Origin of the sequence: Runella sp. SP2 (genome assembly GCF_003711225.1) — a bacterium.
GTDB lineage: Bacteria > Bacteroidota > Bacteroidia > Cytophagales > Spirosomataceae > Runella.
In genome coordinates, this window is record NZ_CP031030.1 from 2302483 (window position 1) to 2417825 (window position 115343).

98 protein-coding genes (2 of these 98 only partly in view) are annotated in these 115343 nt (G+C 44.0%); 35 read left to right on the forward strand and 63 right to left on the reverse strand.

The features are described from left to right. From DTQ70_RS09735 to DTQ70_RS09800, 14 genes are all read right to left on the reverse strand, one after another. Window positions 1-939: the 5' portion of an aldo/keto reductase gene (locus DTQ70_RS09735; RefSeq protein WP_122930631.1), read on the reverse strand. Its footprint begins 75 nt before the window's first position; the window shows 939 of its 1014 coding nt (coding positions 1-939); it begins with the start codon at window positions 937-939; its stop codon lies beyond the left edge, outside the window. Between the two features lie 116 nt (window positions 940-1055). Next, on the reverse strand, window positions 1056-2951 hold the full coding sequence (locus DTQ70_RS09740) for a CocE/NonD family hydrolase (RefSeq protein ID WP_229600104.1): 1896 nt from the start codon (window positions 2949-2951) through the stop codon (window positions 1056-1058). A gap of 41 nt (window positions 2952-2992) precedes the next feature. Then, window positions 2993-4879 carry a tRNA uridine-5-carboxymethylaminomethyl(34) synthesis GTPase MnmE gene (mnmE, locus tag DTQ70_RS09745; protein WP_122930633.1) on the reverse strand — a complete coding sequence of 629 codons (1887 nt, stop codon included), beginning with the start codon at window positions 4877-4879 and terminating at the stop codon, window positions 2993-2995. Continuing rightward, the gene (locus tag DTQ70_RS09750; RefSeq protein WP_122930634.1) at window positions 4879-5079 is read right to left on the reverse strand and encodes a DUF4177 domain-containing protein; all 201 of its coding nucleotides are present in this window, start codon (window positions 5077-5079) and stop codon (window positions 4879-4881) included. The genes mnmE and DTQ70_RS09750 overlap by 1 nt, the downstream gene beginning before the upstream one ends. 40 nt (window positions 5080-5119) lie before the next feature. Beyond that, window positions 5120-5833 carry a DUF3575 domain-containing protein gene (locus DTQ70_RS09755; RefSeq protein WP_122930635.1) on the reverse strand — a complete coding sequence of 238 codons (714 nt, stop codon included), beginning with the start codon at window positions 5831-5833 and terminating at the stop codon, window positions 5120-5122. Between the two features lie 10 nt (window positions 5834-5843). Further along, window positions 5844-6605, reverse strand: a complete 762-nt coding sequence (locus DTQ70_RS09760; protein WP_122930636.1) for an LVIVD repeat-containing protein — start codon at window positions 6603-6605, stop codon at window positions 5844-5846. Between the two features lie 9 nt (window positions 6606-6614). Then, window positions 6615-7160 (reverse strand): hypothetical protein, encoded by a 546-nt coding sequence (locus tag DTQ70_RS09765; protein ID WP_122930637.1) that lies wholly within the window; start codon window positions 7158-7160, stop codon window positions 6615-6617. A gap of 14 nt (window positions 7161-7174) precedes the next feature. Next, a complete protein-coding gene (locus tag DTQ70_RS09770) occupies window positions 7175-8356 on the reverse strand; it encodes a metallophosphoesterase (RefSeq protein ID WP_122930638.1) in 1182 nt (393 codons plus the stop codon). A gap of 55 nt (window positions 8357-8411) precedes the next feature. Then, window positions 8412-8990, reverse strand: a complete 579-nt coding sequence (locus DTQ70_RS09775; protein ID WP_164489954.1) for a DUF2490 domain-containing protein — start codon at window positions 8988-8990, stop codon at window positions 8412-8414. Window positions 8991-9206: 216 nt separating this feature from the next. Continuing rightward, window positions 9207-11228 (reverse strand): OmpA family protein, encoded by a 2022-nt coding sequence (locus DTQ70_RS09780; protein ID WP_122930640.1) that lies wholly within the window; start codon window positions 11226-11228, stop codon window positions 9207-9209. 96 nt (window positions 11229-11324) lie between these two features. Then, window positions 11325-12674: a DUF4038 domain-containing protein gene (locus DTQ70_RS09785; protein WP_164489955.1), complete on the reverse strand. Its 1350-nt coding sequence runs from the start codon at window positions 12672-12674 to the stop codon at window positions 11325-11327. An 83-nt stretch (window positions 12675-12757) separates the two neighbouring features. Next, window positions 12758-16123, reverse strand: coding sequence for a transcription-repair coupling factor (gene mfd, locus DTQ70_RS09790; protein WP_122930642.1), 3366 nt, complete (start codon window positions 16121-16123; stop codon window positions 12758-12760). 187 nt (window positions 16124-16310) lie between these two features. Beyond that, window positions 16311-17222, reverse strand: a complete 912-nt coding sequence (locus tag DTQ70_RS09795; protein ID WP_122930643.1) for an Rpn family recombination-promoting nuclease/putative transposase — start codon at window positions 17220-17222, stop codon at window positions 16311-16313. A gap of 39 nt (window positions 17223-17261) precedes the next feature. Next, window positions 17262-17984 carry a hypothetical protein gene (locus tag DTQ70_RS09800; protein ID WP_122930644.1) on the reverse strand — a complete coding sequence of 241 codons (723 nt, stop codon included), beginning with the start codon at window positions 17982-17984 and terminating at the stop codon, window positions 17262-17264. Window positions 17985-18137: 153 nt separating this feature from the next. On the opposite strand from DTQ70_RS09800, the gene DTQ70_RS09805 reads away from it, so the two are divergent. Then, entirely contained in the window at window positions 18138-18983 is an 846-nt protein-coding gene (locus DTQ70_RS09805; RefSeq protein ID WP_122930645.1) for an MBL fold metallo-hydrolase, read from the forward strand. A 13-nt stretch (window positions 18984-18996) separates the two neighbouring features. Here the strand turns inward: DTQ70_RS09805 and DTQ70_RS09810 are convergent, their stop codons facing one another. Continuing rightward, entirely contained in the window at window positions 18997-20256 is a 1260-nt protein-coding gene (locus DTQ70_RS09810) for a metallophosphoesterase (protein ID WP_122930646.1), read from the reverse strand. A gap of 156 nt (window positions 20257-20412) precedes the next feature. Between DTQ70_RS09810 and DTQ70_RS09815 the strand changes: the two genes are divergently transcribed. Beyond that, window positions 20413-20829 carry a molybdenum cofactor biosynthesis protein MoaE gene (locus tag DTQ70_RS09815; protein WP_122930647.1) on the forward strand — a complete coding sequence of 139 codons (417 nt, stop codon included), beginning with the start codon at window positions 20413-20415 and terminating at the stop codon, window positions 20827-20829. Window positions 20830-20847: 18 nt separating this feature from the next. Here the strand turns inward: DTQ70_RS09815 and DTQ70_RS09820 are convergent, their stop codons facing one another. From DTQ70_RS09820 to DTQ70_RS09830, 3 genes are all read right to left on the reverse strand, one after another. Then, entirely contained in the window at window positions 20848-21525 is a 678-nt protein-coding gene (locus tag DTQ70_RS09820) for a GDSL-type esterase/lipase family protein (protein WP_122930648.1), read from the reverse strand. 149 nt (window positions 21526-21674) lie between these two features. Next, a complete protein-coding gene (locus tag DTQ70_RS09825) occupies window positions 21675-25532 on the reverse strand; it encodes an SNF2-related protein (RefSeq protein ID WP_122930649.1) in 3858 nt (1285 codons plus the stop codon). Between the two features lie 36 nt (window positions 25533-25568). After that, window positions 25569-25868, reverse strand: a complete 300-nt coding sequence (locus DTQ70_RS09830) for a hypothetical protein (protein ID WP_164489956.1) — start codon at window positions 25866-25868, stop codon at window positions 25569-25571. Between the two features lie 89 nt (window positions 25869-25957). On the opposite strand from DTQ70_RS09830, the gene DTQ70_RS09835 reads away from it, so the two are divergent. After that, complete coding sequence (locus tag DTQ70_RS09835; RefSeq protein WP_164489957.1) at window positions 25958-26800, forward strand: hypothetical protein; 843 nt, start codon at window positions 25958-25960, stop codon at window positions 26798-26800. Window positions 26801-26804: 4 nt separating this feature from the next. On the opposite strand, the gene eat is transcribed toward DTQ70_RS09835, so the two are convergent. Then, on the reverse strand, window positions 26805-28118 hold the full coding sequence (gene eat, locus DTQ70_RS09840) for an ethanolamine permease (protein WP_122930652.1): 1314 nt from the start codon (window positions 28116-28118) through the stop codon (window positions 26805-26807). A gap of 44 nt (window positions 28119-28162) precedes the next feature. Further along, window positions 28163-28888: a TIGR00730 family Rossman fold protein gene (locus tag DTQ70_RS09845; RefSeq protein ID WP_122930653.1), complete on the reverse strand. Its 726-nt coding sequence runs from the start codon at window positions 28886-28888 to the stop codon at window positions 28163-28165. Between the two features lie 98 nt (window positions 28889-28986). On the opposite strand from DTQ70_RS09845, the gene rpiB reads away from it, so the two are divergent. Then, window positions 28987-29421: a ribose 5-phosphate isomerase B gene (gene rpiB, locus DTQ70_RS09850; protein ID WP_028525691.1), complete on the forward strand. Its 435-nt coding sequence runs from the start codon at window positions 28987-28989 to the stop codon at window positions 29419-29421. Between the two features lie 148 nt (window positions 29422-29569). Here the strand turns inward: rpiB and DTQ70_RS09855 are convergent, their stop codons facing one another. Both DTQ70_RS09855 and DTQ70_RS09860 read right to left on the reverse strand, forming a co-directional pair. Further along, a complete protein-coding gene (locus DTQ70_RS09855; protein WP_122930654.1) occupies window positions 29570-30808 on the reverse strand; it encodes a nucleoside recognition domain-containing protein in 1239 nt (412 codons plus the stop codon). Window positions 30809-30845: 37 nt separating this feature from the next. Continuing rightward, a complete protein-coding gene (locus tag DTQ70_RS09860) occupies window positions 30846-31868 on the reverse strand; it encodes a hypothetical protein (RefSeq protein WP_122930655.1) in 1023 nt (340 codons plus the stop codon). 143 nt (window positions 31869-32011) lie between these two features. Between DTQ70_RS09860 and DTQ70_RS09865 the strand changes: the two genes are divergently transcribed. After that, a complete protein-coding gene (locus DTQ70_RS09865; protein WP_122930656.1) occupies window positions 32012-32755 on the forward strand; it encodes a DUF4290 domain-containing protein in 744 nt (247 codons plus the stop codon). 16 nt (window positions 32756-32771) lie between these two features. Further along, complete coding sequence (locus DTQ70_RS09870; protein ID WP_122930657.1) at window positions 32772-34016, forward strand: pyridoxal phosphate-dependent aminotransferase; 1245 nt, start codon at window positions 32772-32774, stop codon at window positions 34014-34016. A gap of 203 nt (window positions 34017-34219) precedes the next feature. Here the strand turns inward: DTQ70_RS09870 and DTQ70_RS09875 are convergent, their stop codons facing one another. After that, on the reverse strand, window positions 34220-34933 hold the full coding sequence (locus DTQ70_RS09875; protein WP_122934336.1) for a LytTR family DNA-binding domain-containing protein: 714 nt from the start codon (window positions 34931-34933) through the stop codon (window positions 34220-34222). Between the two features lie 16 nt (window positions 34934-34949). Next, the gene (locus tag DTQ70_RS09880) at window positions 34950-36047 is read right to left on the reverse strand and encodes a sensor histidine kinase (RefSeq protein WP_122930658.1); all 1098 of its coding nucleotides are present in this window, start codon (window positions 36045-36047) and stop codon (window positions 34950-34952) included. A gap of 343 nt (window positions 36048-36390) precedes the next feature. Here DTQ70_RS09880 and DTQ70_RS09885 point away from each other — a divergent pair, with 343 nt between their 5' ends. Beyond that, window positions 36391-38649 carry a S9 family peptidase gene (locus DTQ70_RS09885; RefSeq protein WP_122930659.1) on the forward strand — a complete coding sequence of 753 codons (2259 nt, stop codon included), beginning with the start codon at window positions 36391-36393 and terminating at the stop codon, window positions 38647-38649. Between the two features lie 85 nt (window positions 38650-38734). On the opposite strand, the gene DTQ70_RS09890 is transcribed toward DTQ70_RS09885, so the two are convergent. Together DTQ70_RS09890 and DTQ70_RS09895 are read right to left on the reverse strand one after the other, a co-directional pair. Continuing rightward, window positions 38735-39865, reverse strand: coding sequence for a MalY/PatB family protein (locus DTQ70_RS09890; protein WP_122930660.1), 1131 nt, complete (start codon window positions 39863-39865; stop codon window positions 38735-38737). Window positions 39866-39867: 2 nt separating this feature from the next. Further along, complete coding sequence (locus DTQ70_RS09895; RefSeq protein ID WP_122930661.1) at window positions 39868-41076, reverse strand: acetyl-CoA carboxylase biotin carboxylase subunit family protein; 1209 nt, start codon at window positions 41074-41076, stop codon at window positions 39868-39870. Window positions 41077-41163: 87 nt separating this feature from the next. Here DTQ70_RS09895 and DTQ70_RS09900 point away from each other — a divergent pair, with 87 nt between their 5' ends. Beyond that, complete coding sequence (locus DTQ70_RS09900) at window positions 41164-42384, forward strand: FtsX-like permease family protein (RefSeq protein WP_122930662.1); 1221 nt, start codon at window positions 41164-41166, stop codon at window positions 42382-42384. A 1-nt stretch (window position 42385) separates the two neighbouring features. On the opposite strand, the gene DTQ70_RS09905 is transcribed toward DTQ70_RS09900, so the two are convergent. After that, window positions 42386-43234, reverse strand: a complete 849-nt coding sequence (locus DTQ70_RS09905; protein WP_122930663.1) for an AraC family transcriptional regulator — start codon at window positions 43232-43234, stop codon at window positions 42386-42388. A gap of 151 nt (window positions 43235-43385) precedes the next feature. On the opposite strand from DTQ70_RS09905, the gene DTQ70_RS09910 reads away from it, so the two are divergent. From DTQ70_RS09910 to DTQ70_RS09920, 3 genes are all read left to right on the forward strand, one after another. Continuing rightward, complete coding sequence (locus DTQ70_RS09910) at window positions 43386-44375, forward strand: phytanoyl-CoA dioxygenase family protein (protein ID WP_122930664.1); 990 nt, start codon at window positions 43386-43388, stop codon at window positions 44373-44375. A 305-nt stretch (window positions 44376-44680) separates the two neighbouring features. Next, window positions 44681-45586: a YwqG family protein gene (locus DTQ70_RS09915; protein WP_122930665.1), complete on the forward strand. Its 906-nt coding sequence runs from the start codon at window positions 44681-44683 to the stop codon at window positions 45584-45586. Between the two features lie 208 nt (window positions 45587-45794). Continuing rightward, complete coding sequence (locus tag DTQ70_RS09920; RefSeq protein ID WP_122930666.1) at window positions 45795-46574, forward strand: hypothetical protein; 780 nt, start codon at window positions 45795-45797, stop codon at window positions 46572-46574. Between the two features lie 217 nt (window positions 46575-46791). Here DTQ70_RS09920 and DTQ70_RS09925 read toward each other — a convergent pair whose 3' ends face one another. Both DTQ70_RS09925 and DTQ70_RS09930 read right to left on the reverse strand, forming a co-directional pair. Next, window positions 46792-49248 (reverse strand): TonB-dependent receptor plug domain-containing protein, encoded by a 2457-nt coding sequence (locus DTQ70_RS09925; RefSeq protein WP_122930667.1) that lies wholly within the window; start codon window positions 49246-49248, stop codon window positions 46792-46794. Window positions 49249-49378: 130 nt separating this feature from the next. Continuing rightward, complete coding sequence (locus DTQ70_RS09930) at window positions 49379-51088, reverse strand: T9SS type A sorting domain-containing protein (RefSeq protein ID WP_122930668.1); 1710 nt, start codon at window positions 51086-51088, stop codon at window positions 49379-49381. Between the two features lie 89 nt (window positions 51089-51177). Here DTQ70_RS09930 and DTQ70_RS09935 point away from each other — a divergent pair, with 89 nt between their 5' ends. Both DTQ70_RS09935 and DTQ70_RS09940 read left to right on the forward strand, forming a co-directional pair. Then, complete coding sequence (locus DTQ70_RS09935; protein WP_122930669.1) at window positions 51178-51633, forward strand: hypothetical protein; 456 nt, start codon at window positions 51178-51180, stop codon at window positions 51631-51633. Further along, window positions 51633-52502, forward strand: coding sequence for an alpha/beta fold hydrolase (locus tag DTQ70_RS09940; RefSeq protein WP_122930670.1), 870 nt, complete (start codon window positions 51633-51635; stop codon window positions 52500-52502). The genes DTQ70_RS09935 and DTQ70_RS09940 overlap by 1 nt, the downstream gene beginning before the upstream one ends. A 41-nt stretch (window positions 52503-52543) precedes the next feature. Here DTQ70_RS09940 and DTQ70_RS09945 read toward each other — a convergent pair whose 3' ends face one another. Genes DTQ70_RS09945 through DTQ70_RS09960 form a run of 4 tightly spaced genes read right to left on the reverse strand, consistent with a single transcriptional unit; the run spans window position 52544 to window position 57045 of the window. Continuing rightward, complete coding sequence (locus tag DTQ70_RS09945; protein WP_122930671.1) at window positions 52544-53596, reverse strand: VOC family protein; 1053 nt, start codon at window positions 53594-53596, stop codon at window positions 52544-52546. Between the two features lie 58 nt (window positions 53597-53654). Beyond that, complete coding sequence (locus DTQ70_RS09950; RefSeq protein WP_122930672.1) at window positions 53655-55940, reverse strand: GH92 family glycosyl hydrolase; 2286 nt, start codon at window positions 55938-55940, stop codon at window positions 53655-53657. A 33-nt stretch (window positions 55941-55973) separates the two neighbouring features. Further along, window positions 55974-56564, reverse strand: a complete 591-nt coding sequence (locus DTQ70_RS09955) for an ACP phosphodiesterase (RefSeq protein ID WP_122930673.1) — start codon at window positions 56562-56564, stop codon at window positions 55974-55976. Between the two features lies 1 nt (window position 56565). Further along, the gene (locus DTQ70_RS09960; RefSeq protein ID WP_122930674.1) at window positions 56566-57045 is read right to left on the reverse strand and encodes a dCMP deaminase family protein; all 480 of its coding nucleotides are present in this window, start codon (window positions 57043-57045) and stop codon (window positions 56566-56568) included. Between the two features lie 64 nt (window positions 57046-57109). On the opposite strand from DTQ70_RS09960, the gene DTQ70_RS09965 reads away from it, so the two are divergent. Next, a complete protein-coding gene (locus DTQ70_RS09965) occupies window positions 57110-58210 on the forward strand; it encodes a hypothetical protein (protein ID WP_164489959.1) in 1101 nt (366 codons plus the stop codon). Between the two features lie 3 nt (window positions 58211-58213). Here DTQ70_RS09965 and DTQ70_RS09970 read toward each other — a convergent pair whose 3' ends face one another. The 4 genes from DTQ70_RS09970 to DTQ70_RS09985 all read right to left on the reverse strand — a co-directional run bounded on the left by DTQ70_RS09970 (window position 58214) and on the right by DTQ70_RS09985 (window position 64476). Next, window positions 58214-58987 (reverse strand): carboxylesterase, encoded by a 774-nt coding sequence (locus tag DTQ70_RS09970; protein WP_122930676.1) that lies wholly within the window; start codon window positions 58985-58987, stop codon window positions 58214-58216. 78 nt (window positions 58988-59065) lie between these two features. Then, window positions 59066-59653 (reverse strand): Crp/Fnr family transcriptional regulator, encoded by a 588-nt coding sequence (locus DTQ70_RS09975; RefSeq protein WP_122934337.1) that lies wholly within the window; start codon window positions 59651-59653, stop codon window positions 59066-59068. 119 nt (window positions 59654-59772) lie between these two features. Then, on the reverse strand, window positions 59773-61302 hold the full coding sequence (locus tag DTQ70_RS09980) for a SusD/RagB family nutrient-binding outer membrane lipoprotein (protein ID WP_122930677.1): 1530 nt from the start codon (window positions 61300-61302) through the stop codon (window positions 59773-59775). 33 nt (window positions 61303-61335) lie between these two features. Then, window positions 61336-64476, reverse strand: coding sequence for a SusC/RagA family TonB-linked outer membrane protein (locus DTQ70_RS09985; RefSeq protein ID WP_122930678.1), 3141 nt, complete (start codon window positions 64474-64476; stop codon window positions 61336-61338). Between the two features lie 566 nt (window positions 64477-65042). Here DTQ70_RS09985 and DTQ70_RS09990 point away from each other — a divergent pair. Both DTQ70_RS09990 and wecB read left to right on the forward strand, forming a co-directional pair. Further along, window positions 65043-67424 (forward strand): penicillin acylase family protein, encoded by a 2382-nt coding sequence (locus DTQ70_RS09990; protein WP_122930679.1) that lies wholly within the window; start codon window positions 65043-65045, stop codon window positions 67422-67424. A 45-nt stretch (window positions 67425-67469) separates the two neighbouring features. Further along, window positions 67470-68573, forward strand: a complete 1104-nt coding sequence (wecB, locus tag DTQ70_RS09995) for a non-hydrolyzing UDP-N-acetylglucosamine 2-epimerase (protein ID WP_122930680.1) — start codon at window positions 67470-67472, stop codon at window positions 68571-68573. 303 nt (window positions 68574-68876) lie between these two features. Here wecB and DTQ70_RS10000 read toward each other — a convergent pair whose 3' ends face one another. Next, the gene (locus DTQ70_RS10000) at window positions 68877-70904 is read right to left on the reverse strand and encodes a hypothetical protein (protein ID WP_122930681.1); all 2028 of its coding nucleotides are present in this window, start codon (window positions 70902-70904) and stop codon (window positions 68877-68879) included. A 75-nt stretch (window positions 70905-70979) separates the two neighbouring features. On the opposite strand from DTQ70_RS10000, the gene DTQ70_RS10005 reads away from it, so the two are divergent. Together DTQ70_RS10005 and DTQ70_RS10010 are read left to right on the forward strand one after the other, a co-directional pair. After that, entirely contained in the window at window positions 70980-71573 is a 594-nt protein-coding gene (locus tag DTQ70_RS10005; protein ID WP_122934338.1) for a Crp/Fnr family transcriptional regulator, read from the forward strand. Between the two features lie 70 nt (window positions 71574-71643). Further along, window positions 71644-72195 carry a DinB family protein gene (locus DTQ70_RS10010; protein WP_122934339.1) on the forward strand — a complete coding sequence of 184 codons (552 nt, stop codon included), beginning with the start codon at window positions 71644-71646 and terminating at the stop codon, window positions 72193-72195. Window positions 72196-72237: 42 nt separating this feature from the next. On the opposite strand, the gene DTQ70_RS10015 is transcribed toward DTQ70_RS10010, so the two are convergent. After that, window positions 72238-72420: an MbcA/ParS/Xre antitoxin family protein gene (locus DTQ70_RS10015; protein ID WP_122930682.1), complete on the reverse strand. Its 183-nt coding sequence runs from the start codon at window positions 72418-72420 to the stop codon at window positions 72238-72240. A 174-nt stretch (window positions 72421-72594) separates the two neighbouring features. Next, window positions 72595-74718: a Tex family protein gene (locus DTQ70_RS10020; protein ID WP_122930683.1), complete on the reverse strand. Its 2124-nt coding sequence runs from the start codon at window positions 74716-74718 to the stop codon at window positions 72595-72597. A 225-nt stretch (window positions 74719-74943) separates the two neighbouring features. On the opposite strand from DTQ70_RS10020, the gene DTQ70_RS10025 reads away from it, so the two are divergent. Continuing rightward, window positions 74944-75924 (forward strand): phosphotransferase, encoded by a 981-nt coding sequence (locus DTQ70_RS10025; RefSeq protein ID WP_122930684.1) that lies wholly within the window; start codon window positions 74944-74946, stop codon window positions 75922-75924. 18 nt (window positions 75925-75942) lie between these two features. Here the strand turns inward: DTQ70_RS10025 and DTQ70_RS10030 are convergent, their stop codons facing one another. The 6 genes from DTQ70_RS10030 to DTQ70_RS10055 all read right to left on the reverse strand — a co-directional run bounded on the left by DTQ70_RS10030 (window position 75943) and on the right by DTQ70_RS10055 (window position 85198). Beyond that, window positions 75943-77250, reverse strand: coding sequence for a TolC family protein (locus DTQ70_RS10030; protein ID WP_122930685.1), 1308 nt, complete (start codon window positions 77248-77250; stop codon window positions 75943-75945). A 5-nt stretch (window positions 77251-77255) separates the two neighbouring features. Beyond that, window positions 77256-78374 (reverse strand): ABC transporter permease, encoded by a 1119-nt coding sequence (locus tag DTQ70_RS10035; RefSeq protein WP_122930686.1) that lies wholly within the window; start codon window positions 78372-78374, stop codon window positions 77256-77258. Between the two features lie 12 nt (window positions 78375-78386). After that, a complete protein-coding gene (locus tag DTQ70_RS10040; RefSeq protein ID WP_229600105.1) occupies window positions 78387-79346 on the reverse strand; it encodes an HlyD family secretion protein in 960 nt (319 codons plus the stop codon). Window positions 79347-79445: 99 nt separating this feature from the next. Beyond that, on the reverse strand, window positions 79446-80150 hold the full coding sequence (locus DTQ70_RS10045; protein ID WP_122930687.1) for an ABC transporter ATP-binding protein: 705 nt from the start codon (window positions 80148-80150) through the stop codon (window positions 79446-79448). Between the two features lie 220 nt (window positions 80151-80370). Then, window positions 80371-83859 (reverse strand): PVC-type heme-binding CxxCH protein, encoded by a 3489-nt coding sequence (locus tag DTQ70_RS10050; RefSeq protein ID WP_122930688.1) that lies wholly within the window; start codon window positions 83857-83859, stop codon window positions 80371-80373. Window positions 83860-83968: 109 nt separating this feature from the next. Next, the gene (locus DTQ70_RS10055; protein ID WP_122930689.1) at window positions 83969-85198 is read right to left on the reverse strand and encodes a GDSL-type esterase/lipase family protein; all 1230 of its coding nucleotides are present in this window, start codon (window positions 85196-85198) and stop codon (window positions 83969-83971) included. 240 nt (window positions 85199-85438) lie between these two features. Between DTQ70_RS10055 and DTQ70_RS10060 the strand changes: the two genes are divergently transcribed. Both DTQ70_RS10060 and DTQ70_RS10065 read left to right on the forward strand, forming a co-directional pair. Further along, on the forward strand, window positions 85439-86350 hold the full coding sequence (locus DTQ70_RS10060; protein ID WP_206019670.1) for an MBL fold metallo-hydrolase: 912 nt from the start codon (window positions 85439-85441) through the stop codon (window positions 86348-86350). A 211-nt stretch (window positions 86351-86561) separates the two neighbouring features. After that, complete coding sequence (locus DTQ70_RS10065; protein WP_122930691.1) at window positions 86562-87101, forward strand: DUF6580 family putative transport protein; 540 nt, start codon at window positions 86562-86564, stop codon at window positions 87099-87101. Between the two features lie 54 nt (window positions 87102-87155). Here DTQ70_RS10065 and DTQ70_RS10070 read toward each other — a convergent pair whose 3' ends face one another. Continuing rightward, window positions 87156-88070, reverse strand: coding sequence for a 1-aminocyclopropane-1-carboxylate deaminase/D-cysteine desulfhydrase (locus tag DTQ70_RS10070; RefSeq protein WP_206019676.1), 915 nt, complete (start codon window positions 88068-88070; stop codon window positions 87156-87158). Between the two features lie 79 nt (window positions 88071-88149). Between DTQ70_RS10070 and DTQ70_RS10075 the strand changes: the two genes are divergently transcribed. Further along, the gene (locus tag DTQ70_RS10075) at window positions 88150-88992 is read left to right on the forward strand and encodes a hypothetical protein (protein ID WP_122930692.1); all 843 of its coding nucleotides are present in this window, start codon (window positions 88150-88152) and stop codon (window positions 88990-88992) included. A gap of 2 nt (window positions 88993-88994) precedes the next feature. On the opposite strand, the gene DTQ70_RS10080 is transcribed toward DTQ70_RS10075, so the two are convergent. Beyond that, window positions 88995-89414 carry a DUF4783 domain-containing protein gene (locus tag DTQ70_RS10080; RefSeq protein ID WP_122930693.1) on the reverse strand — a complete coding sequence of 140 codons (420 nt, stop codon included), beginning with the start codon at window positions 89412-89414 and terminating at the stop codon, window positions 88995-88997. Between the two features lie 99 nt (window positions 89415-89513). Between DTQ70_RS10080 and DTQ70_RS10085 the strand changes: the two genes are divergently transcribed. Further along, window positions 89514-90011 (forward strand): phosphoribosyltransferase family protein, encoded by a 498-nt coding sequence (locus tag DTQ70_RS10085; RefSeq protein WP_122934342.1) that lies wholly within the window; start codon window positions 89514-89516, stop codon window positions 90009-90011. Between the two features lie 22 nt (window positions 90012-90033). Here DTQ70_RS10085 and DTQ70_RS10090 read toward each other — a convergent pair whose 3' ends face one another. The 3 genes from DTQ70_RS10090 to DTQ70_RS10100 form a co-directional block, all read right to left on the reverse strand. Continuing rightward, entirely contained in the window at window positions 90034-90354 is a 321-nt protein-coding gene (locus DTQ70_RS10090) for a YbjQ family protein (RefSeq protein ID WP_028525734.1), read from the reverse strand. A 139-nt stretch (window positions 90355-90493) separates the two neighbouring features. Beyond that, a complete protein-coding gene (locus tag DTQ70_RS10095) occupies window positions 90494-91261 on the reverse strand; it encodes an SDR family NAD(P)-dependent oxidoreductase (protein WP_122930694.1) in 768 nt (255 codons plus the stop codon). A 33-nt stretch (window positions 91262-91294) separates the two neighbouring features. Beyond that, on the reverse strand, window positions 91295-92053 hold the full coding sequence (locus tag DTQ70_RS10100; RefSeq protein ID WP_122930695.1) for an SDR family NAD(P)-dependent oxidoreductase: 759 nt from the start codon (window positions 92051-92053) through the stop codon (window positions 91295-91297). A 408-nt stretch (window positions 92054-92461) separates the two neighbouring features. Between DTQ70_RS10100 and DTQ70_RS10105 the strand changes: the two genes are divergently transcribed. Then, window positions 92462-94150, forward strand: a complete 1689-nt coding sequence (locus tag DTQ70_RS10105) for a sodium:solute symporter (protein ID WP_122930696.1) — start codon at window positions 92462-92464, stop codon at window positions 94148-94150. Here DTQ70_RS10105 and DTQ70_RS10110 read toward each other — a convergent pair. Continuing rightward, window positions 94147-95136, reverse strand: a complete 990-nt coding sequence (locus DTQ70_RS10110) for a zinc dependent phospholipase C family protein (RefSeq protein ID WP_122934343.1) — start codon at window positions 95134-95136, stop codon at window positions 94147-94149. The two genes, DTQ70_RS10105 and DTQ70_RS10110, sit on opposite strands and share 4 nt — an antisense overlap. Before the next feature lie 390 nt (window positions 95137-95526). Here DTQ70_RS10110 and DTQ70_RS10115 point away from each other — a divergent pair, with 390 nt between their 5' ends. Next, window positions 95527-95925, forward strand: coding sequence for a Dabb family protein (locus DTQ70_RS10115; protein ID WP_028525739.1), 399 nt, complete (start codon window positions 95527-95529; stop codon window positions 95923-95925). A 70-nt stretch (window positions 95926-95995) separates the two neighbouring features. Here DTQ70_RS10115 and DTQ70_RS10120 read toward each other — a convergent pair whose 3' ends face one another. Together DTQ70_RS10120 and DTQ70_RS10125 are read right to left on the reverse strand one after the other, a co-directional pair. Then, a complete protein-coding gene (locus DTQ70_RS10120) occupies window positions 95996-96784 on the reverse strand; it encodes an anti-sigma factor domain-containing protein (RefSeq protein WP_122930697.1) in 789 nt (262 codons plus the stop codon). Beyond that, window positions 96781-97320 (reverse strand): RNA polymerase sigma factor, encoded by a 540-nt coding sequence (locus tag DTQ70_RS10125; RefSeq protein ID WP_028525740.1) that lies wholly within the window; start codon window positions 97318-97320, stop codon window positions 96781-96783. The genes DTQ70_RS10120 and DTQ70_RS10125 overlap by 4 nt, the downstream gene beginning before the upstream one ends. Before the next feature lie 185 nt (window positions 97321-97505). On the opposite strand from DTQ70_RS10125, the gene DTQ70_RS10130 reads away from it, so the two are divergent. Continuing rightward, window positions 97506-97937: a heavy-metal-associated domain-containing protein gene (locus DTQ70_RS10130; protein WP_122930698.1), complete on the forward strand. Its 432-nt coding sequence runs from the start codon at window positions 97506-97508 to the stop codon at window positions 97935-97937. A gap of 77 nt (window positions 97938-98014) precedes the next feature. Next, window positions 98015-98479, forward strand: coding sequence for a group 1 truncated hemoglobin (locus tag DTQ70_RS10135; RefSeq protein WP_122930699.1), 465 nt, complete (start codon window positions 98015-98017; stop codon window positions 98477-98479). Between the two features lie 58 nt (window positions 98480-98537). Here the strand turns inward: DTQ70_RS10135 and DTQ70_RS10140 are convergent, their stop codons facing one another. Then, on the reverse strand, window positions 98538-99740 hold the full coding sequence (locus tag DTQ70_RS10140) for a class I SAM-dependent rRNA methyltransferase (RefSeq protein ID WP_122930700.1): 1203 nt from the start codon (window positions 99738-99740) through the stop codon (window positions 98538-98540). A 98-nt stretch (window positions 99741-99838) separates the two neighbouring features. On the opposite strand from DTQ70_RS10140, the gene DTQ70_RS10145 reads away from it, so the two are divergent. Next, window positions 99839-100678: a sugar phosphate isomerase/epimerase gene (locus tag DTQ70_RS10145; protein WP_122934344.1), complete on the forward strand. Its 840-nt coding sequence runs from the start codon at window positions 99839-99841 to the stop codon at window positions 100676-100678. Between the two features lie 72 nt (window positions 100679-100750). Here the strand turns inward: DTQ70_RS10145 and DTQ70_RS10150 are convergent, their stop codons facing one another. From DTQ70_RS10150 to DTQ70_RS10170, 5 genes are all read right to left on the reverse strand, one after another. After that, on the reverse strand, window positions 100751-101437 hold the full coding sequence (locus tag DTQ70_RS10150; RefSeq protein WP_229600107.1) for a vancomycin high temperature exclusion protein: 687 nt from the start codon (window positions 101435-101437) through the stop codon (window positions 100751-100753). Between the two features lie 12 nt (window positions 101438-101449). Continuing rightward, complete coding sequence (locus tag DTQ70_RS10155; protein ID WP_122934346.1) at window positions 101450-104110, reverse strand: DNA gyrase/topoisomerase IV subunit A; 2661 nt, start codon at window positions 104108-104110, stop codon at window positions 101450-101452. A 131-nt stretch (window positions 104111-104241) separates the two neighbouring features. After that, window positions 104242-105132: an oxygen-dependent coproporphyrinogen oxidase gene (hemF, locus tag DTQ70_RS10160; protein ID WP_122930701.1), complete on the reverse strand. Its 891-nt coding sequence runs from the start codon at window positions 105130-105132 to the stop codon at window positions 104242-104244. 8 nt (window positions 105133-105140) lie between these two features. Further along, the gene (locus DTQ70_RS10165; protein ID WP_122930702.1) at window positions 105141-105857 is read right to left on the reverse strand and encodes a tRNA1(Val) (adenine(37)-N6)-methyltransferase; all 717 of its coding nucleotides are present in this window, start codon (window positions 105855-105857) and stop codon (window positions 105141-105143) included. Window positions 105858-105883: 26 nt separating this feature from the next. Then, entirely contained in the window at window positions 105884-106516 is a 633-nt protein-coding gene (locus DTQ70_RS10170; protein ID WP_122930703.1) for a viroplasmin family protein, read from the reverse strand. Between the two features lie 75 nt (window positions 106517-106591). On the opposite strand from DTQ70_RS10170, the gene DTQ70_RS10175 reads away from it, so the two are divergent. Continuing rightward, window positions 106592-107614: a PmoA family protein gene (locus DTQ70_RS10175; protein WP_122930704.1), complete on the forward strand. Its 1023-nt coding sequence runs from the start codon at window positions 106592-106594 to the stop codon at window positions 107612-107614. Window positions 107615-107831: 217 nt separating this feature from the next. Here the strand turns inward: DTQ70_RS10175 and DTQ70_RS10180 are convergent, their stop codons facing one another. From DTQ70_RS10180 to DTQ70_RS10195, 3 genes are all read right to left on the reverse strand, one after another. Continuing rightward, window positions 107832-108608 carry an oxygenase MpaB family protein gene (locus DTQ70_RS10180; protein WP_122930705.1) on the reverse strand — a complete coding sequence of 259 codons (777 nt, stop codon included), beginning with the start codon at window positions 108606-108608 and terminating at the stop codon, window positions 107832-107834. Next, entirely contained in the window at window positions 108605-108982 is a 378-nt protein-coding gene (locus DTQ70_RS10185; RefSeq protein ID WP_122930706.1) for a DUF2809 domain-containing protein, read from the reverse strand. The genes DTQ70_RS10180 and DTQ70_RS10185 overlap by 4 nt, the downstream gene beginning before the upstream one ends. Window positions 108983-109343: 361 nt before the next feature. Beyond that, on the reverse strand, window positions 109344-109997 hold the full coding sequence (locus DTQ70_RS10195; protein WP_122930708.1) for a helix-turn-helix domain-containing protein: 654 nt from the start codon (window positions 109995-109997) through the stop codon (window positions 109344-109346). Between the two features lie 145 nt (window positions 109998-110142). On the opposite strand from DTQ70_RS10195, the gene DTQ70_RS10200 reads away from it, so the two are divergent. From DTQ70_RS10200 to DTQ70_RS10225, 6 genes are all read left to right on the forward strand, one after another. Continuing rightward, window positions 110143-110373: a hypothetical protein gene (locus tag DTQ70_RS10200; protein WP_122930709.1), complete on the forward strand. Its 231-nt coding sequence runs from the start codon at window positions 110143-110145 to the stop codon at window positions 110371-110373. A 64-nt stretch (window positions 110374-110437) separates the two neighbouring features. After that, a complete protein-coding gene (locus tag DTQ70_RS10205; RefSeq protein WP_122930710.1) occupies window positions 110438-111763 on the forward strand; it encodes a site-specific integrase in 1326 nt (441 codons plus the stop codon). After that, the gene (locus DTQ70_RS10210) at window positions 111753-111995 is read left to right on the forward strand and encodes a hypothetical protein (protein WP_122930711.1); all 243 of its coding nucleotides are present in this window, start codon (window positions 111753-111755) and stop codon (window positions 111993-111995) included. Before DTQ70_RS10205 ends, DTQ70_RS10210 begins: the two co-directional genes overlap by 11 nt. A 97-nt stretch (window positions 111996-112092) precedes the next feature. Continuing rightward, complete coding sequence (locus DTQ70_RS10215; protein WP_122930712.1) at window positions 112093-113451, forward strand: primase-helicase family protein; 1359 nt, start codon at window positions 112093-112095, stop codon at window positions 113449-113451. A gap of 321 nt (window positions 113452-113772) precedes the next feature. Beyond that, window positions 113773-114651: a toprim domain-containing protein gene (locus tag DTQ70_RS10220; protein WP_122930713.1), complete on the forward strand. Its 879-nt coding sequence runs from the start codon at window positions 113773-113775 to the stop codon at window positions 114649-114651. Between the two features lie 360 nt (window positions 114652-115011). Next, window positions 115012-115343: the 5' portion of a RimK family alpha-L-glutamate ligase gene (locus DTQ70_RS10225; protein ID WP_122930714.1), read on the forward strand. It continues 667 nt past the right edge of the window; only the first 332 of its 999 coding nucleotides appear in the window; its start codon is at window positions 115012-115014; its stop codon lies beyond the right edge, outside the window.

The following is a 115343-nucleotide window of genomic DNA, read 5'->3' on the forward strand; positions in this document are numbered from 1 at the left end:
ACGTGCCAATTCTTCGGCGGTTAGACTCACCTCGGTCGATTTGATGTTGTCGGCCAACTGTTCTGGTTTTTTAGCGCCAATAATAACCGTAGAAACCGAAGGTTGATGCAGCAACCAAGCAAGCGCAATTTGAGCTACGGTTACTCCTTTTTCGGTAGCTATTTCGCGCATCACTTCAATGATGTCATAGGCTTTTTCTTTGTTGATAGGCGGAAAGTCAAAATTGGCGCGGCGAGCATCTTCGGGTGTTTCGTGGCGACCATATTTCCCGCTTAATAAACCGCCCGCCAACGGACTCCAAACCATCAAGCCTACTTTTTGGTCTTGAAGCAACGGTACAATTTCGCGTTCCAAATCACGACCTGCAATCGTATAATAAGCTTGTAAAGAAACGAATTTTGACCAATGGTTACGCTCCGAAATCCCCAAGGCTTTCATGATGTGCCAAGCCGCCAAATTGCTGCAACCGATGTAGCGAACTTTCCCGCTCTGAACCAGTATATCCAGCGCAGACAAGGTTTCTTCCAAAGGCGTAACGGGGTCAAACCCATGGATTTGGTACAAGTCGATGTAGTCTATTTGGAGGCGTTTGAGGCTTTCGTCAGCTTGTTGCAAAATGTGCTTGCGAGTCAAACCCGTTTGGTTAGGCCCCGCGCCCATGCGCCCTCGTACTTTCGTAGCAATCACCAATTCATCGCGATTTAAGCCCAATTCACGAATGGCCTTGCCAGTCATTTCTTCGCTAAGGCCCTCGCTGTAAACGTTGGCCGTATCAATAAAATTAATCCCCGCCTCTACCGAGGCTTTCACCAAGGCATTTACTTCGTCTTGTGGCAACGTACCAATGGCAGTCCACATTCCTTTGCCTCCAAAGGTCATGGTACCTAAACACAATTCCGATACTTTCAGTCCTGTGTTTCCTAACAAGTTGTACTTCATAGCTCGTTTGTTTTTAACTTTTGATTGAAAATTAACAATGCAAAAGTAGAAGTTGGTTACAAACGGATGCTTGTTTGAATCAAACGGATGCTTGTAAAATTCAAACAATTATCTTTTTATTCCACAACCCGAACTCCGACGTACGAGGAGGCATTTCCCGAACAAAATACTTTATGTACTGCTTTTTGAAAATCGCTCGCTTCTGCTTTGTAAATATTCAAGAACTTCTGGGGGTTACGGTCAACCAACGGAAACCAGCTACTTTGCACCTGAACCATGATTTTATGGCCTTTTTTGAAACGGTGCGCCGCATCTTGCATATCGAACTTTACGTGTTCAATTTTGCCAGGCTTCATCGGTTCTGGAGTGGTAAAGCTATTTCTAAACTTAGCGCGCATTACTTCGCCACGCACTAACAATTGAAAACCGCCCATCGCTTTACGGGGATTCTCGGGGCTGTCGTTTGGCGCATCGCCAGGATAGACGTCGATTAATTTTACAATAAAATCGGCATCAGTTCCCGTTGTTGATACAAAAAGGTCAGCAAAAACATTACCCGAAATCGTAACGTCCTCCGTTAACACGTCTGACTCAAACACCAATACATCGGGGCGTTGCGAGGCAAAACGCTGATCTTCGTACATAAAGTCACTACCTCTAATCACCCGAATCTCCGATGTATAAGGCACAGGCCGCGCTGGGTCGCTGGTGTATTCGTTGTACGCGGGTTCTTTTCCTTTTTGAACACTTTCGGGGGTTGGGTTAAACGAAAGTTTACCGTCGGGGTGGAAGTACAATTTCTTTTCTACCGAATTTTTGGGCGGCCACTGGTCGTAGGTACGCCATTGGTTAGCACCCGTTTCAAAAATGTATGCCTCGGGTAATTTAGGATCGGGCGCATCTTTCAAATGGTGATTGAAAAAAGGCAATTCAATGTTTTTTTGGTAAAACTCACTCGTCGCTGAGCCAAAACGAATGTGCCCCAACGACTCGCCTTTTCCGCGCGCCCAACCTCCGTGAATCCACGGCCCCATCACCAAACGGTTCGACGAGGATGGGCTATTTTTTTCAATACCTTCGTAGGCTTTCAACGGCCCGTACAAATCCTCTTGGTCAAACCAGCCCCCAACAACCATTACGGCAGGTTTTACATTTTTGAAATGTGGAACAGGCGTGCGCGACTGCCAAAACTCGTTGTAGGTTTCGTTTTCCATCAACTGATTCCAAATGCGGTTTTCGCCTTTAAAAATCCGCTCGTTAACATTTTTCAATGGCCCCAATTTCATGTAAAAGTCATAGCCATCGGGCGTACCATAGGCCGAAAAAGCAGGGCGAGCTTTGGGTGCAGGGACGGGACGTGGCGCACCAAAACCTGAAATAAAAGCAAATGTTCCCATCAAAAAGAAAGCGCCGTTGTGATGGCGGTCGTCACCCATAAACCAGTCGGTCACAGGGGCTTGCGGGGAGGCTGCTTTAAGCGCAGGATGGGACTCAATGGTCGTCATGGTTGAATAATAACCAGGCGACGAGATTCCCCAAGTCCCCACTTTGCCGTTGTTACCTTCAATATTTTTCACCAACCATTCAATCGCATCGTAGGCATCGGAGCTTTCGTCGTTGTCGGTTGCGTTTTTCTTATTCGGAATAAAAGGTCGGTAGGCTTCAAAACTGCCTTCCGACATGTATTTCCCACGGACATCTTGGTAAACAAAAATATACCCATCGCGCGCAAATAGCATCGACGGCCCTAAGGAAGTTTTGTAGAGTGTATCTCCGTAGGGTGCGACACTATAAGGAGTCCGATTAAGCATAATCGGGTACTTTTTCCCGCTTGCAATGTCTTTGGGAACATAAATCGACGTAAAAAGTTTAACACCGTCGCGCATCGGAACCATGCGTTCCATTTTGGTATAATGCTGGCGTATATAGACAGAATCTTCATTGATTTTAGGGGTTTGCGCCATCGATAGCTGCACCAAACCAACCAGTAAGAGGGTAAACAAAAACTTCATTTGGGTCATGGATTATAGTGAAGTGTAAAATAGAAAAATTGTTACTTTCCAATGCAAAACTTACTGAAAATATTGGCTAATAAATCATCCGTAGCGATTTGACCCGTGATTTCTCCCAAGTGGTGCAATGCCAAACGAATATCTTGTGCCAAAAAGTCTCCCGTAATTCCTATCGCAAGGCCATTCAGAACGTCCGATAGGGCTTGTTGCGTTTTTACCAAGTGTTCATAATGGCGTAAATTGGTCACCACGGTATCGTCAGCGGCTTTGGCAGCCACTGCCACTGCGACCAATGCTTTTTTAAGGTCTTCGATGCCCGTACCTGTTTTGGCGGAAATGTGGATTTCAACCTCACCCCCTGCCCCTCTCCTTTCTGGAGAGGGGAGTAATGTTAAGCCCTCTCCAGAAAGGACGGGGCCGTCCAACGGAGGGTTGGGTGAGGTTAACCTTATAATCTCTTCTAAAACCGTATCGATTTTATCCAGAACTTGCTCATTCGTAAAACGGAGGGTGGTTATTCCGTAAATTTTATTTAGCTCATCCGTTCTTAACGTATCATACGCCTTTTGTTCAGGATTTTCGTGAATCCCGCCATCCAGTTCAATAGCTAACCGATGTTCTGCACAATAAAAATCCAACACAAAACCCTCTTGAACAGGATGCTGACGCCTAAACTTTAGATTATTTAACTTTCTGTTTCTCAGGATTTCCCACAAAAATTGTTCAGCCTCCGTTTCTCTTTGACGCAAATTTCGTGCATTCTCCAAGACTTCGGGCGGGATTTTATAGTTCATGGGTTTAAATCCTTCTTCGACGAGAAGTTGAGATTTTGTTTTAACCTCACCCCCTGCCCCTCTCCTTTCTGGAGAAGGGAGTAATGTTAAGCCCTCTCCAGAAAGGAGAGAGTTGGGTGAGGTTAAATCCGCTTTATTCCTTACCCACAACACTTTTTTTCCCTCCTCTAGCCCTTCCGCCAACTGCTCCACTTCGGCGTAGGTTTCTGGGCTATCAAACAACAGCACCACCACGTCGGCTTGGTTCATGGCTTTTTTAGAACGCTCAATCCCAATTGACTCCACCACGTCAACCGTCTCACGAATACCTGCCGTATCAATGATTCGGAATTTGATACCATCTAGGTAAAGGAGATCTTCGATAACGTCGCGGGTGGTTCCTGCAATCGACGTCACAATGGCTTTTTCTTCGTTCAAAAGCGCGTTCAGCAACGTCGATTTCCCCACATTCGGCGCCCCAATGATGGCCACGGGAATCCCTTCTTTAAGAGCATTTCCATAATCGAAGGAATCAATGAGGGGTGCGATGGTCGTTTGAAGGTTATTTATCAACGCCCGTAAATCGTCCCGATTGGCAAATTCAACATCTTCTTCGCCAAAATCCAGCTCCAATTCTACCATGCTGGCAAAATGAATCAGGTCTTCGCGCAGAAATGCCAATTTTTTTGAAAATCCACCCCGAAGTTGGTTCAAGGCCGTGCGGTGACTCGCTGCCGAATCGGCAGCAATCAAATCGGCTACAGCCTCAGCCTGCACCAAATCAAACTGCCCATTGAGAAACGCGCGTTGCGTAAACTCCCCTGGACGCGCCAACCGTGCGCCATTTTGAACGAGGAGCTTCAAAATTTGGCGAATGATATAATCTGAGCCGTGGCAAGAGATTTCGACCGTATCTTCTTTGGTAAACGAAGTTGGCGTTTTAAAAACGGCGATTAAAACTTCATCAATGATTTCGTTGCCCGAACGAATGGTTCCAAAATGAACCGTATGGGAATCAACTTTTGTCAGGTCTTTGCCCTTAAAAAGTTTATTGACGACCGCAAATGTCCCTTCTCCTGACACCCGAATAACGCCAATGGCTCCTACCCCCGACGGAGTCGCCAAGGCACAAATAGGTTCTTGCTGAAAAACCATTAGAAAGTTTTTGCACGTTTAAAAATAAAGACAATTTTAGAAGTCATTCCTTCATAAGCATTCATATCCAAAGAATTTACCAACTCCCATCCTTCGCTTGCCATGCTATTGAGCTTATCTTCAATGTCTTGTGGGTCAAGTTTTGTTCCCCAAAAACCTCCAGGTTTTACCTCAATTACTTTGTATTCGTAGGTTTGCATTTTTATCCTATTTTGTCTGTTAGCAGTATCTCTTTTTTTGCTAACGCAAAGGTAATGCTTTCGGGTTTCGTTGTCCTAGAAGAATTCCTAAACTAAATCCGCCCGTAATTGAAGGCGTAGTTTCGTAACTGCCTGGGCGAAGGGTACGAAAATTAAATAAGTCTCGATTCCAAAACCAGTTGTTTATAGTTCCCTCCTCAGCATCGTTGGTAACCAAGAGTTTACGAAATCCGCCTCCAAGATACAAATCAATCACCAAACGCCTTGGCACAACTACCTGATAACCAGCTTTTACGTGACTAGCCGAAACCCGACGGCGGGTTTTCACGAGCCCTTCTTCAAAATAAGCACATCCCCCCGTTGCGGGGTTACAATCTCTGCCCAATGCCCGATTTTCTTTGATAAAAACCTCTTTTCGGTAATATTCAGCAGCCAAATACCAGCTTCCTCGCTGTGAATAAGGGTCAGAAAAATAATAACGGCCTTGGGTTCGGAATCGGAAATTATTTTTGCTGGCAAACTTTTTCCCATCTTCCCAAGGACTCAGGGCCGCATTACCCCAACCAGCTTCTTGATAGATACTCCAACGCGTTGCAATCGGTATTTCTGCCCCAAGTGTGAGCGTATTATCGGGGTCTATGAGGGTTGTGGGAACTGTTTTTAAAATTACTTTGGGACGAAGTGTGTCTTGAGCCCAAAGCGTTTTGCCCATTAAACTAAACAAAAAGAGCCAGTACAAGCTAAGTTTTTTCATGCTATTAGTGTTACGGTTCAATGGCTAATTTGCTCAACACCTCCAGCTTACCGCTCTCTTGCAAGCCGTATTGAACCAAGCCGCCGTCGCCCGTCACAATTAAACTTTTGCTCGTGGGTATCACATCGTACGCTTTAATGTCTCCTATGACGTGTTTCAATTTAGGCTGTTTGGGGTCAACTAGGTCAAAAATTTTCATTCCCCGATCACCTTCACATACAAACAGTTGTTCGCCAATAACGCCCAAACCGTAGGGCGATTCCATCGTTTGGGAATTGATTAACCTTGGGCTTTTCAAATCAGTGACGTCAACCACGTCCAACGTACTAGCGGTTGCCACTCTTCGGCAGCCCGAGCCACCACGGAGCGTAACATAAGCATAATTGCCCTGCACCACCACGGGGTCGCAACTTTGAACGTGAAAATAGCTCGACAACAACACAGGAGAGTCAGGCTGCTGGTTATCAAAAATGTACATCCCAGCATTTGCCCCGATGAAAAGGGCATTTTTGTACGGAAAAATCGTCTCCAAACCCACCGTCAAAGGGATAGTTTTTGCCGACACAGGATTGGTTGGGTTAGCGATATTATACACTTGTAGTTTGTCGGGTAAGACGCAATAAAGCACATCTCCCACAATGGCAAATCGGGCCATCGAACCGCCCGTACCCGTTTGACTGTTAGGGTTCACGTCAGCACTTTTGTCGGTTGCACAGCCAAGGGCTACTGCAAAACAGAGCGCACAAAGGGTAGCTAAGTTAAAATTTTTCATAACGATTGCTTAACGGAAACATTTAGGACGATTCATTTTCACTTTTTCCCAACCCACCACAACACCTTTAGAAGGTTCTACGCACTCAAAATAAGTCTCATTATAGGGCGGATACAAAGGAGACGGAAACGCATTTTTGATTCGTTTCTCTACTTTCACTTGGGCGGGGTCTGCGATGTTGAGCACCACAAAATCAGGACCACTATCCGCATACAAGAAGTTTCCTTTCACTGCCATGTCAACATTCCCCCAAATCTTGATGAACGACATCTTTTTGGGGTTTCGTGGGTCGGCGTTGTCTATCAAATGAATCCCTTTACCTTGTTCATTGATAAACAAATAATTACCTCGAACGTAGATTTTTCCAGGTTTTTTCAACGGCTGCGGCGCTTCGGTTGTTACTTGGTTCACCTCATTTTCAGAAGCATAAATCGGGCGGTAAGCTTCCCCGCTGAACGCAGGTGCTCCCGCAGGGGGTTCATTGACATCCACACCAGATTGGCACCCCAGTACCAGCCCTATGCCGATGAGTACAAGGAAATGTAATTTTTTCATACGTTTTCCAATTTTTATTTGATTGACAAAAACTCAAGTTTACCTTCTTTAACCCGAATAACCTCTTTGTAAACCAACGTATCGTTAATGTCACGGTACTCCATAGAAAGATGTTCTCGGTCGAAAGTTAGCCAGGCAAATCCGTTGAAACCGACGTCAATGCGCCGTAATGTAGTACGTTTTCGCTGATCATAAAAGGCAATCGCCTCTTTGTTATTTTTCGGTTCATCAATTTCCGAAGGCATCCCTCCGTTCCCAATACACCGACCATTAATAGTTAAGTTGGTGAGTTGTTTAGGATGATATACCACCATTCGGTGCTCGTGCCCCCATATCCATATAACAGGACGCACGGCATCGCCCAAAAGTTGGGAAAGCTGCTTGGCGGGCTCTGGAAACGACTTACGAAACGAAGAAAAAGGAGGATGATGACTCAGAAACACGATACCACGTTGGTCGGCGGGGTTTCCTAATTGCACTTGTTCGCGAAGCCACGAAAGTTGTTCTTTTCGAAAATGACAATCGGGGGGTGAAAGCACTTCTAAAAACGGGCGCCCCACCGACGTATAACCCGTATCTAGCCCAATAACGCGCCAGTGGTCATTTTCCAAACAAAAAAATCCCGCTTTCTGAATCCGTACCGAATCCCCTTCTCGAACCCCCATCGTGGGGAGTAAATACTTGAAAAAAGCGTCCCCGTTGGAATACATTTCGTGGTTTCCCGACAAGGCCAAACTGCCCCATTTCCCGCGTGGCCAAGATGCCTTGGGGCTCGTAAAATTGGCAGCTACTTCGCTGGGTGTACCGACAAAATAAATATCGCCCAAGTGAATCGAATAGTCAGGTGAGTGCGATGCCACTACTGCTCCCACAGCGTCGGATTCTGGGGTATCTGATGCCCAATCTGAAAGCAACGCAAGTTGGGTTAAGCCATTTTTTTCTTCCATTCGGAAAATGCCATTATCGTCACCCTGGGGATAGCTTTGGTAGGGATGACGCTTTCCAAAACGGCTTTTAAGATAATGGTAAGCAAAACCAAAGACATTGTGCCACAAAAACTCCGTTAGGGTACGGGTAGTATCGAAAGAATTGGAGGATAATTGGGTCTGCGACTGTTGCGTTCGGAAGTGGTTTTCGGCTTCGGTATGACCAACGGCAACATACTCTTTTAGTTCACGTTTGGGTGGTTGTGACATGTAGAAAAAATTACGAATCGATAAAATGCTGTAAAACCACTTAATTTATATTTTTTTAGTTTATCTCAATAAAATACCCAATCTGCAAAAAATCACGACCAGTTTCATCGTTTATTTTGTAATCAAGTTGGTGTAAATAGCCAACTTGTAGGACTGTAGATTTGGACGGCTTTAGATTGAGCGCAACCTGCACTCGGTTTCTTTCAAAATAGGGTTCTCTATCGGTAAAAAACAGTTCATTGCTCAAGCTAATTTGGAAAGGTTTGTAGCCATTTTTTTCTTTTCCAAACGGATAAGCCAGCCCCAATCTGTACCTGAATCGATTACGGTACCCATTGATGGTAAATCTTAGTTCAGCACGGTACCGCTGTTCTACTTTTAGCTTTCCCAATGATTGATTGACAACTATTTGGGGCCAAATTCGGAACTCATCATTGTTTTTTGGCAACACAAAGTTGCCCCCTTCTGCGTAGGTTTGATAACTACCCGCCCCCAATGTCAGCATTGCATTGGGATGAATTTTATAAGTAACCCCACCCTTGTATTCGTAGTAATGGAAGTTATTATAAAACAGCAAAGACCGTAGCTGGGCCTCTCCAAATACACTCCATTTATCGCTTACATTGTACTTCACGTTTATAATGTTCCAACTACCTAAGTCCTTTTTTTGGGCGTTAACTTTTGTAACATAAACAACTGGAACAAAAATTAAAGGCAATAGTTTTTTCATTTTATTCTTACCCACTCTCTGTTTATTTTAAACAAAAAAAGCGTCAGAGACGCTAAACTATATTCGTCCCAAAATAACGGAACAAGCAAACAACTATATTACTCTGTGTTTAGTAACACCTCAGACCTTCAGAATCGTAAACTCCACTCGGCGGTTTTTCTTACGAGTTTCTTCGATTTCGTTACTGGCGACGGGTTTGGTGGAGCCCCAACCTTTAATTTGGATGCGCGTCTCGGCAATTCCTTTTCCCATTAAGTATTTCTTGACCTCTTTCACTCGATTATCCGACAGCTCCATGTTAAGGTTAAAATCGCCCTGGTTGTCGGTATGACCTTCCACCAAAATTTCCATGTTGGTGTACTTATTCATCATTTCGGCGATGCGGTCCAAATCGGGCAGTGACTGGGGTACAAGCTCAAATTTACTTTGCTCAAACACCACCGTATTGAGCGTAATCTTCTTTCCTTCTTTGATAGGAACCAATAAAATATTCCGTTTGATGTCGCGGTAGCGTTTGTCTTTGGAAAGATCAACGATTTCGTCCAATGGAAAAAAACCATCTTTCACCGCGCTCAGTCGATACGATTCTTGCACTGGAAGCAAAATTTTATATTCCCCCGTTTCGGGGTCGTACTCAACTTTCGAAACGTTTGAATTGTCTTTCAGCAAGTTTGTCACTACTTCCGTTGTCACAGGTTTTTTGGTATCAGCATCCAACACACTCCCCGAAATCATGGCTACGGGTTCGGGACGAATGGCGGAATATACCTTGAAACGAAAAATATCTTCACCACCCATGGAATTTTGCATTGAACTCACGTAGGCATAGTCACCAGAAGCTGGTATGCTCAAAAAACCGTCCCATTGAGGTGTATTGATAGCGGGCCCTAAGTTCTCAGGTTGCGACCATTTCGTCCAGCTTTCGTCTAATCGGCGCGTGATAAAAATGTCGCCTCCGCCGTAGCCCGCGTGGCCGTAGGACGTAAAGTAGAGCGTTTTGTTATCAGTAGCAATAAAAGGCGCACTTTCTACGTCGGCAGTATTAATGACACTTCCCATGTTGAGGGGTTTGCTCCACGTGCCGTCGCTCTTTAAAAATGACACGTACAAATCGCGATCACCGTTGGTATCTTGCCGCTTGACCGACATGACCAATACATTTCCTTTGGGGGAAAGGGCAAACTCAGTGTTGTTGCGTTTATCAAGGTTGTAAATATCTTCAATTTTACACTCAACTGGCATACTCCATCCCGATTTTGAACGGGTTGACTTCGATAAACCAAAAGTCATTGTTCCATCTGGACGATAGACGTTCATCAAGTACAACGTCTTTCCGTCGGGAGAAATACTTACGATGGCATTGTTGTCGGCATTATTAATAGGATTTCCCATGTTCTGAGCTTCCCCCCACAGTTCGCCTTGACGGGTTGAAAACCAAACATCTTGATTTTCTGCACCGCCAATATTTTTCTCAAATTTCCCCCTTGTAAAAAATATCGTTTTCCCATCGGGCGAAATCACTGGTGCTACTTCTTGGGCCTTAGAATTGACCCCTACGCCTAAGTTCTCTTTAATGATTTCTTTGGGAGCATCTTTATACACATTGATTTTAAGATCAAAGGGCTTGGCAGAAGCGTTTAAGCCAATGGCATCAATTTGATTGTAACCCTTTACCCGAATCGGATTTAAGACTACTTTGACTGAACTAACCTCAAACGTAGTGTCGGGCATGTTAAGCGATAGTACACGGCCTACATCCGACAGAACGGGCATCCCATTGTCAAGCACTGACACCTCTTTTCCAGCAGCATCGTAGGCAAAAACTTTGGTAATACAACCCTGATTAAAATTTTCGACAATTACTATTTGGCGTGCTTTTTGTGGGCGCTCGAAACCAACTTTTATCCACTCTTCTACATTAGAATCGGCATTGTAGGGCGACCATGCACAGGCAGTTTCGCCAAAAGGAGGTATCGAATTGGGATAGCCCAAGGCTTGCACCGCCCTGTATTCTTTGCCCGTTGACTCTTTGATGTATTCAGAAGAAAAACCCTGTAACTTGCTGGCCCACTGCACCTCTTGTGCGCGGCAAAGACCCACAAAACCCAAAAAACAGTACAACCAACACGTTATCTTGGTCATTACAGCGATGAAGTAAGTTCTATTTTATGTGTTTATTTTCGGTAAAAATAAGCAAAAATCGTTCCAAAAACACCTTCTGGTACAGATTTGACGGATTTACTTGCGGCCTACATTTCCCAGCAACAATAGCCAATCTTCATCCAAGGTAGGTGGCGTAAGTTCCCTGATTCCCTGCGGTTTAAAATAGCCACCAATGAAGCGTTTGTTGGTCTGGGGATTAATCCATAAAGCGCGAATATTTGTACCATTTATTTTGCCAACATTCACTTTTAATGTCCTACTTGTGGGTATATAAATGGCCGCCATTCGGTTGTTGGGCAATACCGACACCACACTATAATCATCATTTCCGTACGTACCCCGCCCTTCAACCAAAACCTCATCGGTGGTATCGGGTCGAAACAAGTACCATGGCAATCCGCTAAAAATTTTGTAATACAGCTCCATATCCTGTGCGCCTCGTAGTTGGAGTTTTTGCCGCCAATCGTCCCCAAAATCAGCGACTGAGCTTCCGTAACAATGCCCACTCCCACCACTTAAAAGCGACCAATATGCCTGCCGACGAATCATTTGAGCATTTCCATCTTTTTCATCTTCATACTGTGATTCACCTAAAATAAACACCTTTCTGGGGTTTTTGTTATGTTCTTTTAACGAGGCTTCATAAACCTGGGGCATTTCCATCGTCCACGCACCAGTTTTTCCCCGAAAGTAAGTATATGTCATACTAAAATCTAGCCAAGCCTCTTTTCCCGCCACATCTGTACTGGAGTGTGAACTTGCCGCGTGGTAAGTCATCAGGTGATGCGGTGCTTCGGCTTTGATGCCCTCTGCCATTGCCCGCTGCACTATTTCCTCCTGTTGCGGGTCACGGTCGCCGCCCATTACCCAGAGTATATTTGAAAATTTATTAAAGCGTTTCCCCAAATACCCCCCATACAAGCGGCATTTGTCGGTGCCATTCTTTCGTTGTACCTCATCCCAATTCGTTTTACAACAGCCTAGCCAAGCGGGTGCAAGCGCCACCACAATTTGCAAATGAGCCGCATAACGAACTACCTCTTCTACGTATTGAAAATACTTTTCGTTTGGGTTGGAAAAATCGCCTTTGGACGCAAATGGAAACTGCCCATACGCATTCGCTTCGTCGGGCTCGGTTGGGAGCAACTGAACAAAAACCGTATTGAATTGCTGGGCATTTCGGGCCGACAAATACACTTTTGCTTCTTCTATTTTAAGTTTAGAAAGAAGATTCCAACCCGCATCCGCATTTAGTAAAAAGGGGCGACCGTGTTTGTCGGTAAGATAACGGCCATTTTTACTGACTTTCAACGGAAAAATTCCTTGGCTCACTACGGTCACTGGTGCCTTCTTTTTTCGAGAAGACGATTTTCTTTTTTTCTTTTGGGCAAAGAGGGTAGTTGTTGCAAGAAGCAACAGTAACATCACACGTAACGTTTGGGGCATAACAAAAGAGTCAAGAAGGTTAGGAAAGGGGCAAAACTAATAAAAAACGAAGAACTACCCACTTACTTCACCGTCAGTTCTTCCAAGACCTTGCGTAGCTCAGGCAAGCTCCTAACGTCGGAGCAAGTAAGCAGCAATTTGTTTTTAAGGTCTTTGAGCGCAAAACGCTTGGGATTGCGTTGGATATGACTGAGGATATGCCCAAATTTTGGAGACTGGAAGAATGAATCATTGCCAGTTGAAATAATGTAGCCTTTGAGCGTATTATTTTTGAGGGTCAACTTATCCATAAAAAGCGCTTCGGCCATCCACCTGATTCTCACCATCTCAATCAACCACGTTACTTCCTCAGGTAAAGGACCGAAGCGATCTGCAACCTCATCACCAAAAGCGCTCAATTCTTCTTCACTCTTGAGGTTGTCCAGACGAGTATATAACGACAAACGTTCCGAAATATTTTTTACGTAATAATCTGGAATCAAAATCGACAAGTCGGTTTCAATCTGGCAATCGACCTGAATGGCCTGCACCGCCTCACCCAAATCGAACAAATCCTTGAACGTAGTCTGTTTTAATTCTTGCACGGCTTCGTCCAAAATCTTATGGTACATTTCATACCCAAGGTCATTGACAAAACCACTTTGTTCGGCGCCCAATAAATTTCCCGCCCCCCGAATATCAAGGTCACGCATCGCTACTTTGAAGCCATCGCCTAGCTCCGAAAACTCTTCCAACGTTTGAAGTCGCTTGCGGGCATCGGTAGTCAAGTGGGAAATGGGCGGCGTCAACAAATAACAAAATGCTTTTCGGTTGGAACGCCCTACCCTACCCCGCATTTGGTGAAGGTCTGACATCCCAAAATAATGGGCTGAATTGATGATGATGGTATTGGCATTTGGTATATCAATCCCTGATTCGATGATGTTTGTACTGACTAAAATATCGTATTCGCCCTCGATGAAGCGCATCATCACCTTCTCCAGTTTATCGCCTTCCATTTGGCCGTGCGCAACCCCAATACGCGCCTCAGGTACCAAGCGCAAAATCAAGTTGGCAATTGACTCAATGTCGTTGACACGATTATGGACAAAGAAGACCTGTCCACCACGGTTAAGCTCATAACTCACCGCATCACGAATAAATATCTCGCTAAACACCTGCACCTCAGTCGTTACGGGCTGACGGTTTGGTGGAGGCGTTGCAATCACCGACAAGTCGCGGGCTCCCATGAGTGAAAAGTGAAGCGTTCGCGGAATAGGGGTTGCCGTCAGGGTCAGCACGTCGATATTGACGCGCATTTCTTTTAAACGGTCTTTGACCTTCACCCCAAACTTTTGTTCTTCATCAATAATCAACAGGCCCAAATCTTTGAACTTGATGTCTTTGTTAACGATGCGGTGCGTACCTACCAAAATATCAATTTTGCCCGCTTCCACCTCTTTCAAAATTTCCTTGATTTGCTTTTCAGATTTGAAACGGTTGATGTATTCCACCCGCGCAGGAAAATCAGCCAAACGTTCGCTAAAAGTCTTGTAATGTTGCATGGCCAAAATCGTCGTTGGCACCAACACTGCCACTTGTTTGCTGTCGGTTACGGCCTTAAACGCCGCCCGAATGGCAATTTCTGTTTTCCCAAAACCAACATCCCCGCAAACCAAACGATCCATTGGGTGCGGTTTTTCCATGTCCTCTTTCACATCCGCCGTTGACTTGGCTTGGTCAGGCGTATCTTCGTACAAAAACGACGATTCGAGTTCGGCTTGTAGGTAGGTATCTTTGGTAAATGCAAAACCCTGGGCATTTCGGCGTTTGGCATAAAGTCCAATCAACTCCTGGGCAATGTCCTTGAGTTGTCGTTTTACTTTCGATTTTTTGTTTTCCCACTCTGGCGAGCCCAATTTACTCATGGTCACTACGCCGCCTTCCTTTCCTGTGTATTTCGCGATTTTGTGCAAACTGTGGATGCTGACAAACAAAATGTCATTGTCGCGATAAATGAGACGAATGGCTTCTTGGTCGCGACCGCCTACATCTACCTTTTCCAAACCCGCAAAACGCCCAATGCCATAGTCCACGTGGGTTACAAAATCACCCGTCTTCAACGACTTCAACTCCTTCAACGTCAAGGCTTTGGACTTACTAAATTTCTCCTTGACGTGGTATTTGTGGAAGCGTGAAAATATTTGGTGATCGGTATAACAAATCACCTTGAGTTGATCGTCGATGTACCCCTCTCGAAGCGAAATATTCATCGGCCGAAACTTCACATACGGGTCGAGCTCATTCACTATTTTCTCCAAACGTTCCAATTGCTTGGCCGATTCCGCCACAATCACGTTGGTGTAACCTTGGTGCTGGCGTTCAGACAAATCATCAATCAATCGTTTGAAATCTTTGTTAAAAGAAGGCTGCGGCTTTGCTCCCCATGTTTCTCGAGACGAAGCATTGTTTGTTTCACTTTTGGGGCTAAATGGGCCATAAAAACGCCTTCCAAACTCAATCGTTTTGAAAGTTTTTATTTGGTTCAAAAATCCACGACGCGTTTCAAAAATCTCATTCGGATCAGATACCAATTGAATATCGCCACTTTTAACCCCTGTCAAAGCATTTTCGGCCTTTTCAAAACATTCTTCAATCACCTCAAGGGTCAACTCTACGTCTTTAAACCACAAAAGGGCATTGGTTGGAAGAAAACTCAAAAACGACTCACGGGTTTCGAGCGTCAATTTATTTTGAATATCAGGAATGATGTTGACGTGTTTAACGGACTCTACCGACAGTTGAGAATCAGGATTAAAGGAACGGATGCTTTCTACTTCATCCCCAAATAATTCGATTCGATAAGGAAATTCACTGGCATAAGAAAACACGTCAATAATCCCCCCTCGCACCGAAAACTGACCCGCTTCAAACACAAAATCAGTTATTTCGAAGTCGTATCCCAACAAAAATTCGCGCAAAAACTGCGCATCTAACCGCTCGCCAACTCTTACAGTGAAGGTATTGGTAAGCAACGATCGTTTGTTGATTACTTTTTCAAAAAGTGCCTCAGGGTAAGTCACTACCAAAAAATTATCAGGTACGGCCACGTTGAGTTTATTCAAAATCTCAGCGCGCATGAGCACATTGGCATTTTCAATTTCCTCGTAATGGTAAGGTCGTTTGTAGGAGGTTGGGTAATACAAAACTTCTTTGCCAAGTAAATTTTGCAAGTCGTTTTGTAGGTAAGCGGCCTCTTCGCGGTCGCTGGCTACAAATAGGCACAATCGAGGCAAACTTTGATGAACTGCCGCCCCTATGACGGCATCCAAACTACCCGCAAGCCCTTTGAGCTGAATGTGCTGCTGCGAGCTTGATATTTGATTTACAATCACTTGAACGAGGCTGTCGTTGGCGTATAGCTGAAGAAAATCGTGGGTTGAAAGCATTTTTTAATTTCAAGTCTTTAAAACAGCAAAAGGCCGACGAGGGGTTTCTCATCGGCACCATTTGAATAACAAAATTAGGAAGAATTTGATTTAAAGCGCATGGAATTCTTTTCAAAGCCCCGTTTCAGAAATATTCTAGCCCCGAGTTCTTCCAATTCATAGCATGGCGTGATGAAGGAAAACTTTTTTATTTATGCGCTAATCGCATTTTTTTAACAACATCCAGAGTCACGTCGGCCAAACTTGCGATTTGAGCATCATCAAAATCGGTAGATTTTATCATTTTAACCACAAAAGCCAACTTTTGAGCCTCTTTTCCTTTTTTTTCACCTCTTTGCTCACTGAGACGCCGTTCTCTATCTAATACAAACTCAACAATTCCCATTGTCTCTTTTGGTTTATTTAATAATTGCTCCAATGACCTATCAAATTTAACATCATTTTCAGGATTCCCAAAGCGTACGTATAATTTTAGAAAGCCCATCAATGCTTCTATCTTAGCTCTTCCAAAGTTGTTTGACACCAAACGTTTAAGCACCCCTATCTTCTGCTCTAAAAGCTCACTTTCTGATATTTTACCGCTTTTTAGCGCCGTTAACGCGGTTAGAACTACCATTGCAAACGGGTTGTCGCTCTTTGCAAGTTCTAACTCATTTTGCTCTAAAATTTTATACCTGTTAAAATCATAGCGGAGCGAGGTACCCATAAATTTTTCTTCAAAATACCTAGGTTGAAAGCTTTTGTTACGGTCTGTCAGAATTGCGAAAGCGATAATTGGATGATCATACTTATCGTAAATTCGGTAAAAATATTGAAACATTCTTTTGGCAAACGCCCTATCACTACTTCCTTGCACTTCAACGTGAACCAACACCCACTGTTCTTCCCCAGCTTTTGTAAAAACCTTTACAAGCTTATCGACATATTTTGGAGAAAAATCATCTGAATTGACAGGAAAAAGTTGTTCTAGTTCTTTGTCTAAAAACTCAAATGGTCTGCCAAAATCAAATACTTCGTCTGCTTTTTCAAAGAAAAAACGGAGAAAATCATCAAATACATCTTCTAATATTGCTTTCCATAGACTGTCATCACGTTTCATAATAACCTTATTTTTAACATTGACAGTTCCGTTTTTACCCTAAAATGCAAATCGTAAACCTCCAGTTACATTGACAACTCCTACATTTTGCTGAATATCTACCGATTGCGTAACGGGAGGAAAACCTGTCGTTGTTACTTTATTATTTACACCCTTAAAGGTTGTGCTTATCAAACTTGCATCGGCATTGACCACAAGCGCTACTCCGCTAAAAAGCCCAATATGAAACGTAGCCCCTGCACCATATGCTAAATCTGACGCCATTTGGCTCGAAGTTTCTACATTAATGTTATAATTTTGAAAAGCACCCGTTGTTACAAACATTGGACTATTCACTTTGGCATAACCCACCAATAGACGCCCTTCTAATCCAAGACGACTACCACCTAGGCGCAAGGTAGGTCCAATCATCGCACTCAATACATCCCATTCTTTTGCTTCTACCACCACTGGATTAAGGATGCCATATTGGTTTGACGCAATTTTCTGAATTCCTTCTTCCCTAGTTTCGTTTTTATTGTAAGAAACCCTCGCCGCTAACCCAAGACGTTTGGTTGGATAATAGCAGGCCACAAATTGCGCACCAATACCGTCTCCCGCAATTTCACCGCGTGTTTCTCCAAAAACTTTGGTAGCAAGTTCCCGAACCGACAAGCTTTTGCCAGCCGCAATGTTCAGGGTGAAACGGTCATAATCTTGTGCAAAACCAGTTGATATACAAATAGCAACTAAAAAAAATCCCAAAAAGCCAGAACGTATCATGGGTAGTTAATAAGGTTTATTGATAAAGACGGGAACAAGGCGCTAATTACGGTCGAAAGTCTTAAAAAACGAAACAATAAGCGATTAGATTATTTTTCGGCGGTATTTCCCGTCGTTTTTTTGCTTTTATACACCAAAGAAAATGGTTGTAACATGGCCCTCATTCATGCGTTTCAAAAGGACGAAGCACTACTTGTTGATATTAGAAAAAGTCAATCAAACCCTTCAGGTTTTCGGACATGGTGGCTGGGACAAAGTGGTTTTTTGATTCAATGGCAAGGGAAGCATTTATTGTTTGACCCCTATTTGTCCGATTCGTTAAGCATCAAGTACGCCCAAACCGACAAACCCCACGTTCGTATGAGTGAACGGGTGATTGCGCCTGAATTGCTTGAAGGTATCGACATCGTCACGTCGTCGCACAACCATACCGACCACCTCGATGCCGAAACGCTTTTACCTATTTTTGGCCAAAACCCATCCATCCAAATGGTCATTCCTGAAGCTAATCGGGTATTTGTGTGTCAAAGATTAGGCTGTTCTACCGCTTGGCCAAAAGGAGTAAACGACGGAGAAAGCCTTGAAATAAAAGGCTTTACACTGCATGGCATCCCTGCCGCCCACAATACGGTTGAGCGGGATGACCAAGGCCGCTGCAAATTCATGGGCTTGGTGGTTGAATTTGGCCCCTATCGGGTGTATCATTCGGGCGATACCCTTTGGTTCGATGGTTTGGCCGAACTTCTGGCGCCTTACCAAGTTGACATAGCATTTTTGCCTATCAACGGCAACAAGCCTGAGCGGCGGGTAGCAGGCAACCTCAATGCCGAAGAAGCAGCCCGACTTGGGAAGGAGATTGGGGCAAAACTGGTTATTCCCCACCATTACCATCTGTTTGAATTTAATACAGCCGAACCAAGTGAATTTGAACACTTTGCTCGGCTGTATCAGACGCCTTATAAAGTTTTACAATTGGGAGAAGGCATTGAAATTGAATAACCATTTTGGTTGGTTACGCCCTTACCAGTTCCATCAGCGTAATTTCTGGCAAAATTCCTACTCGACCAGGGTAACCAAGGTACCCAAAACCGCGATTAACGTACAAATGTTGGTCGCCTTGGGTATATAAACCACCCCACTGTTTGTACCGATACTGTACGGGGCTCCATTGAAAACCGCCTATTTCTACCCCAAATTGCATTCCGTGGGTATGTCCCGCAAAGGCAACGTCAATGTCCTTAAACTGCGAAGTTACTTGGGCGTTCCAATGGCTAGGGTCGTGCGACAGAAGCAATTTTACGGGAAAATCATCGGTACGTTGGTGGGCTTTTTCCAAGCTTCCGTATTTGGCAAAACCACCCATACCCCAGTTTTGAATCCCTAATAAACCAATTTGTTCATTATCAACTTTGATGGCACGGTGTTCGTCTAGGAGCAAGTCCCAGCCCAACAAACGGTGCGCATCTTTCAAATCATTGAGATTTTTTATTTTGGCTTCTACCGAAGGCCATTGGTAATAATCGCCGTAATCGTGGTTGCCCAACACCGAAAATTGCCCCAATGGTGCTTTTACTTTTTTGAAAATATCAATGTAATTTTTTACTTCATCGGCGGTATTATTGACCAAATCTCCCGTAAAGAAAAACAAATCGGGTTTTTCGGCCATCAGCATATCGACACCGCCTTGAACGGCTGTTTTGTTAAAAAAACTCCCCGAGTGAATATCCGACAACTGGGCAATTTTTATTCCTTCAAACGCTTTTGGCAAGTTTTTAACTGGCACCCGAACGCGGCGAATGCGGTAATCGTGCGCTCCTGAAATGATACCATAAGTAAATCCCGCGACCGTCGTACCCGCTACGGCCAAGGCAGATTTCATCAAAAACTCCGAACGAGGAATCGTAGGAGCGTCCACGACGGGAGCTGTTGTAGGAGGCTGTGATTGAAAGAGACTGACCACCCATTTTCCAAAACGCACGACATCATCGATGAGGAGTAAAAATAAGCTAAAAAATTTGGCAAAATAGGGAATCAATAACGCGCTCCAGATGAGTTGGCGCGTGGTTCTTGAAAGGGAATCGGGCGGAATGATGAACTGAGTGACAATCCAAACCACTAAACTTACCACAGGAATTGCCCAATAAATGGTTGAAATGAGTCGGCGGGTTTCTAGTGAACTAGCGCGAGAAAGGGTTTTTACGGCCTGAAAAACGTACAAATCCAACAGAAAAAAAAAGCCTATCGTCAGGAGAATGGCTGGTAATCGGTTCATAAAGCTAGAAGGGAAAATTACAATTTTGACAATGGATGAGTAACAAAAGACGCTTTAAAAAAGTGTTTTTCTTCGCCAGAATTGTGGGAAACGGCAAATAGTTGGGATGAACTGACTATTTTTGAGGCCGAGTAATTTTGTTAAGCTTTTGACACAATGATAGACATTCAACTCACCGACGCTCCACTTTCGCTTGATGCCTGTTATCAATACGTTCTTTCTGACGATGCGGGGGGACTTGTCACTTTTGTCGGCACGGTTCGTAATCAAACCAAAGGGAAGCGGGTGTTACGGTTAGAATTTGAGGCTTATGCCCCTATGGCCATCAAAGAAATGCAGAAAATCGCCGAAGAAGCGGTGCGTCGCTGGCCAGTGTTAAAGATTTCGATTCATCATCGCGTGGGCGTGCTTGCCATCGGCGAAGTTCCAGTCATCATTGCTGTTGCTTGCGCCCACCGAAGGGCTGCCTTTGAAGCCTGTCAATTTGCGATTGATACCTTAAAAGAAACGGTACCGATTTGGAAAAAAGAATTTTTTGAAGACGGCGAAGTTTGGGTCGCCGCCCACCCATAAGAGCACTCGACGCTCCCCTTACATTCCCTTCAACACTTTCCACATTTCGTCCGCTACGAGCTGATTTCCAGCGTCATTGAGGTGAACACGATCAGTTGTGAGGATGTTTTTTTCGTCGTTGTTCGGATTATTTTTCAGGTTGTAGTCTAAGAAAGCTTTACGAAGGTCAATCAAAGGCAAGCCTTGTTTTTTGGCCAAATCGCGAATCAACTGTGAATAACGGTTCAAATCTCCATCTTGTTGGTTAGAGAAATCGGTGCGTTCGCCAATCACTGCGGGCGTACACATGGCCACGCGAATGTTGGCAGCTTTAAACTTCTTCAGCAATGCTTCGTAAAAGCGAACAAACTTATCAGGGTCAGTGCCTGTTCCTGACGACGCTTTGTGCCAAACATCATTTACGCCTACGTAAATCACCACCATATTGGGCTGTTTTGCTAATACATCATCTTCCAAACGTAGGTAAAGGTCATATACTTTATTCCCCCCAATCCCCGCTCCAATTAGCTCATATTTATCCTTTAGCCCTTGTTTTTCAAGCATTTCGCCCATTTTAACAATATACCCACCAGGTTTAACGGCAGCTTGGGTAATCGAATCGCCAAAGAAAACAATTCGGAGTGGTTTGTCTTGTTGAAATGCCAACAAAGGAATGGCCACAAGGGCTAATTTGAGGTAGTGAATAAAGGATTTCATTGAAAAGAGTATAAAATTGATTCGTTTGGTAAAGCAGTTTCTTACTTAAATCTAACCCTGACAACCTCAAAATGCCGAGCGTTTACTTTATTTGGGTTGTGAGCAACCCACTTGTTCTTCCAATGCGGTAACCAGCTGCACGGCAGGTTTTAACTAAACAACTGCAAAATATCGTCTTTATCCAGTTTTTTCAAGAACCCAGCATCCGTCGAAATCAAATCATCGGCCAAGGCGCGTTTTCGTTCTTGGAGTTGCATGATTTTTTCCTCGATGGTGTCTTTGCAAATCATCCGATAAGCAAAAACCCGTTTGGTTTGGCCAATGCGGTGAACGCGGTCAATCGCCTGTTGTTCCACGGCGGGGTTCCACCACGGATCTACAATATACACATAATCGGCTTCCGTCAAATTCAGACCAACGCCCCCTGCTTTTAGACTCATCAAAAACACCCGACAGGATTCATCGCCTTGAAAACGATTCACCCGTTCGGCACGGTCGTTGGTCTGGCCGTCTAAGTATTCGTAAGGAATTCGGTCGCGTTCGAGTTTTACTTTGATGAGGTCAAGCATTTTTAAGAACTGACTGAAAATGACAATTTTATGATCAGAAGCATTTTCTTCAATTTCTCTCACAATTTCGTCCAGCTTCACCGAGTCGTTTCCATAATCTTCATCATCGGAAAGCAAGGCGGGCGAATCACAAATTTGACGTAGTTTTAATAACCCTTCCAAAATCAAGAACGATGCTTGTTCACGGCCTACTTCGTCCATTTTTCCCGCAATTAAATCACGGTATTTGTCCTTAAAAGCATTGTAAACTTTGCGTTGACGTTTGTCCATTTCGCAAAACAGCACCGTTTCTGTCTTTTCTGGCAAGTCTTTGGCCACCTCTTCTTTGGTACGTTTGAGCATGAATGGATATACCATTCGGCGTAGCTCCGCCGCGCGCGTTTTGTCTTGGTATTTATCAATTAATACTGCGTATTCGGCGCGGAAGAAATCCTCAGCCCCCAAAAAACCAGGGTTTAGAAAATCAAATTGGGAGTATAAATCAAAGGTGTTGTTTTCAACGGGCGTCCCTGTCATTGTCAAGCGGTTTTTGGCGTTAATCAATTTTACCGCCTTCGCAATCATCGAGTCAGGATTTTTAATGGCCTGCGCTTCGTCCAAAATCACGTAATGAAACCGAAAATCCTGCAGCAACTCTATGTCCGAACGTACGGAGCCGTAGGTGGACAAAATGATGTCGTATTTGTTAAAAACGCGCGTATTTTTGGTTCTTTGTGGCCCCGTATGGACGTATAAACGCAATTCGGGGCAAAATTTAGCGGCTTCGGCTTGCCAGTTAAAAATCAAGGTTTTGGGCACTACCACCAAATGAACCCCTTTGGGAAAACGATTTTTTTGTTCTTGCAAAAACGTCAGCATCTGCAACGTTTTTCCCAACCCCATATCATCGGCCAAGCAGCCTCCCCAGCCAAATTCATCCAAAAAATTGAGCCACTTGTAGCCTTCTTCTTGGTAAGGTCGCAACTGCGCCTGCACATTTTTGGGCAATGCAATGTCTTTAATTTCGCGAAAATCAAGCAATTTCTCACGTTTATCATCTAGTTCACGTATCAATTTCGGATTTTCGATATACTCTTTGTAACGTTCCAAAATTGTAAAATGCTGTTTTGATAAACGGAGGGTGTCTTTCTTGTCATCCACTTTTCCAAAACGAAACAGCTGGGCGTACTGCGCTACCCACTCATCGGGCAATAAGCCAAACGAACCGTCTTTTAACTCAACGTAATTTTGTTTCTTTAAAATAGCCTTTCGTACTTGCGCCAAGGAGACGACCTGTTCGCCAAACGAAATTTCTATCTGTAAATCAAACCAGTCGATTCCCGACGAGTTTTTGATTTTGAAGGTCGCCTTGTTGGGATTGTATCGGAATTTTTTGAGGTTATTGAAGCCAAAAAGTTTGGCGCCACGTTGGTTCAATGCTTCATAAAACTGAAACAACCAGCCATTTTCCAACACCGAATCGGCAGGCAAATAAAAATATTCGTCCGTTTGGTGGGCAAAATCAGGATGTTGGCTTTGCAAAAATTGCACAAACTGTTCTTCCGCATCTCGGTCACGCCGCTGAATTTGCACCGTATTTTTATAAGCATTTACGCGTGCTTGCCGAAAATCTCGCGGTAATTCTATCGACGCTTCATCGTCGCTGGAATAAATAAAAGCGGGGACTATCAGCAAATTATCCTCAACTTCTTTCAAATACACCCGACCTTCCTGCCATTCTAAATCGGCTTGCGTAATGGATTGGCCTTTGTCAAATTCCAACGAAAACTGGTCGGCCAATGGAATCACAAACCCATTAAAAAAGTCATCGTCGCGTACACTTCGTAGGCGAATAGCCCCGCCCAATTCCAAGAAATGGCGTGCTACTTTGGCTGCTGCTGTTGACCGAAAACGGCATAAAAGGTTATCGGGCAACACAACCAGCCAGTACGTTCCGACATCTTGTAATTGCTGAAAAGAAATTTGTTCTCCCGTTGGAAGCACCACAAATGCCTCCAACAAAGTCTCCTGCCCCGTCCGAGATAGTTTAAAATGCAAATCAAGCGGTGTTTCTGTCACCTTTACTGCATGGCCCGTATTTCCATAACTGTCATTTTTTTTGTTGACCCGAACCACTTTTTCCACCAACATCGGAAACAATTTTTCCAGTACCTTGCCCGTAATTTCCAGCGCTTCGTCGATGGCCTCGCTGGTGTAGTTCAAGTTCCAAGAATTGGCGGAAATTTTATGCCCACGTTGGCGAAGGGTCTCGTGCAAAAACTCTTGTTCCAGCAAACGGCTGGTTTTGATAATCTCTAAGTCTTCCGTTTGGGTAGTTGGTCGTTCTTTGTCGCCCCACGTACTGCGGGTGACGTTCGTTACTTTGCCTGATTTAGCGTTGAGGTTTCCTTTGGCAATTTCCAGGCGCATAAAGGGCAGGGTTTTTACCGAAAATTGCTCAAAAATATACACGTAAACCAACCGCTCTTTACCCGCATTAACGGGGACAAAAGGGCTATTGGACTTCACAGGCAGGGTACTTTTCAGAATGTTGTTCCATTCCACCCCCTCAATGGGCTGAATGCTTTTGTCCAACAAAATAATTTCTAGTTCCCCTTTTGGATTGATTTTAAAATCAAATTTCCCCTCCAAATTATCGTCCAATGTATATCCATAACGCTCCAATAAAGCGCTTTTTTCTGGGCTCCAATCCCGCAGCGATTCGAGGTAATGAGCACCGTATTGCATTTTTAACCAAACCAATGCCCCCATCATGTGTTCGCACAGCGGCGTGCGCAGCTTTTGCTCACAACTACACGACAGATGTACACACCCTTTTTCCAAACGCTTCACCGTCACGGCATATCGTCCGTCTTTTTTTACATACACATCCAGCGTCTCAGAGTCGTTTTCTTTCAAAACCGAAAACACATTCAAATAATGACGCCGCCCCATCCAGTGCTGAGGTGAGCAATGCCGCTGAATATAGTGCTCCTCCAAGGACGGAATTTCGAGGGTGACATCCGACATCGAAAACAGCCCCTTGTCCTGAAACTCTATGACTTTGGGCGCTTGCGGGCGTTTACCATTGGTCAGGTCAATGATCACCTTTTGAAGGTCTTGCACCGATGCTTTCGGTTTTTTATTGTCACGCTCAAGGTATTCATCTAAGGCCAACGACGCCGCCACGGCGTGCTTGCAAGGGTAATGCTCTGAAGAACAATCACAATAACTTTGAACGCCCTCGGCATCGTCGAGGTTAACCAGTTCTAATTCATATTTTTCAAAACTAGACTGGCTTTCTACTTCAAATTTAGCCCCATAATAATCTCCGTTGAAGGACGTCATTTTCACCCCTCCATTTCGGTAAATATCATTCCCTCGCTGCCGCACTGCTGTCGATGCTTCCCTTCGTAACGCTGCTAAACTCTCAAAAATAAGTCCTTTATAAAAAGCCATGAATCTTGTAATCTCGTCTAAACTGTACTGTTTTTTCTACCCACATTCTTCTAAATACGCCTCGGGCAAATCATAAAGTTGATTTTCAACTTCTTTCATTTTGGGAAAATTGGTTGTATCAGGTAATACTCCGTAGCGAAACGTAAGCTCCGCCAATTCATACTCAACATTCGCTTTGGTCGCCGAGAGCAATGGAAATGCCACCCGAACTTGATACACTGTCCCTTCAATCACCTCGTAGGGTGGTTTTTTGTAGAGGGTCACGATATGAACCCGTACTTTATCTCCTACTTTGAACGGAGACACTATTTCTGTTTGTGGAAATATCACTTTCATAATTGCGCGAATAACGATAAAACAACCCACCTTTGCAACGAAGTTCCGCACGGAATCGTAATATTGTACAACATCCATCAACGAACCAAATGCTGCGAACTCTATTCTTTGTTTTGTTTTGGGCAACCCTCCTTCCTGCTTCTTTTGCACAAATCGAAGACTATTATACCCCCCGAAGAAAGAGTACTCCTATGATCTTCAACCATCCTGATTTAATAAAAGTTGACAACCATTGGTACATGGGTCTCGAAGGGGGAGGAAAATGGATGGGAACTAACCTCAGTAGTTCGTTGACAGGGCTAATTGGATTCCAAAAATCGGTCATTGATGGATACGCAGCAGCACAATTTGGCTACTTGCACCACCTCAAATGGGGCATCGAAACGGGTTATATTCGCAATCCTTCGCGCATGGTTTTGGCCATCAATAGCGCGCGTCCTTTTGTTTATCGAATAGAAGATTTACAACATAGTATTCCTCTCCGCTTCAAGTGGCGGGTATTTCGGCTTGGCAGAATCCAAAAAAAATCGGGCATGTACGTTGGGACAGGATTCGTCTGGACACCCACCCGAAATCGTACCCAAATCAATCAATTTGATTTGGCGGGGCTGGCGCGTGCAAGTGGTTCGCGAACCCAATTTGATACGCTAATCGTTGAAAATTACGCTTATACAACAGGCAAAGCCAAACTCGAATGGGAAGGGAATTTGGAGTTTGTCGGGCGGATTTCTCAGCATTTTGAGATTGTTGCATACGGTCGAGCTACCCTTGCTCCTGCATCAAGTATTGAGTCACGCACCGAACTTTTTGTCAATCGTACTTCTCAAAGCACTTCGGTTGCGTCATTAAAACCAATGACCTACCAATTTGGCATTACCTTTCGGTATTTATACGGCTTTATGAATACCTACCGAAGTGCGTATGAAGAATAAAACGCTAATTATTTCTTTTGCGCGTCCACACAAACATCCCCAATGTAGCGGTAAGCATCCCTAAAAACAGCAAGCTTAGGTATGCGTTGTAATACACTATGGCAACCAAACAAAGCACCGCAAGCCCCAATGCCAAAAGAGGCACCCACGGATAAAAAGGTGTTAGGTAGGGTCTTTCCAATTGTGGCTCCGTTTGTCTCAAACGAAATAAGCTCAGTAAACTCGTCAGGTACATTACCATTGCCCCAAGTACTGAAAAAATGATAATTTCATCCGTTTTACCGACAAAAAGCGCCACCAAGCCCACAACTCCACCCGCTAATAATGCCCAGTGAGGGGTCCGAAAACAGTGATTTAAAGCGGCTAATTTTTGAGGTAAGTAACCCTCGCGCGCCAGCGCATAGATTTGGCGTGAATAACTAATCGTATTGCAGTGAAAGGAAGCGAGTAGTCCAAATAACCCTAAACTTGCAAAGAGCTTAGTCCATGCGTTATTTCTTCCCAACGTGACCGATAGTGTCTCTGGCAATGGATAATCCATGTCAATCAACGTCCGCCAATCGGTAGCTCCGCCACTCAACACCATCGTCCCCAAGGCCAGAACAACGAGAGTCAAAATACTCATAATATACCCTTTGGCAATGGTTCGTTTAGGCTCTTTTACTTCTTCGGCAACCATGGCAACACCCTCTATCGCGACGTAAAACCAGATAGCAAAGGGCAAGGCTTCAAAAACACCTCCAGCGGTGATAGGCGGATTATGGGCAATAAAATTTTCGGTTTTGTAAAACGGCCAAACCAATCCCATAAACACCAGCAGTTCCACCACTGATAGCGCCGTGATAATCAACGAAAAATTGGCCGAATCGCGCATTCCGAACAGGTTGATTGCTATGAATACAACGTAAGTGCCAACAGCCACGCCCATCACCGACAAATCGGGGTGTAAAAAATGAGCATAACCACCTAATGCAAACGCGATAGCAGGAGGTCCCATGACAAAATCGACCAAGGTGGCAAACCCCGCCACAAAGCCCATGATGGGTCCAAACGCCCGATAGGCATAACTAAATGCCCCACCTGCTTCGGGAATAGCAGCGGTGAGTTCGGTATAACTAAAAATAAACGTGAGGTAAAAAACAGTGACGATGAGTGTTGCCACCAAAAAGCCCAACGTACCTGCAACGGCCCAGCCGTAATTCCAACCAAAATAAACACCCGAGATAACCAGCCCAACGGCAATGGCCCAGAGCTGGGGCGTTGTGATGACTTTATGAAGCGTGGTGGTTGGTTGTGACGGTGGCTCGTAGGTGGACATAGTAAAAAATGGTTCTGTGGGTAATCCACAGAACCAAAGTAACCCTAAAAGTTAGGTTTGAGCAAGTATTTAGCGTAGAAATCGTCAATGACTTTCACTGCTTCCTCGGCAGTGTCCACCACGCTAAACAATTTTAAGTCTTCGGGATTGATATTACGTTCGGTTTCCAGCATGGTGTCTTTTATCCAATCAATCAGTCCCGACCAATAGCTTCTTCCCACCAACACAATCGGGAAACGCCCAATTTTCTTGGTTTGAATCAAGGTCAAGGCTTCAAAAAGTTCGTCTAACGTTCCGAACCCGCCAGGCATTACCACAAATCCTTGGGCGTACTTGACAAACATCACTTTCCGAACAAAAAAGAAATCAAAGTTGATATTTTTGTCGGCGTCGATGTACAAGTTTGAGTGTTGTTCAAAGGGTAATACGATATTTAAACCCACCGATTTTCCACCTTGTTCAAACGCTCCTTTATTCCCCGCTTCCATGATACCTGGGCCACCGCCTGTTATCACACCGTATCCGTGGCGCACCAATTTGGCCGCGATTTCTTCCGTCATTTTATAATAAGGATGGTCGGGTTTGGTTCGGGCCGAACCAAAAATTGACACACATGGGCCAATTTTTGCCAACTTATCAAAACCTTCTACAAACTCGGCAAGTACCTTAAATATTACCCAAGAATCGGCTGTTTTTATTTCGTTCCAATTGCGATCTTCAAAAGCTACACGAATCCGATCTTCTTCATTCAATGCTTCAAATTCTGACATACTCATTTTGGTTTTTTAGGGTTGTTCTTAATGAAGACATCCGTACCTTTGCGGTAGGGATTACAATAACGAAAACTTTTCTAAAAATAGTTCTATAAATGGCTAAAAAAATTGCAATTGGAGGCGACCACGCAGGTTTCCCCCTTAAACAACCGTTGGTAGATTGGCTCATTCAACAAGGATATGAAGTAAAAGATTTTGGTACATATAGTGCCGACTCCGCCGACTATGCTGACTTTGCGCACCCTGTCGCATTGGCGGTAGAAAGTGGCGAATTTGAGGCAGGTGTGCTTGTGTGTGGCAGCGGCCAAGGCGTGGCTATTACGGCCAACAAACACCAAGGAATTCGTGCGGCATTGGTTTGGGACAAACCTTTGGCAGAACTTGCACGACAGCACAATGATGCCAACATTATCTGCCTTCCTGCCCGTTTCATCAGCCAGGAAGTCGCTTTTGAGTGCGTTAATCTCTTTTTAAATACTGCATTTGAAGGCGGGCGCCACGCAATTCGCGTAGGGAAGATTTCTTGTTAAGAGTACAGGATATGTACGTCGGGGTGTAAGCCCCCCGACGTACGCAATATGTGTGTCAGGTTGCTCACAACCTGACTTTTTTATGATGGTATAACAACCCATGTTATAAAGGCTCGTCGGGATGTAAGCTTCCCGACGCACACATCACTTACTCATAGAAGAACAAATAGCCAAGTAATATCCCCGCAATGACCCCTACAAAATCAGCGATAAGCCCCGCGATAATTGCGTAGCGGGTATTCTTGATTCCTACGGATCCAAAATAAAGGGCAACGATGTAAAAAGTAGTATCGGCCGAGCCTTGGAAGATACACACCAATCGCCCAATGAACGAATCAGGGCCAAATTGCTTCATGCTATCAATCATCAACGCCCGTGCACCACTTCCGCTTAGGGGCTTCATCAAGGCTACTGGCAAAGCGTCGGTAAAATCAGTATTTACTCCTGTTAATCCAATTACCCACTTGAAACCTTCCACCAAGTAACTCATGGCACCCGCATTTCGGAAAGCGCTGATAGCGACCAACATTCCGACAAGATAAGGCATAATTTTAACGGAAGTTTCAAAGCCTACTTTTGCCCCTTCAATGAAGGTGTCAAAAATATTGACTTTCCGCACCATCCCTCCCACAAGAAACGAAACAATAATTGACATCAAAATCAGGCTTCCCGTTATTTTTGAAAAGGTTTCAAGTCCTTCCTTCGATAGCCCTGACAAATACCAAAGTAGCAGTGCAATGCCCAGCGTAATTCCGCCTAACCAACCGATGACGGTTCGATTCCATAAATTGATGCGTTGGTATGTACCCACAATTAAAATACTCACCAGCGTCGTTACGTAGGTACCAATCAAACACGGGATAAAAATATCAGAAGGGTCTTTCGCCCCCAAAATCGCCCGTTGCGCCATAATCGACAACGGAATGATGGTCAAACCCGAGGTGTGCAGCACCAAAAACATGATTTGAGCATTGGAAGCCGTGTCTTTGGACGGATTTAGCTCTTGTAAACTTTGCATGGCTTTGAGACCAAAAGGCGTAGCAGCATTATCCAACCCCAGCATGTTGGCCGAAAAATTCATAATCATCTGCCCGTTTGCGGGGTGATTTTTAGGAACTTCGGGAAACAATTTATTAAAAAATGGCCCAATGATTCGTGCCATGAAATTGATGGCCCCCGCTTTTTCGCCGATGTTTAGAATCCCCAAAAAGAAGGTCATCACCCCCGCTAATGGCAGCGCAATGTCCATCACAGCCACTTTTGCCGAGTCGAACATCCCCTCCACCATGAGTTTGAAAATTTCGGTGTCGCCCAAAAAGATTAATTTTAGCAACGCCACCACGAACGCCACGACAAAAAATGCCGCCCAAATATAATTCAATGCCATAGGTATAGGGTTTAGGAAAAAACAAAGTCTGAGCTATTTACTTTCCGATTAGCTTTTTGACAAAACCATAAGTATGAATCAATCCAAGCCACGACTTGCGTTTGAACAAATCATAATAGTAAGAAATTGTCACTGCCGAACTGAATTGAATCTGTCCAAACTTCTCATTGATGTATTTTTCGGCGTTTCGTTCGGCATTCCAATACGTTTCTGAGCTAGAATTGGCTTTTGTTCCGCTCCCTGTGGTATCAAACGCCGCGTGACGCGTATAATCTTCGAGGGTTAAATGACGAAACGTATATCCCCGCTTAAACATATCGTGCGACCATACCGTGGCCGTATCAACCCCGTTCCAACCACCACCATAACACCCAATATCACCATGGGGAAGCGTCTCTTTGCGGTATTTTTCAAGGTCAATCATGGCACAATATTCGTTCAAACGACACTCGGGTAAAATGTGCGTGCGGCCATTGCGAATCACTTTCAGTTGAATATCACGTCGAGGTGTAGCGTGAGCTTCGGCCAATGCAATAGCTTCTTCGGTCGTTGGCACATATTGCTCAAACATCTTTGAATTACACTTATTGCCCCAGTCAGGCCCAGCAGGACAGCTCCAGCACTGCCCGATTGACCCCACTCCTACCAAGTTTTTGGGTCCTTTTTCAAACTCTTTGAGCATATCGCCAATCATATCCCCGTAAAAAAGCATATCGTTGTGCATGACAACCAAGTACTTTTTATCCGAAACTTCTAGCGGATATTGGTACATGATGCTCTGACGAAAACGAGTGTCAACTTTGGCCCGTTCATGGTCGCGTACGCCCAGTCCCAAAAAATAATGCGGGTATTGCACCACTAATTTGACCGATGGGTCGTTACGGAAATAATCAATGATTTTAAAAATGCCGACGTAATCGTCGTGGGGTTGGAGTCGCTCGCGGGAAAGGTAAATTTTATCAATGTGCTGACCACTGTACTGCATCAAGGTTTTAATAGTGACAATGGCTTGGTAAGGCTTGCCGTAAAAGGCTATGCTTACATCTACTTTTTGACTCATTCGGGAGGAGTTAGAGGCGGTTTTCGACCGTTGATGGTTAAAAAATCAAAAATCTAAGTTCCAAAATTACGACGACGGCTTGATTTTGCCAAAGTAACTTGATTTTTCATAACTTTGTATGTGATTTATAAACTTCAATCCCCTTGAAAGAATACGGTAGTAACGTCCAAAAATTAGCCGATTATCTCGTTTCCATTCCTGAACGTGATAAACGAACCCTCCAAGCTCACGTCTTGGTCGAATTAATGCGTCAAATCCACCCCAATATGCGTGATGGTCAAGATTATTCTCAAAAACTTTGGGATGATTTGTACATCATGACCAACTTTAAATTGGACATTGACAGTCCTTTCCCGCCTCCGTCGCCAGATGCCGTTGGGAAAAAACCGCTCCAAGTTCCTTACACCCAAGAACATATTCGTTACAAACAATACGGTAAGAACCTGCTTTTACTCGTTGAAAAAGCCATTGCTTGTACCGACCGCGAAGAAAAACTCGCCTTTATTTCGTATTTGATTCGTCAAATGCGTACTTTTTATAACACTTGGAACAAAGACAACCCCGAAGACAACGTCGTTTTTACCCAACTTGACGAGATTTCGCAGGGACGTTTGAAGGAAGAATTGACTTACCTTCGCCAAAATGGACTGGTTGATTCGACACCGCGCGATAAAGGAACTCACGTAGAACGCTATCAGCGGAATTTACAAAACAATCGCGGCAATTATCAAAACAATAATCGCGATCGTGACCGCGACCGTGGTAACAACAAGAACCATAACCGTAATAACAACAACAATAATAATAACAATAACGGCGGCGGAAACGGCAACAATCGAAACAACAATAACAAGTTTCGAAGCAATAAGAACAATCGAAGAAGTTGATTTATTTAGTACTGACATGCAAATCCAAAAAAGCAAACGCCTTGAACATCTACGCTACGATATTCGAGGCCCCGTTTACGAAAAAGCGTTAGAGCTTGAAAGCCAAGGGTACAAAATTGTTAATTTGAACATTGGAAACCCCGCCCCTTTTGGTTTTGACGCCCCCGATGAAATCATTCACGATATCATCCTCAACATTCGTAACGCCCAAGGGTACGTTGACTCTCGGGGATTGTTTGCCGCCCGCAAGGCAGTAATGCACTATACTCAGACACAAGGAATCAAAGGGGTCGAAATCAATGACGTTTATATTGGCAACGGCGTAAGTGAGCTTATTGTGATGGCTATGCAAGCGTTACTCAACGAGGGTGACGAAATCCTCGTTCCTTCGCCCGACTACCCTCTTTGGACTACTTCAGTTGCCCTCAGTGGTGGAAAACCTGTTCACTATATTTGCGACGAACAAAGCGATTGGAATCCCGATTTAGAAGATTTGGAGAGTAAAATCACACCACGTACCAAAGGGATAGTGATGATTAATCCCAACAACCCGACGGGTGCGGTCTATGAAAAAGAGGTCATTCAGAAAATCGCCGAAATCGCCGAACGCCACCAGCTAATTTTATTTTCTGACGAAATCTACGACAAAATTCTTTACGATGGGGCCAAACATTACCCCGTGGCAACGATGGTTCACGATACACTTTGTGTCACCTTCGGAGGACTTTCCAAAAACTACCGTGCGGCGGGTTTCCGTGGAGGTTGGTTGATTTTGAGTGGGGCAAAACACCGTGCCAAATCGTACATCGAAGGCTTGACATTTTTGGCGAGTATGCGTTTATGTGCCAACGTTCCAACACAATACGCCATTCAAACTGCTTTGGGAGGATATCAAAGTATTCAGGACTTGGTGCTTCCGATGGGGCGCCTTCACAAACAGATGAACTTGGTCTATGACCGACTCATTGCCATTCCTGGCGTAAGCTGTGTAAAGCCCAAGGGGTCTTTGTACGTTTTCCCTAAAATTGACCTGCGTAAGTTTGATTTTGAAAACGACGGGGACTTTGTTTTTCAATTACTTTCTGAGCAAAAAGTGCTTGTTGTGGCAGGCACTGGGTTCAATTATATTCACAATGACCACTTCCGAATTGTGTTTTTGCCTACTACCGACGAGCTTACGATTGCCATGAATCGGATAGAGCTGATGCTCGGTGAACACCGCATTCATGCTACCAAGTCGGTGGAGGAATACTTGGTTTGACAAAAAAGCGTCTGTTTCAAAAGTCTGATAATACCAATTTATCTTTGTTTTCACCTCATCCCAACCCTTCTCCTTTCTGGAGAAGGGCTTTAAGAAGTCCCCCTCTACTGAAAGGAGAGGGGGATTTAGGGGGTGAGGTTGATAAATATTGGTAACAAATGACTTTTGAAACAGACGCTTTTTTATATGGGCAAGCACTATTTTTACTCTCCAATCGCTTTCATAAACTCCTCAACGTACTGTTCTCCCACTGGAATAACGGCTTCGCCGATGTGGATTTTTAGGTTACGTACCGATTGAATTTTGTCAAGAGAAACAATGTATGACTTGTGTATCCGCATAAACTCATGGGAGGGAAGTTTTTGCTCGATTCCTTTGAGGGTCATTCTGGTAATCACAGGATGACGCGCCGAGGAAAGATAAATCTTAACGTAGTCTTTCAACCCTTCGATGTACAAAATTTCGTCGTAACGAATTTTTACCAAAGCGTAGTTTGCATTTACAAAAAAATGCGTTGCAGTTTGCTCGGGAGGCGTTTGTTGGTGAAGTTTAAATAGGTCATACGCTTTATTGACCGATTTCAAAAACCGCTCAAAAGCCACTGGTTTCAACAAATAATCTACAACGTCCAACTCAAATCCTTCTAGCGCATACTGTTCGTAGGCAGTAATAAAAATCACCATCGGGGTTGTATTTTGCCCCTGAATAGATTTTAAAAACTGAACCCCCGTAATACCAGGCATTTGAATATCCAAAAAAATCAAGTCGGCTCCCTGTTCGTGCAATATATCCATGGCCTCAAACGCATTATGGCAACTTGCTACTAGCTCCAAAAAAGGCACTTGGCGAATGTTGTCTTCTAAAAGTTCGAGGGCTAAGGGTTCGTCATCAACCGCTATGCAACGTAGCTTAGGCATGTTCATTGTTTGTTATTTACTTCAAAACTATTTCTAAATCTGTCACAAACATAGCCTTATCTTTTGAAATTTGTAATGTATGGGTTTCTGGATATAGCAATTCGAGGCGGCGTTTTACGTTGGCTAGTCCAATTCCCGAGCTGTTGTCTTTGGCTTCCACAAAGTCGGAATTGTAACGATTTTGTACTTTAAACCGTATTTTATTATCGCCCGACACCAGCATGATTTGAATAAAAGGTTCACGAATAAGCCCTGTACCGTGTTTAAACGCATTTTCTACAAACGGAATCAGCAGCATTGGCTCAAGTGCGAGGTTGTTGTAGGACGTATCAAAAACCATGTCCACCTTCACTTTGTTTCCAAAACGCAATTGTTGCAGCTCCACATAGCTTTTCAAATAATTTATTTCTTTGTCCAAAGGAATTTTTGAATCGTCTGAATCGTACAACATGTAGCGCAACAAATCCGACATTTTGACAATCATTGGTTCTAGCAAATCTGATTTTTTTCGGGCCAATGCCGCCAAGCTATTCATCAAATTAAACATAAAATGTGGGCTAATCTGCGAACGCAAAAACGACAATTCCGACTGCAACCGTACCTTCTCCTGTTCGTTTTGCAAGCGATGTTCACGTTGATAATCGCCCAATAGTCGAAAACAGGTGCTAATGCCAAACGACGAAATCAGCGAATAGAAAGTGGTGTAGCTAAACCAAGTCTGAGGCGGCATTCCCCACATCCAATACCGAAAAAAATACGTAATCGTAAGGACTAAAATCAGGGCAAGCACAATCACCAAAATATACACCCCAAGCCCTCGCTTTTTGAATAACCTTGGAAGTAAAATTTCGGAGTTGGTGTAAAATAACAATACTGAGAAGAACTGACTAAAATAAAAAATTGTCTGCCAAATTCGGTCCTTTTCTTCTTGTGGCAATTTAAGTTGAGAACTTGCTAAGGCGTTGGCTTGCTGCTGCGATTGTATCAACAAAAAGGGCAAAAAGATGAAGCAAGCCCAGAAAAATATGTGGGTAACCACCACCAAAACTTGCCTCCAGCGGATTTGCTTCGTGCCTGGTGGTACTGGTAACGAAAGAGTCGTAGTAGATGTCATGGTAAGTCAGTAAGAGATTTTAAGCTTATAAGGTTTAGAGAGCGTTGATTTAAAAATGTGTAATGGTCATTTTATCTTTTTGAAAATTAGCAAATAAAAGCCACGATTTCAATAGGAAGCGACGTTTCGGGAAAATGATTAGACAAAGTAGGGCATCATGCCACCCATTCAGGTATTTTAGCATTTAAAATATGCCTAATCTTCAAAAAAGGCGCTTATTCCCACCATTTTGATAGGTAATTTCTTGCCAAATAGCTAAAATAGTACTACTCTCTGACAATTAGGACACCACAAAAAAGGGAAAAGATAGCTAGGTTTGTAAAAACTTAAACCCACTCCAACCATGCAAACTTTAATTAGGCGCGCTTACCAAAGTTTGGTTATTCTTCCACTTTTGACTGGGCTGTTGTCTCCTGTTTCAACCTTCAGCCAAGGGAAAGTAGAAGACTACCAACGCTCGGAGACGCTGAAAAACAAGCTAAAAGACAAAGTTTATAACGCCCCCGCTCAAGTGTTTTGGTCAAAATCGGGCAAAATTGTTTGGTACACCATTCAAACGCCTCGCGGTAAAGAATTTATTTCCGTAAACCCGCAAACCAAAACGCGTCAGTCAGCCTTTGACCATGAGCAATTGGCCCAACAATTGGCCATGTTATCAAAAACCGAAGCCAAACCTTTCAGTTTACCTTTCAATGCCATTACTTACGTCAAAGACGACCAAGAGATTGAGTTTAGCGCAGAAGGATTTGTGTGGACGTACGGGCTCACGACCAAATCGTTACGCAAAAAAGAACCCATTCGTAACGACCCACAACGTTACTGGGCAGCCGCCCCCAACGATCAACCCGAAAAACCTGTCTATTCTCCCGATAGTTTGTGGACGTCGTACATCAAAAACCATAACTTGTACGTTCGTTCGGAGAAGACCAAAAAAGAATCACAACTTACCTTCGATGGCTCCGAAGGTGAATACTATTCGGGCTATGTTCAGTGGTCGCCCGACTCTAAAAAATTGGTAGCCAACAAAATACGTCCCAACCAAAAGCACCTTATCTATTTTGTGCGTTCGTCGCCCGAAGACCAGCTCCAACCCAAACTCGAAAGCCGCGAGTACCTCAAACCTGGTGATGCGTTACCGATTCGTCGCCCGCATCTTTTTTTGATTGAAGAAAAAAAACACATTCCCATCGACGACGCGCTGTTTAATCAACAATATAACATTTCGAGGATTGACTGGCGCAAAGACAGCCGCGCTTTTAGCTTTGAATACAACCAAAGGGGGCATCAAGTGTATCGGGTCTTGGAGGTCAGTGCTACCAACGGGGCAATTCGTGCGCTCATCGACGAGCAAAGCCCCACTTTCATCGATTACAGCGGAAAAAAATATCGCTACGATGTGGCCGACGGCAAAGAAATTATTTGGGCTTCTGAGCGTGACGGCTGGAATCACCTTTATTTGTACGATGGTGTGACGGGTAAAGTAAAAAAACAACTAACCAAAGGCGAATGGGTGGTGCGTAACGTGGTAAATGTCAACGAAGAAAAGCGAACCATTACCTTTGCCGCCAGCGGGATGAACCCAAAACAAGACCCGTATTTCACGCATTACTACCGAATCAATTTTGACGGAACAGGGCTGACGCCGCTAACTTCCGAAAACGCCAACCACACGGCCGTATTTTCATCTGACAATCAACTGTTTGTTGACACTTATTCGCGGGTGGATATGCCTCCTGTTACCGTACTTTGCTCGGCAGCCGACGGTTCGGTGGTAATGGAACTAGAAAAAGCGGACATTTCGGAATGGGTGAATGCGGGTTGGAAAGCACCCGAGGTTTTTACGGCAAAAGGGCGTGACGGGAAAACGGACATTTGGGGAATCATTATCCGCCCGACCAATTTTGACCCTAGTAAAAAATACCCCATTATTGAAAACATCTACGCGGGGCCGCACAGCTCCTTTACGCCCAAGACGTTTATGACTTACAACCGAAGTATGTTTGAATTGGCCGAACTTGGGTTTATTGTGGTTCAATTAGACGGTATGGGCACCTCCAACCGCTCCAAAGCTTTTCACGATGTATGCTGGAAAAACCTCAAAGATGCGGGCTTCCCCGACCGAATTTTGTGGATGCAGGAAGCTGCTCGCAAATACCCTTCGATGGACGTAAGTCGGGTAGGAATTTATGGAACGTCGGCGGGTGGACAAAGTTCGACGGGAGGATTACTGTTTTACCCTGATTTTTACAAAGTAGCGGTTTCTTCATGTGGCTGCCACGACAACCGTATGGACAAAATTTGGTGGAACGAACAATGGATGGGCTACCCCATTGGCCCACACTACGAAGAGTGTTCTAACGTAGTGAATGCCAGCAAACTACAAGGAAAACTGATGCTTATTTTGGGCGAAGTCGATGACAACGTTGACCCAGCATCTACGATGCAGCTCGTTAATGCCCTCATCAAAGCCAACAAAGATTTTGATTTTCTGATGGTTCCCAACATGGGTCACTCCACTGGCGGGGAATACGGTGAGCACAAACGCCGAGACTTTTTTGTCCGTCACTTATATAAAATCGAACCTCCAGCTTGGAAAGAATAACAGTTAGTGTCGAATGCAGAATGTCGAATTTAATACCCATATTCGACATTCTGCATCGCACAGGCGCCCCCGTCTGCATTCGACATTAAAAAACAGTTTTTATTCTCCTAACTACTTCTTCCAAAGTAGCTCGTGGACAGGCAAAATTGAGGCGGATGAAACCTGCGCCGTCAAATTGTACCCCGTCTGATACACCAACGCCAACAGCTTCCAATTTTTGGGCAAAATCAGCGATACCCGACTCCCGCGTATCAATCCATGCCAAATAGGTCGCTTCCAACGGAACCATTTTCATTCCTTTCAACTGATTGATTTCGTTCAGTAAAAACTGGTGATTTTGGCGAAGATAGTCCAACAGTTCTTCGTGCCAAGCAGCGCCGTCGCGGTAAGCTGCCAAGGCCGCCTCATAGGCATAAGCCGAAAGCATGGGCATCAGCCCCGCCTTGGTTTTAATAAATTTAGACCGAAGTTCATCGTTAGGAATAATGGCCATAGAACAGCCCAAACCCGCAATGTTGAACGTCTTGCTCGGTGCCAATAGCGTAATCGTTTGCTGTGCCGCCTCGGGGCTAAGGGTAGCAATCGACACGTGGTTTTTGGTTTTGTCTAGTAATAAATCACAGTGAATTTCGTCCGAACAAATGACGATGTCGTTTTTAAGACAAATTTCGAGCAGTTTTTCTTGTTCTTCTTTGGTAAAAACCGTCCCTGCGGGATTGTGAGGATTGCACAGTAAAAACAGTTTTGTTTGGGGGGTAATCGATGCTTCTAACGCCTCAAAATCAATGACCCAACGGTTGTTTTCTAGTTGTAAAGGTACTTTTTGTAACGTACGACCCGCCGCATGGGTTTCCAGCATAAAAGGATGATAAACGGGTGTAGCAGTCATTACCGCCTCCGCTTCGGTTGTGACCGTTCGGATAGACAAGCCGATACCTGGCACCAAGCCTGGCAACCACACAATCCAATCTTTTTTTACGTCCCAGCCATGGCGGTTTTTTAAACGTTCAATAACGACATCATAAAGCTCATCGGGGCATTTGGAATACCCAAAAATGCCGTGCTCAGTCACTTTTTGTAGCGCCTCCAAAATCGGCGGGGCAGCTTGAAAATCCATGTCTGCTACCCAAACAGGAATCACGTTTGGGTCAGTGTATTTGTCCCACTTATAACTATTGGTATTTTTTCTGTCAATAACTTGGTCAAAAATGCTCATTATTAATGCGTTGGTTTATCTTGGGCGGGTGCTGAGGCATGGTAATCGTGGCGAATCATCTCAGCATATTTATCCATCAATTCCATGACGCGGTTCCGACTTGGCGATTGCACAATCAGACCGACATGGTATTCTTCTTTCATTTGCCACACAATTTCGGGATCATTAAACGGCGACATATCGGGCCATTGCTGACGCGCCAAAGAAATAATGATACCCGAGTATAAATTCTGAACTTCTGGCAACACATAGTCTGCATTAAGTGCCTTGGCATGTTCGATGCGTGCCCATTCTTTCCACAAATTAATCCCCGACGAATAATCGACCATTTCGGCCAAGTGCGCTCCACCTACCCGCGAGGCCGTTTCAAGAAAATAAAACTCTCCATCTTCGTAACATTTAATCACCTCCGTGTGTGAAGCACTGTAATTCATCTGGAATGCTTTCAGCACCTGTTCATTTACTTTTTTGAGCGCTTTGGCATCTTTGGTACCAAACTCCACCGTCACCGAACGGAAAATACCGCCCCCGTGTGCTACTTCAAATGGGGTATTGAGGTATTGGCTGCTTCGTTCAAAAATCACTTTTTTATCCAACGTCAGCGCATCTACGTGATAGACATCGCCTGGCTTAAATTGCTCAATCAGAAACATGTGCCGTTCTTCCCCAAGGCTATGAATGGTGTTCCAAGCTTCATCAAAACTATGCACTTTTTTGATGCCTGCCGCCGAAGCCTCAGCCCGTGGCTTGATTACCCACGGTGCTTGAGTAGCTCGTAGGTACTCCGTAATCTCCACGTCGTTGAACAAACCCGTAAAAGCGGGCACTTTAATTCCCGCATCGCGGGCTTGTACGCGCATCGCCAGTTTGTCCCTAAAAAAACGAGCGGTGGTTTGCCCCATGCCAGGAATTCGGAAATGTTCGCGCAAGATGGCCGCTTTTTCCACATCAAAATCATCCAAAGCCACCACGCGGTCTATTTTGCGCGTGCGCATGATATACGCCATTCCCTTGATGATATTTTCAAAGTTTGACAGTGTATTCGAGTCATCCTCTAAGTAAAAAAACTCATCAATCGACTCGTAAGGCCATTCTTTACCTTCCGTTCGTCTGGCGGTCAACAAATAAACTGTGTTACCAGCCTCTTTACAGGCACGCAAAAAATCACCGCCTTTAAAATAACACGTAATACACAAAAACGTTAAACTCATGGGTAGTTAAGGTTTAATCAGAAAACGTTAGTATTGTAGGAACTTTTCAAACTTACAAACTATCAAACATTCAAACAAACACCACTTGTGAATTTCCCCTTTTTCGTAGCTCGTCGGATTAGAGAGCCTCAGCAAACCACTTTTTCTGCGACGGTTTCTCGCGTCGGAATCGTTACTATTGCCTTGGGTGTAGCAGTCGGCATTGTTGCATTATCGGTTTTATTTGGCTTTAAAGATACTATTTACCAAAAAGTCTTCCTCTTTGGCTCGCACCTCCAAGTAAACAAACTTTCGCTCAATCAATCTTTTGAAAGTGCGCCCCTCCCCCTTCACACCAAGCCTTACGACCAATGGCAACAAATCAAAGGGATTCGGCATCGGCAGGCAGTAGCGCACAAAGCTGGCATCCTAAAAACCCCCGACGAACTTCAAGGTGCGGTTATCAAGGGCGTGGGGCGCGATTATGATTGGAAATTACTTGCTGAAAATTTGGTGGAAGGTCGGGTGATTCAGTATTCTGACACCGCCTATGCCAACGAAATCATCGTCAGTCGCATCATTTCTCAAAAACTCAATTTAAAACTCAATGATGAGGTCTTGATGTATTTTGTGCAAAATCCGCCCCGCGTTCGCAAACTGAAGATTGTCGGCGTGTATGAAACAAACCTCGAAGAATTTGATAATCAACTGGTTTTGGGCGACATTGGGCTGGTTCAACGCCTCAACGGTTGGGGGCCAGACTCGGTAGGGTCGTACGAATATTTTGTCAAAGACTTTGCCCAACTTGAACCTACGGCCAAAGAACTTTACGCCCAACTTCCCAGCTACATGCGCCTCGAACGGGTCACCGACAAATACCGTCCGCTGTTTGAATGGCTGCAATTGCTCGACCAAAACACCATGGTTTTGCTTGCTTTGGTATTTTTTGTGACTTGTTTCAACATCGCTTCTGTGCTGTTGGTGATGATGATGGAGCGCACACCCATGGTGGGGCTACTCAAAACCCTCGGCAGTCCCGACAGCCAAATCCGTCGCATTTTCTTTTACGTAGGGCTGCAATTGACGTTGAAAGGCTTGATTATTGGCAATATCGTCGGTTTGGGGCTTTGTTGGCTTCAAAGCAAGTTCCAAATCATCCCACTCGACCCCGTCAATTATTTTATGAACACCGTTCCAATTGTTTTTGATTGGCCCTCTTACCTGTTTCTCAATGTCGGAATTTTGAGCGTAATCACGTTGATTTTACTCATCCCAACCCTCATTATCAGTCGCATACGTCCTGCCCAATCATTGGTTTTCAAAAAATAATCTACTTGCTCAAATATCTTTTCTTAAACGACAAGGGGTTCTCACCTGTTACTTTTTTAAAGGTTCGGTTAAAATAAGACAAACTATCAAAACCACATTCAAAACAGGTTTCCGTCACGTTTTTGTCCATCAAAAGCAGTTTTTGGGCTTGATTGATGCGGTAATGGTTTAAAAACTCGGTAAAAGTCAAACGGGTCATTTTTTTAAAATACCGACAAAACGCAGGAATACTCAGGTGGCACAAACTCGCCACCTCTTCCATCTCTATTTTATGGTGAAAATGCTCGTCGATAAACCCATAAAGTCGTTTTAGACGTTCTTGGTCTTTTTTAGTGTATTGATTTTCAACGGGTTGATCGTGCAACAAAGTAATATCCGAGGCATTGGCGAGCCTTTGTAGTATTTTCAATATTTCCAGAAACTGCTCAAAAGGTGGCAGCCCCGTCAAGTGTCGCATTTGTTCGCCAATCAGTTGCTTGGTATCGGCCCCAAAAGCTAAACCGTGCTGTGCCTTCTGAAAAAGCTGCGCAATGCTCGACAACTCGGGTGTGGTCTCAAAAGCAGCTCCCAAAAAATCACTTTTAATGTGTAAAACGACTTTTTCGTAGTCAGATTTGATGCCATAATCAAAGTTGAGGTGCGGAATATTGGACCCAATCAGCACCAAATCACTGCCAATAAAACGCGAAATGTGTTCTCCAACGTGCCTCATTCCGCTTTCTGCCTCAATAAACACCAGCTCCAACTCTGGGTGAAAATGCCAGTAAAACACGTCGCTCAATCGAGGATTTAAAAGCAATCGAAATGAGCTATTAGAATCGGGAACGAAAGCCTCAAAAATAACCTTCATACGGAGTAGTTTGTATCCATTTAACTTTAATATTACTAAAAGAAAGATTTAATATCAATATAATTCAAATTTATGCAATTATTGGCGAAGATTTTGGGAAGACCATTGCGCTACCTTTGTATCATTATTTTCATTCAAAATAGTACATATCATGGAAGCACATACAATGACCCCAACCATGGCGCCAGTTAAAATGGCCAATACCAACCACGAGGACATTCCTGGCAACCCCTCAACTGCGACAAGTAGTCATTTGACCCTCAACGACCGTTCCAATGGACAACCTTTGCGGGTGTTGAGCGAAGAAGATTGGCAGTTTTGGGTGCACAACGGCTACATTGTCATCAAAAACGCCGTTCCCCGCGAACAAGCCCTAAAAACCGCCGAGTTTTTGTGGGAGTTTGAGGAAAAAGACCCCACAAATCCAGAAACGTGGTACGCCCCCCCTCGTGCGGAAATGAAAATGAAGGAATTGACGGGAACGGGAATGGTAGAAGTATATAACAACCAGCACCTTTGGAACAACCGCCAAATGCAACGGGTCTATGACGCCTTTGTTGACATTTGGGGAACGGAGAAACTGTGGGTGACCATTGACCGCGCCAACTTAAACTTTCCCATTCGTCCAGGTTTTGAATACAAAGGGTTCATTCACTGGGACTATGACCCCGAAACAAAGCCTCAAAACGTGCAAGGTGTACTGGCGTTGGCCGACCAAACCGACGAAAACATGGGCGGATTTCAGTGCATTCCTGAGCTGTATCGCACCTACGATACGTGGAAATTGACCCAACCCGCCAACCGTAATCGTTTCCAACCCGACACGACAGGCTTAGAAGAACACATCGTCAAAGTAAAAATGGAGGCGGGCGATTTATTGATTTTCAACAGCACGCAGCCACACGGCATCCGCCCCAATTTATCAGGAAACAAAGTTCGGATAGCGCAATATATCTCCATGATGCCCGCCGAGGAAGAAAACGAGGCCCTACGCGATTGGCGCATCAATTCGTGGAAAAATCGCATTTCGCCCGAAGGGTATGCTTTCCCTGGCGACCCCCGTAACTGGGAACAAACCAAGTACGATGTAGCCGAGTTGAACGACCTTGGCAAAAAACTGCTAGGACTTGAAAAATGGTAAATAGGTGCTAACGCACAGTTAATAGTTAGCCTAAAGCCCGAGCAAAACGCTCATGCTTTAGGCTATTTTTTTGTCATTTCGATGATTTCTATCATTTCAACGGCAGGAGAAATCTACAACAACCTCAGATAGCCTCCGATAGTGCGAGTGGGGACGCTCGTGCCATCATAACAATCGACAAACCTCTCATTTTCAATACACTACAACAATCACTTTGAAATTAGTGAGAACTTTTGTAATTTGGTAATACCAACGCACAAGTTGCGTATATTTGGGAGTTGGTGGTCATTCTATAAAACTAGCATATGGACAGTAAAGAGCAACTTTTTGAGAAACTCAAAGCAAATGGACTAGGCAAGTATTTTGACAAGTTAGAGCCAATGGTTCGCAACACAATCAGGCTTTATCTTACTTCATGTAGTGAGGACGATATTCCTATTGGGCAGTCTAAAATTGGAGGACAACCTGATTTGCCAGCAGGCTTTTCATGGTTTACTGAAACCAATACTGTAACGACGAAGAAGAAATTTTGGATTTTTGGAAAAGAAACTCAACAGATAATAACAAAATCTCTTTCATTTATTGCCCAAATTAACTTGTTAGAAATTTCACAGTTTGACAGCGAAAATCTTTTACCTAAAAATGGAATACTTTATTTTTTCTATGCTGAGGGACAAGATGCTTGGGGATTTGACTTTAAAGATAAAAATAAGTTCAAAATTTTGTACTTTGATGGAGACCTGACAACATTAAAACGTTTTGACTTTCCAGAAAATTTGCAAAACTCAGGGTTTAAGCCTTGTTCGATAGTGGCAAAACAAGAAATCAGTTTACCATCTTACGGTTATGGGTTAGATGATGATTTAAACTTGACAGACGATGAAGTTGACATTTACTATGATAAAATATACGAAGACGGAAATCTAAATAAACTTCTCGGTTATGCCGACAATATTCAAGGCGAAATGGAATTGGAATGTGAACTTGTAACTAATGGTCTCTATTGTGGAGACCCCTCAGGTTATAACGACCCAAGAGCAAAAACCCTTGAACCCAACGCAAAGAATTGGCGACTTCTATTACAAGTTGACAGCAATGAAGAGAATGAAATGATGTGGGGCGACTGTGGACGGCTTTATTTTTGGATAAGAAAAGAGGACTTGATAAATAAGCAGTTTGACAAATCTTGGTTTAGCTTACAATGCAGTTAAAGTATAACGATCAGCAATAACTAAGGTTTCGTGGTGGCTGAAAGCCATGCCGTGAAACGCCCGATAGCGCGAGTGTCACACTCGTGCTATTTATCTTTAGGCTTCTAGCCTTTTCAACATTATCTAATAGAATAGGCTGGAAGCCCTTGAATAGTGACCACGAGCGAGGACGCTTGCGCCATCAAAATACAGAACACCCCACTTCGCCATGCGCCAAAAAACTACGGAAATGCCATACAAGGTAATTTATCTTATAATTTTTCTTTTCTCAAACTCTTCGTTTGGACAAATTTTTAATAAAAAAGAATTGCATCCAGGATTCAAAAAAATTATCACTAAACAATTTAATGGAACAGGAGGGAAAGGTTATTGGAATTTGAAAAATATTGACTCAATTGGAAGAATTTCATCGATTGAATATTTCAAAAAATCAAATTTATTATCCAAAAATATTTATAAATATAACATAAACAATGATGAAATATTAGCAATTTCTGCCTTCGATATAAACAATCCTAATCGAGTGGACACTATTTCTGTAACAGAATATAAATATGATGAAAATTCGCAAATTACGAATTCAAAAACAATTATGGGGCAAACTACAAAAACAACGAACTTGATAAACTCATCAAGTGACACTTTAAAGGCTTATGAAGAAATAATTTACACCAAGAGCAGAATTACAAGTAAAGACAATTTAACAGTACATTTAAATCACTTAAACCAAATAAAAAGACTTAATATAGTTGATTTAATAAGCAAAAATCATGAAATTCATTACAGAGAATATTACAATAATGGAAGACTTCGGAGAAGAAAAATTGAACGTTTTCCTAAACCTGAAATGGATATAATCTATGTAGGTGGCCCAGGAAGTGATGACGAGACTTATAAATACAAATATTATAAAAATGGCAAATTAAAGAAATTTTACATTATTATAAAAAACAAAAAATACCTACTTGAATCTTATAAATATGAATAATATTAAGCTCAAAAAATAAACTGTAACAAGGAAGCCGATAGCTTGCACAACCCAATCATGATATTTATCTTTAAGCTTCTAGCCTTTTCAACATTATCTAATAGGCTGGAAGCCCTTGAATCGTCAGCACGAACGGGGACGCTTGCGCTATCACCCTATCCACGCAAAAAGCCGCCCTCGATGAATTATCGGGGCGGCTTTTTTGCTTTTCAGATACTTAGTTAACTTTAAACGTACTTTCTTTCACTCCCATCGCTCCCGTAGAATTCATGCCTTCTACCCGAACTTTTACGTCGGTTTTGGCGTCTGAGGTAAAGAAAGAGACCTTGGCTTTTCCGTCCTTGTCCGTCTGTATCATGGGCGACCAAAATACCGTAGCCCGAAAGTCGGGTTGAACGTGTTCGGGTGCTTCTTTATCGTATTTTGGTGCGTAAAATTCCCGCACGGGGCTGTAGCCCAGTATTTTTTCCGTAATTACCCCTTCAGCTTTGTCTTTGGTCCAGTCGTAAGTTGAGCCACCGCGCTTGGTTAAAATCGCTACCACTCCCCCTCCGCCTTGGCTACCATAAATCGCAGCATTGGCTCCTTTCAAAATATCAACCGCCTCCACATCATTGGGTGGAATTGACATAATGGCATCCTTGCTCACAGCCATACCATCTAGCAAAAACAAGGGCTCAACCGCTCCGCTAAAGTTGGCCGCGCCTCTGATTTGGATGGAGCGGTTCATGCCACTTCCCGTCACTTGAACACCAGGTACTCGCCCCTGAATAACGTCAAAAATCGACAACGCTCCTGCGGTATTCATGTTGTCAAATTTCACGGTATTGCTTGGTTCTCCGTACATGGCACGGCGCGAGTCGTCTTTGATTGGGTCGGTGCGTTTGGCTTTTACTACTACTTCATTCAACAATTGCTCCCGGCTCGCTCGAATTTGGCGCTCAATTCGCAGGTACTCTTCCGTACGCTTGAGGTATTCTGCTAGTTCGTTTGGGTCAAATTCGATGGGGTTAAAGGGAATTTTGGTTATTGACACTTTGGCAGGTTGAAACGGATTGAGCATGATGGATAAATTCCGATTTCCACGCTCCGTCATAGCCTGCACCAACACTGTGGTCGTATCACGGACATCGAGGTCATAGACCAAAAACTCACCCGTTTCGGCCGTTTCTCCCATCAACACCGAGCGCGTACTGTCCTTTTGAACCAGCATATAGGTCAATTTCACCTTTCCAGGTTGTTTTTTGTTCATACGCGCTACTTTTCCCGAAAATGAAATGCCTTGTTCAACGTAAAAAGGAGCTGGTGCTAACGAATCTTTCAGTACTTCACCCCAGTTAAAACGACGCCACCCCTGTGTCATCAGCAAGATATCCATATGGGCAGCCGCATTTGGGTTTGTTTTGTCAAAATAATAACTTGGTTGCTCAATAGTTCCTTTGACATCAGAAGCCAACAAGAAATACGAACGAATCGACAACGCATTGAGCTCTTTATCAAGTACTTGTTTTGCATCCGTAGCGGCCAACGAAAAATTACCCATTACAGGATTGCCCTCAGAGTCTTTTGCCGTAATCTCCAATTCCACTTTTTCCCGTGGTTTGTAGGTATTTTTATCGCTAGCGATTTGCAACTCAATTTCTCGATTGCGCTGAATATACACCAGCCGCTCTGCGGTCGGAAGGTTATTTTCGTCAAAAAGCGTGATGTGCGTAATTCCGTCGCTCAAATTAGCGCGTGGGATGTTGAATAAAACCGTTTTTTTTGCCAAAGTTGCCTTGGCAGCGTAGCCCACTGCCCCACGGGTATGAACAAAAATTGACATTTCAGCCGACGGATTCAGCGGTTTGTTGTGGCGCACAATCACCCTGACGTTATCTTTATGGGATAGATTATCGACAGTTACCGTAAACCCTTCTTTTTTAACCTTAGGAATAGGGTATTTCACGTACTGACCGTTGGGTTTTCGTACTTCGATGCGATACTCTTGACCAGCTTCGGGCATAAAACTAAAAAATCCCATACCGAGGTGCGAGGTCGAAAACCCTGCCAAGGTATCATTGGTTTGGCTTACCACCGCTCCAGTGATTCCAACGCCTTTCCCTAGCGCGTTGACGGCTTTGAAAGCTACCCGACCTTCTAACCCTTGCACCAAATCTCCACCTTCGGGCATAAATTGTACGTCAATGTCATCCGCGTTGGGGGGCAAAGAGGCAACTGGTTTGCTGGATTTGAGTACGCGTACGTCGCGGTGGAAGTAAAAATCTTCTGAAAAATTGCGCATCCATTGGGTGTAAGCGCGGAGTTGATACTCTCCCTCTTGTAACGAATCTGTCAGGGTCATTTCACCATGACCTATTCCCCCGTTTAGGGCTACTTTTTTGAGCAATACCACTTTTGACGTTGTTTTGTCCACCAAATCAACGTACAAAACACGACTCACCGAATCAGCGGCGTGGCTGATTCCGTACACCAAATAGGCTTTAAACCAAATCGTTTCCCCCGTTGAATAATAGGGACGGTCGAGGTGCAAATACGCCTTTTCAGCAGGATAGGTTTGTTGGTACTTTTCAAATTTGGCGACCAATTTGTCTAACCACTTGTCTTCCCACGGAAGTACTTTGGCCCCCAACAACACCGAGCTAAGGGCAATCAGAATAAAACTACGATACATGGCTGTACACTGTTTTAGTTTGGGTTATTAGAAATAACGCAAGTATAACTAACAATTGTGTACTAAGCAACAAAAAAAACTAACCGAATAGTAAAATGACAAAAACGTAAAGTAAACAGGCCAAAATATGTCACTTAATTAGAACACGTTCGGATAATCGTCGCCCATTCACTTCTACGTGAAGTACGTAAGTACCCGTTGGAAGGTTTGAAGCATTGATTTCACGTTCGTTAATACCTTCTTTGAGAACTGCCTCTTCTTTTGAATGTACTTTTCCGACGAGGTCGGTCAGAAAAATGGAGGCCGCCGTGCTCGACACACTTTCAATCCTAAATTGAATTTTTTCGTGGGCGGGATTAGGCGTTACTTTTATGTCTTTTAATCCATGCGCTTCCTCCACCGACGTAATTGTATTCAAATCAAAAGAACACAAAAACACTTCGCGGCCTTTGAGGGTGATTGTTTTTTGCCAATTTTGAAAGCTTACATTGATTGTTGTTTCTTGGGTATCCGACGAAACATAGGGATTTTGGGCGGCAATCAGAATGTTAGAGCCTTTAACCACGCCACGCCAAATGGCTGATTTTGCTTTCGATGATTCTAAGGCAGGTGTGGGAATGACCAACTGATTGGCTCCCTCAAAAAACTCCTTAAACTGCGATAAACGGTACAAACCACCAATAAAATACTCATAACTCGCGTAGTTGTCTTGGCGGCTAGTATCAACGGGTGCCTCCCAAAGCCAGAGCCCTTTTGCCCCCGAAAAGAAAGGAAAAATGGCCGTTGCCTCTGCCACAAACGAAGGAACAAAAGGCACCGTTGGGTTAAACGCATCGTGGTAGCGCATCCAGATGTAGGGAATTACGGGTTTGTCAGACCACACTCGATTGGCCTCAATAACAAACAGCAAATACGCCAAATAATCTTTCCCTAATGGCGAGGTATTGTAGTCGTAATAATAATAACAAGAAGGTGTGAGCAGGTTGAGTTGGTTATAAAAAGGGCCTCCAGGTTGCCCCGACGTCGAGTCTTTCATCACGTGCAGTAGCAAATTGGAGTTGGTTGTCCAATCTTTCCAGGTTGTCAAGTCCATGGCCAGCCAATTGGTAAAACTTCCCCGAATCAAAGCATCGCTGTAGCTACCAATTTTCGTAGTTTCCACTGATTTTTTGCGCAGAAAATCAACGGGTGCTGCATATTGTCGCTGCATATCGCGCTTGTATCGTTCCACAAACTGCGCATCGCTCAAAGAACGGTATGCCTCAGGAATCCTTGGTTGGGTTTTGAGGGCTGCTATTTCGCGGTCAGTATCAAAAATCCGTTCGATGTCAAGTCCAACAATGCTGTAAGCCAATGGCTTTCCACCTTGTGAATCCTGAAACGCATCGGCGTGCCCCCGAAGCTGATTTTCCCAAATCGAATTGTACAAGTTTTGATCATTTCCCCAAGGACTCCTTACGGCCCTGTCGGCCCAAGGTTGGTTACTTGCTTCGGTGGCTACGTGGTACCAAGTCACTGCTCGCTGCTCAAAGGGCAAGGTTGCACTTTCATTTCCCGAAAAAGTAGCTAAATGACTAAACCCTCGGCTGAGTGGGAGCGATTTTGTGTCGCCAAAGCGCGGGCCTTCATAGATAATTGTAAACGGCAGCGAAAAGGCAGGAAATTTTTCCCATTCGATAACGTTAGTTGCTTTGACGGGTGTCCATTGAAAAGTAGGTGTACATTCCTGGGCCTTTGCAAAAAGATGGGAAACTAACAACAGTACGAAGGAAGCCACCCATCCATGTTTAGTAACGGAGGATTTATGCGTCAATTTGGTTACTTTATGGTAAAAAGTCATATCTTTTCCTCAACCTAACTCCCGTTTAAAACGGAATATCCTGTAAAAAAGTTAATTTTGCATACAAATGTAACCCGTAAACAAAAGCTATGAAAAAGTGGTCGGTTATTTGTTTTGTTTTCTTGTCGGTTTTTCTTGCTAATTGTAAGCAGGTAGAGACGCCTGACAACCCACCAACGCCCGATGCGGCCGTGAGCGTATTGACAACCAATCCTTGGAAAGTTACCAAAATCACCGACTTGAACGGTAACGTTATTGACAAAAACTTGTTGCCGACCGAAGTCAAAAGCTTTTTTGAAGTCTATATCTATTTTAAAGAAGATAAAACAGTTCGTGCCCTCGATCCCGTCGCCCTTACTGTACAACAGGGTGGTGCTTGGGATTTGTTAGATAACTCTAAGACCTTGTACATTGACTTAGGAAAAACGTTTAGGGGAAATTATCCGATCAACAAATTAGAACGAGCCCGAATGAGCTTACGTCATACCGCTGTTTATAGTGGCCTCAATTTTGACGTGTTTTTGGAACTTGTCCCTGCCATTTAATGCCATCTCACCCGATTCGGTTTGAAACAGAGCCTCATTTTTTTCTGTCGGCAGAAGGTTGGGGAAATCCAGCTCATCCACCCTTAATTTTACTTCATGGTGGCGGTCAAACGCGTCATTCGTGGGGAGATACCGCCCAAAAATTAGCAGACCAAGGTTGGTACGCCATCACCTACGACGCCCGTGGACACGGAGAAAGCGATTGGTCAGCCACGGGCAACTACTTGGTGGACGGTCTGGTCGCTGATTTAAAAGCAATTATTCGTCAACTTGGTACCAAACCCGCCCTCGTTGGGGCTTCTATGGGTGGGCTCACCGCCATGGTGTTAGACGGCGAATCGGACGAATCCCTCGCCTCGGCCATTGTTTTGGTGGACATTGCGCCTAAGGCCGAACAAAAAGGGATTGAGCGCATTTTTGCCTTTATGAGCTCACACCTCGAAAGTGGCTTTGGCAGCTTGGAAGAAGCCGCCGCTGCCGTATCGGCCTATTTGCCACAGCGCTCAAAAAATTATGACCCCAGTCGGTTAGAAAAAAACCTCCGTTTTCGAGAAGGTCGGTATTATTGGCATTGGGATCCGCAAATGCTCAAAGTGTGGAAAAATGCTACGCCCGACCAACAAATTGCGTACGAAGAACGTCTTTATCAGGCTGCCCAGCGGTTAAAAGCACCCACGCTTATCGTTCGTGGTGGCATGAGCGACGTGGTGAGCGAGCGCGTAATGGCGGAGTTTTTGGATGCAGTACCGCACGTTCGGAGCACTACCGTTTCGGGCGCTGGTCACATGGTAGCAGGTGATTCTAACCATGCTTTTACCAATGCCGTTATCGCTTTTTTAGAGGAAGTATATCCTAGTCATACTTCTTAAAACCAAACGCCACCGCTCTGTGCAATGGCGTTTGACAAATATTAATCTTTGACTTTTCCCCAACCCAGGGTCGCTACCATCCAGTCGGGTAAATGTGTTTGTTTCTTTCTTTTTTTCAAGTTGAGATAAATCCCCAATTTCTTCACGATAGGCACTTTGTGCGTTTCGACAAACTCAATAAGTGTTCCGTCGGGGTCTTCTACGTACGAGAATCGTCCTGCGGCTTCGCCCATGTCAAACGAATCGGCGCTATCGACCGTAAACGGAAAACCATTGGCTTGGCACTGATTCTTGAGGGCATCCATGTCAAGGGCATCAAAGCAAAGGTGAATAAAGCCTGCATCGCCCCAATCGCGGTCTTCAAAAATTTTGCGGGGTGTTCTGTCCAACGCTTGTACCAATTCAATTTCAATTCCTCCAAGCAATTTTCCAAAAGCCCCTACTTTTCCTAAAGATTTACGCAACAACACCCGACGAAAAAGTTGTTTGTCAGCACCCAAAAAGGCAAAATCTTCAAAAGTTCCCGTTTTATCGTAAACAATCTGGTCGATTTGTAAAGTGCCTGCGTAAAAAGCAATGGCTTTGTCGATGTCACTTACGCCGATTACTGCGCCACACACCCCTCCTGTAAGGTGACCATTGGGACGAAACCACGAGTCGTTGGGCACAATTTGAAGAATGTTATTGCGGAAATCTCGCAGCCAAAATTGTTTGCGGTTTTCGGGAGAAGCACCTAAAGCCGATTTTTTCTCCTTGCTGCTGAGTTGTGTATAAAACGTAGGAACGTCAAGGCATTTAATTTTGATGGAAAAAATCCCTAAATCACCCAACACAGGCTCAAAGGTGGGTTCGACTGGGATGCGATTTTTGTACTGCCAAATTTCGACACCACCGCCGCCCGCCATGTTTAAGGCCATGATGGCATGACGACGACGAACTTCCCCTGAGGTATAACACGTCATCAATTTCGCATCTGCTTCATCATTAAAAATGGGAACGTTCAAACCAAGTGTTTTTCGATACCACGTAAAGGCGTCATTGGCGTTTGGAACACCAATACCCACTTGTTGAATTCCGCTAATAAGTGCATTCATAAAAGTAGAGAAAGAGGGGGTTGGGTTATTTGATGATGGCTAATATAAGAAGTTTTTTTTAATATGAAGACAATTTATCGACCTCTTTCCCCCATTTGGGATTCGGCGTTTCGCTCATTTCTAATTCTAATACGCCACCATTTTGGATTTGCTCGTGGGTCAAAAAGGCTGTATTCAAAGGTTTTCCATTCAATACAGCCGACCGAATATATCTATTTTTAGCGTTTTGCTTTTTGGCAATAAGTTGAAAAGATTTCCCATTGGCCAACCGCAACGTTGCTTCTTCCACACTCGGGCTTCCTAAAACATAATAAGGTTTTCCTGGACAAACTGGATAAAATCCAACCATGCTAAAGACCAACCAAGCCGACATTTGCCCGCCGTCTTCGTTACCGCTCAAGCCGCCCGCATCCGTCGAGTACTCCTCTTCTACCAACTGACGCACCCATTTTTGAGTTTTCCAAGGTTCCCCACCGTAGGCATACAAATACACCGTGTGGTTGCCAGGTTCGTTGCCGTGCCAATATTTCCCTTGTTCAAACATGGTATCCAACTTTGCGATAAAACGCTCACGTCCACCCACTTGTGTAATTAAACCTTGGACATCGTGCGGAACAAACCAAGTGTATTGCGCAGGAGAGCCTTCCGTAATAAATGGTACCCTCGTGGCATAAGGGTCAAAATTTTTGCTCCATTGTCCGTTTGCATAACGTCCTCTTGCCCAGCCCGTTGCGGGATCAATAACGTTTTTATAATTCAATGCTCGGCGGCGAAGTTCCTCATAATCTGCCGTTTTGCCCAACGCCTTTGCCAACGTGCTCAGACAAAAATCGTCGTAGGCATACTCCAGCGTGCGCGAGGTTTGTTCGCGCTTGTGAAACGCCTGCCACACCGAGTCTTCGAGCGGAATGTAGTTGTATTTCAAATAACTCACCAACGCCCTGCGCCCCTTGCCTGCTTCGTAGCTTTTGGGGTCGGCATTGGGCGTAAAGGCATTTTGATGTAAATAGTGATACCCTTTTTGAACATCAAAACCTCGAATACCTTTGGCATAGGCATCGGCCATGGCCGACGCCACGTGGTCGCCAATCATGGCAGCCGTAAAATGATTCCAACACGGAAATATCGGCATCCATCCGCCTTGTTCGGCTTTGGTCACCAGCGACTGCATAAAATGCGACGAACGCTGGGGTTCTAACAACGTATGGAGCGGCATTCCAGCCCGAAATGTGTCCCAAAGACTGAAGTCACAATAGTAGTCAAAGCCGTTGGTTGTATGGATTTCGCTGTCATCGGCAAAACCTGGATAGCGCCCGTCCACGTCCGAAAAAAGCCGAGGTGTATGCTTGGTATGATACAAGGCCGTGTAAAATAACGTTTTGGACTGCTCGCTGCCTTTGATGGCAATACGACCCAGTTCTTTGTTCCATGCCTCGGCAGCTTGTGCCTTGACTTTATTCAAGTCCCAATGAGAAAGCTCATTTGTAAGATTGGTACGCGCCCCAGCGGCATCCGTAAAGGAAGAACCCACCCGAACATTGACAACGGGATTGGTCGTTATATCTATTTCTACATAAGCCCCAACCGACACCCGATTTCCTGCCCCTTTCACTTTTTGGCTTCGGGGCTGAATTTCGTTTCCTTCCCACGTTCCGTAATTTTTAAACGGTTTTTCAAACTGAATGACGTAATATCCGCTAAAGCCTGCCGATTGTCCGCTACCTTGATAAATACGATGCACAGGATTATAGACAACCAGTTCGTTTTGGTCGGGTACAATTTCGACGTAGCCTTCGCCTTCATCGCTGTTGGGTTCAATCAGTAGGTAAGCAGGTGCTTTGTCTTGAAACGTAAATTTCAGCAAGCCCGAGCGCTTCGTTGCCGATAATTCTGCTTTGATGTGCGCGTCGGTTAGTTCAACCGAATAGTAAGACGGCGACACCACTTCTTGAGCGTGCGAATACGAGGCGGCACGATCGGCAGCGGCAATGCGAAGTTTGCCCGAAATCGGCATCAACGTCAGGCTACCATAATCTTGCACGCAGCTTCCATTGAGCCAGTGAGTCGCACGAAAACCGTTGATTTTGGGGTCGTTATAATAATAAGGCGCAATACACTTGGTCTCGGTGGCACGGGTTTGTGGCGTCCAGGTTGTCATGCCGTGCGGGTGGCCAATGGCAGGTGCAATTTGCCCGCGCAACTCGCTTGCCCCTTCACTGTGTCGGCGGGCACTTTCAGTAGTTGAAGGCGCTGAGCCAATCAAAGGATTGACATAATCCACGGGTGTTTTTTGCGCAAAACACACAAAGGGCAAAAGCCCTATCAGTATTAAAAGACGTTTCATTCCAAATAGCAAATGGTTCAACTATACCAGTATTTAAATAAGAAAATCTTCACAACTACTCACTAAATCGGGAAAAAACGAGCGAAAATAGCTTTCGTACTGCGATTCTTTCTCCACTAACTCCGCTCCTGCGTGTTCGATGCCTTTTAAAAAAGCAAACCGACGCGACATACCCTGAAATGAACGATTCATACCTTCAATAAACTGGTAATGGTACAACCAATCGTATTTAATCATCGAGTCCACCAGCATCAAGGCGTCGGCGGGCAAAATAGAACGATTGGACTCTAAAGTTTGATATACTTCTGCGACAAAGTCAGACAGAGGTTGAGCGTGATAATCGTTAAAATGTTTGGCCAAAAAATAATCAAAGTACATGTCCATCACAACGCCCCGATATTTACCAAAACTGGAAGGCAGAGCTTGGCGGCAAGCCAACCCCACGGGATGCGCATCCGTGAAGGAATCTATGTGTCGGTGAAGAAGAATGCCCTGTCGGATGGGTGTTGTGTAATGTGCATTCCGAGGGTGGTCGAGGCGACCTCGCACAAAATCGCCCAGTAAATTGCCCACAATCAGCGGTTTTTGACCAAACGACAAATAAAAATGTGCGAGGTAGTTCATTTTATTGTGCGATAACCGCCGAGTGGTGGCGTTCTACTTGTACCCCAAATTTGCGCAAAAACTCCACGCCTTCATCGATACCAATGCCTTTGTAAGCCGCATACGAGTCCAAAAAAATGACCCTTTTTATTTTCATGGTATAAATCACCCGCGCGCACGCAATGCAGGGCGAAAGCGTTACGTAAAGCGTTGTTCCTTCGAGGTTTGCGCCGTTTTTGACGGCATACAAAATCGCATTTTGTTCGGCATGTAACGCCAACGAGCAACTTCCCTTAGAATCGCGTGGGCAGCCCGTCTCAGGAAACTCTTCGTCACAGTTGTGCGTTCCTGACGGTGGGCCGTTGTATCCAATTGAAATAATCCGTGTATCTTTGGTAAGGACAGCCCCCACTTGCGCTTTAATACAATGCGAGCGCCGTGCTAAATTTTGAGCCAATTCCATAAAAATATCGTCGAATGCGGGACGTTCCTGTGAAGCCATAAAGTTTGAATAGAATACCGTGATTGAACCAGCGAGAATCTGCAAAGTAACAAAAAGAAGAGGTATGAAGCATGTTTTAAAGGCAATTATGCACTGCCTTTTCTTGGGATGGTGGTTTCCAAACGTGATTTTGGCGCAGGTTCAAACCTTGACTCTTCAACCTGAACGCTTGAGTATCAGGCCCAATGGCTATTATATTGCGCAAGTAGTGGACGAGCGCGCCGTCACCTCCAACGTTGGTAAAATTTGGAGTCGGCCCCAACCCATTACGGCCGTGCTGCAAGGAGGGACAGCTAAGGCCATTGAGAATTTTTTGAACCGTACTTTCAATCCTACCAAAACCGACACCTTGGTTCCCATCATCGTCGTTATCAAAGAATTACGCATCAGCGAAACCCTCACGCCCGCCAACCGCGTCAACGGTGAAATCAAATTAGGACTCAGCTTTGAAACGTACCGAGAAGGCAAGCGAACAGCCCTGACGGGCGCCAGTGCCGCAAGCACCTACACGCGCACAGGCGTAACACCCGAGGATGTCATCGAATCCATGTTACGAAAACTCATTGAAAACCAACTCAAAGGTTTTAACAGCTGGTTTTCAAAAGGTATAAAAACTTCCGACGTATTTGTACGGGAAGTTAAACTGGTTTTTGAAGATGATTTGCCCATTTCCGACGGTGACACGCTGTACTATCATTCCGAACGCCCCTTGGTATGGAAAGACTTTATGGGCGCACCCAGCGTATTAAGCCGCTGGGCCGCCCAAATATTCACCAGTTTTGGCTTTGAAGCACGGTCTTCGGTCAACAATCGGGTGCTGGAACTCAGGGTTAAGACCAAAGTTTGGATGGACAAAACGATTTCGTGGGTACGTCAAGATTCCAAAAATGACTATGTCCTTGACCACGAACAATTGCACTTCGACATCACCCGCTTGATTTCGGAACGCTTTCGACGGCACCTAAAAACAATGGCTATTTCGCCCGAAGATTTCAGCAGCGAAATCCAGTACCAATACATCGAATTTTACCGCAAACACACCGAACTTCAACAGCAATACGACGAAGAAACGGCCCACGGCATCAACAAACCCCAACAAGCCGAATGGGTCAAAAAAGTGCGGGACGAGCTACGAAGTTATGGCATCAAACCAGCCCATCCCTGAGCATTACGCCACTTTTTTTATCCAATTAAGCACATACGCAGCCACTTCTTCCCAGCCTTTTTCTCCCGCTATGAAGTGACTCCGCCCCTCAAACTCCTTGAAGTCAACGAGGCTGTTTTTGTCTTTGTACGATCCTGCGATTCGTTTTGTAAACGAGGAAGCAAAAATCGCATCCTTCTCTCCTCCAATAAACAACAAAGGTTGGTGTGGTTTTTTGAAGTCAATCGCCGCAAATGAGCTTAACAGCGTATCACGGGCAATTTTTCTACTTTCAGGAACTGCAATTTGATCGTACAAACGGTCGCTTTCGTCTTTGGTGTAATTGTTAAAAAAGGCTTTGTGATACCATTCTTTTGTGCCAAGGTAAGGCTGGTTTCCTTTGAAGAAATTTACGACAGGAAACACAATTTTAACCGTTGCCCAAGGTGCCAAAACGTTTTTTGGAGGCGCTCCATCGATGCTAACACCCGCCACGGCTTTGTCTAGTTCAATTAATTTTTGGACAACAAGCCCCGCTAGAGAATGCCCAACGACGATGGGTTTTTCTGGTAACGTATCAATAAGCTTTACGATGTTCATCACCACATCCTCAAAACCCGTCTTGGTAAGGTCGGGGTGAACCGTCGTGCGCAGTTCAGAAGGCACGCCTTCGTGGCCTGGGTTGGCAGGGGTATAAACCTTGTAGCCTTGCGCTTCAAAATAAGTTTTCCATTGAGCCCAGCTTGTATTGTTTACAAAAAGTCCGTGAATAAGTACGATTGTTTTGGTCGATTTCATTTTCGTAAGTGTTTGATTTTGATGACACAAAGGTCTCACTCAGGGTTGACAATAATTTTAACCTGAGTTAAAATCGAATCACTTACGCGATAATCTTTTTCGGATACGGCTCAAAGACGGCCCCTGAATTCCTAAGTAGGAAGAAATATGATAGAGCGGCACATTATTAAAAATATCTGGATGCTCTTTTATCAATTCGAGGTAGCGTTGTTCGGGCGATTTAAACAAAAAACCTTCTAATCGTCCCATGCTGACATTAAACGCTTCTTGGGCCAACAGCCTCCCAAACTTTTCCCATGCGTGAGACTGCTTATACAAACTTAAAAGATCAAGAATATTGATAAAAATAACCGTTGCATCCGTCAGTGCTTGGGTATGGTAGTCGCAGGGGGCTTGGTTGATAAAACTTTTGAAGGACACCACAAAGCCGTTGGCCGAATACAAAAAAACGTTTTTCTCCTCCCCCGTTGCCTCATCCACCGTAAACGACCGAAATACCCCAGTCGTAACAAAACCTAAATCTTTGCAGATGGTACGGTGGCGGTTGTAGTATTCGCCTTTTTTATAGCTTTTTTGTTTCCAATACCCCGCCGAAAGCCCAAAATCATCGGCGGTGAGCCCTGCAAAATGTTGGAGCGCCATTTGTAATTTTTCAATATCTGTCATTTCATTGAGTGGTTTAGGAACGATGGCTTTTTGATTAAAAATAGGTGTTGAGGGCCATAAAAACAACAACCCGCACGAGAATCGCGCGGGTTGTTGGCACTATTGGAAACCTTACTTTTTTACTGAAGAATCCACATGGGTTTGTTGTAGTCGTCGTTTCCAGCGTACTGCGACTGAATCGCGCTGTTTACGTTTGCTGTGTTGTAATCCAATTCTTTTTGAGGATAAATCCAACGAACTGGAAACTTATCAGCAGGTACGTTCAAGTTTGACTTTGGGTTCAATGGGAACACAGGGAAACCTGTACGACGGTTTTCATAAAAGGCATCAAACGGCGCGTGGAGCATAAATGTGCTCAAATAACGCTGCGTAATGATTTGCTCCAACTGCACTGCTTCACTAGCCGTCGTTTTCAACTTCACTTTGTCCGAAGCAACGTAAGCATCAATGTAAGCATCCGTCATTTTACGTTTGTGGTGGAACATCTCGTTGTCAGGTGTAAAACCAGCCGTAAACTTCATACTCGCCTTGATCCCATCCGTATAGTGCGTGCTTGCCGAGCTAGTAATCCAGCCACGAAGCGCGCCTTCTGCCAACATAAATTTAGCCATGGCGTAGCTGAGCACATACACAGGCTCTGCGTTGGCAAGTTCGAGGTAGCGGCTATTTACGTTTGAGTAATCCTTGCCTCCAAAAATGGTTGTCAAATCTCCGTAAACCATCGAAGGATCATAACCCAAGTAAGAATCCCAGCTATCAATCGCTGCTCCTTTGGCGATTTTCACTGGCGAAGGATCGGCGTAGTAGAACAAACGATAGTCTTCCAAATCTTTGAGTCTATCCACAACCACGTTTGTCATCATGGTGTATAGGCGCGTCGTGTTGCCGAGTTTGTAGAACGGATAACGTTGACCAGCCAAGTCAGAATAGGTCACTTGGAAATTGTCAGCGTTGCTTTCAAAGATTGGCTTTGTCGTAACGATGGTGTTAAACCGCTCTTTTACTTTCAAATCAGCATCACCAGTTTTACGATACAAGTGCAACAATACTTGAAGTTCAAAGGTATTCACCAATTTTCTCCACTTTGTGATGTCTCCACCGTAGATAGGGTCACCGTCGAATTTGATACCGCTGGCAAACAATTTGTCGGCTTCTTCTAGTTCGTTCAATACCCCCGCCATTACTTCTTTTTGGGTCGAATATTTAGGGTTCAATGTCCCTTTTTCACCCAACAAAGCATCGGCATAAGGAATATCTCCCAACTGCATCGACAACCAGAAAAACTTACTTGCTCTTACAAATTTTCCGAGTGCGGTATAAGAGTTTTTGTACGCGCCAGCGGGAGAAAGTTCAATCATCTTTTCGACGTTGTTCAGCACTGCCAAGCCGTCAAAGTTCGCTCTTCCGAGGTAATTGTATTGCGCATTTTCGGGGAATTCCATCCGGATGATGGACTTCCCGTTCATCATCGACGAGATGCTTCCGAGTGAGTTTCTCGACACATCAAGGATAAGCGTGGTTGCCAGCATGGGCGCAGACGCTTTGGTCGCCGCGTTGGGGTTGGTATTGATCTGATCAAAGTTTGAGCAACTGCTCATTGAAAGACCCGCCACCGCGATTAAAAAGTATTTTTTCAATGTAAATTTCATACCTAATTCTTTTTAATGTGATGCAATTGATTCTTAGAACGTCAACGTGATGTTACCTCCCATGTAACGAACTGAAGGCGACGTCAACTGCGTATCGTCTGCTTTGTCGGGGTCAGCAAAACGGAAAGCTTTTGTCCACATCCATACGTTTTGGCCTGTCAAAGAAATAGAACCAGAACGTGCTCCGAGCAACTTGGCGATGTTTGAAGGAAGGTTATAACCCAACGACACCTCTCTGAGTTTGAAGAACGTAGCATCGGTGATACCGCGAGTACCGTCGCCGTACGAGCGAGCGTAATCTTGGTACGATACTTTGGCTTCGTTTGGAGCAAATACGCGCGTGTCATTGGTAATATTACCAAAGCTATCAAACGTTACGGCACCCGACTTCACAATCACTCCTTGTCCTACGAACGATTTGTTTTTGTTAACCACTTCGTCGTATCTCCATTGGTTGTCTGAATCTGGATGCGCACCCGTATCCCACATTTTGTACGAAGTATAGTTGTTCAACACTCCACCTACGCGGCCGTCGAAGTTAACCATCAAATTAAATTGCTTGTACTTGATGGTATTGGCAAAGCCCCACAAGAATTTAGGATCTGTGTAACCACGCAAGTAGCTATAATCGCTCAACAATGGCAAACCATTGGCACGGTGAATCATGCTTCCAGAAGCTGGGTCGGTCATCCACACACGGTCTGTGTAAACATCCATCCGTCCACCTGCCACAGTCCAAGCGTTTTTAGCTGAATTTGGCGCAATTTCTTTGAAATAACGGTGATTGTACGAGTAGTTGGCGGTGGCATCCCATTGCCAGTCTTTGTTTTTAAGGATGGTTGCATCAAGACTCACTTCCAAACCTCTTCTTACAATTGTCTCATCCCAGTTGATAAGGGTACTGTTAAATCCTGAAGCGGTAGAAACGTTAGCCAATGTTTGACGATTATAAGTGTATTTGTTGAAGTACGCTACGTCCAGTTTCAAACGTTTTTTCAAGAAATACGCCGCCGTTCCCACTTCCCACGTACGGTTAGTTTCTGGAAGGATGTTTTCAGCGTTACGGATGGTCGTCGGGTAAGCTGCTGAGTTAAATGTATTCCACGCACCAATCGTCGTTCCGTACGTTTGGTTGGTAGCATAAATACCCAAATCAGACTTAGAAAGCGTCCAAGAACCACGCAATTTCCAGAAATCTAACCACGAAGGCATTGTACCCAACACTTCACTGATCACGAAGCTACCACCCACTGAAGGATAGAAATACGAACGTGAGTTTTTAGGCATGGTTGAGCTCCAGTCGTTACGACCTGTTGCATCCACGAAAAGCATGTTTTTGTACGAAAGGGTTAATTTACCGTACGCACTATTTACTTGTTTAGCACTTGCACCTACACTTACGTTTGGACGCTCAACTGAGTTATTCAACGAATAATACCCTGGAATCAAAATACCACTGCGGGTTGCGCTATACAAGTTGTTGTTTTGCAACGAGTAAACTGCCGCACCTGCCAAAGCATCAATACCTAAATCACCAAAGTTTTTGTTGTACATGATCAAGGCATCGCCGTTGAAACTATAACCAGTTTGCTTGTTAATCGAATACAAACCTGGGGTATCCCATCCACGGTTTGAGAGGATGTTTGGTGGATTGCGTTTTGTTTCATCGTTGTTATACAAGTCAAAACCAGGACGAATCACCAAGTTGGCTCCTTCAAACAATTTATACGTAGCAGTAAGGTTCGCATTCAAACGGTTTTCGTAAACACCCCATACTTTTTCGTGCGCCATAAAATACGGGTTGTCGTACCAAGCCTTGTAATGCCAGTTTTGCTGAACATCAGGAATCAACCAATAGTTGTCCTTGTAATCGGCCAAACGGTACTCAGGTCCCATCCAAATCAAGATGTTGTACATGTAGCCTTGGTCGCTATATCCTGCTCCCATGATTTGGGGAGCATTACGCTTGTTGTAGCCCATTTGGCTCGTCAACTTGAAACGATCGCCCACTTTCATCTCACCACTTAGGGTAAAGTTGTAGTTGTTTGAAGTCAAGTTTGGATACTGGCCTTTGTTGAAAACGTGCGTCAACGAGGCACGGAAACTACCATTTTCGCCCGTTTGTGCCACGCTTACGCTGTTGTTGGTAATCAACCCTGGTACCAAGAAATCATTAAAGTTGTCTTTTCCACTTGATACCAACTCACGCATTTCCATCTGCTTGGTAAATGGATTCCATTGGTTTGCCATTTTACCCGCGTCCAATTTTTGTCCCCACACGTAGTCAGTTGGGTCATATACCCCACCAATCCCTGCGCTGTAAGAACTTTGAACTTCTGGAAGCATCAAGAAACCTGCATTGAACATGTTGTTGGAGTTGACCGTAACGGTAAGTCCTTTGCCTGACGCCCCTTTTTTGGTCGTGACAATGATGGCACCGCTACCCCCGCGAGAACCGTACAAAGCCGAAGCCGTTGGTCCTTTCAAGACGTCGATGCTTTCGATGTCATCTTGCGCGATGTTGTTGAGAGAGATGTTATTATAAGGTACACCATCAATTACGAGTAGTGGGGTTTCACCACGCAAGCTGATGGCTGGCATTTGGTTAAACTCCGTACTGTTGCGTACCCACAAACCCGACACGCGGCCCGTCAATGACGTACCAACGCTTACTCCCTTTACCGTTTGGAGCGAAGGACCTGATACTTTTTGGACGGCATAACCTAGCGATTTTTCTTCGCGTTTTACCCCCAAAGCCGTTACCACTACCTCGTTCAAGATTTTGGTATCGGTGGTCATTTTGATAGAGAGTGAAGTTTGGGTACCTACCACAATTTCTTGAGAAGCGTATCCAATAAAAGAGATAGAAAGGACGGCTTTGTCGCTTTTCACCGAAAGTTTGAACTTACCAGCGGCGTCCGTAAGCGTACCATTGGTTGTCCCTTTTTCAACGACGTTCACGCCAGGAAGCGCCTCGCCATTTTCATCGGTAATTGTTCCAGTAATGTCTTGTACTGCTTTCAGAGTCCCTACTTTGTGTGAGGGTGGGGTGGCAGCATACGCCCCCATCATAGTTGAACTGGTTAATACAGAAAGCGAAAGCATAGAACCCGCTACAAATAACAATGGATTCCTGTCTTTCAACAGAATGTGTGATAGTAATGTTTTTCTCATTTGCTTTTTATTGAGAGTTGGGAAATAAAAAAACAAAAAAATACAATTTCCACGCGTACAACGAGTGGCAAAGAAGGGCAGAAACAGTGTTTGATCAGTTAGTTAATTAAGTTAGTTTGTGAATGATTTATTTAAAATGATGAGGTTGCCAATATACTATTTCTTTTACATTCGTGAGCAAAAGTGGCGCAAAAATAGTTTAGGCATTCTACACACAAAAGCCAACGTTGTTATCAAAACATTAACTCTATTCTACAAAAAGCCCTGTTTTTTAAAAAAAATAAAAGCCACAGTATAGGTAAATTAAACTATAACCCTTTCTTTTTCATCCTCAGTTTTCTATTTTTTATTAAAACAAAAAACTATATTTAGGTATATTTTCATTAAATTAAGGCTTAATTGAAGTTATTCAAGAAAATACTTTGTTAGGTGTACGTTTCTTAAATTTTTGCCAGCAATCCCCAAAGTACATACAGCTTAACAGTAAAAAAAGACTACTTGTAGTATGTTATTTTATTGTTAAATTTCATTTTCAATCTTAACCTCTCTCAACCTAATCTAACCTCGTGAAACGCATCATTCTGCTTTCGTTTAGCCTTTTTTTGGGGCTAGTTGGCTCCCTTTCTGCCCAAGAACTGTCCGTCAAAGGGTTTAAACAACCCGTCGAGGTCATTCGTGACCGTTGGGGAATTTCGCACATTTATGCCCAAAATGAACACGATTTATTCATGGCACAAGGCTACGTAGCCGCATCTGACCGCCTTTTTCAGCTTGAGATTTGGCGACGACAAGCGACGGGTACGGTGGCCGAACTGCTGGGAGAAAAAGAACTTAAACGAGACATTGGCACGCGTTTGTTTAAGTTTCGGGGAAATATAACGACCGAGCTAAACCACTACCACCCCCGTAGTGCACAGATTATCAAGGCATTTGTGGAAGGAATTAACGCCTATGTGGGCGAAATGCGACAGCATCCCGAAAAACTTCCGTTTGAATTTAAAGTATTGAACACGCTCCCCGATTTTTGGACGCCCGAAGTTGTAATCAGTCGGCACCAAGGCTTACTGAGTAACGTCAAAGATGAACTCAACAACGCCCGAATTGTGCACTTGGCAGGCGCCGAAAAGCTCCGAGAATTGCAGTGGTTTCATCCCGTCCGAAACGCGCAGGAGCCCGATTTGAGTCTTGATAAAGTCATCAAAGGGGAAGAACTGTTTCAACCCATTTTAGAAATGTATGAGGCTTTTCGGTCGCCGTTGAAATTTACGAAAGAAGACAAACGCACGGGACAAGCCTTCGATTTTGACGCTTGGTACGAAGAAGAAAAGCTCCAAGTGGGTTCTAACAACTGGATCATCGACGGAAAACACGCTCAAAGTGGCTACCCCATGCTCGCCAACGACCCGCATCGCGCGCAATCGGTGCCAGGGCTTCGGTACTGGATTCACCTCAACGCCCCAGGCTGGAACGTGATTGGCGCGGGTGAACCTTCGCTTCCAGGGGTTTCCATTGGTCACAACGACCACGCCGCTTGGGGGCTCACCATTTTTGAAACCGACAACGAGGATTTGTACGTCTATGAAACCAATCCGCAAAACCCCAATCAATACAAATACCAAGGGAAGTGGGAATCTTTGAAGATAATTCAAGATACTATTAAAGTAGCCAATCAAGCTCCCGTGGTAGTTGCGCTAAAATACACCCGCCACGGCCCCGTGACGTTTGAAGATACCAAAAACCAGAAATTATATGCCGTAAGAGCGGGTTGGCGCGAAGAAGGTTGTGCTCCCTATTTGGCGAGTTTGCGCATGAACCAAGCCAAAACGTGGGATGAGTTTCGGACGGCCTGTTCTTTCAGTCGGATTCCTGGCGAAAACATGATCTATGCTGACCAAAAAGGCAACATTGGCTGGCAAGCCGTTGGGATTTCTCCCATTCGCAAAAATTGGACTGGTTTAGTTCCCGTCGCTGGGGATGGTCGCTACGAATGGGCAGGTTATTTACCAATTGTGCAACTTCCTCATAAAATTAACCCTTCGGAAGGCTACGTCGTTACGGCCAACAACAACTTAACGCCCGTTGATTTTCCGTACCGCAATGCCGTTGGTTGGACGTGGGCAAACCCCGTCCGTGCGCACCGCATTGAAGAAGTGCTCAATGCAGGCAAACGGATGAACCTTCAGGATTTTGCCACCTTACAAACCGATTATCTTTCCGTTTCTGCCCGTACGCTCGTGCCGCTTCTCCTGAAAAACCCGACCTACGGTTCGAAAGAAGCCGAACAAGCCAAACAACGGCTGACGCAATGGGATTACCAACTTACCTCCACCTCCATCGCCGCCGCTATTTATGCCGAATGGGAAACGCAACTCAAACTAGCCATGCACACGTTGATGGTACCCGAAAACATTCGCACGTATTACAAAACCTTGCCCATGAAACGAATCGTGGATTGGCTGGTGACGCCAACGTCGGCATTTGGTCAAAACCCCGTGGCAGGCAGGGATGAGTTTTTAAGTAAATCGTTCCAAAAAGCGATTGAAGCGCTTCAAAAACGACTCGGAAACGATCAAAATCAGTGGCAATATGGCCAACCCAAAAACAAACACATTGCCCTCAAACACGCCCTGAGTGATTTGGTTAGTGAAGAACAACGGGCAAAAATCAACCTTGGCCCACTTCCGCGCGGTGGCTATGGCGAAACGGTTGGCAATACGGGAGGCCAGTTAAATCAGGAACATGGTGCTTCTTTCAGGATATTGGTGGACACCGAAAATTGGGATAAAACCTTGGGAATGAACAACCCAGGCCAATCGGGGAATCCCGACGACCCGCATTACCGCGACTTGTTTGAACTTTGGGCCAAAGACGGTTTTTTCCCCGTTTATTTTTCTAAAGATAAAATCAAAACCATTGCTGACCGAACGTGGACGTTTAAGGCTCAGTAGAAATACGTACTTTTACCCCAAAGTCAGACCGAATCTTACTGTAGAATGAAAATAGTGAATATCGTGGGGGCACGCCCCAATTTTATGAAGGTGGCACCATTGCACCGAGCCTTTCAAAAACGAAGTAAAATTGAGTCTAAAATTGTCCATACTGGTCAGCACTACGACGCCAAAATGTCGGACGTTTTTTTTAATCAACTCGAACTTCCTCAACCTCATTATTTTTTGGGCATTGGCGGCGGAACCCATGCGCAGCAAACCGCCAAAATTATGTTGGAGTTTGAAAAAGTAATGGAAGCAGAGCAACCCGATTTAGTGCTCGTGGTTGGGGACGTTACTTCTACCATTGCTTGTGCGCTGGTTGCCAGTAAAATGCACGTGCCGATTGCACACGTAGAAGCGGGTTTGCGCAGTGGCGACCGTCGAATGCCCGAAGAAATCAATCGGATTTTAACGGATAGCATTTCAGATTTACTATTTGTGACCGAACAAGCGGGAATCGACAACCTAAAACGCGAAGGTGTTCCCGACGAAAAAGTTTATATGGTGGGAAATTGCATGATTGATTCGTTGGTGCATTACCGCCAAAAAGCCCAACAACTTACAGTTTTGGCTGATTTTGGGGTTACGAAAGGCGAATACGTACTAATGACCATGCACCGCCCCGCCAACGTCGATACGGCCGAAGGACTTTCGAGTATTTTGCAAATTGTAGCCGATACCGTTAAATACAAAAAAGTCATTTTCCCGATTCACCCAAGAACCCGTTCTAACATCGAGAAGTTTGGGCTGAGTAACCAGCTTGCCAGCATCGAAGGCATGCTGCTTACCGAGCCGCAAGGGTATTTGGAATTTCTTCATTTGATGGAAAACTCGGCATTGGTCGTGACCGATTCGGGCGGAATTCAGGAAGAAACGACGTATTTACAAGTGCCATGCCTGACGTTTCGGGACAGTACCGAACGCCCCGTTACGGTGGAGCTAGGCACCAATCAGTTGCTCGCCGACTTAACCCCCCAAACGGTTCACGAAAAAGTGGTTGAAATTTTAGAAGGGCGAACTAAAAAAGGACTCATTCCTCCTCTTTGGGACGGTAACGCCGCCGAACGGATAGCGGATATTCTGAATTCGTTAGCCGTTATTCGTTAACTGTTATTCGTTGTCTGTTAACTGTAAAACACTGCTTTACAAGAACACCTAGTAAACATATAATAGAGCTGCATTGGCACTCCAATATGTTTACTAACGCGAACTTTTCAAGATAAGTACTTGGTTTTGTGCCTCATAGAGGCTTAACATTTGTAGAACAATGAGGGTTCATCCAATCTTGTGTGCCGTAGGTACACCACTTGTAAGCGATGTTGTGTACCTACGGCACACTAAAATAAGAAAATAGGTCCTTATAACTACAAAGAGGTAGTGTCTAAAGGCACATTTCTTGAAAAGTTCGCGTTATTTTACTTTCTGATACACTTGGCCGCTGCTCGCAGTGATGGTTGAAGCTTCCGTTGGAGGCTCGGTGGCAAAGGCCAATTCATATCCTTTAAGCGGCAAATCATCCAAGGTTACAGTTTGTTCTGCTCCTAAATTCGCGACAAAAACGTAAGAATTATCTTCCGCCAATGTCCACGCAATTAGCTTGTTTGTGGCCGTCGCGTCGGGGGGCAACAACCATTTTACAGTTTTTGCATCAATCTGCGGCCAGATTGTTTCCGCAAAAAGCCGCAACTCCAACATTTTGGTAAACTGCTCGATATTTTCTCCCCACTCAAACGACCCGTGGGTTACTTTGTCGGTCTCGGCATCGTCGTGGATTTGAAAAACGTAGAGCTTGGTATATTCTTCGTTTTTGCCCCGTTGCTGGTGCAGATTTCTCACTTCAAAACCTAAACTATAATAACTCGGCATATCTGTGAGAAACAGCCCTATAAAGTACCGAACCATATTGCCTGTTCGATAAAACTCATCAAAACGAGGGTCATCTTTGTCGGCCGTAATGATGGTAAAACTAGGCGCAAATGCCCGCGAACGAAGTAATTGGTCATACAGGCTAAAACGCTCCATAAACGTAGCTTCCCCTACCACCGATGACTGCAAATCGCCCAAAGTAGCATCGGCACGAATCGCCTCCAAGTGGTCAAATTCATCTCCATAGCCCATTGTATCAGGCGGCGCGATAAACGTTTCGGCATAAAAAGCAAAATGCTGGGCACCGTGTTTTTGCACATATTCTTTTACCGCCCGCAACGGGTCATAAAAATGATCAGGCTGGGCAGGAACGCCCTCCGCCCGCATTTGGACGTGGGCCATATCGCCCCGCATAAAATCAAAATTATACTCCTGCTGACATTCGTAGTATTTGCGCGTAAAATACTGCCACGCCGCCATGTGTGGATTCTGAAAATCAAGTTCCCATTGCTGGTTGTCGTTTTTAGAATGATAAAAACGGTAGCGTGTCAACGGCCCAAATACCCGCGACATGTCTTGTGGATGGTCAAACTCGTATTGGTACCAAGGCGTACCGCGTTCGTCGAGCACAAACTCCTCAGGGTTAATGTGTAACCCACGGTAAGGCGGTGCCATCGTCATGGGTAAAGTTTCAAACCCACGACCGACCAAGTCTTGCATCAAGGCGAGGCGTCGGTGTAAGCGTTGCTGCTGGTCAAAACCAAAAAGTATTTCTTGTCTTTTTTTATCGTGTAAGAAAGGGATGGTTGGGTCAAAAAGTACTTCTTTTCCAAAATTCAACCAAGAGCCATCGGCGGTTCCGTGGTGATGCAAATGTTGCCAAATGACCTCTTCTACTTGTTCCCACACGTTTTCTGAATGGTTGACAAGCCGACCGCCATCTCGCTGCACCCACTCAAACAGGCGAGGATGCGTCAACACGATTTCTGAAAAACGGTCGGTGTGTGGTATCACATCTAACCCAACCGTTTTGCCCATGGCGTGTAGCAAATTTACCACTACTTTGAGTTGTTTCTCGACCGTATCTAACCACGGAACGGCGCGTTGAAGTTGCCAGCTAAAAAACTCCGTGTTGATATTCCAGCTCACTTTTCCGTACAGACTTCCCACCACTCCAGGCTCCCAAATTGGAAGTAGGTGAATAGAATCGTGGAAAGACGGTAAGGTAAGCGCATACCCCACCACGTTCCAGAAGCTTCCAATCGTTCGGACGTTTACGCCCACCATGTTGGAAGTCTTTAACCATTGGCTACTTGGCTCATTCGCCCGTGGTGAAGCTATGGTTTCTGTGGGTTGTAGCGCGCGGCCGAGTAGCTCAGTCCCTAAGCGTTTCTGCAAAATATCTAGCAGTTGAAACGCATCAAATTTGGTAGGCAGGTCAGGTAACAAGCCTGACACAAACGAGGATTTTTTTCGTTCGTAGCTTGTTAATGAACGGTGATAAGTAGTACGCCAATCTTGCACGTACGCATCACGCGTCAGCGAAGTAGTAGAAGTCAAACTGTTCATCATAGGTCTTTGTAGGTCAGCAAGGTACTATTTTTTAAGAAAAGGTCATATCTTGTGTTGGAAAAATTAAACAAATGTATGCTTAACTTATTCTCCCAACTAGCCACTCTTAAAACCGTTATTGATGAGGTTCAGCCACTTTCAACCGAAAGTTGGGAAGACTTCAGTACCCTTTGGAAACCATTTTCAGCTAAACGTAAAGAAGTCTTAACTGTGGCAGGTGAGCGAGAACGTTATTTGTATTTTGTACTGGAAGGCGTCCAACGGGTCTATTATTTTGACGACCAAAGCCGCGAGGCGACCTTGGTTTTTACCTATGCGCCTTCATTTGGTGGTGTTTTGGACGCCCTGATGCTCGCCTCGCCTTCTAGGTATTATTACGAAACCCTCACTCCTTCCGTTTTTTTACGGGCTTCCATCACCGATTTGCAACCTCTCATTGACACACGACCTGACGTCGCGGCGTTGATTCGGCTGGGGGTTTCGGATGCCTTGTCGGGCGTGCTTGAACGGCTCGTCGAGCTTCAATCGTTTAGTGCGGAAGACCGTTTTAAGCAACTATTACGGCGCAGTCCGCACATTTTACAACTGGTTCCTCACAAGTATTTGGCCAATTATTTGGGGATGGACGCCACTAATTTCAGTAAGTTTATCAATCGAATTCGGTTGTAAAAAATCTTGGTAAATGCCAACTCTTGAAAGTAAAACTAGGCTGATTTTTGCAAAAAAAACGAACAAAACAATGTCAAAAATCGCACAAGCCCAACTTATACAGCAGCTCGAAAATCGCATTGAGCAACATTTAAAAGATACTATTTATTCCCTCCAAAACCTCCCAGAAGATGTCTTGCTTCGTGCTGCGTCAAATGGCGGCTGGAGCATTGCGCAATGCCTCGAACACCTCAATACGTACGGTGATTATTATTTGCCACAAATAAAATCGGGACTAGAAAAAGCCCCAAAATCGTCACCTGACACACATTTCGAAAGTTCGTGGTTGGGGGCTTATTCTATCAAAATGATGGAACCTACGACGGGTAAGAAAAAATTTAAAGCCTTTAAAGGGCATATTCCAGCAGAACAATTGGACGGGCACGCTGTAGTCGCGCGGTTTATTCAACATCAAGAAGAATTGTTGTCGTACGTAAAACAAGCGAAGTCGGTCAACCTCAACCACATTCGGATTCCGATTTCCATCACTCGGCTGATTCGACTCAAACTAGGCGATGTTTTTCAGTTTATTATCGCTCACGACGAACGGCATTTGCAGCAGGCGTTTCGCAATCTGCATTAGAGCGGTATAACTGTCCATGCAAATCACTTAGCTTATACTAATTTACGCCAAAATGCCATAGCTAATAAAACTCAACCCTCTAATTATCAAATCTTTACCATTTACATCATTCAACAATTCAAATGGTTTAAATCCACCTAAAGCATTGTTTGGAGTATGTAACCATAGCTCCAACTTTTCTATATTTCCAAATACTTCAAGGCCAATTTTTGTAATTTCTTCCATCTGTATTACCCTTTAAGTGCTGAAGCACAAGTTAATTGTTAAGTAATAAAGCAAAAGTTCTATTATAATTCAAATTAGCCTCGGAAGAGGCATAACCTTTGTAGATAAATCAAAAAAATCCCTACAAAGGTTATGCTTCCGCACATGCGGCCCTGTCCGAAGCAATTATCAATCTTACAACTTCATCGTCAACGCAATTCGCTTGCGTGACAAATCAACTTCTGTCACTTTTACCGTCACGTGCTGTTGGAGTTTTACTACTTCGTTCGGGTCTTTGATGAAACGGTTGGCCATTTGTGAAACGTGCACTAAGCCGTCTTGCTTTACCCCAATGTCAACGAATGCACCAAATGCGGTGATGTTGGTCACGATACCCGGCAGTACCATACCCTCGTGCAAATCTTCAGGTTTACGAACACGGCTGTCAAACTCAAAGGCCACGATGGTTTCCCGAGGGTCACGCGAGGGCTTTTCGAGTTCTTTCACAATGTCTTGCAAAGTCAACAAGCCAGTGGAAGCACTTACGTATTTTTGAGGGTTAATTTGGCGACGCAACTCAGGTTTTCGCATCAATTCGGCCACGTTGGTTCCCAAATCTTTCGCCATTTTTTCTACCACAGGGTAGCTTTCGGGGTGAACGGCACTGTTATCGAGCGGGTTTTCCGCATTTTCAATCCGTAGAAAACCTGCGGCTTGCTCAAATGCCTTGCCTCCCAAGCGGGGAACTTTCAGCAACTGTTGGCGCGACTTAAAATCCCCATTTTGGGCACGGTAAGCCACAATATTTTTGGCCAAAGCAGGCCCTAATCCCGACACGTACTGAAGCAGGTGTTTGCTGGCGGTATTGAGGTTGACCCCCACGGAGTTTACGCAACTTTCAACCACAGCATCCAACGCGCCTTTCAGCATATTTTGTTCGACATCGTGCTGGTATTGCCCTACCCCAATCGATTTGGGGTCAATTTTTACCAATTCTGCCAACGGATCCATCAAGCGACGTCCAATCGACACCGCACCACGAACCGTCACGTCTTTGTCGGGAAACTCATCGCGGGCTACTTCCGAGGCCGAATAAATCGACGCACCTTGCTCCGAAACCATGTAAATAGCCACGCCACTGATGCCGCTATTGGGGCCAAGTGGGCCATTTTTTATAAAATCTTCCGTTTCGCGTCCTGCCGTTCCGTTTCCGATGGCAACTGCTTGAATCTGGTGTTTTTTGACCAAATTCTGAATCGTTGCTTCGGATTCCAAACGTTTATCAAACGGATAAATGACCGTATCGGCCAACAAATTTCCCTGAGAATCAAGGCAAACCACTTTACAACCTGTGCGGTAACCTGGGTCAATGGCCAATACGCGTTTTTGTCCTAAAGGCGACGCCAAGAGCAACTGACGCAGGTTTTCGGTAAAAATCTGAATGGCGTATTTATCTGCTTTTTCTTTCGACAAATTAGAAAATTCCGTTTCGATACTTGGTTTCAACAAACGCTTGTACGCATCCGACACCGTTTGTTCTTGTTGGTCTTTGCAAGCTGGTAAGCCTTTGACAAATAAGCGGTCGAGGTATTCAATGGCTTGTTCTTCCTCGGGAGAAATGTCAATGTTTAAGAAACCTTCCTCCTCGCCCCGTCGAATGGCCAACAAACGGTGCGAAGGAATTTTGTTGAGCGGTTCGCTGAAATCGAAGTAATCGCGGTATTTGGCGCCCTCTTCCTGTTTTCCTTTTTTGACTTTAGACGTAATGATGGCGGTACGTTCAAAGGCAAAACGCATTTTGTTACGGGCTTCGGTCGTTTCCGAAATCCACTCCGCCATAATGTCGCGCGCGCCTTGAAGTGCATCTGCTACCGACGCCACTTGGTCGTTCAAATACTTTTCTGCCAATCGCTCAGGATTACCTTCTTTACCCGAAAAAATCACCTGTGCAAGCGGCTCCAAGCCTTTCTCAATAGCCATCGTCGCCCGCGTTTTACGCTTGGGTTTGTAAGGCAAATAAATATCCTCCAACGATTGTAAGTGATACGTATTTTCGAGCAACTTACGGAGTTCGGGCGTCAATTTACCCTGTTCTTCAATACTTTTCAGGATGGCCTCACGGCGTTTTTCTACTTCCTGAAACTTTTGGTACTGTTCTTTAATGGCAAGGATTTGAACCTCATCGAGTTGCCCCGTCATTTCTTTCCGATAACGAGCAATGAAAGGCACCGTAGCTCCTTCGTCGAGGAGTTGAATGGTATTTTGGGTTTGGCGTTCGCTAGTGCCCACAATGGGCGCAATGAATTGAGATGCGGTCATTTACGTTATTTATACTTTTAAAAATCTATATTGCTCTGTCGCTCTTTCCTATTTAGAATTGGGGAAGAAAAAGGCCCTGCGCCTCCGACGCATTGCTATTTCTACACCGAAACAGCCCGCAAATAAGCAAACAGGAGTGGTTAGGTGCAAACTATTTTAAATCTAAATCCAAAACGCTGGCACAATTGTTTTAGTCGTACCTTCGAAAATTCAAATTTGAACTTTATGCACCTCGACATCACGAAAGCACAAGCATTGCAAGAATACCTACAGGCAAAAGGATGGCTCAAAGAGTACGAGCCTATTTTTAGCCTTGAAATCCCTGGCGAAGGTAACATGAATTATACGCTTCGGGTTCGGACGCACGACCGTACGCTTATTGTCAAACAGGCTCGGCCTTACGTAGAAAAATATCCACAAATTTCAGCTCCCTGCGAACGTGCTGTGGTTGAAGCTCATTTTTACGAGAAAATTCAAGAATTTGCCTCCATCCAAACCTTCATGCCAGCATTGATTGGAGTAGATGAAAGTGCGTGTATTCTTGCTTTGGAAGACTTAGGGACGTCGAGCGATTATACGTTTTTGTACCAACCTCAGCAAAAACTGTCGATGGTTGAAGCCGAAGCATTGGCGCATTTTTTGGCCATGTTGCATCAACTAACGTGGGAAGAAACCCTCGACGGGACGTTTGCCAACCGTGCCATGAGAGTACTCAACCATGAACATATTTTTAAGTTTCCCTTCGTGGAAAACAACGGGTTTGACCTCGATTCGCTCCATGACGGATTTCAAATGATTTCGATGGCCTATAAAGTTGACCCGTATTTGAAAAAGAAAGTAGAAGAACTGGGGCACGTCTATTTGTCGGACGGGCACAGCTTGCTGCACGGCGATTTTTACCCAGGCAGTTGGCTAAAAACCGATTCTGGTCTGAAAGTGATTGACCCAGAATTTTGTTTTTATGGCTGTCCTGAATTTGATTTAGGCGTCCTCACCGCGCACTTGATGATGTCCAAACAAGACGAAGATACGATTCGAAAAGTATATCAAGCCTACGGAGACGTCAAAAACCCACAGTTGGTTGACCAATTTACGGGCGTCGAAATCATGCGGCGCTTGCTCGGTTTGGCCCAATTACCCCTCTCATTGAGCTTGCTCGACAAAGAAGAATTGCTCGAAACGGCCTACGAAATGATTATGAAATAGGCATCAAAGGTGGGGACGCTAGAGCATCCCCACTGCTTTTTTATAACGCACAAGGGCAATTAAGAACTGATACACACTGTTCAAATAATTGGTTTCGGCGTTCTGAAGACTGTACTCGGTGTTTTTCAAATCAGCCAACAACAACGTCCCTTTTTCGTAGCGAAAGCGGTCGGTTTCTAGAATTTGTTGCGCCAACTCCACGTTTTTCTTCGTGTCCAGCACATTGGCCTTTTCTTGGGTCAGAACTGTCGTTGTGTTGGTAATTTCGTATTCAAAATCTCCTTTTATTTTATCAATTGTATTGCGGTTTACTTGCGTTTTCAACGCATATTCATTGCGTAAAATGGACGTTTGTTTACCGTCATACAGGGGAATATTTAGCTTCAAACCCACGTAATTGAACGGGAACCACGTTCCCGACGAAAATGGATTAAATTTGTCATTGAGCTGGAGCGCGGTGTAGTTTCCGTAGGCACTTACTAAGGGCGCCAACCGTGATTTTTGCTTTTGCTGTAGCAATTCATTCAACCGCAACGCCGATTGTTCTTGTTTTAGCTCAGGGCGAGTATCAAGCGCGGTTTCTTGAACCGAATTTTCCGCAGTTGCCAACACTTTTTCCAAGGTTTCGGTCAGTTCCACCGAGGTTTGTTTTAAACCAATTTGGTACAAAAGGTACGCCTGATTCACCTTTAAATCTTGTTTTGCCTTCGTCAGCGCCGTTTGAGCGTTGTTAACATCCAATTGCAGGCGGTCAAAATCGTTTTTTAGAATCGTCCCTTTTTCCCACTTCGTCTTCCCCGACTCCCAATACGCTTGCGCCCGAACAACCGCTTTTTCGGCCAAAGTTATTTTTTCTTGATTGAACAAAACGGCGTAATACGCCTCCGTAACGGCTTGTTTTATGTCTATTTTTTGCTTTTCGAGCGTAATTTTTTGACCTTCCACCGTTTCAGAGATAATCAATCGATCGTACTTGGTAGCCGCGTCATAGACTTTTTGCTCCGCCGAAAGTCCCACATTATTGTTAAACGGAACACCTAACACCAATTTGACGTCTTGGCCGTTGGCAAAAGGGGCATTTTTAAAAACCGAGGTTTGAAGTTGGGTGTTCCAACGCATATCCGCCGAGGCGTTGACCTGCGGAAGCCATTTTGCCCGAAGTTTAGCCTCTTCTCCCTCCGCAATTCGCAGTTGAAGTTGTTGGTTTTTCAGTTCGAGGCGATTATCAAGGGCCATTTTAAGGGCGTCATCAAGCGATAGTTTTTGAGCATTTACAGCCATAGGCAACAGCCCAATTCCGAGTAAAAAAAACACGAATTTCCTCATAACAATTAGGTTCTAAATACTTGAGCAGGCTCCATTTTGGTGATTTTTCGCATGGCAAACAAACTCCCCAACACGGCGATGAACAGGGTTACACCAATGAGAAAAAGAATTAAATAAGGCGTAATTTTGATGTTAAGGCTGGTTTTGGTGACATTGACAAAGCCCCGCAGCAAGACGTAGGCTATGACAAAACCGACTGTCGAATAAATAACGGCTTGCCACAAAATCAGTTGACGGATGATTCCGTTGGTTCCCCCAATGGCTTTGAGCGTGCCATAATCTTTCAATCGGTCGTTGACAGCCGAGAACATCGTTAAACCCACAATGGCAAAGCCTGTAATGATGGCAAAAACGACCAATAAGCCAAAGGAAGCGACGATACCACTGTTGAGCGCAAAGTATTTGAGACTTTCTTGGGTAAACGCTTCGCCGTCGCGGGCTTTCACGCCCAAAATCTCTTTGTTGATGTTGTTTACGACTTGTTGGTGCGTGAAGCCTGGCTCGGCTTCCACCAAAAACGCCGATGCTTGATTGGTAGAAATTCGGCACAACTTACGGGCACGTTCAACCGTTGTAAAGCCATAGGCCACGCCTAATCCTTTGGCACTTCGGGTGTTTCCACTCAAAAAAACGCGAGCACCGTTGAATTCAAAATGGTCGCCAATTTTAATTTTCTTGGAAGAAATGGGGTCGTATTCGTCCGTAATGAGGGCGCCTTCTTGCTGTAAATCTTCCAAATTTCCTTTGACAAAATTCCACGGCCCGCCCGCGTGGCGCGGCGATTGAGTCCCGATGAGGGTAATGGGCGTTTTAGTACCATCCTTAAACTTGGCACTACCTGCGGCCACCACCATCGTATTGACCCGCTTTACGCCCGCAATACTCATCAGCTCCCGCGAAATGCGCATATCTAACAACGGCAAGTCACTAACCTGCTGACTTTTATCGCTCACAACCCAAATGTATTGCTTGTTGTTTTCGGCCAAAGAAATGGTGCCGCCTAACAAGGCAAAACAAATGCCGAGTTGTTGTCCAATCAAAAACACCGATAAAATGATACCAAACAAAATCCCAAACATTTTGGCTTTGTCGTACCACATGAACTTAAACGCCTCTTTGAGCATGGTAAATCACGTTTATTTGAGAAGAATAAGACAATCAACCCGACTGCCAATGAGCGGCATTTTTCCCGCCTCCAATCGAATAGACACGTCCCGAACGCGGCGGTCTTCTTGTTCGGTCGCTTGGTCTTTAAACAACGATTTTTGTTTCAAATACGCAGCGGCGTAGCTTACCTTTCCCTCCGCCAACGTATCGCCTGTGGTTTGGGATAAAATGTAGGCTTTTTGCCCTACTTGAACCCGTTCGGCGTAGAGTTCATCCACTTCGGTTTTGGCATACAAAGGCCCTGACGGCGCAAAATCAGCGATTTGGGAGTCGTTATTGACGTACTCACCTACTTTGACCAGCACTTTCAGGATTTTGCCCGAAAGCAATGCCAGCACTTTTTTCTTTTCCAAAACGGTTTGGTAATAGTTCAAATCAGCCTTCGATTCCCCGATACGGCTTTGGGCTTGCCGAACGTTGGCCTCCGCCGTTTCTATATCTTTCACTAATTTATCAACCGTCGCTTTGCTATCATCCACGACTTGTTTGGTTTGGGCGTTGCCTTTGAACAAATCCACGTTTCGGGTGTAATTTTCTTGGGCATTAGCCAAACTAACCCGTAATCCCTCAAGCGTAGCTTGATTGGCCGCCAGGGTGGCTTGGAGCGTTGCAATCTTGCTTTCTGACTGACGAAGTTGGGCATTCTCTACGGCAACTTCCACTCGGAGTAACGGTTGGCCTTTTTTGACCGAATCGTTTTCGTCGATAAGCACCTCCAGAACGCGGCCCGTTGTACCTGCCGTTAGGCTCATAAGTCCATCTTCTGGTTCAATTCTCGCTACGCCCAAAATTTGGTCTTTGGTTGAAGGAAGTGCCACCGAATCGACCTTGGCGGCTTTTTCTTCCGACTCTGATTTTTTACCACACCCCCACCAGAGAGGGAGGCATAAAACCAACAACCATTCTTTTTTGACTTTCTTTATTTTCACGTGTGTAAATGGTTAAAATTAAAGCAGATTCAAAATATCAGTTAGAGATTGTTAATCAGCCTAATTAACGGTCAGCAAACCGCAACGATTAACTCTGTATCAGCCCTTAACGTTCGTTAATTCAATAGGAATCACTAGCCCATTTTTTACCTCTACGGCACGGTCGGCGTACTGTTGCAAGCGGGGGTCGTGGGTGACAACGGCGACCGATTTTCCTTGACGGGCCAATGTCTGTAATTCTTTCATCACTACCCCCAACGAATCTTTGTCAAGCGAAGCCGTAGGTTCATCACACAAAATCATTTTGGGGTTTGTCACCAAAGCCCGAGCAATGGCAATGCGTTGTTGTTGGCCACCAGATAACGCTTTTGGTAAATTTTTTCGGCGTTCTATCATTCCCACGGTTTCAAGGGCTTTTTGAACTCGTTTTTTTCGTTCGCTGCTGTCCAAACCGAGTAATTTTAAGGGCAACTCAACGTTTTCTTCGGCCGTAAGTGGTGCTAAAAGATTGAAGCTTTGGAACACAAAACCAATGGTTTCCAGTCGAAGGCGGGCCAATTTTGTGGCATTCAAGGAATTGATGTGTTGTCCATCCACCCACAAATCGCCGTAGCTTGGATAAATGACACACCCCAACAGAGAAAGCAAGGTAGTTTTACCCGAACCAGAAGGGCCAATAATCAAAGTCAGTTCTCCTTCATGCAACTGGAAATCAGTCGCTTGAAGGGCAACAATTGTCTGGTCACCTGTTTTGTATTCTTTTCCCGCGCCTTTGAGTTCGGCAATGAGTTTTTTTGGATTCATGTTTTGAAAAAAGTACGAGATTGTAACTTATATGAAATACTACAACAACATCGTATTTTTCATACAACTGAGAAGGTTTGAATTTTGTTAGAAAAAAATAAAATTTAATCTTCAAAAAACGGTGAAGAGTATAGTGAATTAGGTCAAACAAAAAGACTTCCCGCTTTGGCCAACGTAGCCTCAGTGGGAAGTCTCCAGCAAGCAGTTGAAACTACTTAATTTACATATCCATCATTAAACGAAGCTGGGCGGCTCCGTTTTGATCATCCAGCACTTGAACAGATATGCTATTTTCTTTGAAAGCGTTTCGGTCGATGGCAATTGTAAACGAATGAATGCCTTTGGTCAGTTCACACGAAATACCCGTTGGCGACATTTTCATCGGTTTGGCATCCACCCAAGCCGATACTCCCGCGACTGAGTTCAGCGCTAATTCAACGTTTCCTTTGTTGACGACTTCCAAATTGAAACGGACAAAACTAAAACGCTTTCCAGCTCCGCCTTCCACCACTGGTAGTTCATCAAGCGGCAAGCTGCCCGATACTTTACTGTAAATCGGCATGTTGATGACCTTTCCTTTGTCCTTTGCCACAAACAAACCTCCTTCTTCTGCTACTTTTCGGGTCAATTCTTTGCTTCCTAGGGCAGTATTCCAACGGCGCACAAAGCGAGTAGTTGGAACCCGATATTGTCCTCCCATTTTTGATAAAAACCCAATCAAATCCACAAATTCTTTCTTGTCAAGCCCCGCCGTCAAGCTCGCTGGCATCAACGAACCTGGAGTTTTTTCGATGGTTGAGATTTGATTTTTAGCCATTGAAATTTCTTGTCCTGCCACATCCCTTACCACGACTTCGGACGTTCCGTTGCTCACTAAATAGGCCATCATTTCACTGCCATCTTTTTTCACAATTCGCTGTAATTCATACCCTTCTTTGATGGAAAGCGTAGGATACAACACCGAACGAATGATGGTTTCTACGGGCGAACTTGTGCCCAAACTGCTCAAATCTGGCCCAATTCGCCCTCCAGCTCCGCCAATGGCATGGCACGTTTGACACAACAACTCAGACTTTCTAAATACTTTTTCGCCCAATGCAGGGTCAGCCGTTTCGACCACCGTTTTGGCCAAAGCCGTTATTTCGCGGTCGTTGAGTTGTTGGGGCATTTTTTCGACGGGCAATGTTCCGCCAGACGACTCAAGCGCTTTTTCCAGTTGCACCACATCATCGGCACGGCGACGAGTCCAAGGAATATTTCGCCCCATCAATTGGCGGCCTATTTTGGCAAAATTTTCAGGAATTTTTCGCGTATTAATGGCTTCTGACAAAGCCTCTGTCGCTGTTTTTGTCGCAAAAAACGCTTTAAACAACTCAGTTACATCCGTTTCAGCGGGAACAGTCCGCATCAAGTCAGTGCCAATTTTGGCCGCCTCGTTGGCGTCCAAACCCACCAGTTGCGTCGCCGACATTACCCGTAGCTCGGGCGTATTTTTCGCTCCTGTTAAGTCGATTAGCATTTTTTTCGATTTTTCGCTGCCCATCGCCGATAAAGCCACTAATACTGCTTTTTTGACGGGTTTTTCACCTTGTTGAACCAAACCCAACAATTGCTCGCTCAATTCTTCCATTTTCCACAGTCCAATCAACCGAATGGCAGTTGTTGCCGTAGCTTCTTCGTCGCTCTTCACAAACTCCATAATACGGCCTAATCCACTGGTAGGCTGTATTTTCCGTTGCTGAGCTGCCTCGGCCAATGCCCCTAAACGCGCTGCTGTTTGTTTATCACGCGAGGCATTACCCTGTACCGAAATATCAAAAAGTGTATTCAATTCGGGCACTTTCCCCCATTTTGCTATCGAGTTAAGCGCATCCTTTTGGTATTCTTCGGGTACTTGTCCCTTTTGGTACAGTTGAGTCAAAATCACCACCGCATCCGCGTTGTTAACCGATTTTAGGGCAAATGAAGTTTTCTTGGCGTCGCCCAAAAAGTTCGGCTCCGATTTGAGGCGAGGTAGCCACTGAGGTTGCAATTCGCGTACGGTTTCCCACAGGGCAAAATCCAAAAATTCATCCATCGAGTTATCCAATACGGCCAAGGCTTTTTGAGCAGCTTCTGCGTTTTTCAGCTTTCGTAGGGCAATGACGGCTTCCAATCGTACGCGCGGATGGGTGTCTTTTACGGCGTTTGCCAACACTCCTGCCTCGTCTTTTACTTTACCATGCCATAGCTGAAATGCCCGAATCGCCGCTGCACGGGCGTTGTGGTTTTCGGCTTTGAGGAGCGTCAACAACACCGACTCATTGACGGTATCCAGTGTTTGATATGTCCACAGCGCTTCCAACAACAAATGCTCATAATTGGGATCTTTTTTGTCCAATTTATTCACCCATTGTTCAAGGGCAGGAATCACCTCTTTCGCTCCACGACTTTTGAGGACTTGTTTGGCTTGAAGCCGTGTCCAATCTTCTGGTTGGCGAAGTACCTCCAAGAGTTCATTCACCGAAGCTTTGGTCAGTTGTGGTTTCTTGACCAACGGACGGTTTTTGGCCACAATCCGCCAAATCCGACCGTGTTCTTGGTCACGGCGCGGATCATGGAAATCAACTTCGCCGTGCTGAATAATGGGGTTATACCAGTCGGCAACGTAAATAGCGCCATCGGGCCCTACCGAAATATCCACGGGTCGAAACGCCACATTATCGGTCCAAAGCAGGTCTTCCACTTGTTTGGAAACAAACCCGCTGCCTTGTTCTTCCAATTTAAACCGATTGATACGGTTGGCACGAAAATCATTGGTAATCAACGACCCAGCCCACGATTCGGGTAAGTGCCGTCCTGAAATAATATCCAAGCCGCTGTGCTTAGGTTGGCCTGGATTGAGTCCTCTTAAAATACGTTCAGCTCCAGGTGCTGTCACAAACGTAGCGCCAGGAAAAGCGTAGTTAATTCCCTCATTTCCTGCTCCGTCCGTTAAAAATGACGAACCCCAACGCGAAAACTGCAAGCCCCACGGATTGATAAGCCCTTTGGCATAAATATCGAGGTCGAGTTGTTGAGGGCGCAATTGCCACACTCCTCCCCCTTCAAGTCGTTTAATCCCCGAAGGCGTTTCAACGTGGCTGTAGATATAAATGGATTGGTTGAAATACATGCTTCCTTCGGGTCCCCAACGGAAGGTATGAATCAGGTGGTGCGTATCGGCGGTTCCGAATCCACTCAAAATACGGCGTCGTTTATCGGCTTTGCCATCTCCATCGGTATCGGCAAAGTGCAAAATTTCAGTCGAGTTGGCCACATATACACCTCCATCTCCTGGCAAAATACCCGTGGGGGTCAAAAGTCCTTCGGCAAAGATAGTTGACTTGTCCGCTTTGCCATCCCCGTCGGTATCTTCCAACACAAACACTTTGTCGTTGGCTTGTTCCCCCGTTTTTAGGTGAGGATAGGCAGTGCTACTTACTACCCAGAGTCGCCCCTCGGAATCCCAGTTCATCTGAATGGGCTTTGCTACCAATGGCTCGGCCGCAAAAAGGGTTACTTCAAAACCATCGGCTATTTTGAACGATTCGAGTTCTTTTTGAACGTCAGGGTTTGGAACATCCCAGTTTTTATCTTGATTTACCAAAGCGGTTGTCAAAACAACAACGGGCAGAAGCAAGGTTTTTCGCAACAACGAAATAGTTTTATTAATTGTAGTACGTTGCATAATCTATGAAATAGTGGAGATTCGAGTTTTGATTTTACTGTTTCGGGTTTCTTGTTTAGGGTTTCGGGTTTCCTATTTTTCCCAATAACCAATCACAAATAACCAATACCTATTTCAAAAGGGTTAATTGGTACGTAACAGGTTTAGGTTGGTTGGCGGTGGCAATTTGCGCTTCTAGCCACGTAATGAGGTAATTTTGCTCCTCCAACCCCTTTTTATGCCGCCCTTGCTCGTACGAACGAAAGCCCAAAATGTACGTTTGGTTCAAGGGTCGGTATTGGTAAAAAAACAGTTCTTCCTTTTTAACAATGTTCTTTTTCAGTTCTTCGGCTTGGACAAAAGCAGGCCCTTGTCGAATAACAACACCCTCTTCCCACTGTTTTGCCGACGCCACCGCAATCAACTCATTTTCGGACGTTAGGGTATAAAAACCTTTCTTTAGCCCTTTGATACTCAGCTTGCGGCCATTATCAACCATGATAGTTTTGCCATCTTCTTGCGGAGCAGGTAGAGGAAAATAGGGTTCTTTTACCACAAAACTTATAGATTCTTTTGTTGAACTCAAGAGCTCAGTGGGGATACTTGACGCTACCAAATTTTTAGATATTTCCAAAGTAATACCTTCGTTTCGGGCAGAATAGCCAAGCTCTTTTTCTAGAATTGTAGCCAAATGATAATAGCCCGTCGCGTTAAGGTGGACACCATTTTCAGTAATCACGGACTGCTTGCTTACTTCCAAAATGGGTTTAAATACGTTGATAAAACGCTTATTACGGGCTTTTGCAATTTGCTCAATGACCGAACCATACGTCTCTAACGCACTGTTTTTTTGTGAAACGTTTTCAGAAGGTGATAATAATAAAGGTATGGGCGAAATCAGAATTGTTTTAGCCCCCAATTGGTCTATTTTATCAATGAGTTGATTAAGACCTTGTTTAAAACGTGGCAAGCCCTCCTCACCTTCCTGTGCTTCGATGCCCCCGTAGGCCACAAAAACCACCGTGGGCTTTGCCTCCGTTATTTGTTGCATCAAAAGTTCGTAGGGCGTCGGCGGCGTTGTTACGTAACTCCTCGCGTCACCAAACACATTGTCACCCGACCAACCGATGTTTCGGAAAGTCAGGTTTCGGTTGGGCCAGCGGGTCGTCAGGGCTAGTTCCAAATACCCAAATTGGACGTCGTTTTCAATCAACGAATTTCCCACAAAAAGAACTCTATCACCATTCTCAAAGGCGAAGGGTGCCGTAAGGTCAGTTTTTGGTTGGGCAAAAACGTGGGTACAAAAACCAACAAAAAAGAGGAAACAATAAAAAGTAAGTGAATTAGACAGCTTACACATGGATTAAGGGTTTGTGAGGAAAGTGAATAAAAATCAATTGGTAGATAAACGATAGTTTGGTGTGTTGGTTGGCCAATCGAAGTTTAGCCAGACCTATTATAAAGAGTCATTTTTTGCCAAAAATTACCTACTTGGTCGCTTAGATTTTCAAAAAATGAAGAAAATTCTCCTTATTTAATGCGTCGTTTGACCAATAGCTCTATTTACAATTCACAAATAATGGTCAACCGATTACTAAACATGATGAAAAATTGGCTTCTTCAACTCTTTTTCGTCGTTGCCGCAAACGCTCAAGAGCCATACGTGGTGGTTTTGGGAACAGCACAAGACGGCGGTTATCCTCAAGCAGGTTGCAATAAAGCCTGTTGTAGAGCAGTTTGGGAAAAGAAATTAGCATTTGAGGCCGTCTCTTGCATCGCCCTAGTCGACCCCAGTACTGGACAACGCTGGATATTTGATGCTACACCTGATTTTAAGTTTCAACTTGAGGCACTAAAAAATATAACACAAAATTCGAGCAATGAACTAGCTGGTATTTTTCTTACTCATGCCCACATCGGACATTATACAGGACTAATGGATCTCGGTCGAGAAGTAATGGGTGCTAAATCCGTACCCGTTTATGCCATGCCTCGAATGAAAACTTACTTGGAATCAAATGGGCCGTGGAGCCAATTGGTACAACTGGAAAATATTAAACTTCGACCATTGCAAGAGGATATACTTATTGAACTAAATGACCGCCTAAAAGTAAGAGCATTTAGAGTGCCTCACCGTGATGAATTTTCAGAAACGGTCGGGTTTGAAATAATTGGCCCTCAAAAGCGGCTAGTCTTTATACCCGACATCGACAAGTGGCAAAAATGGAATCAATCCCTAGAAACACTCGTCCAAAACGTTAACTATGCACTTTTGGACGGCACTTTCTACAAAGATGGGGAAATCAATCGTCCCATGAGTGAGGTTCCCCACCCTTTTGTTACTGAAACCATTTCACTTTTGAAGCACCTCCCAATATCCCAAAAAAAGAAAGTACATTTTATTCATTTAAACCATACCAATCCGCTACTCCAACCTACGTCACCCGAGTACCAAGAGATACTAAAAGACGGATTTCAAGTAACGCACACCCAACAGTCCTTCAAACTGTAATTTCAGCCGAAAAGACGCCCAGCAATCTATGGATTTTCGAGGTTTATAAACTTTTTTAAGTATTAGTTCACAATTTGTTATTTTTTTTAGTGTTTTTTTGACACACTTCTTGCTATTTTCACAAATATCATTTTATCTTTACACCCAAGTTCAGAGAAATCTAAGAGCCAACAAAAAAAAACACGTATCGAGAGAACTTTTTACCTCAGTCATGAATTCAGTTTTTACGAGATTTAGTACAGTAGCTGTGCTGATTTTTTTAGCTACACTTTCTCGGATTTTACCTCATCCATTTAACTTTACTCCCATTGGAGCTATTGCCCTATTTGGCGCTGCTCAGTTTAGCCGTAAAGTTTATGCTTTCATGATTCCGATGGTAGCCATGCTTTTGAGTGACGTACTCATTGGCTCACCTTCTCTCCCCACTTACGTTTCTTTTGTTCTCATTTCCACATTTGGCCTTTTCTTTTTGAAAAAAGTTACATTTGGACGCGTTGTCGTGGCTAGTCTAGTAGCTTCTATCTCGTTCTTTTTAATTACGAATTTTTTTGTTTGGTTTCAAGGCTCGATGTATCCACAAACGTGGGCAGGTCTTGTAGCCTGCTATACTGCGGGTCTAGCATTTTACCAACAAACCTTTTGGGGAAACTTATTCCTCAACACCGTTATGGGTGACTTCTTTTACTGTGCAGTTTTATTCGGAAGTTACTACGGTATTCAACGACTGACATTCAAGCCTTCTATGGCATAAAATATTTGTTTTCATGGCTGTTAATAGGTAGATAAATAGCCCCGATATTCGGGGCTATTTTCTTTTTATTGGAGGTAACAATTCACTTCTTCCTTGTAAGCCTCCTGTGTGCAAAACCACAATTTGATCTCCTGATTTAAAAAAACCTTCTTTAGCTAACTCCACCAGTCCATACATCATTTTAGCGGTGTAAACTTGTTCAAGTGGTATGCCAGTCTGCGTTTCAAAGTCACGGATAAAATCCAGCAATGTGTCGTTCATTTTCCCATAACCGCCAAAATGATATTTATCTATCACTTTCAAGTGGCCTTTGGGTTGGAGAATATGCGTTAAAATCAACTGTCCCGCCTCTTCAGAAGAGATTTTCAAACTTGGAAAAACCAATACCTCCTCCTCAAATGCGGATACAATACCCGCTGCCGTTCCACCAGTTCCCAGCGCAGTACAGAAATAATCAATCTTACCGTCGAGCTGATTTTTCACTTCTTCTACCATTTCCGCTACCCCTTTTACCGCCAACTGATTTGAGCCGCCTTCGGGAATTACAAAAGCATCTCTGCCGTAACGTTGGGTCAATTGTTCTTTATCACGGTAAAGGGTTCGGTTCACAAAATGTAGTTTCATCCCACACTTAGCCGCAAACTGCAACGTTGGGTTTGAGTCTGGACTAAGTTCTTCACCGCGAATGATACCGATGGTGTCAAAATCCAGCGCCTTTCCCGCAGCTGCTACGGCAGCGATGTGGTTTGAGAATGCCCCACCAAACGTAAGCAATGTTTGAAAGCCATTTTTTTCGGCTTCTATCAAATTATATTTTAACTTCCGCCACTTATTTCCCGAAATGTAAGCATGAATTAAATCATCACGTTTAATATAAACGCGTAAACCCAGCTCTACAAAAATAGGGGCTTCAACGATTTGAATAGGCGTTTGGGCGGTGTTCTCCCAAAATCTGACGACTTTACTCACAATAACAACTTCCTTTTTACGTACATTTGCTTAAATCAATACCCAAGTTTTATCAACTTTTATCATTCCCCAAACAACTATGAAAAAAATAATTTTGAGCCTGATGATGTTTGGCGTTGTTGGTGCTGCTTCAGCCCAAGAAACTCCCTCGGCAGATGCCATCCTTGACAAATACCTAGCTGCCATTGGCGGCAAAGAGGCCCTTTCCAAAATCGAAGACATTTCTATTAGTACCGTTGCCGAAACCCAACGTGGTTCGATGGAATCGGAAGTGAAATTTAAAAAAGGCAATAAATTCAGCAGCGTCGTGTACATGATGGGCAATGAAGTAACGCGCCAAACTTGCGATGGAACAAAGGTAGCCATTACTTCTAGTTTTGGAGGTAATGCCAACTCACGTACCCTCGAAGGCAAAGACGCCGTAGGCGCCATTTTACAAGCTGCTCCATTTCCCGAATTACTTTATGCTGAATTTAACGTTCAAAAAACGGTGGTTGGTAAAGAAGCTGTCAATGGCAAAGATGCGTGGAAAGTGGAATTTGCCATTCCTGAGGGAAGAAAATGGAACGATTTCTTTGACGTAGAGACGGGTCTTAAAGTAAAAAGAGCTGGCTCGGGTGAAGGTCAAAGAGGCCCTCGTCCAGATGGTCAAGGCGGTGGTCAGCGTCCCGAAGGACAACGTCCTGAAGGTGGCGGAGGTCAGGGTGGCCAAGGCGGTGGCCGTGGCGGTATGGGTGGTGGAATGATGGGCGGCGGAATGATGAACGCAGCCCTCAGCGACTACAAAGAAATCAAAGATGGTAATGGTGTTAAAATCCCTTACGTCCGCGAGCAAGGCAACGGACAATTCTCATCAAAGGCCGAAGTAACTTCTGTGAAAGTCAACAAAGGCATCAAAGACAACAACTTCGTGATTAAATAAAATCACTCTTTCTTAAAATGTAGCGTATTGATAAGGTATTCTTTTTCGGTGACTCTCATCAAAATATATACCTGAAACGAATTACCATTGAGTGCCTGATACGTTGCCGTACAATAACGAACTTTAGAAGCCGTCCCCTGAAAGCCATATTTAAAGTCTTTCGGGGGATATTTTTTAAAGAAGTTTTTCAAAATCAATTCTGCTTGTCCATCACGAACGCGGCGAAACTCAACGTGTTCGGCATCAATGACTAAGTCCAAATTTTTCTCAAAATGTACCGCAAGATTGTGGGCATTTCCGCTTTTTATCGAGCCTTTAATCTTTTCAGCGATTTCAAGGTCTCGTGCAGTCTTCTCGGCAACAAAGCCACTAAAAATACACCCAACTACTAACGTCAAGAAAATAATTTGCAGGGTTCTCATTGCGAAAGCGTAAATTTGTTTTTTGATTTCAATAAGTTCTTGGCTAAAATTGTGCCAAACTCGTTCGTCTCACAAAAAACAGATTATTCCTTTTTCGCTGTGCAGAATCCAATACTTTCACTCGACCAAACCCACCAAAAAATAAAGCGAATTGCTTTTGAAATTTACGAACGTAACCTCGAAGAAACCAACGTTGTCCTTGCTGGAATCGTGGGGGAAGGCTATACCATGGCTGGTCTTTTAACCAACTACCTGCGGGAGATTTCGCCTTTGAACATTACGTTGATGAAAATTGACCTAAACAAAGAGCAGCCCCATACCAGCCCTGTCCATTTTGACATAGACAAAGAAGCACTGAACGGCAAAGTAATCATTGTGGTGGATGATGTGCTAAACACAGGTCGTACGCTAGCCTACAGTCTTTCTCCGTTTTTGGGAGTTTCTGTCAAACGGGTGCAAGTGGCGGTCATGGTCAATCGAGCCCATCACTCCTTTCCCATTTCGGCTGATTATGTTGGCTACGCCCTGAGTACTACGCTCAATGAGCACATTCGGGTGAAACTTTCTGAGCCTGAAGCAGGTGTATATTTAAGTTAATAAGAGGGGCTTTTTCCCCCTCTTACTCATAAATGATGGCTGTCCCGTTGGCACTTACCATGAGCATAGTACCGCTACCACCGATGGTTTGATAGTCTAAATCAACTCCTATAATGGCATTGGCGCCTAGCCGCTGGGCTTGTTCAATCATTTCTTTGAGGGCAATACTCTTGGCTTCGCGTAAGCCCTGTTCGTACGCCCCTGAGCGTCCGCCTACGATGTCACTAATGCCTGCAAAAAAGTCTTTTACAAAATTGGCACCTATGATGGCCTCGCCGTTGACCAAACCGATGTACTGAGTAATTTTTTTACCCTCAATGTTGTTGGTAGTTGTTATGAGCATATCAAAAGCGGTGAGAATGTTAAATATGGGCACAATAGTAGTCATAATGGGATAAATCGGCGGTACAATCTAGGAACAACGGTCTTGGGAATGTACCAACGACTTAAAACCTCCATGAAAATATTGGGATATGTGCTTTCTAAATAGTGGTTCCTCCATCGACGGTATAAATGCCTCCCGTGCAGTAGCCCGACGCATCCGAAGCTAAATACAAAACCAACGAAGCCACTTCTTCTACTGTCCCCATGCGGGCAATGGGCAATCGTTTTGTAAAATGCGCCAATGTTTTTTCATCTTGCCAAAGCGCCTGGCTAAACTTTGTCTTGATAAGCCCTGGCGCGACGGCATTTACGCGAATTCCATCTGCTCCCCATTCTTTTGCCAAAACTTTGGTAAGCATATTAATGGATGCTTTACTCACGCTATAAATCCCCAAACCTGGGTCGGGCGTTTCGCCAGCAATGCTACTAATATTGATAATGCTCCCTCCTCCTCTCAGTTTCATGACGGGATACACCATTTTAGATAGTTGAAAAGGTGCTTTTACGTTGATGTCCATGATTTTGTCATAGGCATTGTCGGGGCAATCTACGGTAGGGCCATAATAAGGATTGGCCGCAGCGTTGTTTACCAAAATATCAATTCCGCCATAGACCTCTACCGTTTTATCAAATAAGTGCTTTGTTTGTGCTTCGTCTCCCATTCTTGCCTCTATGGCCGTGACTTCGCCCCCCGTTTTACGAATGTCCTCCGCCAATTCGTCGAGGTCTGCTTGCCGCCGACTACTAATCACGACTTTTGCGCCAAATTGTGCCAAATACCGCGCAATTTGTTCGCCGATTCCTTTACTTGCTCCCGTAATGAGCGCTACTTTACCTGTCAATTTAAAAAGTTGGTTGTCAGCCATTTTGGTTAGTTCTTTAGTAATTGGTGAATGAAATTAGGCAGTTAAAAGTCCGCCGTCAAGGACGAGGGTGTGTCCTGTCATAAACGATGATGAAGCCGAGGCTGCGTACAAAATTGCGTCAGCGATTTCTTCGGGTTTCCCAAATCGCTTCATCGGAATCGCATTCTGGAGTGCTTCTAAGTAATTGGTATCGTCGTTAACAATCGCGTTTTCGAGCATGGGTGTCAACGTAAACGCTGGGCAAATGGCGTTTACCCTGATTCCGTGTTTGGCAAATTCGAGGGCAGCCGAACGCGTCATGCCCACTACTGCATGTTTGCTGGCCGAATAACCAATGTGCCCCGCAAATCCGCCCAAACCAGCCACCGACGCAATATTGACGATATTGCCTCTTTTTTTGCTCAAAAAATGGGGTAAAACGGCTTGCATACAATAAAAAAGGCCGTTTACGTTGACATCCAACACTTTTTGAAAGTCGGCAGTCGGGTATTTTTCGGTACGAGCTCGTGGTCCAACGATGCCCGCACTATTGACCAATACATCAATATTCCCAAAATAAGAAATACAATCGCTAATCATGCGCTGTACATCTTCAACGTCGGTGACATCAATACGAGCAAAAGTCGCCGCAGCACCCATTCCAGTAAGTTCTTCCACGAGTTCGTCCCCTGCTTTTTCTGACAGGTCGGCAAGGAATAATTTAGCACCTTCGCGAGCAAAAGCCAATGCCGCCGACCGCCCAATGCCAGAACATCCTCCCGTAATAATCACTACTTGATCTTTGAAATTCATTGAATGAAAAATAAGTTAAATTAAGGGTTTTTGAAAAAACTATCGGTTGTTAAAACTAGGATTATGACGCTTTAAACATCTTTTTTGACTTTCTAGCTAATCTTTACCAGAAGCTCAAAGAATACACCTAATTTTACGGCACGCATTTTGGTTATTTTTTTGATGTAAAACAAATAATTCACCCATTCCCTTTTGCTACTCAAATTTTGCGCATTTGTATGATGGACTCCCAACAACCTAACGAGACCGAAGGATTACCACCTTTCATTAAAAGTTGGCGCCAAATGTACCGCATTGTCATTGGTACCTTATTAGTACTTATGGTGCTTTTTTACTTAATGATGAAGTATTTCGAATAATTTTCCCAGATTTCTAAACCTTTCACTTTCCACCTAATCCCTCCTGCCAATGAGTTTTATTGACTGGATTGTCTTAATTGGTACCCTCAGTTTTATCATTATTTACGGTATTTACCGAAGCCGTGGCAAGCAAAATATGGATGATTACCTTATTGCAGGTCAATCGCTACCTTGGTACCACGTATGCTTTTCCGTAATGGCTACGCAAGCGAGTGCGATTACTTTTTTATCTGCCCCAGGCCAAGGCTTTGCCGACGGAATGCGCTTTGTTCAGTTTTATTTTGGGCTTCCGTTGGCGATGGTCGTGCTTAGTATCACTTTTGTACCCATTTTTCACCGACTTAAAGTTTTCACTGCCTACGAATTTCTCGAAACTAGGTTTGATGGTAGAGTTCGTATTTTTACCGTTATCCTATTTTTATTATCACGCGGGCTTTCAACGGGGCTTTCCATTTACGCTCCTTCCATCATTTTAGCCACTATTTTAGGCTGGGATTTAACTTGGACCAATATTTTGATGGGCTCGTTGGTATTGATTTATACCGTTACGGGCGGCACAAAAGCCATTTCTCATACCCATTTACAGCAAATGATTATTGTGACCATGGCCATGTTTGTGGCGGGTTACATGGTTGTTCATCTGTTGCCCAGTGACATTGGTTTTGTGGATGCACTCAAGATTGCGGGGAAAGCAGGACGTCTTAATACCATTGATTTTCATTTTGACCCCAATAGCCGTTATAATATTTGGTCGGGTCTGATTGGAGGCTTCTTTTTGCAACTATCGTATTTTGGCACTGACCAATCGCAAGTAGGCCGCTACCTCACAGGTGAGTCGATTGGACAAAGCCGCATGGGGCTTGTGATGAATGGTTTATTAAAAATTCCGATGCAATTCCTGATTTTGCTCGTTGGAGTGCTCGTTTTTGTCTATTATCAATACAATCCCGCCCCGTTATTTTTTAACAAAGTAGAAACTGACAAACTCAGAAATAGCGAATACGCCGCCGATTACCAATCGTTGGAAGAGAAACATTCATTGGCAGTGAGCAGTCAGCGGGCAGCCGTAGATGGCTTGGCCAAAGCATTAGATTCTAGAGACGAAACTTCGATTGCCCGTTGGCAAGAAGCCTTGAAAGAATCGGACGACACCCAAAAACAGCTTAAAAAAGACGCGGTTTCCTTGATTAAGAAAAACAACCCAACCGCCGATACCAGCGATGTAAATTACGTATTCTTGCGATTCGTACTCGACCGCCTCCCCATTGGGCTGATTGGTCTATTAATTGCCGTCATTTTTAGTGCGTCAATGGGCTCGATTGCCGCTGCCTACAACTCCCTGGCCTCTACCACGGTCGTTGATTTATACAAACGCGTCTATAAAACCGATGCCAGCGACAATCATTATTTGATGGCAACCCGCATTTCTACCATTGGATGGGGCATTTTTTGCATTTTTGTGGCGCAATACGCCAGCAAATTAGGAAGCATGATTGAAGCCGTCAATATTCTTGGTTCGCTTTTCTACGGCGTTATTTTAGGGATATTCTTGGTCGCGTTTTACTTCAAAAACATTGGTGGTAAGGCTACTTTTTGGGGAGCAATTGTGGCCGAAATCGGCGTAGTTCTTTGCTGGTGGTATGACTTAATGGCATTTTTATGGCTCAACGTCGTCGGATGCGTACTCGTCATTGCTTTTGCGTGGATAATTCAAAAAATTAAGCCTGCCAACGCCTAATTGTCGCTCTCCGTTCTGACCGAAAATAATCGCTTCAACCAGCCCATTTTTTCTTCTTTTTCTTCTTTTTTTGCTTGTTCGTCTAAGTCAAAATGAGAGAAATCGGAAAGGATGGGCTGGCCTGCATCCACCCAACAAGTAAACCAAAAATCCGCCACCATTTTAACAGAAGCACGCATCTGCCGTTCGACCTGGCGGTTTAGCAGCTGGTGGTACCGTTCCGAAAACTCCCTCGAATAGGTCTTTACTATCACCCCATTACGATCTTCTAATACGTATTTTTGTTCAGGTCGAAATTTCGCCGACAACTCCCGCTCAAAACGTAAGACACTGTCCAATCCTGCATTGGCATTTCGGACGGCCTGCCAAGCGCGGTGGGCTACTTTGTGTTCATACATAGCCGCACCAACAAACATATCATAACTTTCTCCGTACAATTCTGCAACCCTCGACTCCCAAAAGGCATGAATCCCTTCCTGAGCCGTCATTTGTCCGTTGTAATTGCGGGTTGTGTGCAGAGGGACGTTGGCATCGGCAATATAATGTCCCAAATCTGCCGCTACCCGTAAGATACGGCGGGGATTTTTTTGACGAAATGCTTCCGTTAGCTGAAATTTGTATTGCTGGATTGCCCAAGGTACGGTGCCATTAAGCGCCAACGTATCTTCTCCGTATTTTTCAACGGCCTCTTTCCAATAATAAGGCAGTTTATACAACGCACTATCTCCATACGCTTCGGCATCAATATAATGACGTGGAGCCTCTCCCACCACTGCATAACGCCTTTTGTCGGGATTGACCGCATTTTCGGTCAAGTAGTTAATTTGTTTTTTGAAAAACACTTGCATTTCGGGAGGAAGGCTAAAAACCGCGAGACGGTTGATGCGCTGGTGCGCCCAAAAACCCCACTTTATTTTACCAGAAAAGCCACAAATTGGGATATTCAACAATAACAGAAGAAAAATTAGGGTAAATATTTTCCGAATTAAACATAGATTACAGGGGTACACCCCAAATTTTATTTGGTATTCGCTCTTTACACAAAAGTGTATTATTGTATTTTTTATCCTCAAAAACTGAAATAAAACCATTTTGGAACTGCAAATTGGCTTAAAATAAGTTTTTGAATTAAGTAATTGGCTGAGTATTTTTTGCAGAATCATCGAATTAATCTTCAAATTTTTACTGAGACGTTGAATAAGGTTGTATCGTCACTTTTAATACGGTCATAATTTGATTTGGCAAAATGCAAAAAATACAGAATTGTTTATATTTTTAATAAAAAAAGTACAATTTTTAAATTTCGTTCGTTATCTTTGCACCGTATTCAAAATCAGACGTGAAAACTGAAGTTTAAAAATCAAATTATTACCAAAATGAACAAGAAGAAGTTTTTCGGATATATCAAACCAGTATTTGGCCTTTGTGTATTTATGCTCATCATTTACGGAGCCTACACACCAAGTCAGAATGCAGAGATTCAAAAAATCGTTTGCATTAAATTTAAGGCCGACGCAAGTGCCGCCGACATTGAGCGCCACATGAATGAATTTGCTCAGCTCCGCCGTGAGATTCACCAAATGGTTGCTTACTCAGGTGGTAAAACGTTGAGCGTGGCAGGAAGCTCAGAATATGATGCGATGCACTATCTTACTTTCCGCACGAAGGATGACATTTTGACGTTCCAAAATCACCCAAAATACCAAGAGTTCGTAAAAAACAACCAAGCATCTTGGGAAAAAGAATTGGTGATTGACGCAAGCATTGCTAAATAGTTTTTCTCAAAACTAGCCAACAAAAAAGCCTCGGCATTGCCGAGGCTTTTTTGTTGGGGACGGGGCAGGATTACCCTGCCACCTTACCCATCACATATAACTCTTCCAAATGAGGCGTCGGGTTGCCTCCTTTCTTTTCGAGCGTGACTGCAAATGCTTCTGCTTGTCCCGTCGTTTTCATTTTTTGGAAGGCAGTACTTACATCAAACACGCCTAAATCAACTGGTTTACCTCCTACCAACGCCCAAAGTTGATATTGTTTGTCGGCACTAGGAGTAGGCAATGACAAAACACTTAACTGAACTTCCTGCGTTTTAGGATTCCACACAACCCGCACCGAACTATTGGGTGATTTTTCTACCCCTTTCAAAGTCACAAACTGGTTATTTGCATCATTTAATTGCGCAATTTGCGTCGTTTGTGCTTTAATTTCATTCTGTTGTTGTGCCACCGTTGTTGAAAGTGTATCCAAACGAGCGTTAAAATACACCACCGAACCTACCAAAGCAACCACTGAGGCCGCCGCTACCCACCCCCATTGAAAGGAATTTGCGCGAGAATTAAGCGGTAAAACGGGCACATTATCTTCTTCTTCGACAACTTGTTCCACCTGTGTTTCAGGTTCGTCATCGGCAAAGGTGAGCTGTGCCATAATTTTACTTTTCAACGCAGCTGGGGCAGCCACTTTGTTGGCAAAAGCAAATCGTTCTATTGTATCGCTGAGACTATCTAACTCAGTCCTTATTTCGGGGTAAATTTTAGATAGGCAATCCACTTCCCTCCGTTCCTGATCGGAAACGTTCCCTGAGAGATAGTCTTCTAGGATACCTGATTCTATGTATTCTTTAACGTTAATCATGCACCAAAAAATTTTCTTAAATCCCTAAGAGCACTTCGCACACGCGTTTTTACCGTCCCAAGCGGCATATCTAGCCTTTGGGCTGCCTCTTCGTGCGTGTAGCCTCCCCAATACACCATTTCTATCAGCGTTTGCTGCTCCGGTTTTAGTTGCGACACCACTTCTTTAAGTTCGTTATTGTTAATTTCCTCATATATAGATTGACCTTGTTCTACAGTATATACGGCTGTATCTATATCTTGGATTTCGAGGCGATTAACTCGCAAATAATCTATCGACGTATTCCGTGCGATATTGAGCATCCAGGTAAACAAACGCCCTTTGCTTGAATCGTATTGGGCAATGTTCTTCCAAATTTTGACGAAGATTTCTTGCAGCAAATCCTGTGCAGTTTCTTCAGTGCGAACCACCTTTAAGATAACCCCGTACAGTGCGTCGGAATAATTATCATAAAGGTAATTGAAAGCTTTGCGATCTTGCCTTCGCAAAAGTTCCAATAGTTCGCTCTCATTCAATTTAGGCGTTTTTAATCCCATATAAAAAAGTTAAACCACTTGAGAATGGACAGTATTTACAAGTAAACAAAAGCGAGCGTACTTCTGTTTAAGAGCTTTCATGTATGCAATATCAAAAAAAAAAATCAGTCCTCTAAATCCAACTTGACATTCGCTCTCGTAGATAGTACCAAAAAGGCTATCCACCATGAAAAAGGCTATCCACCATGAAAAAAGGACTTATCAAAACCGTTAAAATTTCGCTTTACTCCTTAGGTTTTCTTTTTGTGGCATTTGTTGTTTATGCCAATCTAGAACCTGCACCCATGCACGCTTATGTAAAGCCAATTAGCATGACCATCATAAAAGTAGATGGGCTTGACGAAACTACTAATTCGGAAGCGTTACAAAAACAAATTAGTCAACAAAAAGGGGTCACCGCTTGTACAGTCAATCCCGCAAGTCAACTCGTAAGCATCACTTTTGACCCTGATGCTACCAACGAGTCTTCTTTGAAATCACTGGTAGGAAGTTTTTCTGCCAAAAAAGTTGAGCCCGCATCCTTTGATGGCATTGCAGCAAGCGGTCCTCAGTGCCCCGTGCCGTTGTCATACATTCAAGCATTTGAGCGCGCAAAATACGCCTTCTGTTTCCGTTAGCATCTTTTATTTTCTCTCAATAACTACTCAAGTTTTAATTTAATCCATTTTCTCAATCAATTAAATCAATTAAAACCATGAAAAAAGCATTTTTGTCTTTATCGGTTGCGCTTGTGTTCATTATGTCATCTTGTAAGAAAGAAGAAGAAGCAGCGCCAAAATCTCTTTACGAACGTTTGGGTGGAGTTGATGCCATCTCAGCTGTTGTGGATCAGTTTATTACTAACGTAGCAGCTGACCCTAACATGGTTCGTACGTTTACGCCACTTCTACAAGAAGTACAAAAAGGCAACACAGCTCGCTTAACAGCCCTTCGTAACAACTTGATTGACCAGATTGGTGAAGCCAGTGGTGGTCCTCAAAAATACAAAGGCAAAGACATGGTAACAGCTCACAAAGGTATGAATATCACTGATACTGAGTTTAATTCATTGGTCAATGACTTGGTAATGGCCTTGAATAAATTCAATGTACCATCTACCGAGCAAAACGAACTTTTAGGTGTTTTAGGAGGCTTGAAAGGCCAAATCGTTGGCAAATAGTAGGGTCTGGTTGGGTAGTTGAGTATTACAGCAGGGCAAATTGCCCTGCTGTTTTTTTTTACTCAACCCAAAGTACCAACCCTTTGAGGTAGCTTCCTTCAGGATGGAAAAGATTGACGGGGTGGTCGGCGGGCTGCGTAATTTGGTGTAAAACTCGCACTTGACGCCCTGCCTCGATGGCCGCTGCTACAATGGTATTGTAGAATAACTCACGGTCCACTACTTGCGAACACGAAAAGGTAAACAATATCCCGTTTGGTTTTAAATGCTTGATGCCCTCTGCATTCAATCGCTTATACCCTTGTACGGCGCGATGACGCGCCGACATGCTCTTGGCATAGGCTGGTGGATCAAGAATCATCAAATCGTAAGTACCAGTTGTTTCTTTTAGAAACTTCATTACGTCTTCTGCATACGAGTTGTGGTTTGGTGTCTCACCAAAATTGGCTTCCACATTTCGTTCCGTCAATTCAATCGCTTTTTTGGAGGCATCCACCGAATCGACCGATTGTGCTCCTTCTGCCAAAGCATAAATAGAAAAACCTCCCGAATAGCAAAACGCATTCAGTACATTTTTCCCTTTGGCATAGCTTCCCAACAACCGTCGGTTATCGCGTTGATCGAGGAAAAAGCCCGTTTTTTGCCCAGTTTCCCAATCAATCAAAAAAGTATGTCCATTTTCTTTGACAGGATGCGGTACTGGACAACTGCCGAATACGTACCCGTTTTGGGTAGTTTTGGCAAATTCATCGGGCAAGGTATCGGCACTTTTATTATAAATGGCTTTCAAATCACTGCCGTACAACTCCTGCAGTGCTTGCGCCAACTCATTGAGCACACGATACATCCCAATCGAATGGGCTTGAATAACCAACACTCCGTTGTAGAAGTCGATAATAAGCCCAGGTAAACCATCCCCTTCGCCGTGTACCAAACGGTAGCTGTTGGTGATGGTTTCCTCACTCCCCCATTGGGTGGCAAACAACTGCTGGCGGACGGTCAACGCTTTTTGCAATTTCTGTTTCCAAAAATCGACGTTGGGTACAATTTGTTCAAAACTGAACAATTTTACGGCAATGTTGCCATTATGATAATGCCCCGTTGCTAGGTACTGGCCACGGCTATCACAAACTTCAACGATTTCACCGTCAGTTGGTTGGCCTTTGATTCGGGCGATAGCTCCCGAAAAAACCCACGGATGAAACCGCCGTACGGCTTCGTCGCGATTGGGTTTTAGATATACAATTGGAAAAGAATGCACGAAGATATTTATTAATTGGAAAGACAAAAATACTTAGCTCAATGCAAGTAGAAAGCACATTTTTCGTTTTTTTTCCTGAAACTAACCACCAATCACCAATGAATCGTCGCGATTTTTTGAAACAAACCTCCGCATTAAGCGCGGGAATTGCCCTCACACCAAGTCTTTTTACTGAAGCGAAACCCATCAAAAAATTTGGAATTCAGCTTTACAGCGTTCGTGATTTGATGCCAAAAGATGCCAAAGGAACCATGAAAAAACTGGCTGAAATGGGCTATACACAATTTGAAAGCTACGGCGGGCCTGACTTTTTGTGGGGAATGTCGCCGAAAGAATGTAAAACTTTTTTGGGTGATATGGGCGTCAAAATGGTAAGTACGCACTTTGACATGAACAAAGACCTCGACAAAAACATCGAGCGTGGCGCCGAAGCAGGCCTTAAATACATGCTTTGTCCTTATCTAGGGCCTCAAAAAACGATTGATGAATGGAAGAAAAAAGCTGATTTGTTTAACCAAGTGGGAGAAAAAGTGACCAACGCGGGAATGAAATTTGGCTACCACAACCACGATTACTCTTTTAAGCCACTCGAAGGCCAAATTCCGCACGAAGTGCTTTTGGCAAACACTGACCCCAAAAAGGTGATGTTTGAATTGGATTTGTGCTGGATTGTAGCAGCGGGACAAGATGCTGTTGAGCACTTCAAAAAGTATGGAAAACGCTACGAATTGGTACACATCAAAGACATGGTAAAAGACAGTAGCGGCAAAGTAACCCAGAAAGATTTGGGGCAAGGCTCAATTGACTTTGTGACGATTTTGAAAGCTGCCAAAAAAGCGGGGGTAAAATACTACCTAGTTGAACAAGAACAATACCCTGGAGCGTCGATTGATAGCATCAAAGTAGATGCCGATTGGATGAAACAACTTTCGATTTAATATTAATCAACCTCCCGAAAGTTTGGAAGAACCTCCCGAAAGTTTAAAACTTTCGGGAGGTTTTGGTTTATCTCACTCCCCTTCTCGCACTCCCGCTTCGGGTTTGAGGACGTACACGTCCAACATCGCCTTAGGACGGGCAAGGTACTCACGGAGCAAGGTTTTAAGCGAATAGCCATCGGGTACATCTTGCGCGGCAAATCCGACGGCATCCACCCCTTCATGTTCGGCTAAATAAAGCGCTCGGGCATTGTGAAAATTTTGGGAAATTATCGTCACACGTTCTTGGCCATACACCTCACGGCTCCTGACAACGGAATCAAACGTTCGATAGCCTGCGGTGTCAAGTAGCAATACATCTTCAGGAATCCCCAATTTTGTCAATGCTTGTTTCATGGCTTTGGGTTCGTCGTACGTTTCGGCTTCTTTGTTACCGCTCAAAATCAGGTACTTGACTTTTCCCTCTTTAAACAATAGTGCCGAGGCTTCCATTCGGTATTTAAAAAACAAGTTTTCCTTCCCACGTGCGACGTATTTGCTTGTCCCCAAAACCAGCCCAACGTCGTTGGAAGGTAAAGAAGAAACGTCAAAAAATACCCTATGGCGGGTCGTTAGTACCACAATCCAATTACACAACAACACTGCCACTACCACTCCAAACACCGACCACAAGCCCGCCTTGATGAGTTTTTTCATCAAAGAGACCCGCAAACGGCGCGAATGGCGAATGGCGTTGATATGTAAAAAAGCGGTTTTCACATTGCTCGTTTTTTAGAATAGCCCCAACTGCCCCGTCTCATCGGGAGCTGTGGGTGGGGTTTGAGGTGACGTTTCGTCTTCTTCAGACGACGCGGCTATTTCTGGTGATTCATTTTCAACAATTTCTGGTTCGGCTATTTCCGCTTGAATGGATTCGAGCTGCTTTATTTCTTTGATTTTCAAAGCAGAAACCCGATTGCCCAGGGCTTTCCAGCCTCTTACCTCTACAAATTCATCCAAAGTATATTGTTCAACCTGGTTCTCCGTTTTGCTCTTTTCTATCACCACTTCCATGCGTGGATGTACGTCCGTAGAAACAAAAACGATTTTAGACCCCTTGTTTTCACCAATAAACGAAAATTTCTTATCGGTGGTTGTGGTTTCTATTTTAAAACGCTTGGCAAAGTAATTTTTTTGTACCGATTCGTAATAAACTGCCGTAATAGGTTTTTCAGGAACAAACTTCTCCAAAAGCACCAGCTCTTTGGGTTCATAACGGTTGGTCAAATCAAAGCTGGTAAGTTCGTATGTACCTTCTTTGTAAAGAACTAAAATCAGGTCGCCATTGTCAAAATTACCCAAATAACGCCCTCGTTCGTCACGATTCAAACGACCTAGCACTTCGTCGTACCACAAGTCAACGCCACCGAGTGTTGAGGCTCCTGCCGATTTAAAGGCTATTTTGCGGACGGGATACTTGGTCAGTACATTTCCCATGGCCGAGCGATTTTTGACTGCTAACTTAGAAAAATCAAAATCAAAAATCTTGATTCGTGCCGTACTTTGGGCAGTTAAATTTACCGTAATTATTTCCGCTTCACCGTTGTCATTGGCACTAAAATACGTCATTTTCGACTTGTTTGTCCCCAATGACACGTCATAATCTTTGTCGCGCGTGATACCCGTGACGGCAAAACGTTTGGCATAGCTTACCCCTGATTTACCATCAAGGTAGGTGACATTATATATTTTACGCTCGTCGTTTTTCTTAAACACCGACACATAAACAATGTCTTTACCTACAAAAACTTTATCAGCTACGCGAACAATTTTGTATTTCCCATCACGTCGAAACACAATGATGTCGTCAATATCCGAACAGTCCATGACGTATTCATCTTTTTTCAATCCATAACCAATAAAACCTTCTTCGCGGTTAACGTACAGTTTTTGGTTTGCAGCTGCTACGACGGTCGCCGCAATGGTATTAAACGAACGAATTTCGGTACGACGCCCACGGTCTTTGCCATATTTTTTCAACAAATCTTTGAAATAATTGATGGCATAGCGTGTCAAATGAACGAGGTTATCTTCCACTTCGGCCAACTCCGCCTCTAGGCGTTTCATGGCTTCATCAGCCTTAAAGGCATCGTATTTTGAAATACGTTTGATGCGCAATTCGGTCAAGCGCAGAATATCCTCTTCGACAATTTCGCGGTAAAAGTCATTTTTATATGGTGTTAGTCCCGCATCAATCGTTTGAATAACCGCCTCAAACGTTTCGCACTCTTCAATATCGCGGTAAATGCGATTTTCGATAAAGATTTTCTCTAATGAACTGTATAAAAGTTTTTCTTTTAGCTCAAATCGTTTGATTTCTAGCTCACGTTTGAGCAAATGTACTGTTTGGTCGGTACACGTTTTTAAGATTTGAGAAACCGTCACAAAGTGGGGTTTTTCGTCGATAATCACGCAGGCATTTGGCGAAATACTTACCTCACACTCCGTAAAAGCATACAAAGCATCAATGGTAATGTCGGGCGAAACGCCTGGAGCAAGGTGGATAACAATCTCCACGTCCCTTGCCGTGAGGTCTTCCACCGCTTGCATTCCCTTTTCGGGTTTTTTAATCTTAATTTTCCCTTCCTCGCTGGCCTTGATTATCGAATCCTTGATGGAAGTCGTGGTTGTTCCAAACGGAATTTCACGAATCACCAACGTTTTCTTATCAAGCTCTTCAATTTTGGCCCGCACGCGAATTTTTCCGCTCCGAAGTCCATCGTTGTAGTTAGTTACATCGACAAACCCTCCCGTTGGAAAATCAGGGTATAACGTAAACGGCAATCCTTTCAAATAAGCCATTGACGCCTCAATCAATTCCACAAAATTATGCGGCATGATTTTGGTCGAAAGCCCCACGGCAATCCCTTCCACCCCCATGGCCAAGAGCAACGGAAACTTCACGGGTAGCGTAACAGGCTCTCGTTTACGGCCGTCGTAGCTCATTTGCCACTCGGTTGTATCTTCATTAAAAACTACGTCGTTGCCAAACTTAGAAAGGCGCACTTCGATGTAGCGAGCGGCAGCTGCGCCATCCCCCGTTCGGATGTCACCCCAGCTACCTTGGGTATCAAACACCAGGTCTTTTTGACCCATGTTGACAATCGCTTCGTTGATTGACGCGTCGCCGTGCGGGTGAAACTGCATGGTAGCCCCAATCACGTTGGCTACTTTGTTAAAGCGCCCATCGTCCATTTCTTTCAGCGCATGAAGAATACGGCGCTGCACAGGTTTTAGGCCATCCTCGATGTTGGGTACGGCTCGCTCTAGGATTACATAAGAGGCATAATCCAAAAACCAGTTTTGATACATATCCGACACCACCAACTGGTCGTGGCGGGTGTGTTCAAGGGGATTTTGGTCTTCGGGTAAAGTGTCGTTAATTTCGCTCATCGGTTCGTATTGAGTGCCACGTAATGTAAGGGTTTTATCAACCCTTTTACCAAAATAGTCGCTCAATCGCTATTGGTAAATTACAATTTTTTAACACGTAAATATACAAAAAAATGTCCAAAAATCACGTTTTAGACCCACTCAATACCTTTTTTTAGCATCGAAAGCGTGTATTCTTCGCGCGATTGAGAAACGGGACGATAATCGTATTCCCAGCCTGCTAAAGGTGGCAAACTCATTAAGATTGACTCCGTTCGTCCACCCGTTTCTAGTCCAAATTTTGTGCCACGGTCCCACACCAGATTAAATTCCACGTAACGCCCACGGCGTACCAGCTGCCACTTTTTTTCTTCTTCACTATACGGAATATTAGCATTTTTTTTCATCAATGCCGTATAAGTGGGTGCAAAGGTTTCGCCTACAGCTTTGACAAATTCAAACAGCTGATTCTTCTGGGCGTCGGAGGTAGGTTTCAAATAATCGAAGAATATTCCTCCCACGCCACGGGTTTCTTGGCGGTGCGGCAAGAAGAAATAATCATCTGCCCAATTTTTAAATTTGGGATAGTAATTGACATCGTGGGCATCGCAGGTAGCTTTGAGTTGTTGGTGAAACCAGCGAGCATCCTCATCAACGACGTAATGCGGCGTCAGGTCAATCCCTCCCCCAAACCAGCTTGTGCCGTTGGACATCTCAAAGTAGCGAACATTCATGTGAATGATGGGAACCATCGGGCTGTTGGGGTGCATCACAATCGACACCCCCGTGGCAAAATAATCGGCCCGCTCGGTGAGGTTCATTTGTTTCATGAGCGCCTCGGAAGTTTGTCCCTGCACCGCCGAAAAATTGACACCTCCTTTTTCAAGGATATTTCCCGCCTGAATCAAGCGCGTTCGGCCACCGCCACCGCCGTGGTGTTGCCAAAGGTCTTCATGAAACTTGCCTTTTCCGTCGGTTTGTTCGATGGCTCTACAGATTTGGTCTTGTAACTGTTGGAAGTAATCAGAAATCGTGTTACGCATTTTTTAATTTAAAAAATCAAATAATAGTCTTTTAATAAAGTACGAAAACCCTCAGAATACTTACCATCCCCTTCATGAATGGTAAGTTTCTCTATCTGCAAGGGCTTATTTTGCCACTGGAAGGTCGTTATAAGTCGAAAAAGTGCTTTTTCTTCTCGTTGAAAAACTTGTAATTGCTTGACAGGCCAAAGTCCTTTTTCCTGCATAAGCTCGGTCAATTTTTGGGTTTCAAAAGGTGGCAACAACACCACAAATCGGCCTTTTTTTAAGAGCAATTGGGCGACTGAATTGGCCAATTCGGCCAACGTAAGACTCTCGGTATGCAGCGCTTGGTTTTTAATTTCGTTGGTAGAAAGCAAGTGATTTTCAAAAAAGGGAGGATTACTGATAATAAAATCGTAGCCCTTTTCTTTATCCCAATTCTGGAGAGCAGTTTCATAAACCCGTATCCGTTCGGCAAAAGGGCTTTGACTGACATTTTCTTGGGCTTGTTCGGCACTTGAGGGCTCAATTTCGATGGCATCGATGCGCAAATTTTCGTTCCTTTGCGCTACCATCAAGGCCAGCACGCCAGTCCCTGTGCCAATATCCAGCCCTCTTTTCACCCCGTCCACCGACGCGTACGCCCCTAGCAAACAGGCTTCTGTACATACCCGCAATGAACTGCGGTCGTGCCAGACAGTAAATTGTTTGAACTTAAAATAGGGGTTTGAACTACGTCCCATGTTGTTTGTTTAAAAAGATTATGCAACTACTTTCGGCCAAAATCAGCGGGATTTTCCCCCCAATATTCCGTTTCCCATTTTAAAATTGAGTTCGAATAGGTATTTTTTGAAAGCCATTCTTCTGCCCGTTGCAGCATTTCGAACAACGCTTTGTTACGCGGAGTCACTTCCAGTTTGGTGTTGGCATGTTTACGTTTAATCCACGCCATAGCCGTTTTGGAGTCGGTATAAATGGGCAAATTGCTTTGGTGCTTTTGCAAGTACGCTAAACCGTGAACAATTGCCAAAAACTCACCAATATTGTTTGTCCCGTCCTGAAAAGGGCCTTGGTGAAACAGCTTTTGCCCCGTCCTGACATATACTCCCTGATACTCCATATCGCCCGTGGCGGTGTTCCAAGCGGCATCAACTGCAATGCTTTCAGCGTTGGGTTTGCCCACATTGGCAGGGGCTTCTTTCAGCGCAGGCTTGGGTTTGCTCGGAGTAATAAATTCCCAATAACTTTTGCTAAGCGCAGCTTCTGCTTCTTTTAAAGTATCAAATGACTTGTATTTTGCCTCGGCAAAACCCTTGATTTGCGCCTCGCACTCGTCCCACTCCGTAAACACCCCACGACGGCGTCCTTCCCAAACTACGTAAAATTTTCTTTTTTTAGCCATGTTACAAACATAAAGAAAGTACGGGGTAAAAACGGAATCTCAACGCCTTTAGAAGGAAATTCCACTACAAATTCTATGAAATTTCCTTTTTTAGTGGGCGCTTTGGCTCTTTCAAGTTTAGCCATCGCCCAAAAAGGGGTCGTCCTCACCCCCAACGAGACCGAAAAGAAAATCGACGTTACAATCGACGGCAAGCCTTTCACAAGTTATTTTTATCCAGGCCCCGATGTTTTAAAAAAAGCAGTTCTTTATCCCCTGCTTACCGCCCAAGGCACTGAAATTACGCGCGGCTGGCCCATCAAACCTCGTACGGGTGAACGTGTGGATCACCCACACCACGTCGGGATGTGGCTCAACTATGAATCGGTCAACGCCCACGACTTTTGGAACAACTCTACAAAAGTAGATCACGAAAAACACACCTACGGGACCATCGTTCATACGGGAATCGCCAAAATGAAAAGTGGCAAAAACGAAGGTACCCTTACCGTTACGGCCGACTGGCTCGACAAAAAAGGGGGCTTGATGTTGACCGAAACTACCACGTATATTTTTAAAGGAGACGCCACCACCCGCACCGTTGACCGCATCACTACGCTAACTGCTAAAACCGAAGTAGTGTTTAAAGACGTAAAGGACGGCATGTTTGCCATTCGCGTCGCTCGACAACTGGAACATCCTTCTACGGGGCCTTCTGAGTTTACGGATGCTTACGGGGTAGTGACCAAAGTTTCGTCGATGGACAACACGGGCATTACGGGCAGTTATCGAACCAGTGAAGGAGTTGAGGGTGACAATGTTTGGAGTACGCGCGGCCGTTGGTGCAACTTACGCGGAAAGATGGGCGACGAAACCATCAATGTCGTTATTCTCGACCACCCCAAAAATGTGGGTTATCCGACTTATTGGCACGCCCGTGGCTACGGTCTTTTTGCCGCCAACCCGCTTGGACAAGCTATTTTTAGTAAGGGTAAAGAAAATCTTAATCTGACGCTTAAAAACGGCGAGTCCACTACTTTCCGATACCGCACGGTTATCGCTTCAAAAACCCTTTCTGACGACCAAATCAATAAAATCGCGGCAGATTTTGGGAAGTAGCCTGGGTCAGACGATAGTCAGACCCAATAAGAGCAAGTAACGATGATAGTCAGGCCAAGTACCTACCCGAATTGTATTCGGTCTGACTGTCGTCTGACCGAGTGTCAAAGTAGCCTGGGTCAGACGATAGTCAGACCCAATAAGAGCAAGTAACGATGATAGTCAGGCCAAGTACCTACCCGAATTGTATTCGGTCTGACTGTCGTCTGACCGAGTGTCAAGTCAGACGATAGTCAGACCGAGTGTCAAGCGCAGCTATTTGAGGTTTGTAGGCCGTAGGTAGAATGGTATCCTTTAGTAAATTTTCAAGCTTTAGGTACCTAAACAACTTGTACGTAGTAACCACAGGTATTAAAAGTGGAATTTTGCCAAGTCCCAAAAGCCGATTAACCCTTTGAGGAACGACTAAAGTTTGCGCTTGCTTTAGAATAAAAAAGCGAACGCCGCCCAAATGTTTTTGGTATTGGCGGTACAGGTCATGGGTAAATTCGCTCGACAGTAAGTTGTCCCGCAAGTGTTCTTCACGCATTTTTTGCCAATCCTCAAAGGTTGTAGGTAGCCCCTGAATACCCATTCTAGCCCCTACCCGATAAAATACGTCGAAGGTTTCTTCTTTTTCTTCTTGGGTTAATTTCCGTTCCAGCACCTCAAACGCACGAATGGAATAATCAATCAGCATAAAAAGCACATCGCGGTAGGCCCAATCGGGGATTTGAGCGGCTCGTTTTTGCTCAACAGCTTGGTGAATGGCGGCGATTTTATCAATGGAATTAAGGGCTTGCTCCTCCTCCGAAAACACAATTTGACGAGCGTAAGCCACCGTCGAAAACAACCGACCAAGCGGGTCAGAGGGCAGCTTTCCCGTAAAATACAGCCAATCGACGGCTTTATTGAGGGCAAACTCAGCCGATGCCCCCGCAAAAATAAACAAGATGGTATCAGCTTTCCCCCATATTGTCCGAACGATGGAATTGGGTGCGACGAAGTAGCTCATTTGGACGATTGAATAGTAATGATACTTTCTACAAAAAACACAAACAACGCCCCTAGTGAATAGGCCAATATATCGAGCCAAGAAAAGCTTGTTCCTAAAACCACTCTTGCAATTTTGACTTTTTCAAGGCCAATTATTTCGACAAAGTTGATAAACTGTAAGGCTTCTATAAAAAAGCTAAAAAGTAAAGTTCCTACAATTGTCGGCACAACGCTAAAAGGTGTAACCCCTCGCACTAAGGTGTAAATCAGAATCACAACTAAAAAATCTCCTCCAAAAGGGCGCAGAAAAGCATCATGAACGAAAGCTGCAATGGCTACTTCAATCAGAAATATGACAATTGCTATCGTTAGGTAGTGTTTTTGAGAAAACATTTTAAAAAGTACTTTTATTTACAAAGTAAAATAAAAGCAGGCTACAATAAAAAGTTTCTTTGTAAAAATTTGAGCACATAATTTTTGTTTCCTGTCATGAGATTGTATGAAACAAAAAAAGCCCAGATTTCTCTGAGCTTTTTGCTTTGTGTTGGCGGTCCGGACGGGATTTGAAAACAACCGTACAAAAGGCTCTTTTTCAGAGAGTTAAAGATGTTCACATTTATTGAGTTAGCAAAACTCACAACAAATTTATAACAATACAAAAAAACAAACTCACATAAACCATTGACTTTGAGCAGCTTAACACAAAAAGCAACTTTGTAAGAAAAGAACAACTTTGAAAGCAAACTTGAGTCAGTTATTCTTTAGGCTTATCGAAAATAATTTCAGAACTATCTTGTAAACCTTCGTAGCCTATCCGTTTTGTATGTAATTGTCGCATTATCTCAAGTTGATACTCTCTAAATATCTCTCCTACTTTACCCAACAAGCCTTGTGCAATTGCATAGTTTAATATGTTATTATGCCAAAGTGCTTCTATGTAAAGCTTTCTCAAATTTTGTGGTTGCATTGTTGGGAGCGTTTGTTCAAGGTCAACAAGCCATTGAGTATTTGTATCTATACTATACTTTTCCTTATTGTCCTGAATCCAATAGAAGATAATCAACTCCAAGTCAATTTGAAGGCATTTTTTTATGTCTTGCAATTGTTTCTCTTTCTGCTTTAGCAGTTCACTTCTCACCTCAGCCAATTCCTTCCAATGATTCACAAGTACTTCTAACTCCTTTACCCGTTCATCATTCTTCACTACTTGTGGTTCGCCTGTTATCAGTTCCGTAACAGAGACATCCAACACCCTAGCTATCTTTTCCAGTTGTTCTACTGAAAGTTTACTGCCTCGCCTTTCAAGCTTAGCGTAATTTGATGGGTCAATTTCTAAAGCAGCTGCAATTTCCAATTGCTTAACTCGCTTTGCTTCTCTAATCGACTTTATGTTATATGATAAGTTCATTTTGCAAAAATAATGGTATTATTTAACAAGTTGAATATTAAATATTTACGAATATAATGGTTTTATTTTACCACATAAATGGTGTCAATTGTTTTATATACAGTAAATATTTACCATTTTTACAGTAAATAAAAACCTTTTTGCGATGCAAATACAAAACCGTCCCCCCGTAAAGCGTCTGATAGACCGCTTTGAGGCTGAAACAATGCTTGTTTTTAAGCCTTCACGTAATTTCTATCAAGATACAGGCATCAACCGTATTCGTTTTGCCAAACTATCAAACGGTGAGAAACAACCGACATTGGAAGAAGCCAATAAGTTAACTACGTTTTTTAACCGTTTCTTTCCTGCAAGCCTCAAAGACCTTCTGAATTAATTAAAAAGCCCTATACCGTTCCAGCGGTATAGGGCTAAAATGTTTCACCTCAAATCAAATAAAAATGAAACGTACAAAGTTACGAAATGCCCGTGCAAGTCTCGCCATCAGCGATTCAGAGAGTTACCAAAAGTCTAAATTTCCCCTAACACGGCAGCGGTTCACGGTGTCGTTTTTTGCCAAAGGAGCGCGTAACAGTCCAAACGCCAAATGCCCTATCAAAGCAAGCCTTAATCACGGGCGTAACCGTTTGGCTTTCAGTACAGGTATAGAGTGTAAACCCGCCTTTTTTGACGTTAAAACAGCAACGGTCAAAAACAATCCAAATGCCACACAGCTACTTGTACAAATCAAAACCAAGGCAGAGGAATTTTACAGTGAGTTGAAGTTTACAGGCCGTCCAATTGACCTACAAGTAATTAAAGCCTATGCCCTTGATATTCCCATCGGAAACACGCCCAACGCCCTTGAGGTGCTTGATATTTTTTTGAAGGAGGAATCAGAGCAGCGTTTACAAATAGGTGAACTTCAAAAGAGTACGTTCCAAAAACAAAAAGTTTGGCATCGGCACTTAAAAGAATTTACGACGAATCGGTACGGCTCAAAAGCATTGCTTCAAACCCTTGTACCTGCCGATGCAACGGCTTGCGTCCTTTGGCTAAAAAGTCAAAAAGAGGCCAGCAACGACGTTTCTATGAAAATTGTAGCCCACTGGAAACGGGTTATGAACTTCGCACTGGCTAACCACTGGATAGACCGAAACCCGTTTGCGCTCTTTCGTCGCAAAATGGAAAACAAACGGCATGAAGCCCTCACCCCCAAAGAAGTACAGGCCATCAAAGAGGCTCACTTTGCATCTGAAGTACTTAACCAAGTACGCGATATTTTTCTTTTTGGGTGTTTAACGGGCTTCGCTTATAAAGAATTACAGAGCCTAAAACCGTCCGAAATCAAAGAAGAAGAGGGCAAAAAGTACATTGTTAAGGTTCGTTCAAAAGTTAAAAATACCTCAAATGCCCCTGCCATCGTCCCACTAGGGAGCGAAGCCATTGAACTACTGGAACGATACGCACAGCATCCCCATTGCCTCAAAAAAGGCGTTTGTTTGCCCGTTCAGGCCAACCAAAAAATAAACGCCTACCTCAAGCAAATTCAACACGTTGCAGGCATCGAAAAGCGCCTCACAACACACGTTGCACGACGTACAGCCGCCACCATTCTACTAAACGCGGGTATGCCAATAACGTCGGTTTCTGCCATGCTTGGCCATGCCGATTTAAAGACCACGACCAGGCATTATACCAGGGTGAACGAATCTACGGTAATACGTGATTTTCAGCAAGTTGAAGAAAGTTTAAAAACCAAAAAAAACGAAGGCAATGGAATCTAATAATAGTGAATATTGGAAAAAGAAGTGTGAGGTTCGGGAGAGTGTCATTTTGGACTACATGACAGATTTAGCCAACTACCGAATACTGGTTGCACAATTAAAGGCAGAGGTCGAGCATTACAAAGCGACATTGAGAGAAAAGGAGCACGCGCTAAAAAATACGGATAAGTTCTGGAAACAAGTTCTGTTTGAAGACATTGTCAAAGACTATCACGAATCTTTTGAAAACTAAACAAAAACCCCCTTGGCCTGAGCAACCAAGGGGGAAGTTTTTAAACCCCAACAAATGAAGATTTTTATCAACATTAAATTCCTAACAGTACAAATTTATGAAATTTCAAGAAAACACCGAAGTAGTTGACAATGAATATTTTAACAATATTCCAAATGAAGATAAACAAGAAGGCAGCACAAGCGAAGAGGAAGAAAAAAAGCAAAGAAAACTCAAACACAATGCTAAAAACTTCATTCGTGTAGGCGACAACTATTATAAAATAGTTTATCGTCCTAATAAAGATAAAAGTCTGTATAAAGACTACCTAAAGTTAAATAAAGGGACAATTATTGATGACCATACCCACGGTATAATCAAATACATTCCAAAGTACGATGATTTTTGTATGGTCGCTTCTCATGTTAATTATCAACAAGTAATCAACGGGTTTTATAACGAGTACAGCGAGCTAAAACACAAGCCCAAAAATGGAAATTGTGATACAATTTTGGCCGTTATAAATCACGTTTTTGGAGAACATTATTTTGATTTTGCGCTTGATTATTTGCAGCTGCTTTACCTCAATCCCTATCAGCGTTTGCCTATTTTACTGCTAGAATCCCAAGAAAAAAACACGGGCAAGTCCACCTTTGCCAATGTCGTTTATAAGATATTTCAAGACAACGCTATCAAAATAGGGAACAACGACCTACAAAGTGACTTTAATTCAGTATGGGTCAAACGATTAGCAATCATTGTTGATGAAACCTCATTGGAAAAAAAGGGCATTACGCAAATGCTTAAAAGGTTTAGTACGGAGACAGGAAAAGTCACCGTTAATGAAAAGAACAAAGCCCAAACGGAGGTAGATTTTTTTGGGAAGTTTATCTTTATTTCCAACGAAGAAGGTAAAGCCCTTTTTATAGAACGTGGCGACCCTAGATGGGCGGTTTTTAAAGTTCCAACCTTTGCAGAAAGAGGTACCAAAGATGACCCTTTGATTGATGAAAAAATTGATGCCGAAATCCCTGCCTTTCTTCATTTTTTAAATCAAAGGCGGTACAAATACAGCCATCAAAGCCGTATGTATTTTGACCCGTCGGTTTATCAAACCGCTCAACTCCAGCTTTACTATAATAACAGCATTAGCAAAGTGGCCCAGTACATCAAAAAACTGATTATTGATACTTTTGATTTGTACCCGAAAGAGGACATAATCAAATTGGGCATTGCTGATATTATGGAAGAGTTAAAGCCCGAATTACGAACAATCGAACGTGAGGGGGTTAGGTCAGCCCTTGAAAAAGAACTCAACAAAGCCCCCCAACCAAGAACCCACTACACGCTTTTTAGTCGAAAAAACATTGAATCAAACCACCTACACTACCCTACAACAAACGGGCAAAATAAGGTACATTACACGTTTTCGAGGTTTGAGGCAGAAACTTGGAAAAGTACAAATGGGGATTTTTGAGTTTAGTTATTTTGGAACAAATGGAACAAACTTGGAACAAGTTTGGAACAAACAAAAGCCTTCAAAAGTGCCACTTTCAAAAACGTTTATATAATTGGAACATTTGGAACAAAGTATCATAACTTATTGATATTTATCTATTTACATTGTTCCATTTTTTGTTCCAAGTTTGTTCCAAATGTTCCATATTTCAGAGACATTTCTACTTTGTTCCAAATGTTCCATTTTTTTCGATGAAAACGTAAAAATGTGGACTTTTGACAAAACGCAAAAAACGCAGTGCAATTTTTAGTAATTATTAAGCCGATAGAAAGAAAGTATATGGAACGCCAACACATCACCCAAATCAAAAGCATTTCGATTGAAAGCTACCTTGAAAGTCAGGGCATGAAACCCGCGAGAGCCCATGGCCAAAAACTATACTATCATTCCCCCTTTCGTACTGATAGTACCCCCTCGTTTGTCGTAAACTTAGACTCAAACACTTACAAAGACTTTGCTGAGGACGAAAAACCCGAAGACATCATACGTTTGGTGCAAAGACTTCACAAATTTAGCTTCAAAGAAGCCTGTCAACATCTCAATAATTGGACAAACTCCGCCCCGCCGCCTACTCCTTTTCTTTCTAACGGCCAATCTCTAAACCCTGCTCCCAAAAGTCACATCACGGTCTTAAACACAAGTACATTAGAAGCTCCTTACCTGATCGACTACCTAATGAGCCGAAAAATAGATACTACCTTGGGTTATTTGTATCTAACGGAGGTAATGTATTTATGCAAGGGAAAGCGTTACAAAGGCATAGGCTTTAAAAACAATGAGGGAGGTTATGAGATAAAAAACGCGCATGGTTTGACCTTTACCGCTCGTCCTAAAGCGGCTGCTTACTTTCCCGTCAGTGGCTCGAAAGTGATTTCGGTATTTGAGGGGTTCTTTGATTTCTTGAGCGCATTAATGTATTATCGAATCCCCCGTTCAAATCATAGTGTACTGGTTTTGAACTCTGTTACGAATGTTACAAAATCCGTTCCAATTCTTTCTAAATACCAAACCCTAAATGTTTACCTAGACAATGATGAAGCAGGCAAGAAAGCCTACATCAATCTAAGAAATCACCGATTAAACGTAGTTGATTGTAGTCATCTATACGAAGGGTTCAAAGATTTTAATGAATTTTGGATGGATAAAGGAAATCTATAACGCGTGGCACTCTGCTTTTTGGGGTATTTCTAAGCAAAAACTAACCTAAAAAGACCCAAAAAACATACGTTTTGCAGTCAAATTGCGGCCTAATTAACTATAACTATCTAACAAACAGGTAGTTACTTTTTTTACCCTAACAAAAAGTACGCTGTTACACACAGTAAGGTAACCCGCACTTTATCGGTTGTGGCAATTGCCACCCTTTAATTTTAGGAATATACCCCCAGTTTTTATCCAGAAAAAGAGTATCATTTTTTCTAAGAACACCCCTTCACTTTTGTGAAATTTTGTGTCCTGTTTTTTTTGATTCTGTTTTTGTTGCTTTATAGCCTTATTAATCATCTAATAAATATAGCCATGAGCCAGAACAATTTGAACTTCTTAGTACTCGCTACAGGTACTCCCTCGCGTCACCTGATTGATGCTATCACTAAGCGCAATCATACTTATGAACATCACAATCCAAATGATTTGTACCTTTTCGTGTCTGAATCTGAAAATGGTTATGACCGTATTTACAACGGTTCTGCAACACTTGAGAACCCTGTCAGACTTAAGGCCAAAAGCTATGATGCTATTGTTAGTAGGATTGGGGGTGGTTTGGCGCACGGTGCAAGCATTTTGAGGCACTTAACCGACAATCTAAACATCTATTGCCCCCAAGATGCTGATGGCCTTGAAACAGCCTC

What these genes read in the sequence shown, in the direction of transcription:
- DTQ70_RS09740 (WP_229600104.1), bottom strand. Translation starts at nt 2,951, where the DNA reads ATGAAGTTTTTGTTTACCCTCTTACTGGTTGGTTTGGTGCAGCTATCG.
- mnmE (WP_122930633.1), bottom strand. Translation starts at nt 4,879, where the DNA reads ATGGTTTTTCAGCAAGAACCTATTTGTGCCTTGGCGACTCCGTCGGGG.
- DTQ70_RS09750 (WP_122930634.1), bottom strand. Translation starts at nt 5,079, where the DNA reads ATGCAAACCTACGAATACAAAGTAATTGAGGTAAAACCTGGAGGTTTT.
- DTQ70_RS09755 (WP_122930635.1), bottom strand. Translation starts at nt 5,833, where the DNA reads ATGAAAAAACTTAGCTTGTACTGGCTCTTTTTGTTTAGTTTAATGGGC.
- DTQ70_RS09760 (WP_122930636.1), bottom strand. Translation starts at nt 6,605, where the DNA reads ATGAAAAATTTTAACTTAGCTACCCTTTGTGCGCTCTGTTTTGCAGTA.
- DTQ70_RS09765 (WP_122930637.1), bottom strand. Translation starts at nt 7,160, where the DNA reads ATGAAAAAATTACATTTCCTTGTACTCATCGGCATAGGGCTGGTACTG.
- DTQ70_RS09770 (WP_122930638.1), bottom strand. Translation starts at nt 8,356, where the DNA reads ATGTCACAACCACCCAAACGTGAACTAAAAGAGTATGTTGCCGTTGGT.
- DTQ70_RS09780 (WP_122930640.1), bottom strand. Translation starts at nt 11,228, where the DNA reads ATGACCAAGATAACGTGTTGGTTGTACTGTTTTTTGGGTTTTGTGGGT.
- DTQ70_RS09785 (WP_164489955.1), bottom strand. Translation starts at nt 12,674, where the DNA reads ATGTTACTGTTGCTTCTTGCAACAACTACCCTCTTTGCCCAAAAGAAA.
- mfd (WP_122930642.1), bottom strand. Translation starts at nt 16,123, where the DNA reads ATGCTTTCAACCCACGATTTTCTTCAGCTATACGCCAACGACAGCCTC.
- DTQ70_RS09795 (WP_122930643.1), bottom strand. Translation starts at nt 17,222, where the DNA reads ATGAAACGTGATGACAGTCTATGGAAAGCAATATTAGAAGATGTATTT.
- DTQ70_RS09800 (WP_122930644.1), bottom strand. Translation starts at nt 17,984, where the DNA reads ATGATACGTTCTGGCTTTTTGGGATTTTTTTTAGTTGCTATTTGTATA.
- DTQ70_RS09805 (WP_122930645.1), top strand. Translation starts at nt 18,138, where the DNA reads ATGGCCCTCATTCATGCGTTTCAAAAGGACGAAGCACTACTTGTTGAT.
- DTQ70_RS09810 (WP_122930646.1), bottom strand. Translation starts at nt 20,256, where the DNA reads ATGAACCGATTACCAGCCATTCTCCTGACGATAGGCTTTTTTTTTCTG.
- DTQ70_RS09815 (WP_122930647.1), top strand. Translation starts at nt 20,413, where the DNA reads ATGATAGACATTCAACTCACCGACGCTCCACTTTCGCTTGATGCCTGT.
- DTQ70_RS09820 (WP_122930648.1), bottom strand. Translation starts at nt 21,525, where the DNA reads ATGAAATCCTTTATTCACTACCTCAAATTAGCCCTTGTGGCCATTCCT.
- DTQ70_RS09825 (WP_122930649.1), bottom strand. Translation starts at nt 25,532, where the DNA reads ATGGCTTTTTATAAAGGACTTATTTTTGAGAGTTTAGCAGCGTTACGA.
- DTQ70_RS09830 (WP_164489956.1), bottom strand. Translation starts at nt 25,868, where the DNA reads ATGAAAGTGATATTTCCACAAACAGAAATAGTGTCTCCGTTCAAAGTA.
- DTQ70_RS09835 (WP_164489957.1), top strand. Translation starts at nt 25,958, where the DNA reads ATGCTGCGAACTCTATTCTTTGTTTTGTTTTGGGCAACCCTCCTTCCT.
- eat (WP_122930652.1), bottom strand. Translation starts at nt 28,118, where the DNA reads ATGTCCACCTACGAGCCACCGTCACAACCAACCACCACGCTTCATAAA.
- DTQ70_RS09845 (WP_122930653.1), bottom strand. Translation starts at nt 28,888, where the DNA reads ATGTCAGAATTTGAAGCATTGAATGAAGAAGATCGGATTCGTGTAGCT.
- rpiB (WP_028525691.1), top strand. Translation starts at nt 28,987, where the DNA reads ATGGCTAAAAAAATTGCAATTGGAGGCGACCACGCAGGTTTCCCCCTT.
- DTQ70_RS09855 (WP_122930654.1), bottom strand. Translation starts at nt 30,808, where the DNA reads ATGGCATTGAATTATATTTGGGCGGCATTTTTTGTCGTGGCGTTCGTG.
- DTQ70_RS09860 (WP_122930655.1), bottom strand. Translation starts at nt 31,868, where the DNA reads ATGAGTCAAAAAGTAGATGTAAGCATAGCCTTTTACGGCAAGCCTTAC.
- DTQ70_RS09870 (WP_122930657.1), top strand. Translation starts at nt 32,772, where the DNA reads ATGCAAATCCAAAAAAGCAAACGCCTTGAACATCTACGCTACGATATT.
- DTQ70_RS09875 (WP_122934336.1), bottom strand. Translation starts at nt 34,933, where the DNA reads ATGCCTAAGCTACGTTGCATAGCGGTTGATGACGAACCCTTAGCCCTC.
- DTQ70_RS09880 (WP_122930658.1), bottom strand. Translation starts at nt 36,047, where the DNA reads ATGACATCTACTACGACTCTTTCGTTACCAGTACCACCAGGCACGAAG.
- DTQ70_RS09885 (WP_122930659.1), top strand. Translation starts at nt 36,391, where the DNA reads ATGCAAACTTTAATTAGGCGCGCTTACCAAAGTTTGGTTATTCTTCCA.
- DTQ70_RS09890 (WP_122930660.1), bottom strand. Translation starts at nt 39,865, where the DNA reads ATGAGCATTTTTGACCAAGTTATTGACAGAAAAAATACCAATAGTTAT.
- DTQ70_RS09895 (WP_122930661.1), bottom strand. Translation starts at nt 41,076, where the DNA reads ATGAGTTTAACGTTTTTGTGTATTACGTGTTATTTTAAAGGCGGTGAT.
- DTQ70_RS09905 (WP_122930663.1), bottom strand. Translation starts at nt 43,234, where the DNA reads ATGAAGGTTATTTTTGAGGCTTTCGTTCCCGATTCTAATAGCTCATTT.
- DTQ70_RS09910 (WP_122930664.1), top strand. Translation starts at nt 43,386, where the DNA reads ATGGAAGCACATACAATGACCCCAACCATGGCGCCAGTTAAAATGGCC.
- DTQ70_RS09915 (WP_122930665.1), top strand. Translation starts at nt 44,681, where the DNA reads ATGGACAGTAAAGAGCAACTTTTTGAGAAACTCAAAGCAAATGGACTA.
- DTQ70_RS09920 (WP_122930666.1), top strand. Translation starts at nt 45,795, where the DNA reads ATGCGCCAAAAAACTACGGAAATGCCATACAAGGTAATTTATCTTATA.
- DTQ70_RS09925 (WP_122930667.1), bottom strand. Translation starts at nt 49,248, where the DNA reads ATGTATCGTAGTTTTATTCTGATTGCCCTTAGCTCGGTGTTGTTGGGG.
- DTQ70_RS09930 (WP_122930668.1), bottom strand. Translation starts at nt 51,088, where the DNA reads ATGACTTTTTACCATAAAGTAACCAAATTGACGCATAAATCCTCCGTT.
- DTQ70_RS09935 (WP_122930669.1), top strand. Translation starts at nt 51,178, where the DNA reads ATGAAAAAGTGGTCGGTTATTTGTTTTGTTTTCTTGTCGGTTTTTCTT.
- DTQ70_RS09940 (WP_122930670.1), top strand. Translation starts at nt 51,633, where the DNA reads ATGCCATCTCACCCGATTCGGTTTGAAACAGAGCCTCATTTTTTTCTG.
- DTQ70_RS09945 (WP_122930671.1), bottom strand. Translation starts at nt 53,596, where the DNA reads ATGAATGCACTTATTAGCGGAATTCAACAAGTGGGTATTGGTGTTCCA.
- DTQ70_RS09950 (WP_122930672.1), bottom strand. Translation starts at nt 55,940, where the DNA reads ATGAAACGTCTTTTAATACTGATAGGGCTTTTGCCCTTTGTGTGTTTT.
- DTQ70_RS09955 (WP_122930673.1), bottom strand. Translation starts at nt 56,564, where the DNA reads ATGAACTACCTCGCACATTTTTATTTGTCGTTTGGTCAAAAACCGCTG.
- DTQ70_RS09960 (WP_122930674.1), bottom strand. Translation starts at nt 57,045, where the DNA reads ATGGCTTCACAGGAACGTCCCGCATTCGACGATATTTTTATGGAATTG.
- DTQ70_RS09965 (WP_164489959.1), top strand. Translation starts at nt 57,110, where the DNA reads ATGAAGCATGTTTTAAAGGCAATTATGCACTGCCTTTTCTTGGGATGG.
- DTQ70_RS09970 (WP_122930676.1), bottom strand. Translation starts at nt 58,987, where the DNA reads ATGAAATCGACCAAAACAATCGTACTTATTCACGGACTTTTTGTAAAC.
- DTQ70_RS09975 (WP_122934337.1), bottom strand. Translation starts at nt 59,653, where the DNA reads ATGACAGATATTGAAAAATTACAAATGGCGCTCCAACATTTTGCAGGG.
- DTQ70_RS09980 (WP_122930677.1), bottom strand. Translation starts at nt 61,302, where the DNA reads ATGAAATTTACATTGAAAAAATACTTTTTAATCGCGGTGGCGGGTCTT.
- DTQ70_RS09985 (WP_122930678.1), bottom strand. Translation starts at nt 64,476, where the DNA reads ATGAGAAAAACATTACTATCACACATTCTGTTGAAAGACAGGAATCCA.
- wecB (WP_122930680.1), top strand. Translation starts at nt 67,470, where the DNA reads ATGAAAATAGTGAATATCGTGGGGGCACGCCCCAATTTTATGAAGGTG.
- DTQ70_RS10000 (WP_122930681.1), bottom strand. Translation starts at nt 70,904, where the DNA reads ATGATGAACAGTTTGACTTCTACTACTTCGCTGACGCGTGATGCGTAC.
- DTQ70_RS10005 (WP_122934338.1), top strand. Translation starts at nt 70,980, where the DNA reads ATGCTTAACTTATTCTCCCAACTAGCCACTCTTAAAACCGTTATTGAT.
- DTQ70_RS10010 (WP_122934339.1), top strand. Translation starts at nt 71,644, where the DNA reads ATGTCAAAAATCGCACAAGCCCAACTTATACAGCAGCTCGAAAATCGC.
- DTQ70_RS10015 (WP_122930682.1), bottom strand. Translation starts at nt 72,420, where the DNA reads ATGGAAGAAATTACAAAAATTGGCCTTGAAGTATTTGGAAATATAGAA.
- DTQ70_RS10020 (WP_122930683.1), bottom strand. Translation starts at nt 74,718, where the DNA reads ATGACCGCATCTCAATTCATTGCGCCCATTGTGGGCACTAGCGAACGC.
- DTQ70_RS10025 (WP_122930684.1), top strand. Translation starts at nt 74,944, where the DNA reads ATGCACCTCGACATCACGAAAGCACAAGCATTGCAAGAATACCTACAG.
- DTQ70_RS10030 (WP_122930685.1), bottom strand. Translation starts at nt 77,250, where the DNA reads ATGAGGAAATTCGTGTTTTTTTTACTCGGAATTGGGCTGTTGCCTATG.
- DTQ70_RS10035 (WP_122930686.1), bottom strand. Translation starts at nt 78,374, where the DNA reads ATGCTCAAAGAGGCGTTTAAGTTCATGTGGTACGACAAAGCCAAAATG.
- DTQ70_RS10045 (WP_122930687.1), bottom strand. Translation starts at nt 80,150, where the DNA reads ATGAATCCAAAAAAACTCATTGCCGAACTCAAAGGCGCGGGAAAAGAA.
- DTQ70_RS10050 (WP_122930688.1), bottom strand. Translation starts at nt 83,859, where the DNA reads ATGCAACGTACTACAATTAATAAAACTATTTCGTTGTTGCGAAAAACC.
- DTQ70_RS10055 (WP_122930689.1), bottom strand. Translation starts at nt 85,198, where the DNA reads ATGTGTAAGCTGTCTAATTCACTTACTTTTTATTGTTTCCTCTTTTTT.
- DTQ70_RS10060 (WP_206019670.1), top strand. Translation starts at nt 85,439, where the DNA reads ATGATGAAAAATTGGCTTCTTCAACTCTTTTTCGTCGTTGCCGCAAAC.
- DTQ70_RS10065 (WP_122930691.1), top strand. Translation starts at nt 86,562, where the DNA reads ATGAATTCAGTTTTTACGAGATTTAGTACAGTAGCTGTGCTGATTTTT.
- DTQ70_RS10075 (WP_122930692.1), top strand. Translation starts at nt 88,150, where the DNA reads ATGAAAAAAATAATTTTGAGCCTGATGATGTTTGGCGTTGTTGGTGCT.
- DTQ70_RS10080 (WP_122930693.1), bottom strand. Translation starts at nt 89,414, where the DNA reads ATGAGAACCCTGCAAATTATTTTCTTGACGTTAGTAGTTGGGTGTATT.
- DTQ70_RS10090 (WP_028525734.1), bottom strand. Translation starts at nt 90,354, where the DNA reads ATGCTCATAACAACTACCAACAACATTGAGGGTAAAAAAATTACTCAG.
- DTQ70_RS10095 (WP_122930694.1), bottom strand. Translation starts at nt 91,261, where the DNA reads ATGGCTGACAACCAACTTTTTAAATTGACAGGTAAAGTAGCGCTCATT.
- DTQ70_RS10100 (WP_122930695.1), bottom strand. Translation starts at nt 92,053, where the DNA reads ATGAATTTCAAAGATCAAGTAGTGATTATTACGGGAGGATGTTCTGGC.
- DTQ70_RS10105 (WP_122930696.1), top strand. Translation starts at nt 92,462, where the DNA reads ATGAGTTTTATTGACTGGATTGTCTTAATTGGTACCCTCAGTTTTATC.
- DTQ70_RS10115 (WP_028525739.1), top strand. Translation starts at nt 95,527, where the DNA reads ATGAACAAGAAGAAGTTTTTCGGATATATCAAACCAGTATTTGGCCTT.
- DTQ70_RS10120 (WP_122930697.1), bottom strand. Translation starts at nt 96,784, where the DNA reads ATGATTAACGTTAAAGAATACATAGAATCAGGTATCCTAGAAGACTAT.
- DTQ70_RS10125 (WP_028525740.1), bottom strand. Translation starts at nt 97,320, where the DNA reads ATGGGATTAAAAACGCCTAAATTGAATGAGAGCGAACTATTGGAACTT.
- DTQ70_RS10130 (WP_122930698.1), top strand. Translation starts at nt 97,506, where the DNA reads ATGAAAAAAGGACTTATCAAAACCGTTAAAATTTCGCTTTACTCCTTA.
- DTQ70_RS10135 (WP_122930699.1), top strand. Translation starts at nt 98,015, where the DNA reads ATGAAAAAAGCATTTTTGTCTTTATCGGTTGCGCTTGTGTTCATTATG.
- DTQ70_RS10145 (WP_122934344.1), top strand. Translation starts at nt 99,839, where the DNA reads ATGAATCGTCGCGATTTTTTGAAACAAACCTCCGCATTAAGCGCGGGA.
- DTQ70_RS10155 (WP_122934346.1), bottom strand. Translation starts at nt 104,110, where the DNA reads ATGAGCGAAATTAACGACACTTTACCCGAAGACCAAAATCCCCTTGAA.
- hemF (WP_122930701.1), bottom strand. Translation starts at nt 105,132, where the DNA reads ATGCGTAACACGATTTCTGATTACTTCCAACAGTTACAAGACCAAATC.
- DTQ70_RS10165 (WP_122930702.1), bottom strand. Translation starts at nt 105,857, where the DNA reads ATGGGACGTAGTTCAAACCCCTATTTTAAGTTCAAACAATTTACTGTC.
- DTQ70_RS10170 (WP_122930703.1), bottom strand. Translation starts at nt 106,516, where the DNA reads ATGGCTAAAAAAAGAAAATTTTACGTAGTTTGGGAAGGACGCCGTCGT.
- DTQ70_RS10175 (WP_122930704.1), top strand. Translation starts at nt 106,592, where the DNA reads ATGAAATTTCCTTTTTTAGTGGGCGCTTTGGCTCTTTCAAGTTTAGCC.
- DTQ70_RS10180 (WP_122930705.1), bottom strand. Translation starts at nt 108,608, where the DNA reads ATGAGCTACTTCGTCGCACCCAATTCCATCGTTCGGACAATATGGGGG.
- DTQ70_RS10185 (WP_122930706.1), bottom strand. Translation starts at nt 108,982, where the DNA reads ATGTTTTCTCAAAAACACTACCTAACGATAGCAATTGTCATATTTCTG.
- DTQ70_RS10195 (WP_122930708.1), bottom strand. Translation starts at nt 109,997, where the DNA reads ATGAACTTATCATATAACATAAAGTCGATTAGAGAAGCAAAGCGAGTT.
- DTQ70_RS10200 (WP_122930709.1), top strand. Translation starts at nt 110,143, where the DNA reads ATGCAAATACAAAACCGTCCCCCCGTAAAGCGTCTGATAGACCGCTTT.
- DTQ70_RS10205 (WP_122930710.1), top strand. Translation starts at nt 110,438, where the DNA reads ATGAAACGTACAAAGTTACGAAATGCCCGTGCAAGTCTCGCCATCAGC.
- DTQ70_RS10210 (WP_122930711.1), top strand. Translation starts at nt 111,753, where the DNA reads ATGGAATCTAATAATAGTGAATATTGGAAAAAGAAGTGTGAGGTTCGG.
- DTQ70_RS10215 (WP_122930712.1), top strand. Translation starts at nt 112,093, where the DNA reads ATGAAATTTCAAGAAAACACCGAAGTAGTTGACAATGAATATTTTAAC.
- DTQ70_RS10220 (WP_122930713.1), top strand. Translation starts at nt 113,773, where the DNA reads ATGGAACGCCAACACATCACCCAAATCAAAAGCATTTCGATTGAAAGC.